Source organism: Providencia sp. PROV114, assembly GCF_032704305.1.
GTDB lineage: Bacteria > Pseudomonadota > Gammaproteobacteria > Enterobacterales > Enterobacteriaceae > Providencia > Providencia rettgeri.
This window is the reverse complement of the sequence record NZ_CP120528.1, coordinates 288357-403699: the sequence shown is the minus strand read 5'-3', so window position 1 is coordinate 403699 and position 115343 is coordinate 288357. Positions and strand designations below refer to the sequence as shown.

Annotated in this window: 100 protein-coding genes, 2 tRNA genes, 2 rRNA genes and 1 riboswitch (2 of these 105 cut by a window edge); of the genes, 43 read left to right on the top strand and 61 right to left on the bottom strand. The window is 41.7% G+C overall.

The window, feature by feature from the left end:
* The 4 genes from P3L37_RS01810 to P3L37_RS01795 all read right to left on the bottom strand — a co-directional run.
* Nucleotides 1-354 (bottom strand): 23S ribosomal RNA (locus tag P3L37_RS01810); it reaches 2660 nt to the left of the window's first position.
* 337 nt (nt 355-691) lie between these two features.
* A tRNA-Glu gene (locus tag P3L37_RS01805) sits at nt 692-767 on the bottom strand.
* 138 nt (nt 768-905) lie between these two features.
* Nucleotides 906-2445 (bottom strand): 16S ribosomal RNA (locus P3L37_RS01800).
* Together the 16S and 23S rRNA genes with 1 tRNA gene alongside form the textbook arrangement of a ribosomal RNA operon.
* A 257-nt stretch (nt 2446-2702) precedes the next feature.
* Nucleotides 2703-2861, bottom strand: coding sequence for a hypothetical protein (locus P3L37_RS01795; RefSeq protein WP_164528313.1), 159 nt, complete (start codon nt 2859-2861; stop codon nt 2703-2705).
* Between the two features lie 302 nt (nt 2862-3163).
* Here P3L37_RS01795 and purH point away from each other — a divergent pair, with 302 nt between their 5' ends.
* Both purH and purD read left to right on the top strand, forming a co-directional pair.
* Entirely contained in the window at nt 3164-4753 is a 1590-nt protein-coding gene (gene purH / locus P3L37_RS01790) for a bifunctional phosphoribosylaminoimidazolecarboxamide formyltransferase/IMP cyclohydrolase (protein ID WP_272667570.1), read from the top strand.
* A gap of 17 nt (nt 4754-4770) precedes the next feature.
* Nucleotides 4771-6054, top strand: coding sequence for a phosphoribosylamine--glycine ligase (gene purD, locus P3L37_RS01785; RefSeq protein WP_222960198.1), 1284 nt, complete (start codon nt 4771-4773; stop codon nt 6052-6054).
* A 235-nt stretch (nt 6055-6289) separates the two neighbouring features.
* Here the strand turns inward: purD and P3L37_RS01780 are convergent, their stop codons facing one another.
* From P3L37_RS01780 to nudC, 6 genes are all read right to left on the bottom strand, one after another.
* A complete protein-coding gene (locus P3L37_RS01780; protein WP_109913181.1) occupies nt 6290-6916 on the bottom strand; it encodes a DUF1481 domain-containing protein in 627 nt (208 codons plus the stop codon).
* Between the two features lie 89 nt (nt 6917-7005).
* The gene (locus P3L37_RS01775; RefSeq protein WP_004264522.1) at nt 7006-7278 is read right to left on the bottom strand and encodes an HU family DNA-binding protein; all 273 of its coding nucleotides are present in this window, start codon (nt 7276-7278) and stop codon (nt 7006-7008) included.
* 199 nt (nt 7279-7477) lie between these two features.
* Nucleotides 7478-8065: a YjaG family protein gene (locus tag P3L37_RS01770; protein ID WP_109913182.1), complete on the bottom strand. Its 588-nt coding sequence runs from the start codon at nt 8063-8065 to the stop codon at nt 7478-7480.
* Nucleotides 8066-8139: 74 nt separating this feature from the next.
* Complete coding sequence (nfi, locus tag P3L37_RS01765) at nt 8140-8811, bottom strand: deoxyribonuclease V (RefSeq protein ID WP_109913198.1); 672 nt, start codon at nt 8809-8811, stop codon at nt 8140-8142.
* Nucleotides 8812-8920: 109 nt separating this feature from the next.
* Nucleotides 8921-9985 carry a uroporphyrinogen decarboxylase gene (hemE, locus tag P3L37_RS01760; protein ID WP_109913183.1) on the bottom strand — a complete coding sequence of 355 codons (1065 nt, stop codon included), beginning with the start codon at nt 9983-9985 and terminating at the stop codon, nt 8921-8923.
* Between the two features lie 92 nt (nt 9986-10077).
* Nucleotides 10078-10869 (bottom strand): NAD(+) diphosphatase, encoded by a 792-nt coding sequence (gene nudC, locus P3L37_RS01755; protein ID WP_117163045.1) that lies wholly within the window; start codon nt 10867-10869, stop codon nt 10078-10080.
* Between the two features lie 249 nt (nt 10870-11118).
* On the opposite strand from nudC, the gene P3L37_RS01750 reads away from it, so the two are divergent.
* The 12 genes from P3L37_RS01750 (at nt 11119) to thiH (ending at nt 22444) form a co-directional block, all read left to right on the top strand.
* Entirely contained in the window at nt 11119-12171 is a 1053-nt protein-coding gene (locus P3L37_RS01750; RefSeq protein WP_109913185.1) for an ABC transporter substrate-binding protein, read from the top strand.
* Between the two features lie 29 nt (nt 12172-12200).
* A complete protein-coding gene (locus tag P3L37_RS01745) occupies nt 12201-13016 on the top strand; it encodes an alkaline phosphatase family protein (protein WP_109913186.1) in 816 nt (271 codons plus the stop codon).
* On the top strand, nt 13016-13918 hold the full coding sequence (locus P3L37_RS01740; RefSeq protein ID WP_272667569.1) for an ABC transporter permease: 903 nt from the start codon (nt 13016-13018) through the stop codon (nt 13916-13918). The genes P3L37_RS01745 and P3L37_RS01740 overlap by 1 nt, the downstream gene beginning before the upstream one ends.
* Nucleotides 13908-14738: an ABC transporter permease gene (locus P3L37_RS01735; protein ID WP_109913188.1), complete on the top strand. Its 831-nt coding sequence runs from the start codon at nt 13908-13910 to the stop codon at nt 14736-14738. Before P3L37_RS01740 ends, P3L37_RS01735 begins: the two co-directional genes overlap by 11 nt.
* Nucleotides 14738-15754 (top strand): ABC transporter ATP-binding protein, encoded by a 1017-nt coding sequence (locus tag P3L37_RS01730; protein ID WP_109913189.1) that lies wholly within the window; start codon nt 14738-14740, stop codon nt 15752-15754. The genes P3L37_RS01735 and P3L37_RS01730 overlap by 1 nt, the downstream gene beginning before the upstream one ends.
* Nucleotides 15755-15772: 18 nt before the next feature.
* Nucleotides 15773-16435: an HAD family hydrolase gene (locus P3L37_RS01725; protein WP_109913190.1), complete on the top strand. Its 663-nt coding sequence runs from the start codon at nt 15773-15775 to the stop codon at nt 16433-16435.
* Nucleotides 16436-16636: 201 nt separating this feature from the next.
* A riboswitch (TPP riboswitch) is annotated at nt 16637-16748 on the top strand.
* 144 nt (nt 16749-16892) lie between these two features.
* A complete protein-coding gene (gene thiC / locus P3L37_RS01720; protein WP_109913191.1) occupies nt 16893-18881 on the top strand; it encodes a phosphomethylpyrimidine synthase ThiC in 1989 nt (662 codons plus the stop codon).
* Nucleotides 18865-19530 carry a thiamine phosphate synthase gene (thiE, locus tag P3L37_RS01715; RefSeq protein ID WP_109913192.1) on the top strand — a complete coding sequence of 222 codons (666 nt, stop codon included), beginning with the start codon at nt 18865-18867 and terminating at the stop codon, nt 19528-19530. The genes thiC and thiE overlap by 17 nt, the downstream gene beginning before the upstream one ends.
* Nucleotides 19531-19606: 76 nt before the next feature.
* The gene (locus P3L37_RS01710) at nt 19607-20365 is read left to right on the top strand and encodes a HesA/MoeB/ThiF family protein (RefSeq protein WP_004265857.1); all 759 of its coding nucleotides are present in this window, start codon (nt 19607-19609) and stop codon (nt 20363-20365) included.
* Nucleotides 20353-20553 (top strand): sulfur carrier protein ThiS, encoded by a 201-nt coding sequence (gene thiS, locus P3L37_RS01705; protein WP_004265860.1) that lies wholly within the window; start codon nt 20353-20355, stop codon nt 20551-20553. Before P3L37_RS01710 ends, thiS begins: the two co-directional genes overlap by 13 nt.
* Before the next feature lie 2 nt (nt 20554-20555).
* The gene (locus P3L37_RS01700; RefSeq protein ID WP_109913199.1) at nt 20556-21326 is read left to right on the top strand and encodes a thiazole synthase; all 771 of its coding nucleotides are present in this window, start codon (nt 20556-20558) and stop codon (nt 21324-21326) included.
* On the top strand, nt 21323-22444 hold the full coding sequence (gene thiH / locus P3L37_RS01695) for a 2-iminoacetate synthase ThiH (protein ID WP_004265866.1): 1122 nt from the start codon (nt 21323-21325) through the stop codon (nt 22442-22444). The genes P3L37_RS01700 and thiH overlap by 4 nt, the downstream gene beginning before the upstream one ends.
* Before the next feature lie 54 nt (nt 22445-22498).
* Here thiH and P3L37_RS01690 read toward each other — a convergent pair whose 3' ends face one another.
* The gene (locus P3L37_RS01690) at nt 22499-23800 is read right to left on the bottom strand and encodes a uracil/xanthine transporter (protein WP_272667568.1); all 1302 of its coding nucleotides are present in this window, start codon (nt 23798-23800) and stop codon (nt 22499-22501) included.
* Nucleotides 23801-24592: 792 nt separating this feature from the next.
* Between P3L37_RS01690 and pepT the strand changes: the two genes are divergently transcribed.
* Complete coding sequence (gene pepT / locus P3L37_RS01685) at nt 24593-25846, top strand: peptidase T (RefSeq protein WP_109913194.1); 1254 nt, start codon at nt 24593-24595, stop codon at nt 25844-25846.
* Nucleotides 25843-27216 carry a C4-dicarboxylate transporter DcuC gene (gene dcuC / locus P3L37_RS01680; RefSeq protein ID WP_109913195.1) on the top strand — a complete coding sequence of 458 codons (1374 nt, stop codon included), beginning with the start codon at nt 25843-25845 and terminating at the stop codon, nt 27214-27216. Before pepT ends, dcuC begins: the two co-directional genes overlap by 4 nt.
* 68 nt (nt 27217-27284) lie before the next feature.
* Here the strand turns inward: dcuC and P3L37_RS01675 are convergent, their stop codons facing one another.
* The 18 genes from P3L37_RS01675 to fkpA all read right to left on the bottom strand — a co-directional run bounded on the left by P3L37_RS01675 (nt 27285) and on the right by fkpA (nt 48778).
* The gene (locus P3L37_RS01675) at nt 27285-28238 is read right to left on the bottom strand and encodes a hypothetical protein (RefSeq protein WP_109913196.1); all 954 of its coding nucleotides are present in this window, start codon (nt 28236-28238) and stop codon (nt 27285-27287) included.
* Between the two features lie 294 nt (nt 28239-28532).
* Complete coding sequence (rpoC, locus tag P3L37_RS01670; protein WP_109913197.1) at nt 28533-32756, bottom strand: DNA-directed RNA polymerase subunit beta'; 4224 nt, start codon at nt 32754-32756, stop codon at nt 28533-28535.
* Nucleotides 32757-32864: 108 nt separating this feature from the next.
* Nucleotides 32865-36893 (bottom strand): DNA-directed RNA polymerase subunit beta, encoded by a 4029-nt coding sequence (rpoB, locus tag P3L37_RS01665; protein WP_004265877.1) that lies wholly within the window; start codon nt 36891-36893, stop codon nt 32865-32867.
* 359 nt (nt 36894-37252) lie between these two features.
* The gene (gene rplL / locus P3L37_RS01660; protein ID WP_004265879.1) at nt 37253-37618 is read right to left on the bottom strand and encodes a 50S ribosomal protein L7/L12; all 366 of its coding nucleotides are present in this window, start codon (nt 37616-37618) and stop codon (nt 37253-37255) included.
* A gap of 60 nt (nt 37619-37678) precedes the next feature.
* Complete coding sequence (rplJ, locus tag P3L37_RS01655) at nt 37679-38176, bottom strand: 50S ribosomal protein L10 (RefSeq protein ID WP_004264381.1); 498 nt, start codon at nt 38174-38176, stop codon at nt 37679-37681.
* 325 nt (nt 38177-38501) lie between these two features.
* The gene (gene rplA / locus P3L37_RS01650) at nt 38502-39203 is read right to left on the bottom strand and encodes a 50S ribosomal protein L1 (protein ID WP_004265881.1); all 702 of its coding nucleotides are present in this window, start codon (nt 39201-39203) and stop codon (nt 38502-38504) included.
* Nucleotides 39204-39207: 4 nt separating this feature from the next.
* Nucleotides 39208-39636 (bottom strand): 50S ribosomal protein L11, encoded by a 429-nt coding sequence (gene rplK, locus P3L37_RS01645; protein ID WP_004264379.1) that lies wholly within the window; start codon nt 39634-39636, stop codon nt 39208-39210.
* 158 nt (nt 39637-39794) lie between these two features.
* Nucleotides 39795-40340: a transcription termination/antitermination protein NusG gene (gene nusG / locus P3L37_RS01640; RefSeq protein WP_004264378.1), complete on the bottom strand. Its 546-nt coding sequence runs from the start codon at nt 40338-40340 to the stop codon at nt 39795-39797.
* The gene (gene secE, locus P3L37_RS01635; RefSeq protein WP_004265885.1) at nt 40341-40727 is read right to left on the bottom strand and encodes a preprotein translocase subunit SecE; all 387 of its coding nucleotides are present in this window, start codon (nt 40725-40727) and stop codon (nt 40341-40343) included.
* 617 nt (nt 40728-41344) lie between these two features.
* A complete protein-coding gene (tuf, locus tag P3L37_RS01630; protein WP_004264373.1) occupies nt 41345-42529 on the bottom strand; it encodes an elongation factor Tu in 1185 nt (394 codons plus the stop codon).
* A gap of 77 nt (nt 42530-42606) precedes the next feature.
* Nucleotides 42607-44733 (bottom strand): elongation factor G, encoded by a 2127-nt coding sequence (fusA, locus tag P3L37_RS01625; protein ID WP_109912909.1) that lies wholly within the window; start codon nt 44731-44733, stop codon nt 42607-42609.
* An 89-nt stretch (nt 44734-44822) separates the two neighbouring features.
* The gene (rpsG, locus tag P3L37_RS01620; protein WP_004262486.1) at nt 44823-45293 is read right to left on the bottom strand and encodes a 30S ribosomal protein S7; all 471 of its coding nucleotides are present in this window, start codon (nt 45291-45293) and stop codon (nt 44823-44825) included.
* A gap of 97 nt (nt 45294-45390) precedes the next feature.
* Complete coding sequence (rpsL, locus tag P3L37_RS01615; RefSeq protein WP_004265905.1) at nt 45391-45765, bottom strand: 30S ribosomal protein S12; 375 nt, start codon at nt 45763-45765, stop codon at nt 45391-45393.
* 136 nt (nt 45766-45901) lie between these two features.
* Nucleotides 45902-46189 carry a sulfurtransferase complex subunit TusB gene (gene tusB / locus P3L37_RS01610; RefSeq protein WP_004265906.1) on the bottom strand — a complete coding sequence of 96 codons (288 nt, stop codon included), beginning with the start codon at nt 46187-46189 and terminating at the stop codon, nt 45902-45904.
* A 57-nt stretch (nt 46190-46246) separates the two neighbouring features.
* Nucleotides 46247-46606: a sulfurtransferase complex subunit TusC gene (gene tusC, locus P3L37_RS01605; RefSeq protein ID WP_109912908.1), complete on the bottom strand. Its 360-nt coding sequence runs from the start codon at nt 46604-46606 to the stop codon at nt 46247-46249.
* Between the two features lie 24 nt (nt 46607-46630).
* Nucleotides 46631-47035, bottom strand: coding sequence for a sulfurtransferase complex subunit TusD (gene tusD / locus P3L37_RS01600; protein ID WP_272667477.1), 405 nt, complete (start codon nt 47033-47035; stop codon nt 46631-46633).
* The gene (locus P3L37_RS01595) at nt 47032-47736 is read right to left on the bottom strand and encodes a transcriptional regulator (protein WP_004262503.1); all 705 of its coding nucleotides are present in this window, start codon (nt 47734-47736) and stop codon (nt 47032-47034) included. Before P3L37_RS01595 ends, tusD begins: the two co-directional genes overlap by 4 nt.
* 298 nt (nt 47737-48034) lie before the next feature.
* The gene (gene fkpA / locus P3L37_RS01590; RefSeq protein WP_004262506.1) at nt 48035-48778 is read right to left on the bottom strand and encodes an FKBP-type peptidyl-prolyl cis-trans isomerase; all 744 of its coding nucleotides are present in this window, start codon (nt 48776-48778) and stop codon (nt 48035-48037) included.
* 246 nt (nt 48779-49024) lie between these two features.
* On the opposite strand from fkpA, the gene P3L37_RS01585 reads away from it, so the two are divergent.
* Entirely contained in the window at nt 49025-49246 is a 222-nt protein-coding gene (locus P3L37_RS01585; protein ID WP_004262507.1) for a SlyX family protein, read from the top strand.
* A gap of 80 nt (nt 49247-49326) precedes the next feature.
* On the opposite strand, the gene slyD is transcribed toward P3L37_RS01585, so the two are convergent.
* From slyD to kefG, 4 genes are all read right to left on the bottom strand, one after another.
* Nucleotides 49327-49926 carry a peptidylprolyl isomerase gene (gene slyD / locus P3L37_RS01580; protein ID WP_004265922.1) on the bottom strand — a complete coding sequence of 200 codons (600 nt, stop codon included), beginning with the start codon at nt 49924-49926 and terminating at the stop codon, nt 49327-49329.
* Between the two features lie 86 nt (nt 49927-50012).
* Nucleotides 50013-50216, bottom strand: coding sequence for a YheV family putative zinc ribbon protein (locus P3L37_RS01575; RefSeq protein ID WP_004265924.1), 204 nt, complete (start codon nt 50214-50216; stop codon nt 50013-50015).
* A gap of 9 nt (nt 50217-50225) precedes the next feature.
* Nucleotides 50226-52034 carry a glutathione-regulated potassium-efflux system protein KefB gene (kefB, locus tag P3L37_RS01570; RefSeq protein WP_004265926.1) on the bottom strand — a complete coding sequence of 603 codons (1809 nt, stop codon included), beginning with the start codon at nt 52032-52034 and terminating at the stop codon, nt 50226-50228.
* Nucleotides 52034-52588 carry a glutathione-regulated potassium-efflux system ancillary protein KefG gene (kefG, locus tag P3L37_RS01565; protein ID WP_004265928.1) on the bottom strand — a complete coding sequence of 185 codons (555 nt, stop codon included), beginning with the start codon at nt 52586-52588 and terminating at the stop codon, nt 52034-52036. The genes kefB and kefG overlap by 1 nt, the downstream gene beginning before the upstream one ends.
* A 151-nt stretch (nt 52589-52739) precedes the next feature.
* Here kefG and P3L37_RS01560 point away from each other — a divergent pair, with 151 nt between their 5' ends.
* On the top strand, nt 52740-54674 hold the full coding sequence (locus P3L37_RS01560) for an ABC transporter ATP-binding protein (protein ID WP_123382624.1): 1935 nt from the start codon (nt 52740-52742) through the stop codon (nt 54672-54674).
* 80 nt (nt 54675-54754) lie between these two features.
* Here P3L37_RS01560 and adiA read toward each other — a convergent pair whose 3' ends face one another.
* Together adiA and P3L37_RS01550 are read right to left on the bottom strand one after the other, a co-directional pair.
* Nucleotides 54755-57022 (bottom strand): arginine decarboxylase, encoded by a 2268-nt coding sequence (gene adiA, locus P3L37_RS01555; protein WP_042851454.1) that lies wholly within the window; start codon nt 57020-57022, stop codon nt 54755-54757.
* A 104-nt stretch (nt 57023-57126) separates the two neighbouring features.
* Nucleotides 57127-57987, bottom strand: coding sequence for a MurR/RpiR family transcriptional regulator (locus tag P3L37_RS01550; RefSeq protein WP_004265935.1), 861 nt, complete (start codon nt 57985-57987; stop codon nt 57127-57129).
* A 256-nt stretch (nt 57988-58243) separates the two neighbouring features.
* Between P3L37_RS01550 and murQ the strand changes: the two genes are divergently transcribed.
* Both murQ and murP read left to right on the top strand, forming a co-directional pair.
* On the top strand, nt 58244-59155 hold the full coding sequence (gene murQ / locus P3L37_RS01545) for an N-acetylmuramic acid 6-phosphate etherase (protein WP_115166423.1): 912 nt from the start codon (nt 58244-58246) through the stop codon (nt 59153-59155).
* 27 nt (nt 59156-59182) lie between these two features.
* Nucleotides 59183-60649 (top strand): PTS N-acetylmuramic acid transporter subunit IIBC, encoded by a 1467-nt coding sequence (gene murP, locus P3L37_RS01540; RefSeq protein ID WP_109912903.1) that lies wholly within the window; start codon nt 59183-59185, stop codon nt 60647-60649.
* 77 nt (nt 60650-60726) lie between these two features.
* Here the strand turns inward: murP and P3L37_RS01535 are convergent, their stop codons facing one another.
* Entirely contained in the window at nt 60727-61332 is a 606-nt protein-coding gene (locus P3L37_RS01535; protein ID WP_004265943.1) for a LysE family translocator, read from the bottom strand.
* 101 nt (nt 61333-61433) lie between these two features.
* Here P3L37_RS01535 and P3L37_RS01530 point away from each other — a divergent pair, with 101 nt between their 5' ends.
* The 3 genes from P3L37_RS01530 (at nt 61434) to P3L37_RS01520 (ending at nt 63679) form a co-directional block, all read left to right on the top strand.
* Complete coding sequence (locus P3L37_RS01530) at nt 61434-62417, top strand: hydrolase (protein WP_004265945.1); 984 nt, start codon at nt 61434-61436, stop codon at nt 62415-62417.
* The gene (locus P3L37_RS01525) at nt 62414-62632 is read left to right on the top strand and encodes a YheU family protein (protein WP_004262551.1); all 219 of its coding nucleotides are present in this window, start codon (nt 62414-62416) and stop codon (nt 62630-62632) included. Before P3L37_RS01530 ends, P3L37_RS01525 begins: the two co-directional genes overlap by 4 nt.
* Nucleotides 62633-62809: 177 nt before the next feature.
* Complete coding sequence (locus tag P3L37_RS01520) at nt 62810-63679, top strand: phosphoribulokinase (protein ID WP_110731455.1); 870 nt, start codon at nt 62810-62812, stop codon at nt 63677-63679.
* Nucleotides 63680-63769: 90 nt separating this feature from the next.
* Here P3L37_RS01520 and P3L37_RS01515 read toward each other — a convergent pair whose 3' ends face one another.
* Nucleotides 63770-64171, bottom strand: coding sequence for an OsmC family protein (locus P3L37_RS01515; RefSeq protein WP_004262554.1), 402 nt, complete (start codon nt 64169-64171; stop codon nt 63770-63772).
* A 356-nt stretch (nt 64172-64527) separates the two neighbouring features.
* Here P3L37_RS01515 and crp point away from each other — a divergent pair, with 356 nt between their 5' ends.
* The 3 genes from crp (at nt 64528) to P3L37_RS01500 (ending at nt 67821) form a co-directional block, all read left to right on the top strand.
* Nucleotides 64528-65160 carry a cAMP-activated global transcriptional regulator CRP gene (gene crp, locus P3L37_RS01510; RefSeq protein ID WP_004262556.1) on the top strand — a complete coding sequence of 211 codons (633 nt, stop codon included), beginning with the start codon at nt 64528-64530 and terminating at the stop codon, nt 65158-65160.
* A 139-nt stretch (nt 65161-65299) separates the two neighbouring features.
* Entirely contained in the window at nt 65300-66277 is a 978-nt protein-coding gene (locus P3L37_RS01505) for a hypothetical protein (protein ID WP_272667476.1), read from the top strand.
* A 167-nt stretch (nt 66278-66444) separates the two neighbouring features.
* Nucleotides 66445-67821 carry a hypothetical protein gene (locus P3L37_RS01500; protein ID WP_272576873.1) on the top strand — a complete coding sequence of 459 codons (1377 nt, stop codon included), beginning with the start codon at nt 66445-66447 and terminating at the stop codon, nt 67819-67821.
* A gap of 56 nt (nt 67822-67877) precedes the next feature.
* Here the strand turns inward: P3L37_RS01500 and P3L37_RS01495 are convergent, their stop codons facing one another.
* From P3L37_RS01495 to ppiA, 3 genes are all read right to left on the bottom strand, one after another.
* Nucleotides 67878-69092 (bottom strand): aspartate aminotransferase family protein, encoded by a 1215-nt coding sequence (locus P3L37_RS01495; protein ID WP_109912898.1) that lies wholly within the window; start codon nt 69090-69092, stop codon nt 67878-67880.
* Nucleotides 69093-69221: 129 nt separating this feature from the next.
* Nucleotides 69222-69797, bottom strand: coding sequence for an aminodeoxychorismate synthase component II (locus P3L37_RS01490; RefSeq protein ID WP_004265957.1), 576 nt, complete (start codon nt 69795-69797; stop codon nt 69222-69224).
* Nucleotides 69798-70228: 431 nt separating this feature from the next.
* On the bottom strand, nt 70229-70801 hold the full coding sequence (gene ppiA, locus P3L37_RS01485) for a peptidylprolyl isomerase A (protein WP_004265959.1): 573 nt from the start codon (nt 70799-70801) through the stop codon (nt 70229-70231).
* 323 nt (nt 70802-71124) lie between these two features.
* Between ppiA and yihA the strand changes: the two genes are divergently transcribed.
* Entirely contained in the window at nt 71125-71736 is a 612-nt protein-coding gene (yihA, locus tag P3L37_RS01480; RefSeq protein WP_004265967.1) for a ribosome biogenesis GTP-binding protein YihA/YsxC, read from the top strand.
* Nucleotides 71737-72233: 497 nt separating this feature from the next.
* Here yihA and polA read toward each other — a convergent pair whose 3' ends face one another.
* The 4 genes from polA to P3L37_RS01460 form a co-directional block, all read right to left on the bottom strand.
* A complete protein-coding gene (gene polA, locus P3L37_RS01475) occupies nt 72234-75026 on the bottom strand; it encodes a DNA polymerase I (protein WP_164528292.1) in 2793 nt (930 codons plus the stop codon).
* A gap of 415 nt (nt 75027-75441) precedes the next feature.
* Nucleotides 75442-76062, bottom strand: coding sequence for a thiol:disulfide interchange protein DsbA (gene dsbA, locus P3L37_RS01470; RefSeq protein ID WP_004265973.1), 621 nt, complete (start codon nt 76060-76062; stop codon nt 75442-75444).
* 33 nt (nt 76063-76095) lie between these two features.
* The gene (locus P3L37_RS01465) at nt 76096-77091 is read right to left on the bottom strand and encodes a serine/threonine protein kinase (RefSeq protein ID WP_109912896.1); all 996 of its coding nucleotides are present in this window, start codon (nt 77089-77091) and stop codon (nt 76096-76098) included.
* 6 nt (nt 77092-77097) lie between these two features.
* On the bottom strand, nt 77098-77367 hold the full coding sequence (locus tag P3L37_RS01460; protein ID WP_004262581.1) for a YihD family protein: 270 nt from the start codon (nt 77365-77367) through the stop codon (nt 77098-77100).
* 216 nt (nt 77368-77583) lie between these two features.
* On the opposite strand from P3L37_RS01460, the gene mobA reads away from it, so the two are divergent.
* From mobA to P3L37_RS01440, 4 genes are all read left to right on the top strand, one after another.
* Complete coding sequence (gene mobA, locus P3L37_RS01455; protein WP_004265977.1) at nt 77584-78171, top strand: molybdenum cofactor guanylyltransferase MobA; 588 nt, start codon at nt 77584-77586, stop codon at nt 78169-78171.
* Nucleotides 78172-78173: 2 nt separating this feature from the next.
* Nucleotides 78174-78692: a molybdopterin-guanine dinucleotide biosynthesis protein MobB gene (gene mobB, locus P3L37_RS01450; RefSeq protein ID WP_109912895.1), complete on the top strand. Its 519-nt coding sequence runs from the start codon at nt 78174-78176 to the stop codon at nt 78690-78692.
* Between the two features lie 75 nt (nt 78693-78767).
* Nucleotides 78768-79466 (top strand): helix-turn-helix transcriptional regulator, encoded by a 699-nt coding sequence (locus P3L37_RS01445; protein ID WP_109912894.1) that lies wholly within the window; start codon nt 78768-78770, stop codon nt 79464-79466.
* Between the two features lie 49 nt (nt 79467-79515).
* Nucleotides 79516-80115: a glutathione S-transferase family protein gene (locus P3L37_RS01440; protein WP_109912893.1), complete on the top strand. Its 600-nt coding sequence runs from the start codon at nt 79516-79518 to the stop codon at nt 80113-80115.
* Nucleotides 80116-80170: 55 nt separating this feature from the next.
* Here P3L37_RS01440 and gorA read toward each other — a convergent pair whose 3' ends face one another.
* Both gorA and P3L37_RS01430 read right to left on the bottom strand, forming a co-directional pair.
* The gene (gene gorA, locus P3L37_RS01435; RefSeq protein WP_004266020.1) at nt 80171-81523 is read right to left on the bottom strand and encodes a glutathione-disulfide reductase; all 1353 of its coding nucleotides are present in this window, start codon (nt 81521-81523) and stop codon (nt 80171-80173) included.
* Nucleotides 81524-81661: 138 nt separating this feature from the next.
* Nucleotides 81662-82504 carry a 23S rRNA (adenine(2030)-N(6))-methyltransferase RlmJ gene (locus P3L37_RS01430; RefSeq protein WP_004266023.1) on the bottom strand — a complete coding sequence of 281 codons (843 nt, stop codon included), beginning with the start codon at nt 82502-82504 and terminating at the stop codon, nt 81662-81664.
* Between the two features lie 233 nt (nt 82505-82737).
* Between P3L37_RS01430 and P3L37_RS01425 the strand changes: the two genes are divergently transcribed.
* Together P3L37_RS01425 and yhjD are read left to right on the top strand one after the other, a co-directional pair.
* On the top strand, nt 82738-83142 hold the full coding sequence (locus P3L37_RS01425) for a DUF1090 domain-containing protein (protein WP_004266026.1): 405 nt from the start codon (nt 82738-82740) through the stop codon (nt 83140-83142).
* Nucleotides 83143-83343: 201 nt separating this feature from the next.
* Nucleotides 83344-84336, top strand: coding sequence for an inner membrane protein YhjD (gene yhjD / locus P3L37_RS01420; RefSeq protein ID WP_004266030.1), 993 nt, complete (start codon nt 83344-83346; stop codon nt 84334-84336).
* Nucleotides 84337-84382: 46 nt separating this feature from the next.
* Here the strand turns inward: yhjD and P3L37_RS01415 are convergent, their stop codons facing one another.
* The gene (locus P3L37_RS01415) at nt 84383-85444 is read right to left on the bottom strand and encodes an NAD(P)H-dependent flavin oxidoreductase (protein ID WP_109912892.1); all 1062 of its coding nucleotides are present in this window, start codon (nt 85442-85444) and stop codon (nt 84383-84385) included.
* A gap of 210 nt (nt 85445-85654) precedes the next feature.
* On the opposite strand from P3L37_RS01415, the gene P3L37_RS01410 reads away from it, so the two are divergent.
* On the top strand, nt 85655-86659 hold the full coding sequence (locus P3L37_RS01410) for a serine hydrolase domain-containing protein (RefSeq protein WP_109912891.1): 1005 nt from the start codon (nt 85655-85657) through the stop codon (nt 86657-86659).
* 60 nt (nt 86660-86719) lie between these two features.
* On the opposite strand, the gene P3L37_RS01405 is transcribed toward P3L37_RS01410, so the two are convergent.
* From P3L37_RS01405 to glyQ, 11 genes are all read right to left on the bottom strand, one after another.
* Nucleotides 86720-88216 (bottom strand): M16 family metallopeptidase, encoded by a 1497-nt coding sequence (locus P3L37_RS01405; RefSeq protein WP_117162947.1) that lies wholly within the window; start codon nt 88214-88216, stop codon nt 86720-86722.
* A gap of 169 nt (nt 88217-88385) precedes the next feature.
* Nucleotides 88386-89084, bottom strand: coding sequence for a HAMP domain-containing protein (locus P3L37_RS01400; RefSeq protein WP_004266042.1), 699 nt, complete (start codon nt 89082-89084; stop codon nt 88386-88388).
* A gap of 193 nt (nt 89085-89277) precedes the next feature.
* Complete coding sequence (gene dppF / locus P3L37_RS01395) at nt 89278-90282, bottom strand: dipeptide ABC transporter ATP-binding subunit DppF (RefSeq protein WP_004266044.1); 1005 nt, start codon at nt 90280-90282, stop codon at nt 89278-89280.
* Nucleotides 90279-91259 (bottom strand): dipeptide ABC transporter ATP-binding protein, encoded by a 981-nt coding sequence (gene dppD / locus P3L37_RS01390; RefSeq protein ID WP_004266046.1) that lies wholly within the window; start codon nt 91257-91259, stop codon nt 90279-90281. The genes dppF and dppD overlap by 4 nt, the downstream gene beginning before the upstream one ends.
* Nucleotides 91260-91271: 12 nt before the next feature.
* On the bottom strand, nt 91272-92174 hold the full coding sequence (dppC, locus tag P3L37_RS01385) for a dipeptide ABC transporter permease DppC (protein ID WP_109912889.1): 903 nt from the start codon (nt 92172-92174) through the stop codon (nt 91272-91274).
* A gap of 10 nt (nt 92175-92184) precedes the next feature.
* Nucleotides 92185-93204 (bottom strand): dipeptide ABC transporter permease DppB, encoded by a 1020-nt coding sequence (gene dppB / locus P3L37_RS01380; RefSeq protein WP_004262635.1) that lies wholly within the window; start codon nt 93202-93204, stop codon nt 92185-92187.
* Between the two features lie 168 nt (nt 93205-93372).
* Complete coding sequence (gene dppA / locus P3L37_RS01375; RefSeq protein WP_109912888.1) at nt 93373-94980, bottom strand: dipeptide ABC transporter periplasmic-binding protein DppA; 1608 nt, start codon at nt 94978-94980, stop codon at nt 93373-93375.
* A 620-nt stretch (nt 94981-95600) separates the two neighbouring features.
* Nucleotides 95601-97223 (bottom strand): ShlB/FhaC/HecB family hemolysin secretion/activation protein, encoded by a 1623-nt coding sequence (locus P3L37_RS01370; RefSeq protein ID WP_109912887.1) that lies wholly within the window; start codon nt 97221-97223, stop codon nt 95601-95603.
* A 192-nt stretch (nt 97224-97415) separates the two neighbouring features.
* Nucleotides 97416-97492 (bottom strand) — tRNA-Pro (locus P3L37_RS01365).
* Between the two features lie 220 nt (nt 97493-97712).
* Nucleotides 97713-99782 carry a glycine--tRNA ligase subunit beta gene (gene glyS / locus P3L37_RS01360; RefSeq protein WP_109912886.1) on the bottom strand — a complete coding sequence of 690 codons (2070 nt, stop codon included), beginning with the start codon at nt 99780-99782 and terminating at the stop codon, nt 97713-97715.
* Between the two features lie 9 nt (nt 99783-99791).
* Nucleotides 99792-100700: a glycine--tRNA ligase subunit alpha gene (glyQ, locus tag P3L37_RS01355; protein ID WP_109912885.1), complete on the bottom strand. Its 909-nt coding sequence runs from the start codon at nt 100698-100700 to the stop codon at nt 99792-99794.
* Between the two features lie 202 nt (nt 100701-100902).
* Between glyQ and P3L37_RS01350 the strand changes: the two genes are divergently transcribed.
* Entirely contained in the window at nt 100903-101466 is a 564-nt protein-coding gene (locus P3L37_RS01350; RefSeq protein ID WP_109912884.1) for a DNA-3-methyladenine glycosylase I, read from the top strand.
* Nucleotides 101467-101671: 205 nt separating this feature from the next.
* Entirely contained in the window at nt 101672-102928 is a 1257-nt protein-coding gene (locus P3L37_RS01345) for a valine--pyruvate transaminase (RefSeq protein WP_109912883.1), read from the top strand.
* Nucleotides 102929-103247: 319 nt separating this feature from the next.
* Here P3L37_RS01345 and P3L37_RS01340 read toward each other — a convergent pair whose 3' ends face one another.
* Nucleotides 103248-104906, bottom strand: a complete 1659-nt coding sequence (locus tag P3L37_RS01340) for a putative transporter (protein ID WP_109912882.1) — start codon at nt 104904-104906, stop codon at nt 103248-103250.
* 390 nt (nt 104907-105296) lie between these two features.
* Between P3L37_RS01340 and P3L37_RS01335 the strand changes: the two genes are divergently transcribed.
* Nucleotides 105297-105611: a YceK/YidQ family lipoprotein gene (locus P3L37_RS01335; protein WP_109912881.1), complete on the top strand. Its 315-nt coding sequence runs from the start codon at nt 105297-105299 to the stop codon at nt 105609-105611.
* Between the two features lie 302 nt (nt 105612-105913).
* Here the strand turns inward: P3L37_RS01335 and P3L37_RS01330 are convergent, their stop codons facing one another.
* Nucleotides 105914-107242: a DUF3748 domain-containing protein gene (locus P3L37_RS01330; protein ID WP_196720009.1), complete on the bottom strand. Its 1329-nt coding sequence runs from the start codon at nt 107240-107242 to the stop codon at nt 105914-105916.
* Between the two features lie 122 nt (nt 107243-107364).
* Between P3L37_RS01330 and P3L37_RS01325 the strand changes: the two genes are divergently transcribed.
* A complete protein-coding gene (locus P3L37_RS01325) occupies nt 107365-107979 on the top strand; it encodes a trimeric intracellular cation channel family protein (RefSeq protein ID WP_004266070.1) in 615 nt (204 codons plus the stop codon).
* Nucleotides 107980-107996: 17 nt separating this feature from the next.
* Here P3L37_RS01325 and ligB read toward each other — a convergent pair whose 3' ends face one another.
* Nucleotides 107997-109721, bottom strand: a complete 1725-nt coding sequence (gene ligB / locus P3L37_RS01320; RefSeq protein WP_110731464.1) for an NAD-dependent DNA ligase LigB — start codon at nt 109719-109721, stop codon at nt 107997-107999.
* A gap of 352 nt (nt 109722-110073) precedes the next feature.
* Here ligB and gmk point away from each other — a divergent pair, with 352 nt between their 5' ends.
* The 5 genes in view from gmk to recG are tightly spaced (at most 56 nt apart) and all read left to right on the top strand, a layout consistent with a single transcriptional unit that may run on beyond the window.
* Nucleotides 110074-110697 carry a guanylate kinase gene (gmk, locus tag P3L37_RS01315; RefSeq protein ID WP_004266082.1) on the top strand — a complete coding sequence of 208 codons (624 nt, stop codon included), beginning with the start codon at nt 110074-110076 and terminating at the stop codon, nt 110695-110697.
* A 56-nt stretch (nt 110698-110753) separates the two neighbouring features.
* Nucleotides 110754-111029: a DNA-directed RNA polymerase subunit omega gene (gene rpoZ / locus P3L37_RS01310; RefSeq protein WP_004262665.1), complete on the top strand. Its 276-nt coding sequence runs from the start codon at nt 110754-110756 to the stop codon at nt 111027-111029.
* Nucleotides 111030-111048: 19 nt separating this feature from the next.
* Nucleotides 111049-113166 carry a bifunctional GTP diphosphokinase/guanosine-3',5'-bis pyrophosphate 3'-pyrophosphohydrolase gene (gene spoT / locus P3L37_RS01305; protein WP_004266083.1) on the top strand — a complete coding sequence of 706 codons (2118 nt, stop codon included), beginning with the start codon at nt 111049-111051 and terminating at the stop codon, nt 113164-113166.
* Nucleotides 113167-113188: 22 nt separating this feature from the next.
* The gene (trmH, locus tag P3L37_RS01300) at nt 113189-113902 is read left to right on the top strand and encodes a tRNA (guanosine(18)-2'-O)-methyltransferase TrmH (protein WP_109912877.1); all 714 of its coding nucleotides are present in this window, start codon (nt 113189-113191) and stop codon (nt 113900-113902) included.
* A gap of 15 nt (nt 113903-113917) precedes the next feature.
* Nucleotides 113918-115343: the 5' portion of an ATP-dependent DNA helicase RecG gene (gene recG, locus P3L37_RS01295; RefSeq protein ID WP_004266086.1), read on the top strand. It continues 656 nt past the right edge of the window; only the first 1426 of its 2082 coding nucleotides appear in the window; the start codon lies at nt 113918-113920; the stop codon falls past the right edge of the window.

Below are 115343 nucleotides of genomic sequence, written 5' to 3'. Positions count from 1 at the left end.
CTAACACCTTCGGATACGGGGCTATCACCCTTTACTGCCGGCCTTTCCAGACCGTTTCTCTGATGCTAATGTTGATTAAGACTCTGGGCTGCTCCCCGTTCGCTCGCCGCTACTAGGGGAATCTCGGTTGATTTCTTTTCCTCGGGGTACTGAGATGTTTCAGTTCCCCCGGTTCGCTTCGTTTGACTATGTATTCATCAAACGATAGTGCAACGAGTTGCACTGGGTTTCCCCATTCGGAAATCGTCGGTTATCACGGTTCATATCACCTTACCGACGCTTATCGCAGATTAGCACGTCCTTCATCGCCTCTGATTGCCTAGGCATCCACCGTGTACGCTTAGTCGCTTAACCTCACAACCCGAAGGTGTCTTCTTACAACGAGTGACTGTGCTTCATGATTTCGGCGTTAGTCCGTGCGCGCAATGCTCACGTACGTTAAGTACGCTGCGCTTGCTGTGCGCGGGCTGCCTTGAACTCATGTCGCTCGTCGACTCGATAGTTCAAAGTACACTATTCAAGTTGAGATTTTTGAGAGACTCTCACATTGTTTAAGCGATAAACAATGTGCGTTGTTTTCAATTTTCAGCTTGTTCCAGATTGTTAAAGAGCATAATTGTTAAACCAACTATTTACATAATTGGCTTAATCATTATTGGGGACATCGTCTTTCACTCGATATCGGCGCAATTGGCGTCCCCTAGGGGATTCGAACCCCTGTTACCGCCGTGAAAGGGCGGTGTCCTAGGCCTCTAGACGAAGGGGACACGAAAATTCAATTGCAAAACACCGTTTTGCTATTTTCATGTAAGTCTTATCCTCTCGAATAAGTCTCCCACGTAAAGCCATTGCTCTACTTTCTATCAGACAATCTGTGTGAGCACTTCACAAAAACACTTCAATGGTAAGGAGGTGATCCAACCGCAGGTTCCCCTACGGTTACCTTGTTACGACTTCACCCCAGTCATGAATCACAAAGTGGTAAGCGCCCTCCCGAAGGTTAAGCTACCTACTTCTTTTGCAACCCACTCCCATGGTGTGACGGGCGGTGTGTACAAGGCCCGGGAACGTATTCACCGTAGCATTCTGATCTACGATTACTAGCGATTCCGACTTCATGGAGTCGAGTTGCAGACTCCAATCCGGACTACGACGTACTTTATGAGTTCCGCTTGCTCTCGCGAGGTCGCTTCTCTTTGTATACGCCATTGTAGCACGTGTGTAGCCCTACTCGTAAGGGCCATGATGACTTGACGTCATCCCCACCTTCCTCCGGTTTATCACCGGCAGTCTCCTTTGAGTTCCCGACCGAATCGCTGGCAACAAAGGATAAGGGTTGCGCTCGTTGCGGGACTTAACCCAACATTTCACAACACGAGCTGACGACAGCCATGCAGCACCTGTCTCAGAGTTCCCGAAGGCACCAAAGCATCTCTGCTAAGTTCTCTGGATGTCAAGAGTAGGTAAGGTTCTTCGCGTTGCATCGAATTAAACCACATGCTCCACCGCTTGTGCGGGCCCCCGTCAATTCATTTGAGTTTTAACCTTGCGGCCGTACTCCCCAGGCGGTCGATTTAACGCGTTAGCTCCGAAAGCCACTCCTCAAGGGAACAACCTTCAAATCGACATCGTTTACAGCGTGGACTACCAGGGTATCTAATCCTGTTTGCTCCCCACGCTTTCGCACCTGAGCGTCAGTCTTTGTCCAGGGGGCCGCCTTCGCCACCGGTATTCCTCCACATCTCTACGCATTTCACCGCTACACATGGAATTCTACCCCCCTCTACAAGACTCTAGCTGACCAGTCTTAGATGCCATTCCCAGGTTAAGCCCGGGGATTTCACATCTAACTTAATCAACCGCCTGCGTGCGCTTTACGCCCAGTAATTCCGATTAACGCTTGCACCCTCCGTATTACCGCGGCTGCTGGCACGGAGTTAGCCGGTGCTTCTTCTGTCGGTAACGTCAATCGTTGATGATATTAGCATCAACGCCTTCCTCCCGACTGAAAGTACTTTACAACCCTAAGGCCTTCTTCATACACGCGGCATGGCTGCATCAGGCTTGCGCCCATTGTGCAATATTCCCCACTGCTGCCTCCCGTAGGAGTCTGGGCCGTGTCTCAGTCCCAGTGTGGCTGATCATCCTCTCAGACCAGCTAGGGATCGTCGCCTAGGTGAGCCATTACCTCACCTACTAGCTAATCCCATATGGGTTCATCCGATAGCGCAAGGACCGAAGTTCCCCTGCTTTGCTCCTGAGAGATTATGCGGTATTAGCTACCGTTTCCAGTAGTTATCCCCCTCTATCGGGCAGATCCCCATACATTACTCACCCGTCCGCCGCTCGTCAGCGAGAAGCAAGCTTCCCCTGTTACCGCTCGACTTGCATGTGTTAGGCCTGCCGCCAGCGTTCAATCTGAGCCATGATCAAACTCTTCAATTAAAAAGCTTGATGCTCAAAGAATGTTTACTGTCGTTTGATTTCCGAAGAAATCAAATTACCTATTAGTTCATATATATGAATTAACGTGTTAGTCACTCTTCAAGACTTAAAATCAAATATTTTTTTGATAGTGTCCTGTGAGTGCCCACACAGATTGTCTGATAAATTGTTAAAGAGCGTTGCGACTAAATCTTTTGATTTTCGACTTCGAGGCCGTTGTCGCGAGGAGGCGTATAATACGTTTTCCTCTGTGAGAGTCAAGCAATTTTTTGCTTTTTCTTTTCAGAATCTCTCGCTGCCGTTTCAGTGTTCACCGCGCTTTGCGTTGTCTTGTTCCCGGTCAGTGGTGGCGCATTATAGGGAGTCAGAAAAATCTGGCAACCCTTTTTTTGCATTTTTTTATTCAACTGCTGCATTCCACAGCAAAACCCCTACTTATACTGACTTATGCACGAAGTTATCCACAACCTGAAAATAATTTTAAAATTATCGCGCATTACGCAAACGTTTGCGTTACAATTGGTTCGAAATTTCAGCATTGATTTTGTTTTTATGTTCTGAAATTGTTAGTGACTTATATATTGTTATAGAGAAAGTTGGCAAATTCCGCTTTGCTTTCATCAATAGATATAATAGGTATATAAGAAAAGCTCGTTGAGTTTTTCACTGACTGATATTCGTTATTGCCTTATTTATTCAAATCCAAGGGATCTATCTCATGCAACTGCTTCGTCCTATTCGTCGTGCCCTGCTTAGTGTGTCTGATAAAACAGGGGTTGTTGAATTCGCTAAGGCGTTATCTCAACGTGGTGTTGAGCTCCTATCTACCGGCGGTACTGCAAAGTTACTCGCTGAGTCAGGACTAAACGTAACTGAAGTTTCAGATTACACAGGGTTCCCTGAAATGATGGATGGCCGAGTAAAAACATTGCACCCGAAAGTGCATGGCGGAATTTTAGGTCGTCGTGGTACGGATGATGCCATTATGCAACAGCATGATATTGCACCGATTGATATGGTCGTTGTTAATCTATATCCATTTGCCCAAACCGTGGCAAAACCAAATTGTACCCTTGAAGATGCTGTAGAGAATATTGATATCGGCGGCCCAACCATGGTGCACTCCGCGGCTAAGAACCATAAAGACGTAGCAATTGTAGTAAATAGTAATGACTATCAAATCATTATTGATGAAATGGATAACCACGAAAACTCACTCAATTGGTCTACGCGGTTTGACCTCGCAATTAAAGCTTTTGAACACACTGCAGCTTATGACAGCATGATTGCGAATTACTTTGGTGAATTAGTTGCCCCTTATTATGGTGATACGACCCAGCCTTCTGGCCGTTTCCCTCGCACCTTGAATTTAAATTTTATTAAGAAACAAGACATGCGTTACGGAGAGAACAGCCATCAAGATGCCGCTTTTTATATAGAAGAAAACCCAAAAGAAGCGTCTATTGCAACTGCTCAGCAGATCCAAGGTAAAGCCCTGTCTTATAACAATATCGCTGATACCGATGCAGCTCTTGAATGCGTTAAATCATTCGAAGAGCCTGCTTGTGTCATTGTTAAACATGCAAACCCTTGTGGTGTCGCTATCGGTGATTCGATTCATGCTGCTTATGATAACGCATTCAAAACTGATCCAACTTCTGCTTTTGGCGGCATTATCGCTTTCAATCGTCAATTAGATAAAGAAACTGCTCAAGCCATTATCGATCGCCAATTTGTGGAAGTCATTATTGCGCCTTCTGTTGCTAAAGATGCACTACCTATTCTTGAGACTAAACAAAACGTTCGCGTACTTGAATGTGGCGAATGGAGCAAACCAGTTACAGGATTAGACTTTAAACGTGTGAATGGTGGTTTATTGGTACAAGACCGTGACTTAGGTATGGTTGAAAAGGAAGCGCTACGTGTAGTCACAAACCGCCAACCTACAGAGCGTGAATTAAAAGATGCTATGTTCTGCTGGAAAGTCGCGAAGTTTGTGAAATCGAATGCGATTGTTTATGCCAAAAATGACATGACCGTTGGAATTGGTGCAGGGCAAATGAGCCGTGTCTATTCTGCAAAAATTGCAGGTATTAAAGCCGCTGATGAAGGTTTAGAAGTCGCTGGCTGTGCAATGGCCTCAGATGCCTTTTTCCCATTCCGCGATGGTATTGATGCCGCAGCTGCTGTTGGAGTAACCTGTGTTATCCAACCAGGTGGTTCTATCCGTGATGATGAAGTCATTGCGGCGGCAAATGAACATGGTATCGCCATGATTTTCACTAATATGCGTCATTTCCGTCACTAATTATTAGGAGTCTAGTAATGAATATTTTGATTATTGGTGGCGGCGGCCGTGAACATGCCTTAGCTTGGAAAGCGGCTCAATCCCCTTTAGCAAATAAAGTGTATGTTGCCCCAGGCAATGCAGGCACAGCATTAGAGCCGACCCTTGAAAACGTCAATATTTCGGCAACTGATATCAATGGATTGCTTCAATTCGCCAAAGATAAGCAAATTGGTTTAACTATTGTCGGCCCTGAAGCACCATTGGTTATTGGTGTAGTCGATGCGTTTAAGGCTGCTGGCTTAACTATTTTTGGCCCAACCCAAGGTGCTGCACAGCTTGAGGGTTCAAAAGCATTTACCAAAGATTTTTTAGCTCGTCATCATATTCCTACTGCGGCTTATGAAAATTTTACTGAAATTGAACCTGCTTTAGCTTACTTAGACAAAGTAGGCGCACCAATCGTGATCAAAGCAGATGGGCTTGCTGCAGGTAAAGGGGTTATTGTTGCAATGACTCTGCAAGAAGCGAAAGAAGCTGTTCATGACATGTTAGCAGAGAATGCCTTTGGTGATGCAGGCCACCGTATCGTGATCGAAGAATTTCTTGATGGTGAAGAAGCGAGTTTCATCGTTATGGTAGATGGTGAAAATGTCATTCCAATGGCGACTAGCCAAGATCACAAACGTGTTGGTGATGGTGATACTGGCCTAAATACAGGTGGAATGGGCGCTTACTCCCCAGCACCTGTTGTGACAGATGAAATACATAAACGCGTGATGGAACAAGTCATTTACCCTACAGTTAAAGGAATGGACCAAGAAGGAAACCGCTACCAAGGCTTCTTATATGCAGGTTTAATGATTGATAAAGCAGGTAACCCAAAAGTTATCGAGTTTAACTGCCGTTTTGGCGATCCTGAAACTCAACCTATTATGATGCGCTTGCAATCGGACTTAGTCGCTTTATGTTTAGCTGGCGCGAAAGGTGAGTTAGCAGGTAAAGATTCATTATGGGATGAACGCCCTGCTTTAGGGGTAGTAATTGCTGCAGGTGGTTACCCAGGTGATTACCACAATGGCGATGTAATTTCAGGTTTACCAACCACTGAAGCCACGGATAGTAAAGTTTTCCATGCTGGTACTCGCATGAAAGATGGAGAAGTCGTGACTGCCGGTGGTCGCGTCCTATGCGTAACAGCATTAGGTAATGATATTGCTAAAGCACAAGCCAAAGCTTATGAAGTCGCCAAAGCCATTCACTGGAATGATAGCTTCTACCGCAACGACATCGGCTACCGCGCTATCGCTCGTATAAAATAATACAAAGTACTAAACCATTCCCTGGGCTGATAAGAGGAAACTTTTATCAGCTTTTTTATTTTCTATTTTTTGAACTTGTTTTTGCCTTTGACCATTCACACAGACAATGGCTCTAAGTATTTCGAATCACAGCAAAGCTGCAAGAGAGAGAATCTCTAGGAACATACATAAGTATGTGACTAGAGTGAGCGAACGTAGCAATATAGCTGAGGCTCGAAAGACGACGAGCGATTATTTATAAGCTATCTTTAGAAGGTTGCCAGCGGCAAAAATCGGTATCAGCTACCATCAAAAGCTGGTTTCCCTCTGAAGACTCCAACCACGCTAAATTTAGCTGGGAATGCCACACTTTTGCACGGTTTTGCAACCAATTTTCAGCATAGGGTTCGAAAGCCACTTCACGCACATCACCCTCACAGGTGGTCACTTTGCCTTGTTGCCAGCGACCTTGATAGAGTTTGACGCCGCCGACAATCAGTGCAGTGTTTGTCTCGAGTATGCGTTCTGCTTCAAAGCGCCAACGCGTGATTTCATCAGCCGAAAGTGATGTTTTATGGCCATCTTGAGCACGCTGCATAAAAATAACGTCATTATTTTTATCGAAACGTAATTGTTCAGTGATATCACCATTTTTTTGATTCAAGATTTGGCTACGAATTTGCCAGAGGTTACCAGAGCGGTACTCGAAGAAATTAACGGAAGTGTCTGTGCCTTTATAGGGGCTATAAACCACCATTAAGACCAGAGGTTGGCTTTTTGCATTATTTAGCCTCCACATACGAATGACGCCATCATCGGCAATAAAACCGCTTGCACTAAACTCAGGTAGCTTTGGTGCATTAGAAGAACAGGCGCTTAGCATTGAGATGGCTCCCAATACCAGCAACCCTTTTTGAATAAACAAAAGGGGTAGTTTTTTACCCCTTCTGGTGATTCGTCTGTACAATGTTCTTATTTTACAGCTTCTTTCAGTGCTTTACCGGCAGAGAAAGCGGGTACAGTTGTAGCAGGAATTTGAATTTCTGCTTTAGTTTGTGGGTTACGACCAGTACGCGCAGCACGGTGGCTAACTTTAAAAGTACCGAAACCGACCAGTTGGACTTGCTCGCCTTTTTTCAGCGTTTCAGAAATAGCATTCAGAGTAGATTCTAATGCCGCTTTTGCCTGAACTTTGGTCAGGTCCGCTGATTCTGCGATAGCATCAACTAATTCAGTCTTATTCATAAATTATCCTTACACAGTGTGTTTATCGTTTGCAAAGCATCGAGTGCGTCGGATATGCCAAATTGACAGCCCCTGATACACGCCCCCGATAGCCACTTCTTCTCGCCCCTAAATGTAGACCAGAGTAGGGGCAAATGTGAAGTCTTAGTACTCAGCATTACTGCGTCAAGTCACGTTTTCGATAATGAAAATGCGAAAATCAGCTTAAAGTAATACCTATATTGCTCACCCCCGCTTCGCGGAGGTCAGATTTTAATCCTTTAATTAACTCTAAGTCGCGCTCTTCACAAGCTGCCAGTAAGCGGAAAATGTCCCACTGGATATCCCATTCCTCTTCAACGGCCGGGATTTCTTTGAGTTCTTCTTCTGTCATTTCCCGCCCTGCTTGAGTCATTTCGAGCATGGCAACTGTACGAATGGATGCTTCGCTAACCAATATTGCGTGTTCGAGGGTTTCACCGCTCAATTTCGAATGAATAATTTCACCTAATGCAATACAGGCATCAATAGCTGGATACACACCATACATATCGAAATCATCTGCTGATGGGATAATTTCTTCTAATTTTTCTAACTGATTGTCGAAATTGACTTTGCTATCTTTAATGACCAAAGTTTCCCAAACTAAATCAAGGATGGAACGATAAACTTTTGCATCGGCAAATTCAGTTTGCTGACAAAACATTTGAAAGTTCGGATACATTCTTTCACATAGGCTCGCCATGAAAGTTGTATGTTGCCAGCTTTCTAATTTTTCCAACCTCAAATGAATGGGATTTCTTAACATAATTTCTGACTCATCAATCTTAATACTTCGCAGTTTACCTGAAAATCTGTCAATGCCACATATTTTGCTGATAATTAGCTGATTTTCTCATTCATTCGCTTAAAAAACGTTCGATTTGATGCAATTCCGTCAGCAAAACGCGTCGGTTCCGGCAACCGATAGCCTCTTAGACACTGCTTAACCCACGCTAGGGAAGACGAAAAACCTACTTTATGCCCCGGCGAAACATATAATGGTTTGCAGCGTTTTTTACTCCGCAACACCCAACCGAGTTGATTTTCACCTGCCATTAACGGCTGAACACTTTCAGGCTCTTCACTTAACTCAACCGCATCACCACATAAACGGCTTTTTGCTACACCAATTGTGGCTATATTCGCTTGTAACCCAAAATGGCAGGCAACACCAAACCGCCGCGGATGTGCAATCCCTTGCCCATCCACAAGCACTAATTCAGGTTTGTTTTGTATTTTTTCCCACGCCGCCATTAACCCTGGGACTTCACGAAAAGAAAGTAATCCCGGAATATAAGGCAATTGAGTCGGTATTCGAGCTATTTGATACTCAACAAGTTCTAACTGTGGCCAAGATAGTACAGCTACCACTGCACGTGTAATAGTGCCTTGCTGTTCAAAGCCTACATCGGCTCCACCAATCAATTTGAGTGGTGGAAATTCATCCTGCAAAATGATTTTTGAAGCTTCGCTAGTTTGTTCTTTTCGTAATCGTTGAGTATCTAAAACCATCATGCGTCCATTGCTTATGAGATTTAATTATTCTTAATCATAGATGATAATGGTGTACTTACAAGATTCTATAAATACACCACAAATCAAGAAGATCAATAAACGATAGTTATTGATGATATTGGCGGGATAAACGGTGAACAGCATCCACAAATGTACCTGCATGCTCAGGTGGAACATCCTGATGGATACCATGACCTAAATTAAATACGTGCCCTTCACCTTGGCCGAAGCCTGATAGAATATTTTGCACTTCTTCTTCTATACGAGCCGGTGGCGCATATAACATGGATGGGTCCATATTACCTTGTAAAGCAACTTTATCACCGACACGACGACGAGCATCTGCAATTTCAGTCGTCCAATCAAGCCCTAATGCATCGCAACCCGTTGCAGCCATTTCCTCTAACCACTGGCCGCCACCTTTAGTGAATAAGGTGACAGGAACACGGCGACCGTCATTTTCACGAATTAAGCCATCAATAATTTTATGCATATAATTCAATGAAAACTGTAAATAATCACGCTTAGTTAAGACCCCACCCCATGTGTCAAAAATCATCACGGACTGTGCACCTGCTCGAATTTGAGCATTCAAGTATAAAATGACACTATCTGCCAGTTTATCTAATAACAAATGCAATGTGTTCGGGTCTTCGTACATCATCTTTTTGATTTTAGTGAATGCTTTGCTACTGCCGCCTTCCACCATATAAGTTGCCAGTGTCCACGGGCTACCAGAGAAACCAATTAGTGGCACACTACCTTCAAGCGCTTTACGGATGGCACGAACTGCATCCATCACATAACCAAGTTCCATTTCAGGATCAGGAATAGGGATATTTTTTACATCTGCTGCGCTCATAATCGGTTTATGAAAACGTGGGCCTTCACCCGTTTCGAAATATAACCCAAGCCCCATTGCATCAGGGATAGTAAGAATATCAGAAAATAAAATTGCAGCGTCTAATGGAAAACGACGTAATGGCTGTAATGTCACTTCACAAGCCAATTCGGTATTTTTGCACAGAGCAATAAAATCACCAGCTTCAGCGCGTGTTGCTTTATATTCAGGCAGGTAACGCCCTGCTTGACGCATCATCCATACAGGGGTCACATCTACAGGCTGACGTAGCAAAGCGCGTAGATAGCGGTCATTTTTTAACTCAGTCATTATTTACTCCATTATTATAAGTGGCCGCCGCAAATGGCTAAGAGCGAAGTTCATTATTGTATCATGTTAATGGTAACAATATCAGCGCTGTGCTATTTGCCCGTTTCATATTCACTCTGACGACACAATGCGACCGTATCTTCAATCAAACGTCTAGCGATTGTGTCTGCCGGTGGGATCAACGGTAATTCATTGTAATGATACCAATTTGCGCTCACCAGTTCCTTAGGGTCTACTTTAATATCACCACTCTCATAATCCGCGAGAAAGCCCATCATTAAGGAATGAGGAAAAGGCCATGGTTGTGAAGATACGTAACGAATATTTTTCACTTTTATATGGCTTTCTTCCATGACTTCGCGCATAACAGCTTCTTCTAATGTTTCACCAACTTCAACAAAACCCGCAAGTACAGTAAATAATGGATTTTGCGAATGGCGCCGGTGCTGAGCCAATAGAATATGGTCATCACGGCGGATCCCCACAATAATACAAGGGGCAATCTGCGGGTAATAACGCTCATGGCAATGGTCACACAAACACGCCCATTCTGTTTCGCTATGGCGCATTGCCGTACCACAATAGCCGCAATAACGATGAGAGCGATAGAATTCCGCCAATTGCACACCTCGCCCAGCAAGACGAAATAAACCTTCATCTTGCGCAGCAACGATACGGGGAGATGACATATCTGATGGCATTTTTTCGGCGATCAACCAGACAATTTCCCCTAGCCACTCACCGATTGGCGTTGCTGTTTTTCCTTCTAACAAATAGTCCTTTGCCATACCTCGTGGAATATCCCCATGAGGTAACCACAAACGCCCGGAAAAACAGATAAACCACCAACCACTTTCTGTTCCTGATAATTTTAACTTATTCATTTTTTACATCTTTTGTTAGTTTTTATTGTCGATAAGATCAATCTATTAATGACACAATACACTTCTTTGACACAATGTCATTCAAACGTTTGTTTCATTATTTTTCTTTGTCAATTTTGACACTTTTTAGACGTTCCATTCCATAAAATGTCTAAAAACTGTCATAAAAGGATCAACTAACTGTCACTTCTTAAAATTAGGATGCTAAGTAACCAATACGGTTCACCGTTCTGCAAAAGTGAGAAAATAATGAAAACTATCGTTCCTGCGATTTTACTATCATTGACCGCATCCAGTGTGACATTAGCTGCTGATGCTAATTTAGCAGAGTTAATCGATGCAGCGAAAAAAGAAGGGCAAGTTTACAGCGTTGGAATGCCTGATACTTGGGCTAACTGGAAAGGAACTTGGCAAGACTTAGCGGCACAATATGGCTTGAAGCATCAAGATACTGATATGAGCTCCGCTCAAGAAATTGCCAAATTTGCCGCAGAAAAAAATAATGCGACAGCAGATATTGGTGATGTCGGTGCTTCTTTTGGGCCTGTTGCCGTGCAAAAAGGAGTGACTCAACCTTATAAACCAACAACGTGGTCACAAATTCCTGATTGGGCAAAAGACAAAGACGGTCATTGGGCTTTAGCCTATACGGGGTCTATCGCTTTTATGATTAATAATGATTTAGTGAAAGATGCACCGAAAAGCTGGGATGATTTACTAAAAGGGAAATATAAAGTCACCGTTGGGGATGTTGGTATCGCTGCACAAGCCAATAATGCTGTACTAGCTGCCGCATTTGCCCGTGGTGGTGATGAAAATAACCTAAAACCTGCCATTGAGTATTTTGCTGAACTCGCCAAACAAAAACGCCTATCCGTTAATGATCCAACTGTCGCAAATATCGAAAAAGGTGAAGTCGAAGTTGGCATCTTATGGGACTTCAACGCACTGAATTACCGTGATCAGATCAATCGTGATCGCTTTACAGTTGTGATCCCATCTGACGGTTCTGTCATTTCAGGTTACACCACTATCATCAATAAATTTGCCAAAAACCCAAATGCGGCAAAATTAGCTCGTGAATTTATTTTCAGTGATAAAGGCCAATTAAACCTTGCAGAAGGCTATGCTCGACCAATTCGTGCACAATATTTAACCTTACCTGATGATATTAAAGCCAAATTACTACCCGAAGAACAATATAAAAATGTTCAACCCATTAAGAATGCAGAAGGTTGGGAAAAGTCGTCTCGTAATCTCCCTAAAATGTGGCAACAGCAAGTTTTGATCCACCAGCAGTAATTTAATGTATTGATTTTAGGAAAAAATTGATGTCTGAGAAAGTCATACTTGTTGTCCTTGACGGTTTAAGTTATTCAGTAGCCCATCATTGTATGGGCTATCTCAACGGTTTAATCAAAGCCGACAGTGCAACACTTTACCGATTAGAGTGCGAGCTTCCTTCGATGTCTCGCCCTCTATATGAATGTATACTAACGGGAGTTCCACCTGTCAAAAGCGGTATTGTAAATAACCAAATTGTCCGGTTATCCCATTTTGACAGCATATTCTCTCTTGCTCGCCTTGCAGGTAAAACAACTGCCGCCGCTGCTTATTATTGGGTGAGTGAACTGTATAACCGAGCACCTTTCGTAGCAACAAGAGACCGTTTTACCCATGATGAGTCGCTAACCATCCAACATGGCTGCTTTTATCAAGCAGATCATTACCCTGATGACCATTTATTTGTTGATGCGGAATATTTACGTAGTCAATTTGATCCTGATTTCTTATTGATTCACCCTATGAATATAGATGATACAGGGCATAAGTTTGGCTTTGATTCCCCACAATACCGTAATGCAGCACGCCATGCAGATATTATCCTGTCGAATTATATTCCTACATGGGTTGAGCAAGGTTATCAAATTCTGATCACGAGTGATCACGGTATGAATAATGATCGCAGCCACGGAGGGACACTCCCTGAAGAGTGTTTAGTTCCATTGTTTGTTGTCGGTTCGCAATTTTCTCATCAACCCTGCAATATTGAGCAAACTGAGATTTGTGGAACCATTTGTCGTTTACTTGGAACCCACTCTCTCGATAAACCAGTTTGTGATGCGCTGTTACAAGGAGATTTGTAATGGCTGATATTCCTGCCCCCTGTGAACAGGCATACCAACAACAGGGAAAAATTGCCATGTTAAAAAAACGCTTTGCTCGTTTTCATTGGCGTGCGGCACTGCTACTGCTGCCATTCTTTGTGCTGTTTAGTCTATTCCAAATCGCCCCAATGATTTGGGTGCTAATTAATAGCTTTATCTACGAAGAAGCATGGTCATTAGGTAACTACCTTGAAGTATTCAATAATGATTTTTACTTACAAGCGTTTGAAAATACCCTATGGCTTTCCGTTATTTGCAGTGTAATTGGCTTATTCATTTCCAGTATCACGGCATTTTCCATTTATAAAATGCAAGGGAAAATTCGCCGGATAATGATCTCCTTCACCACCATGGCCAGTAATTTCAGCGGTGTACCCCTTGCTTTTGCATTCATTATTATTTTGGGCTTCAACGGCGCGATTACCTTACAACTCAAGGCATGGGGAATTATCGAAGATTTTAATATATACAGTGCCAGCGGGTTAATGCTGTTGTATGTGTATTTTCAGATCCCATTAGGCGTTTTGTTGCTCTACCCCGCCTTTGATGCACTAAAACCGGAGTGGGAAGACGCTACGAAAACAATGGGAGCAAGCAAGCTAACCTATTGGTTAAAAGTTGCTATTCCAGTGCTTTCCCCTGCTTTACTTGGTACTTTTATTATCCTAATTGCTAATGCCATGGGCGCATACGCCAGTACTTATGCCTTAACGAGTGGTAATTACAACCTTGTGACTATCCGAATTGCCAGTTTAGTTTCCGGCGATTTGTTTCTCGAACCGAATATGGCTGCTGCGTTATCAATGCTACTTATCGCTATCTTAGCTTTTATTACTGCTATCCATCATTGGTTAATCAAGCGGAGCTACCATGCAAAATAATAATGTGATTAGCCAAGTGATAACCAATAACAATAAACCCTCTGGATTATGGCTCCATAAGTTAGTATTAATCAGTGTTGCTAGCCTATTAGCGCTACCTATTATTGCCACATTTTTGTATTCCATCGCCAGCTCTTGGGGAGCCACTGTGCTACCCGATGCCTTGTCCATCAAATGGTATCTACAATTGTGGCAAGACCCGCGTTTTCTCATGGCATTTGGTCGTTCATTAATAATTTGCTTTGGTACGTTGCTGGTTAGCACATTAATTATTTTGCCGATGACATTTGCGGTATTTTATCGGTTCCCTAAACTCAAAGGGGTGATGGATTTACTGATTATTTTACCCTTTGCGATTCCGCCTGTCGTCTCGTCGGTGGGCTTGCTGCAAATATTTGCCGATGAACCATTCATGTTAGTTGGCACTCCTTGGATCCTGATTGGTACTTATTTCACCATCACGTTACCTTTTATGTATCGTGCTCTTGCGAATAGCTTTCAAGGTATTAATTTACATGACTTAATGGACGCTGCACATTTACTCGGCGCCAGTACTTTCCAAGCTTTTATGATGATTGTGTTACCAAATATTCGCAAAGGTATGTTGGTCTCATTATTAATTTCATTTTCATTTTTAATGGGTGAATTTGTGTTTGCCAATATTCTAGTGGGAACACGTTATGAAACCTTGCAAATCTATCTTTTCAATATGCGACAAACCAGCGGACATTTCACTTCTGCTCTGGTGATGTCATATTTTCTGTTTACCTTATTGCTGACATGGTTAGCAATGCGATTAAATCGTTCAGGAGATGAATGATGAGTTATGTTATTGCGGAAAACTTAGCTAAATCTTTTGGTACTAATCAGGTATTTGCTGATATTCAGTTTACTATCGAAAAAGGCGAATTTATTACCCTACTGGGCCCAAGTGGTTGCGGAAAATCAACTTTATTACGCTGTATCGCAGGACTTGAACAACTTAATGATGGTGAACTTTATATTAATCGCCAGAATGTAACCCACCAAGCTGCGCAGCAACGCGGGGTGGGTATGGTGTTCCAAAGTTATGCGTTATTTCCCAATATGACTGTGGTTGACAATATCGCGTTTGGTTTAAAAATGCGTAAAATTGATAGCCAAGCAAGGTCTAAAGCAGTCGCTGAAGTGATCGAATTAGTTGAGTTACAAGGCAAAGAACAACAATTTCCCCATCAGCTATCAGGTGGACAGCGTCAACGAGTAGCACTCGCAAGGGCATTAGTCATGAAACCGCAAATTTTGTTACTTGATGAGCCACTGTCTGCTCTTGATGCTCGCATTCGCAAGCACTTACGCCAGCAAATTCGCCAGATTCAACGCGAATTAGGTTTAACGACAATTTTTGTTACTCATGATCAAGATGAAGCGATGATTATGTCTGACCGTATTTTTCTTATGAATAAAGGCCAGATAGTGCAAAGTGGCACGGCAGAGAATATTTATACCCAACCAGCAACAGAATTTGTCGCTCGGTTTATGGGGCATTACAACCTTGTTGACTCCAAAAAAGCCAATACGATGTTAGGTCTTAATTTACAAGGTACACTTGCTATCCGCCCTGAGTCTATATATGTCAAAGAAGCAGGTCGCCAATATGGTAGCCATATTTCTCACCCTGTTGATGCTATTATTGTTGACCATCAATTATTGGGAAATATCATTCGTTATAGCGTCGATACACCTGCTGGTCACATGACAGTTGATTTACTCAATCGCTCATCTGAGCGTTTATTTGAACCGGGCACTCGCCTTGAATTGATGTTTAATAAAAATGAAATTCGCGCACTTAGTTAATAAGTAGATAGGAATATAATGCAAAACCAACTGGCCATTTTTGACTTAGATGATACGTTAATTCAAGGTGATAGCAGCGTATTGTGGACACAATATCTGTGGGACAGGCAAATTATCAACGACCCACAGTTTGTAGAGGCGGATAAAGCCATGATGGCGCAATATAATGCAGGCACATTAGATATGCCGACTTACTTACGTTTTAACCTGCAAACTCTCGCCAATGTAAAAACGGAACAAGTAGATATCTGGCTGGATGATTTTGTACAAAGCGTGATTTTACCGCGGATCTACCCTGAAGCGATTAGAACGATCGCAAATTATCGAGCTAAAAGGATCCCGATTATTGTGATCTCCGCAACTGTTTCATTTATTGTGAAAAAGATCGCCGAAAAACTTGGTGCAGACGTCGCCATGGGGGTCGATATTAAACAACAAAATGGCTGCTATACGACCGAAATTGACGGTATCCCAACCTTTAAAGAAGGCAAGGTTAAACGCCTTATGGATTGGGTTCGCCACCAGCCAATCACTGATGCCTATGTATATTTTTATACCGATTCTGCCAACGACCTGCCCATGTGCCAATTTGCCGATGAAGTATTTATTATCAACGGCGACGAACGCCTAACGCAAGCCGCACTCGAACACAATTGGCCACAATATCAGTGGAATTTATAAACCTTATTTTTATCTCAGCCTTGATTTCAATTTTTTAGGTTTTAACTAACTCGCCTTTCAAAGGTTCCTCTAAATTATTCGTGCTAGAGGAAGGAGATAAATAGAATTATCCCAAGGAGCATACACAAGTATGTGACTTGGGGAGCCGAGCGCAGCCAACGCACTTATCGCTTGAAGAATGACGAGGAAAGCTTATACTGAAATCTCTTGTCGGAGTGCCTAGCATGCATAGCATCGGGCTGAGACCGTTAATTCGGGATCCGCGGAACCTGATCGGGTTAATACCCGCGAAGGGAACAAGAGTAATCACTCAGCGTCTTTTTGCCATCTCTCATTTGGCTAAAAATTAAACGCAATGTCTTTTTATTACTCCTCCGAACTCCTGACAAGCAACTTTCTTTCGATAAACCCGCTACACACTTAGCTGTGATAGCCGTGACAATGTCAGGAAATTGCTATGTCCAATAATACACAACAAAATATCATCCCTACAGCTGATTTATCGCCACAAGCAGCACCCGCTCGCACTCGTAAAGCCCAACGTGATGCCGCTGAAAACTTTATCAACACTGTTTCTGGCGTTTCATTTCCCAATTCTGAACGTATTTATCTTCAAGGTTCAAGAGACGATATCCAAGTCCCAATGCGAGAAATTCAGCTTTCGCAAACCCTTATTGGTGGCGACAAAGACAACCCGCAATTTGAAGACAACGAACCCGTTCCTATCTACGACACTTCAGGCCCTTACGGCGACCCAACATCAGAACTCAACGTTCACAAAGGCTTGAAAAAAATTCGCGCGCCATGGATAAACGAGCGCTCAGACACCACTAAAGTAGAAAATCTCAGCTCTGACTTCACACAACAACGACTTGCTGATGCAGGCCTTGACCATCTACGCTTTAACAACCGTCCCCACCCGTTAAAAGCCCAAACTAACAAGTGTGTTACCCAATTACATTACGCACGCAAAGGTATCATTACCCCTGAAATGGAGTTTATTGCAATCCGCGAAAATATGGGACGTGAACGTATTCGTGACGAAGTTTTATTGCAACAACATCCAGGCCAAGGCTTTGGCGCAAATTTGCCAGAGAATATTACCCCTGAATTTGTTCGCCAAGAAGTGGCGGCGGGTCGCGCTATTATCCCAGCCAATATCAACCATCCCGAATCAGAACCAATGATTATTGGTCGTAATTTCTTGGTTAAGGTTAATGCCAATATTGGTAATTCATCGGTCACCTCATCCATTGAAGAAGAAGTAGAAAAACTGATTTGGTCAACACGCTGGGGGGCAGATACCGTCATGGATTTATCCACTGGCCGTTATATCCACGAAACCCGCGAATGGATTTTACGTAATAGCCCCGTGCCTATTGGTACAGTTCCGATTTACCAAGCCCTCGAAAAAGTGAACGGCGTCGCCGAAAATCTCACGTGGGAAATGTTCCGTGACACATTATTAGAGCAAGCAGAACAAGGTGTCGATTACTTCACTATCCATGCCGGCGTATTGCTACGCTATGTGCCAATGACAGCTAAACGCCTAACAGGGATCGTCTCTCGCGGTGGCTCTATCATGGCAAAATGGTGCTTGTCTCATCACCAAGAAAATTTCCTGTATGAGCACTTCCGTGAAATCTGTGAAATTTGTGCCGCTTACGACGTTTCCTTGTCGTTAGGGGATGGACTACGCCCCGGTTCAATTCAAGACGCCAACGACCAAGCTCAATTTGCCGAGCTCCATACCCTTGGTGAGCTCACAAAAATTGCGTGGGAATATGATGTTCAAGTCATGATTGAAGGTCCCGGCCACGTACCAATGCAAATGATCCGCCGCAATATGACCGAAGAGTTAGAGCACTGCCACGAAGCGCCATTCTATACGTTAGGGCCTCTAACAACAGATATTGCTCCGGGTTATGACCACTTTACCTCTGGTATTGGTGCCGCCATGATCGGTTGGTTTGGCTGTGCGATGTTATGTTATGTCACCCCTAAAGAGCACTTAGGATTACCGAACAAAGAAGATGTTAAACAAGGGCTAATTACTTATAAGATTGCAGCCCATGCCGCTGACCTTGCTAAAGGCCACCCAGGTGCACAGATCCGTGATAACGCCATGTCCAAAGCCCGTTTTGAATTCCGCTGGGAAGACCAATTTAACTTGGCGTTAGATCCTGAAACTGCTCGCAAATATCACGATGAAACCTTACCACAAGCCTCTGGGAAAATTGCTCATTTCTGTTCTATGTGTGGGCCTAAATTCTGTTCAATGAAGATATCCCAAGAGGTTCGTGACTACGCGGCTCAAAAAGAAGCAAATGAAAAAGAAGCGGGTATGGAACAGATGTCAGAAGCCTTCCGTGCCCATGGCAGCGAACTCTATCACGGTGCTGAAATTGTGAATGCTGAGGTGGATGAAAATGCCAAAATTGCCTAATGCTATAACTCTCCCAAATAGCCCTTTTCCTGAGACTGCACAACGCCTTGGGCTTTATCCCGTTGTGGATTCCGTTGAATGGATTGAACGTTTGCTTAATGCAGGTGTTTCCACAATTCAATTGCGTATCAAAGACAAATCTGACGCAGATGTTCGTGATGAGATTCAACAAGCTATTGCGCTCGGGGAAAAACATAACGCACGCTTATTCATTAATGATTACTGGCGGTTAGCGGTCGAGTTTGGTGCTTATGGCGTACATTTAGGCCAAGAAGATTTGGAAACTACCGATTTATTAGCAATCCACCAAGCGGGCTTACGGTTAGGAATATCAACGCACGATGAGCATGAATTGGCTATCGCAAAATCGGTTCGCCCTTCCTACATTGCCATGGGGCATATCTTTCCAACACAAACCAAAGAGATGCCTTCTTCGCCTCAGGGTTTAGAAACACTTAAAGCCATGGTGGAAGCAACACCTGATTACCCAACGGTAGCCATTGGTGGGATTTCCATTGATAAAGTGCCTGACGTGCTAGCAACTGGAGTGGGGAGTGTCGCGCTAGTCAGTGCGATTACTAAAGCCGATGATTGGCGCGCCGCAACAGAAACTTTGCTGAATTTAATTGAGCGGGATCACGCCAATTAGTCGATTTTTAATCACAAAATTAGCCCTAGTTTATCGTCATAAAAACAGGGCTAATGATGATTTAAGGAATTCAATCATGTTAAGTGACCAAGAATTCATGCGTTACAGCCGCCAGCTATTACTTGAAGACATCAGTCCTGAGGGGCAACAAAAACTGAAAAATAGCAAAGTCCTAATTGTCGGTTTAGGGGGCTTAGGCTCTCCCGCATCCCTTTATTTAACGGGCGCTGGTGTCGGCGAATTGTGGCTAGCTGACCACGATGACTTACACGTTTCTAACTTACAACGGCAGGTACTTTACGATACCGATGATATTGGCCAGTCAAAAGCCCAGCTTGCCGCAGATAGGCTACATCAACTCAATCCGTTGGTAAGAACCCATGTTATCGCACAAAAGTTGGATGTTGAGACTTTAATTCCATTAGCGGAACAAGTCGACTTAGTGCTTGATTGCTGCGATAACATGGCCACTCGTCATGCAGTTAATGCCGCCTGTGTCATGACCAATACAACCTTAGTCAGCGGCAGTGCTGTTGGGTTTGGTGGCCAATTAATGGTACTTGAGCCGCCATTTAGTACCGGTTGCTATGCCTGTTTATACCCAGACCAAGATGAACCCGAACGCAACTGCCGCACTGCTGGGGTATTAGGGCCAGTGGTTGGGATTATCGGCACGTTGCAAGCACTGGAAGCCATTAAATTACTTGTCGGCCTTCCCTCTTCACTGAGCGGTAAATTGCGTTTATTCGATGGAAAACAGCAACAATGGAATACATTGCAATTAATGCCGTCACTGCAATGTCCAATCTGTCGGGAAGAAACATGCATATCATAATTAATGACCAACCTATGGAATTCGACGCCCCACTGACGGTTAATCAATTATTTTCCACTCTCGATCGCCCAATGGTGGGAACTGCACTTGCCATCAATCAAGTGATCATTCCGAAGAGTCAGTGGGATTCATATCTCATTAATGACCAAGATAATATCTTGTTGTTTCAAGCTATCGCGGGGGGCTAATGATGTTAAAAATCGCAGATTTTACTTTTCACTCACGCCTATTTACTGGAACAGGTAAATTTGCCAGCGCCAACCTCATGCAAGACGCCATTGCGGCATCCGGCAGTCAATTGGTGACAATGGCAATGAAACGTATTGATTTACGTGGGCAAGATGATGGTATTTTACAACCTCTACAACAATTGGGCGTGAAACTATTACCGAATACTTCAGGGGCGAAAAATGCCCAAGAGGCGATATTTGCTGCACGCCTAGCTCATGAAGCCCTTGGTACTAACTGGGTCAAACTCGAAATCCATCCGGATATGCGTTATTTACTACCGGATCCCATCGAGACATTACTCGCCGCAGAGCAGCTCGTTAAAGAGGGATTTGTTGTATTGCCTTATTGCAGCGCAGACCCGGTGTTATGCCGTCGTTTAGAAGAAGTTGGCTGTGCCGCTGTGATGCCATTAGGCGCACCGATTGGCACAAACAAAGGCTTAGCAACGAAAGAAATGCTCCGTATCATTATTGAACAAGCTTCTGTACCTGTCGTTGTAGATGCCGGAATTGGTGCACCAAGCCATGCGGCAGAAGCCATCGAAATGGGCGCTGATGCCGTTTTAGTCAACACTGCAATCGCTGTAGCAAAACAACCTGTACTCATGGCAAAAGCGTTTAAACTCGCGGTCGAAGCGGCTGAATTAGCTTATCAAAGTGGTTTAGCTACGCCGAAGCAACAGGCGCAAGCGTCCAGCCCATTGACCAGTTTCTTAGGGGCCTTATCATGATCCCAAGCTTCCAAGAACGCTTACAAGCACTGGATTGGGACGATACGACACTGCGGATAAACAGTAAAACACCTGCCGATGTAGAACATGCTTTAGCGGTGGATATACTCACACTCGATGATTTTATGGCACTGCTTTCCCCTGCTGCCCGTCCCTATATTGAGCTGATGGCACAAAAAGCTCAGAAACTCACCCGACAACGCTTTGGCCATGCCGTTGGGTTTTATGTTCCACTTTATTTATCGAACCTATGCGCAAACGATTGTACTTATTGCGGTTTTTCGATGAGTAATAAAATTAAACGTAAAACGCTAAATGACGCTGAAATTATCAATGAGTGCGAAACCATTCGCAAAATTGGTTTCGATAGCTTATTGCTAGTCACCGGAGAGCACCAGAGTAAAGTGGGTATGGACTATTTTCGTCACACATTCCCCATCATTCGCCCTTATTTCAGTTCCTTAATGATGGAAGTGCAGCCATTAAGCACAGATGAATATAAGGAATTAAAAACTCTGGGGTTAGATGGTGTGATGGTTTATCAAGAAACCTACCATGAGCCCACGTATCAACTCCATCACCTCAAAGGCAAAAAACAGGATTTTCACTGGCGCTTAGCCACGCCAGAACGCTTAGGAGAAGCGGGTATAGATAAAATCGGCCTTGGTGCGTTAATTGGTTTATCAAACAGTTGGCGTACTGATTGCTATATGGTTGCAGAACATTTGTTGTACTTACAGCAATACTACTGGCAAAGTCGTTATTCTATCTCTTTTCCTCGCTTGCGCCCTTGTGCGGGTGGTGTTGAACCGGCATCACTGATGAATGAAGCCGAATTAGTGCAATTAATTTGTGCTTTTCGCTTACTGGCGCCAAATGTAGAGCTTTCACTCTCAACCCGTGAATCACCTTATTTCCGTGATAACGTGGTGCCATTGGCAATTAACAACGTCAGTGCTGGCTCGAAAACCCAACCAGGCGGCTATGCAGATACCAAAGAAGAGCTAGAACAATTTTCTCCAAATGATAACCGCAGTGCCGCACAAGTAGCGAATGCACTTGTGCAAGCCGGTTTACAGCCCGTTTGGAAAGATTGGGATGGTTATTTAGGCCGTTAGAATTTTACTGAAAAAGAGCATTAGCTGCACAACCGCTTAGTGCTCTTTTATTATTTAGGAGATTTTATCCCACTTGATCGTATTTTCTAAAATAAGAGCCAATATAATGCCCATAAGTAACCCATTACCCAGTAAAGAACTAAACATTGTTGGTAACGAATTTAGTACCGCAGCAGGGGCTGACATCAAAAAAATGCCAATAAAAATAGGTAATGCGAGGCGATAAATATTACGTGCATTCAGTTTCATATCCGCAAGAAATGAAAATGAAGAAAATAGCAGCGGCAAATAAGTCGCTAACATAACCGCGCTACCAATGGCTAACGGCAAAGAGCGGAAAAATTGAGTCAATACCGCAACGCCCCCCACGCATAAGAAAATAAGGCTACCAATCGTAAAAGAGATACGTGAACTGTCTTTTGTTTGAGTAATTAGACCAATTGATGAAACAAACGGTGAAAAAGGCACTACGCCTATCGGCGCTGCTAATATTGTTACAACTCCTGACATCATAAAACTACGCCGATATAAGGACTTAACGGGTAATGAATCGGGGTAAAATACATCCGTTCCTCGCATTGCTCCAAACGTATTTGATGTGTTTAATATCCCAGCCAAAATCGCTGTTATCACAATACTTATATTAATTTCATCGGAACGGCCTAATGGAAATAGCCCCCATTCTCCTGATGAAACAGATGATATCGTGCTGCCAAATAACCCACTATAAGCAACCCACCCTGTGATTGTTCCTATTAGTAATGCATATTTACTAATATTCACGGGTAAATACACAATAATTCCTATCACAAATACCAGTACTGTGAGCGCCAAAAAGAATACAGGATAATTAACTGTAATATTTTCACTGCCAACACCAAAGGGTAGCCCTAACATCCCTTTTAAAAAAATAGTGACCAGCTGCGCGCCAAGTAAAAACATAAAGACCACCAGCACGCCTGGCTTAAACAAACCCGCTAACCAACCACCAAGACCGCTTAGGCCAATAAGAATAGTAATAATCCCAGACAGAAAAATCCCCATGGCCAAACTCCATCCAATCGTCTCAAGAGGAGTTCCTTGCATAGATTCTGACAAAGTTACGGTTAAAATTGTTGTCCACCACAACCCTGTTGGCCCCTCCATCACAGAGCGTTTATGGCCTATAAATGCCTGCAACAAGCAAGCCAAAGCTGTTAATAAAAAAGCATACTGAGTAATAACAAACGTGGTTTGTGGTGACAAATGAAAAGCAGACTGTAACGTCGGGGGAATAACAACCGTATTACAAAAGATAAAAAAGAACCATTGAAAGCCAGAAATAATATTATTTTTTGTAATAGCAATATTCCGCATTTTCATTCCTTGCTTTATATTTATGTATACGCTTGCATATCTTTTTATTTGAATTTTTTATCGAACTACACAAGACAAATGTTATTTTGATTTCATCATGACAAAAAAGTCACTTATATGCTATTAAAAACACATGTGATTTTACATATATTAAATTTCACGCTACTTACTGATTTATTAACCTATTTTATTAATTTACAATTAGCTTCCCGTAAAAACAATATGGATACAAAATTAAAAAATTTATTATATTTGACATAAAAACAAGTAAAAACACTTAATTAGTAATTATCAAATAGATATTAAAATTATAATACAAATAATAAAAACAATAACCATCAGTTAATTATCTCTATAAAGTAACGAATTAAGATATTAAAAACCATTTAAAGTTACATTTACATATTAGAAAACATACATATAAAAATATGCAATATTATTTACATAATATTTTTATTAATTGGTGATTTATGTATTTATAATTAATTTAAGATAAGACGAAGAAAAATATTTTATTAACAAAAACAAAAAAACAATTACTCTTTAATATCAATATATTAACAATGCAAAATAAGATAGGAATAAAGTCGCTCATTTTAATTCATTATGCGAATAATGCCACTATTAATTATCAATTTTATATTCCCACTAGCATTTCTTAGAAAAATTCAACAGGTCTGATATTCAGAATATCTTCAGTTGTGATACAAGAATAATACTGTGAAATGAAATTACAGTCACAGATATAACTAATGTAAAACGCATTTTATAAGATGCTGGGGAATTAAAAGAATGAATATTGTTGAGCGATTTATTTCTTACACCAAAATTAACACCACCACTGATAGGGAAAAGGGCGCGGCAGGGATTATGCCATCCTCAGAAGGGCAACGTGTCCTTGCGAAACAATTGGTTCAGGAGCTCGAGGCTCTGGGCGTTGAAGACATTAAACTGCGTGACACTGCCATTGTCACCGCAACGTTACCTTCCAACCTTGATTATGATGTCCCAACCGTCGCTTTCTTCGGCCACTTAGACACTAGTGCAGAACAAACTAATGATACTAAGGCGCAAATCTTGCCATACACCGGTGAAGATTTATGCATGAATAAAGAGCTTAATATTTATCTACGTAAGAGTGAATTCCCTGAATTGGTGAACTACATTGGTGATGACATTATTGTCACTGATGGAACCAGCCTATTAGGTGCTGACGATAAAGCGGCAATTGCCTCTATCATGGATATGCTGCAATACTTTAAGCAAAACCCAGAAATCAAGCACGGAACCATTAAAATTGGTTTTGTTCCGGACGAAGAACAAGGCCTCCGTGGCGCAAAAGTTTTTGATGTTAAAGAGTTTGGAGCAGATTTTGCTTACACCTTAGACTGCTGCGGTATTGGTGAACTTGTGTATGAAAACTGGAATGCGGGTGATGCCGAAATCATCTTTACGGGTAAATCAGCTCATCCAATGTCTGCGAAAGGCAAACTCGTTAATTCATTATTAATGGCGCAAAAATTTATTGCCATGTTACCCGGCGGTGAAGCCCCTGAATATACAGATGGTCGCGAAGGCTATTATTGGGTGAAACAAATGTCAGGTAATAGCGCTCGTACCGTGTTAAAAATGGACATTCGCGATTTTACCGAAGACGGCTACCGCAAACGTATGGCTTTCTTAAAACAATTAGCAGAAAGCTGTGAAAGTCTCTGGGGCAGCGAAAGTGTTGTTTGCAAGCTATCAGATCGCTATTCTAACGTTTACAACAGCCTACAAGGTGATAACCGTTACCCTATTGATATTGCTGTTGACGCCTACCAAGCTTGTGGTATTACACCAAAAGTCATTCCTATGCGTGGTGGCTATGATGGAGCCGCATTATCACAAAATGGGTTACCTTGCCCTAACATCTTCACAGGTGCACATAACTTCCATTCAATCTATGAATATCTACCTGTTAAATCCCTACATGCCGCCAGCGATGTATTAAAACAAGTGGTACAAATCACCGCTGAACGCTTCAAACCAGGAGCTAAAGCATGATCCCAATTCTAACGGTTCTGATTATCGTTGTTTTGGTTGCGCGGTTTATTTTGAAGGGATACAAAGCTGAGCCGGTATTATTAATTGCTGGCTTAGTATTGATGATATTCACCCTAGCCCTTGGCTGGGGGCCTATCCTCCCTAAAAATGTCGCCACCACCGGTATCACTTGGCTCGATCCATTTGAAGTCATGCGAGATTTATTCAGTAGTCGTGCAGCAGATCTCGGTTTAATGATCATGGCATTGATGGGCTTTGCGCACTATATGGACCATATCGGTGCCAATGAAGCGGTAGTACGTGTTGCAACCAAGCCACTGAAAAATATGCGTTCACCTTATGTACTACTATTTTTCTCTTTCTTGTTGGCGAGTATCTTGCAATTAGCCATTCCATCAGCAACGGGCTTAGCGGTATTGTTAATGGGTACCATGTTCCCCATTATGATTGGTTTGGGATTATCACCTGCTTCTGCGGCTGGGGTTATCGCTACATCCCTTGGTGTGGCCTATACTCCAACGGCAATTGATGCTATCCGTGGCGCAAAAGCTGTCGATATGTCTGTTGTTGAATATGTACTTTACTATCAAGGCCCTGCCGCGTTAGCCACTGTATTGGTGGTCGGTATTACCCATATTTTCTGGCAACGTCATTGTGACCGTAAGCAAGGTTTCGTACCTGAAATTGGTAAAGCTGTTCAGTCCCATGAAAAAGAGGAAACGACTAAGTCCGTTCCTGGATATTATGCAATTCTTCCTATGTTACCCATTATTATGGCAGTAGGAACATCCAATTTGTTCTTTTCCGGTATTCACTTAGATGTTGTGACTATCGTACTGATTGCGATGGCAATTTGTATGGTGATTGAAACACTTCGCGTACGTAATTTCAAAACGGTTTGTAATGGCTTCCAAACATTTTTAAATGGTATGGGTCATGCATTCAGTAATGTAGTTGGCTTATTGGTTGCTGCTGGTGTGTTCGCTCATGGTATTAAAGTCAGTGGAGCAATTGACCAACTGATTTTAGGTGCTGAGTCCGTCGGCTTGCCACCATTTGCCATGGCGATTGTATTTGCATTAGTGACCCTTGCAGCAGCCATTATTATGGGTTCAGGTAATGCACCATTCCTTGCATTCGTTGAGTTAATTCCACAAATCGCGCATAGCATGGGCGCTAACCCAATCGCCATGATCCTACCAATGCAACAAGCTTCACACATGGGTCGAGGTATGTCCCCCGTCGCGGGAGTTATTATTGCCGTATCGAGTGGGGCAAAACTGCAACCTTTTGATGTCGTGAAACGAACCGCTGTGCCATTGATGGTCGGGTTTGTCGCGCACTGTGCAATTATTGGTATTTTTTATTAATCACGAAACTTACCAGTAATAATTACAAAGCGGGAATCTTTTCCCGCTTTTATTTTCATAACACAATATTAATGTTTACACTGGCATGAATCATCATGTTTCGTATCTGAGTCTATTGGGCAACAAGAGTTGATAGTTTTATTGATGATATCGGACAATGTATTTACTGTATTGATAATTAATGGCAAGTTGTCACACACCGCATCACAATTTAATAAACCTTTATCTGGTTTTACTGGTGGTGTTAAGCTGTCACACAATATTTCCTGTAAAACCAAGGAAAAATTTGCAATCCCTGTGGTGTAAATGTACGCACGTCCGTCGGTTTCTTTGGCTAGTCGTTCATACTCCCTCGTCACGTTATCTCTATCAGCAAGAGTCGGAAAACGATCTAGATTTGTTGGGCTATCATCCGGTGTACCTTGGTAGGTATACACCTTAATTCCTCTTTCTTGAGCGACAGATATGGCTTCATTATTTTTTGCAATTGCAGCACGAGTAAGAATTCCGCCACCACCTTCCATCCCTTCATCACCCAGCACAAAAATAGCCCTACGCGCATCATCTCGCCAATCAAAGTGTTTACTAATATCAATAACAGCACGACATAAATCTTCTTTATTTCCAGCATGGTCTTGCCCATCAGATTCTTTAAATGGCAATCTAGCTTGCAGATCCCTTTCGTTCGCACCGATCTTAATTAAATATTCACTGGCAGATTGATCAAACTTAGTGTTTGCCCAAGTTCCTTCAATACCTAAAAATGTGGCACGAAGATGCGATGGACATTTTGCTGATGCCGCTTCAATCGTCGCATCAATCTGTTTACTTAAATCCCCTGCTTCATCAGCCATTGAACCACTGGTGTCGATAACAACAACTAAATCTAACGCAATTTGTCCGTTCCCAGTGACTATCTGAGATGTATTCATTACCCCTAATGAATTTGATAATAAACCATGATAAGCCGAAAGGCTGGCTTGATTTGTATCTACCTGTTCATTTGTCTTTTTTTTATCCATCGTATATTCCTTTTATTTATTCCTATTAAATAATTTGAAAGTGATTTTTGTATTATTATTTTTATTACCGTTTAATTTTTAACCCGGAAAATTATTATTACGTTTTTTCACTGGCCGATATATTTTAAAAATAGAAATACGTATTACATATTCAGATAAATTTAAGAAATAAAAGGATTTATTGATGAATTCAAATTAGAAAAATAAAAATCAATTTATCATTTTATTAGATATAAAAAAGCCAGTACCTTTCGGTACTGGCTTCTGTCAGGAATTTTGCAGTGAAATCAGAAATTAGTTCTGGTTGTCGCTGCTGAAACCTGCATTTAACAGCTCAGCTAAGTTCGCTGTTGCTTCATCTGCACTGACTTGTGGTGCATCCACAACATCGTTCAGATGACGGCGGCGGATACGGTCTTGGTGATACGCAAAACCAGTACCTGCTGGGATCAGACGTCCAACAATTACGTTTTCTTTCAGACCGCGCAGTTCATCACGTTTACCTGCAACTGCTGCTTCAGTCAGTACGCGTGTCGTTTCTTGGAACGATGCTGCTGAGATAAAGGATTCTGTTGCCAGAGATGCCTTAGTAATACCCAACAGGTCACGAGCAAAGTTCGCTGGAATTTTGCCTTCTTGTTCCAGTTTACGGTTAGAAACTTTAACACGTGAGTACTCGACTTGTTCACCTTCGAGGAATTCAGAACTTCCTGCATCCGCGATAGTGACTTTACGCAGCATCTGACGAACGATAACTTCAATGTGTTTATCGTTAATCTTAACGCCTTGTAAGCGGTAAACTTCCTGAACCTCGTTAGTGATATAACGCGTAACAGCATGGACACCACGCAAACGCAGAATATCGTGTGGAGATTCTGGACCATCGGAAACCACGTCACCACGTTCAACGATCTCACCTTCGAACACGTTAAGCTGACGCCATTTAGGGATCATCTCTTCGTACGGATCGCTACCATCTAATGGTGTGATAACCAGACGACGCTTCCCTTTGGTTTCTTTACCAAACGAGATAATACCGCTGATTTCAGCCAAGATTGCAGGCTCTTTCGGACGACGTGCTTCGAACAAGTCAGCTACGCGTGGCAGACCACCCGTGATATCTTTAGTACCCACAGATTCTTGTGGAATACGCGCTAAGGTATCACCGACATTGATTGCGATGCCATCATCTAACTGAACAATTGCTTTACCCGGTAAGAAGTACTGAGCAGGCATGTCTGTGTTAGGTATAAGAACGTCGTTACCATTTGCGTCAATAACACGTAAAGCAGGACGTAGGTCTTTACCACCACTGGTACGTTCCGCAGTATCCAGAACAACGATTGAAGACAGACCGGTTAATTCATCAGTCTGACGCGTCATTGTTTGACCATCAAGCATGTCAGAGAAGCTGATAATACCCGATACTTCACTGACGACTGGCATGGTATGTGGATCCCAGTTCGCAACAGTTTCACCGCCCGTTACTGCATCGCCATCGCCTTTCGTCAAGTGCGCACCGTAAGGGACTTTATAGCTTTCTTTAGTACGACCGAATTCGTCAATCAGACGCAGCTCTGTATTACGTGAAGTAATAACCAGTTTACCTTCTGAGTTCGTAACGAATTTTGCGTTAACCAGTTTCAGAGTACCTGTGTTACGGACTTGAATGCTAGATTCTGCCGCCGCACGAGATGCCGCACCCCCGATGTGGAACGTACGCATCGTTAACTGTGTACCCGGCTCACCGATTGACTGTGCCGCGATAACCCCGATAGCTTCACCTTTGTTGATGATGTGACCACGAGCAAGGTCACGACCATAACAGTGAGCACACACACCGAAGTCAGTTTCACAACTTACAACTGAACGAACTTTAACGCTGTCGACTGAGTTAGCTTCTAACAGGTCACACAGTTTTTCGTGCAGTAATGTATTACGTGGAACTAGAATGTCCGCAGTTCCTGGGATCAGGATATCTTCTGCAGTCACACGACCCAGTACACGCTCACGCAGTGGTTCTTTAACGTCGCCACCCTCGATAACCGGAGTCATCAGGATACCTTCGTGAGTTCCACAGTCGTCTTCAGTTACCACCAAGTCCTGTGCAACGTCAACTAAACGACGTGTCAGATAACCGGAGTTCGCTGTTTTCAATGCGGTATCGGCAAGACCTTTACGCGCACCATGCGTAGAAATAAAGTACTGGAGAACGTTCAGACCTTCACGGAAGTTTGCCGTGATTGGTGTTTCGATGATTGAGCCATCTGGCTTAGCCATCAGACCACGCATACCGGCTAGCTGACGAATCTGAGCTGCAGAACCACGAGCACCGGAGTCGGCCATCATAAAGATACTGTTGAAAGAAACTTGTTGTTCTTCGACGCCATCACGGTTAATAACCGCTTCAGTCGATAAGTTTTCCATCATCGCTTTAGCAACACGTTCGTTTGCCGCTGCCCAGATATCGATAACTTTGTTGTAACGTTCGCCTGCTGTAACCAGACCAGACTGGAACTGTTCCTGAATTTCTGCAACTTCAGCTTCTGCTTCGGCGATAATTCCAGCTTTTTTCTCTGGAATAACCATATCATCGATACCAACTGATGCACCAGAACGTGCCGCATAGGCAAAACCGGTATACATGATTTGGTCAGCAAAAATAACAGTAGGCTTCAGGCCCAGAACACGGTAACAGGTGTTCAGCATTTTAGAGATCGCTTTTTTACCTAACGCTTGGTTAACCAATTCGTAAGGCAGACCTTTCGGTACGATCATCCATAAAATTGCACGACCAACAGTAGTGTCAACTAAGCCCGTGTTGATTGTGATGTTACCTTCCGAATCTTTTACTTCTTCAGTGATACGGACTTTAACGCGGGCATGCAGTGACGCATGACCTGAACGGTAAACACGCTCAGCTTCTTTAGGACCGGCTAATACCATGCCCTCGCCTTTCGCGTTTACGCAGTCACGTGTCATGTAGTAAAGACCCAATACAACGTCCTGTGAAGGAACGATGATAGGCTCACCACTTGCAGGTGACAGGATGTTGTTGGTTGACATCATCAACGCACGTGCTTCTAACTGAGCTTCCAGAGTCAGAGGAACGTGTACCGCCATTTGGTCTCCATCGAAGTCGGCGTTATATGCCGCACAAACGAGTGGATGCAATTGGATAGCTTTACCTTCGATAAGAATAGGTTCGAAAGCTTGGATACCCAGACGGTGAAGTGTTGGTGCACGGTTCAGCATAACTGGGTGTTCACGGATAACTTCATCCAAGATATCCCAAACAACCGCTTCTTCGCGCTCAACCATTTTCTTCGCAGCTTTAATGGTTGTTGCCAGACCACGTAATTCTAATTTGCCATAGATAAATGGTTTGAATAACTCAAGAGCCATTTTCTTAGGCAGACCGCACTGATGCAGACGCAGGTATGGACCTACGGTGATAACAGAACGACCTGAGTAGTCAACACGCTTACCAAGTAAGTTCTGACGGAAACGACCTTGTTTACCTTTGATCATATCTGCCAAAGATTTCAGAGGACGTTTGTTAGAACCTGTGATTGCGCGACCACGACGACCGTTATCTAACAGGGCGTCAACCGCTTCTTGCAACATACGTTTTTCGTTACGTACGATGATGTCTGGCGCAGCCAGATCCAGGAGGCGTTTCAGACGGTTATTACGGTTGATTACGCGACGATACAGATCGTTTAGATCTGATGTTGCGAAACGACCACCATCGAGTGGAACTAATGGACGCAGATCCGGTGGTAATACAGGTAATACGTTTAAGATCATCCACTCTGGCTTGTTACCAGATTGGATAAATGCTTCTAGCAGTTTGATACGCTTAGTCAGCTTCTTACGCTTAGTTTCAGAGTTAGTTTCGTTTAACTCTTCGCGCAGCGTTTCACACTCGTTCTCAAGATCGAGGTTTTTCAGCAGGCCTTGGATTGCTTCCGCACCCATTTTCGCATCAAATTCGTCACCGAACTCTTCCAGCGCATCTAAGTATTGCTCTTCTGTCAGAATCTGTGCACGCTCAAGGCTAGTCATACCGCCTTCAACAACTACATATGATTCAAAGTACAGAACGCGTTCGATATCACGCAGTGGCATATCAAGCAGCAAGCCGATACGGGATGGCAGTGATTTTAAGAACCAAATGTGTGCAGTCGGAGATGCAAGTTCAATGTGACCCATGCGCTCACGACGGACTTTGGTCTGTGTAACTTCAACGCCACACTTCTCACAAATCACACCACGGTGTTTTAAACGTTTGTACTTACCGCACAGACATTCGTAGTCTTTTACTGGCCCGAAAATACGCGCACAGAAAAGACCGTCACGCTCAGGTTTGAACGTACGGTAGTTAATGGTTTCTGGCTTTTTAACTTCACCGAATGACCATGAACGGATCATATCAGGTGATGCCAGAGCAATCTTGATAGCATCAAACTCTTCGGTCTTGGTTTGCGCTTTCAGAAACTTTATTAAGTCTTTCACAAAATGCTCCTGTCGGAGTTAGACCTGTCAGGTGAGTGTTCAAAGACACTCTCCCCAAATCCCAGTGCTTACATGTGCCGGAAAGCAAGCTTTCCGGCATAAAACGAATTACTCGTCTTCCAGCTCGATGTTGATACCCAGTGAGCGAATTTCTTTCAGTAATACGTTGAAAGATTCCGGCATACCAGGTTCCATCTGATGGCTGCCATCGACGATGTTTTTATACATCTTCGTACGGCCGTTAACGTCATCCGATTTAACTGTAAGCATTTCTTGAAGAGTATAGGCTGCACCGTATGCTTCCAGTGCCCACACTTCCATCTCCCCGAAACGCTGACCACCGAACTGCGCTTTACCACCCAGCGGTTGCTGAGTAACCAAGCTATAAGAACCTGTTGAACGGGCGTGCATCTTATCGTCAACCAAGTGGTTCAGTTTCAGCATATACATGTAGCCAACAGTTACTTGGCGCTCAAAGCGCTCGCCAGTACGACCATCGAATAATGTAATCTGACCTGAAGTTGGCAGACCACCCAATTTCAGCAGTTCTTTGATTTCTTTCTCTTTCGCACCATCAAATACTGGTGTTGCAATTGGCATACCTTTTTTCAGGTTCTCAGCCAAACGCATAACTTCTTCGTCAGAGAAAGTGTTCAAGTCAACTTTCTGGCGTGGATCATCACCTAAATCGTATGCTTTTTGGATAAACTCACGCAGTTTGGCAACTTCTTCTTGCTGTTTAAGCATAGCATTGATTTTCTCACCAATACCTTTCGCTGCCATCCCTAAGTGAGTTTCCAAAATCTGACCGATGTTCATACGTGATGGTACGCCCAGCGGGTTCAGAACGATATCAACTGGGTTACCGTTTTCATCGTAAGGCATGTCTTCAACTGGGTTGATTTTTGAGATAACACCTTTGTTACCATGGCGACCCGCCATTTTATCACCCGGTTGGATCTGACGTTTAACAGCCAGATAAACCTTAACAATTTTCAGTACACCCGGTGCTAAGTCATCACCTTGAGTAATTTTACGACGTTTTGCATCGAGTTTTTTCTCGAACTCAGATTTCAGTTCGTCATACTGTTCAGCTAATTGCTCTAACTGGTTTTGCTTCTCTTCGTCAGCTAAAGATAACTCTAACCAACGGTCGCGAGGCAGTTTGTCCAGTTTTTCAGCTTCAATTCCGCCGTTAACCAGTACAGAACGGATACGTGCAAACAGACCTGCTTCGAAAATACGTAGCTCTTCTGTTAAGTCTTTCTTCGCATCACGTAACTGAGTTTCTTCGATCTCTAATGCACGTTTGTCTTTCTCTACGCCGTCACGGGTAAATACTTGTACGTCAATAACCGTACCAGATACACCGTTAGGAACACGTAAAGAAGAGTCTTTAACGTCTGATGCTTTTTCACCAAAGATAGCACGTAACAGTTTCTCTTCTGGCGTCAGCTGAGTTTCACCTTTAGGTGTCACTTTACCAACCAGAATATCGCCGCCTTTCACTTCCGCACCAATATACACGATACCGGATTCATCAAGTTTAGACAGTGCAGCTTCACCGACGTTTGGAATATCTGCAGTGATTTCTTCAGGCCCTAATTTAGTGTCACGAGACACACAAGAGAGCTCTTGAATATGAATAGTTGTAAAACGGTCTTCTTGAACAACACGCTCAGAAACTAAGATGGAGTCTTCGAAGTTATAACCATTCCATGGCATGAATGCCACGCGCATGTTTTGACCAAGTGCTAATTCACCGAGGTCTGTTGAAGGACCATCCGCTAACACGTCACCACGTTCAACTGGCTCACCTAAAGATACACAAGGCATCTGGCTAATACAGGTGTTCTGGTTAGAACGGGTATATTTAGTCAGGTTATAAATATCGATTCCAGCTTCGCCTGGGTACATCTCATCTTCGTTAACTTTGATAACGATACGAGAAGCATCAACGTACTGAACCGAACCACCACGTCTTGCAACAGCAGTAACACCAGAGTCAACCGCTACTGCACGCTCCATACCTGTACCAACTAATGGTTTGTCAGCACGCAGAGTAGGAACCGCTTGACGTTGCATGTTTGCACCCATCAATGCACGGTTGGCGTCATCGTGTTCAAGGAATGGGATCAGGGACGCACCAACAGAAACAACCTGTTGAGTCGAAACGTCCATATATTCAACCTGTTCACGGCTGAATAAGCTTGATTCACCTTTGTTACGACACGTAATCAGTTCTTCAACAAAGCTACCATCATCACCTAAAACGGTGTTCGCCTGAGCAATGATGAAGTTACCTTCTTCAATTGCAGACAGATAATGGATTTCGTCTGTCACTAAGCCATCACGTACTAAACGGTATGGGGTTTCTAAGAAACCGTACTCATTGGTCTGTGCATAAACAGATAATGAGTTGATCAGACCGATGTTTGGACCTTCAGGCGTTTCGATTGGACAGACACGACCGTAGTGAGTTGGGTGAACGTCACGTACTTCGAAGCCCGCACGCTCACGAGTCAAACCACCTGGGCCTAACGCAGAGATACGACGTTTGTGCGTAATTTCAGACAACGGGTTGTTCTGGTCCATAAATTGAGACAGCTGGCTGGAACCAAAGAACTCTTTAACTGCGGCTGAAATTGGTTTCGCATTGATCATATCTTGTGGCATTAATGCATCAAGGTCGCCCAGAGAAAGACGCTCTTTCACTGCACGCTCAACACGAACCAGACCGACACGGAATTGGTTCTCTGCCATTTCACCAACAGAACGAATACGACGGTTACCTAGGTGGTCGATATCATCCACTTCGCCTTTACCGTTACGGATATCGATGAGTTTACGCATAACATCAATGATGTCTTCTTCACTCAGGATACCTGAACCTTCGATTTCTTCACGGTTCAGTGAACGGTTGAACTTCATGCGACCTACCGCAGACAAGTCGTAACGGTCTTCAGAGAAGAACAGGTTCTCGAACAGGTTTTCTGCAGCTTCACGGGTTGGTGGCTCACCAGGACGCATCATGCGGTAGATTTCTACCAATGCACTCAGACGGTCGTTAGTTGGGTCGACACGAACGGTTTCAGAAATGTAAGCACCGTGGTCTAAGTCATTGGTAAACAATGTTTCGATTGTTTTATGACCAGACTGGCTCAGACGTGCCAACATATCTAAAGAAAGTTCCATGTTCGCTGCACAAATCAGCTCACCGGTGCTTTCATCAATATAGTCTCTAGCAACAACTTTACCTGCGATATATTCAACAGGAACTTCGATGCTATTGACTTCTTCTTTCTCTAACTGACGAATGTGACGTGCAGTGATACGGCGGCCTTTTTCTACATAGACTTTACCGTTCGCTTCGATATCAAACGAAGCAGTTTCACCACGTAAACGCTCAGGAACCAGCGTCATCATCAGTTTATTATCACGGATTTGGAATACTGTTTTTTCGAAGAACAGATTTAAGATTTCTTCGGTGTTGTAATCCATTGCACGCAGAATAATGGTCGCAGGTAATTTACGGCGACGGTCAATACGTACAAACAGGTTATCTTTCGGGTCGAATTCGAAATCAAGCCATGAACCACGGTAAGGGATAATACGTGCGTTATATAGCACTTTACCTGAAGAGTGTGTTTTACCTTTATCGCTGTCAAAGAATACACCTGGACTACGGTGTAACTGAGAAACGATAACACGCTCAGTACCGTTGATAACGAAAGTTCCGTTTTCAGTCATGAGTGGAATTTCACCCATGTAAACTTCTTGTTCTTTGATGTCTTTAACAGTTCCTTCCGGTGCTTCACGCTCATAAACGATGAGACGTAATTTCACACGTAAAGGCGCAGAGTAAGTTACACCGCGAATTTGACATTCTTTAACATCAAAAACAGGCTCGCCTAAACGATAGCTGACATATTGTAATTCAGCATTACCGCTGTAGCTCTGAATTGGAAACACAGAACGGAAAGCTGCTTCCAGCCCATTCTGGCCATCTGGATCTTGCTCGATAAACTTCTGGAACGAGTCAAGTTGGATAGAAAGGAGATAAGGTATGTCCAAAACTTGTGGACGCTTACCAAAGTCCTTACGGATACGTTTTTTCTCGGTATAGGAGTAAACCATAGGTTTCCTCAGCTCGTTGATCAGTGACCCAAGTGGTTAGCTCTTAGTTTAAGAGACTGAACCGCAACGCGTTTTTATATAAGAAACGGAAAATGAATACTTTCCTTAATACTCATTGCTATTACTCTTAAATCATTTCATTGCGTTGCCATTGCTACCGAGCTACCCGAGCGGGTCGTAGCGAAGAACACAGTATATTAAGTCGTCAATAGAAAGAAGTATTGGAGGGTTGTTGTTAACATTAAAACTGCGTGAAAAGCTGTTAACACCCATCACGCCTTACAGCGCAAAAAGGCTGGTGATTAAAAAATCACCAGCCGTCAGCCTAATTAGATCAGGCTGCGTTCTTGAAGTTGAACTTATTTAAGTTCAACAGAAGCGCCTGCTTCTTCAAGAGATTTTTTCAGAGCTTCAGCTTCGTCTTTGCTTGCAGCTTCTTTAATAGTAGCTGGAGCAGATTCTACCATGTCTTTAGCTTCTTTCAGGCCAAGACCGGTTGCACCACGAACTGCTTTGATAACTGCAACTTTGTTACCGCCAACAGCTGACAGTACAACGTCGAATTCAGTTTTTTCTTCAGCAGCTTCAGCAGGACCCGCAGCAACAGCAACAGCAGCAGCAGCAGAAACGCCGAATTTTTCTTCCATCATAGTAATCAGTTCAACAACGTCCATTACAGACATTTCTGCAACTGCATCAAGGATTTGGTCTTTAGTGATAGACATAACAAGTGTTCCTAAAATTCAGAAATAGTTTATACGTTAAAAAGCAACGAAGGAAAGGGCTTATGCAGCTTCTTTCTGATCGCGCAGAGCAGCCAGAGTACGAACCAATTTGCCTGCAGCGGCTTCTTTCATGGTTGACATCAGGCGTGCGATTGCTTCATCGTAAGTTGGGAGAGTTGCCAGACGATCGATATCTTTCGCTTGGATTAACTCACCTTCAAAGGCCGCAGCTTTAATCTCAAATGCTGGATTCGCTTTCGCGAACTCTTTGAACAGACGAGCGCCAGCGCCCGGGTGTTCGTTAGAGAAAGCAATTAAGGTTGGACCGACAAACACGTCTTTCAGTACGTCATAAGAAGTACCTTCAACAGCACGGCGGATCAGTGTGTTACGAACAACACGGATATAAACGCCAGCTTCGCGACCTGCTTTACGCAGTTCAGTCATTTTTGCTACAGTTACGCCGCGTGAATCAGCAACAACTGCAGAAAGCGCGCCTTTGGCTACTTCGCTGACTTCAGCAACAATCGCTTGTTTGTCTTGAAGATTTAGTGCCATTAGCTTCTTGCTCCTGGATTAACCGGGAAACCCCGGGACTCACATCACTCAAACACAACATTATGTAAGAGCGCTAAAACACGGTGAGCAGAATAGAAATCCAGAATTAAATTCTAGGTATCTCTGTCACCGTCTACGCAGGTAAATTAAGCAGCGGTTAGACTACACCTGCGGTCTTGGACGGGGTCTGGAAAGGCCAGACTCCATACCGAAATTTGTGGTTTGTTGAGTATATTGCTATACCCAACAAACTCAAGGCGTCAAATTTTATACAAATTTGACGCAAAGGTAAAGCCTAATTACCAATTAGCCGAAGCTATAGCAATTAAACTGTCGCTGACAGACCAGCTTGGTCAACAGCAACACCTGCACCCATAGTGGTAGACAGGCTAACTTTCTTGATGAAAACACCTTTAGCAGAAGCTGGTTTTGCTTTTTTCAGCGCGATCAGCAGTGCTTCTAAGTTTTCTTTCAGTTTGTTAGTGTCGAAATCAACTTTACCGATAGTGGTGTGGATGATTCCGTTTTTGTCATTACGGTAACGAACCTGACCTGCTTTAGCATTGTTAACTGCTTCAGCAACGTTTGGAGTTACAGTACCAACTTTCGGGTTTGGCATCAGACCACGTGGGCCCAGAACTTGACCTAATTGGCCAACAACGCGCATTGCATCTGGAGAAGCAATAACAACGTCAAAGTCCATTTCACCAGCTTTGATTTTATCAGCCAGATCTTCCATACCTACCAGTTCAGCGCCTGCAGCTTTAGCAGCTTCAGCGTTTGCGCCTTGTGCGAACACAGCAACGCGAACTGAACGGCCAGTACCGTGTGGCAGTACAGTTGCACCGCGAACGTTTTGGTCAGATTTACGAGCATCGATGCCCAGGTTGATAGCTACGTCAACGCTTTCTACGAATTTAGCAGTTGCTAATTCTTTCAGCAGTGCAACGGCTTCGTTGATGTCGTACTGTTTAGTTGCATCAACTTTTTCACGGATATTGCGCATGCGCTTAGTCAGTTTAGCCATTGTCTTAGTCCTCCACTACCAGGCCCATGGAACGAGCAGTACCTTCAATTGAACGCATCATTGCGTCAACATCAGCACCAGTCATGTCCGCAGCTTTAGTTTCAGCGATTTCGCGAATCTGAGCAGAGGTCACTTTACCAACTTTATCTTTGTTAGGCTTGCCTGAACCAGACTTAACGCCAGCTGCTTTTTTCAGCAGAACTGCTGCAGGTGGAGTTTTGGTAACGAAAGTGAAAGAACGGTCTGCGTAAACAGTAATAACAACAGGAATTGGTAAACCTTTTTCCAGGCTGTCTGTTTTTGCGTTGAACGCTTTACAGAATTCCATGATGTTAACACCTTGTTGACCCAGAGCTGGACCAACTGGTGGACTTGGGTTCGCCATACCAGCTGCAACTTGCAGCTTAACGTAGGCTTGAACTTTCTTAGCCATGATATTTCCTCTAGATGGGTGATAGCGCCTTACAATTTGCAAGGCTCCCCGTTACATTAAACATGTCCCGCACATTAATTTGCGCCGAACATAAAAACAAAAGGCGCGAAATTGTAGTCAAATTTCACGCCTTTTGCAAGTCAGTTTTGTCGCTTAGATTAGGCTTTTTCTACCTGACCAAAATCCAATTCGACTGGAGTTGCGCGACCGAAGATAGAAACAGAGACTTTTAAGCGGCTCTTTTCATAGTCAATTTCTTCAACAACACCGTTAAAGTCAGCAAATGGACCTTCGCTAACACGAACCATTTCACCTGGTTCAAACAGTGTTTTCGGACGTGGTTTATCACCAACTTGTTGTAAGCGGTTCATGATAGCGTCAACTTCTTTATCGCTAATTGGCGCTGGACGATCTGACGTTCCGCCAATGAACCCCATTACACGCGGTACACTACGCACTAAGTGCCAAGAGTCATCGTTCATGACCATTTGGACCAAGACATAGCCTGGGAAGAATTTACGTTCACTCTTACGGCGCTGACCGCTACGGATTTCAACAACTTCTTCTGTTGGAACCATAACTTCGCCAAAAGAATCTTCCATAGCATGTAATTTGATATGTTCACGTAAAGATTGTGCTACGCGACCTTCAAAACCAGAGAATGCCTGAATGACATACCAGCGCTTTTTAGGTGAATCGGACATTTAGAATAACCTCAGGCTTGTAATAAATGAAACTAAACGCACCAGGATACCATCTAGTCCCCACAGTATTAAAGACATTACAGCCGTTACTGCAGCAACAATTAAAGTAGTTTGCAATGTTTCCTGGCGAGTAGGCCAAATGACTTTTCTCATCTCGACGCGAGCTTCGCGTGCAAACGCCAGTGTTGCTTTACCTTTTGTAGTCCATAAAGCGACAGCACCTGCAATAGCGACAACAGCCACAACTGCAAATGCACGCAGCGCGAGATTATATTGACGGAAGTAATAATTGCCAACAATAGCAATTATTAATAAGGCACAGACAATGACCCACTTGAAGATGTCTGCACTGCGTCCACTTCCTTGAGCTTCGCTATTCGCACTCATAATTCAACCTGTTACCATGAAGTATGTACATAGCCTGCTTGCTTACAAAGGTAAAACAACCAAGCCAAACCAATAGAATATGCCAACATATCCCTCAATTACTACAAACTAAGCCTGCAAAATTTGATAGGGATATCAATAACATCACCTGCGATCTAAAAGTAATTAGCCTTGTTAATGGAGGTAATTAGCGTTATTCGTTCTGCAAACACAACAAGTTGCAGTAACATTTTATTTCGCAAGTACTACTTGTATGTCAGTACTATCACTTTACAAGTGCTACCCATTTCACAAGTGCTATTCCATTTTGCAGGAATTTCAGCATGCTCAGCAAATTTTTTAACTACACCAATAAGAAAATGACTTTCTTTTTGTGGCAGCGGTAAAATATACCATATCTTCCGAGCAAAACCTTAATAAATCTCATATAACTGCGCAAAGGAGCCCGCACAGTTATCAATTCGTTGTTTCAGAGCCTATCTCACCAATAATTATACAAATGATTGATGAGATAGGTTCTTAATTTTGCAACGTCTGAATTTTGCAATGTATAAAAAGGACGTCTATTAGACGCCCTTTTTTACTAAGTGGTTCTTTCTTATTCAGAAAGAGCGGTATTATGCAATAATTTTTGCAACAACACCCGCACCTACAGTACGGCCACCTTCACGGATTGCGAAACGTAAACCGTCGTCCATCGCGATTGGGTGGATCAGGGTAACGATCATGTTGATGTTATCACCTGGCATTACCATCTCTACGCCTTCTGGCAGTTCGATAGTACCGGTTACGTCAGTTGTACGGAAGTAGAACTGTGGACGGTAACCTTTGAAGAATGGAGTGTGACGACCACCTTCATCTTTGCTCAGAATATAAACTTCTGATTCGAATTTAGTGTGTGGCTTGATTGAACCTGGTTTTGCCAGTACTTGACCACGTTGAATTTCTTCACGTTTAGTACCACGCAGCAGAACACCTACGTTCTCACCCGCACGACCTTCGTCCAGCAGTTTACGGAACATTTCAACGCCAGTACAAGTTGTTTTAACCGTGTCTTGAATACCAACGATTTCAACTTCTTCACCAACTTTGATGATACCACGCTCAACACGGCCTGTTACTACTGTACCACGACCTGAGATTGAGAATACGTCTTCGATTGGCAGCAGGAATGGCTTGTCAATTGCACGCTCTGGCTCTGGAATGTAAGTATCCAGGTGGCCTGCTAATTCAACAATTTTCGCTTCCCACTCTGGGTTGCCTTCCAGCGCTTTCAGAGCTGAACCACGAACAACTGGAGTGTCGTCGCCTGGGAAATCGTATTGAGACAGAAGTTCACGAACTTCCATTTCAACTAATTCTAACAGCTCTTCGTCGTCTACCATGTCACATTTGTTCAGGAACACGATGATGTAAGGAACACCAACCTGGCGACCTAACAGGATGTGTTCACGAGTTTGTGGCATTGGGCCATCAGTCGCAGCAACAACCAGGATTGCACCGTCCATCTGTGCAGCACCAGTGATCATGTTTTTAACATAGTCGGCGTGTCCTGGGCAGTCTACGTGTGCGTAGTGGCGAGTTGGAGTATCGTATTCTACGTGTGAAGTAGAGATAGTGATACCACGCGCTTTTTCTTCTGGTGCGTTATCGATTTGGTCGAATGCACGAGCAGAACCGCCGTAAGTTTTAGCCAGAACAGTAGTGATAGCTGCTGTCAGAGTAGTTTTACCGTGGTCAACGTGGCCGATAGTACCAACGTTAACGTGCGGTTTTGAACGTTCAAATTTTTCTTTAGACACGACTCTATTCCTTATGGAGTTCCCTCTTCACGATAAAGAAGGAACTTAAATTAAAGTTGTTAACCGATAAAAATCGATTATTTAGCGTTACGAGCTTCGATTACAGCTTGTGCAACGTTGTTTGGTGCTTCATTGTACTTCAGGAACTCCATAGAGTATGAAGCACGACCTTGTGTCTGAGAACGCAGGTCAGTAGCATAACCGAACATTTCTGACAATGGTACTTGTGCACGAACGACTTTACCAGTAGGCAGGTCATCCATACCTTCAATCATACCACGACGACGGTTCAGGTCACCAATAACATCACCCATGTAGTCTTCTGGTGTTTCCACTTCAACTTTCATGATTGGCTCAAGCAGAACTGGTTTAGCTTTTTTGAAGCCATCTTTAAACGCGATTGAAGCCGCAAGTTTAAACGCCAATTCAGAGGAGTCAACATCATGGTAAGAACCGAAATGTAAACGAACACCCATGTTAACAACCGGGTAACCAGCTAATGGACCAGATTTCAGCTGTTCTTGGATACCTTTGTCAACCGCAGGGATGTATTCAGTAGGAATTACACCACCTTTGATGTCGTTGGCAAATTCGTAATCCATTTGAACGCCGTCTTTATCGTTTTTGTTCAGTGGGAACATATCGATAACGACATGACCATACTGACCACGACCACCAGACTGTTTCGCGTGTTTACCTTCGATATCAGTCACTTTCATAGTGATTGCTTCACGGTAAGCAACTTGAGGTTTACCAACGTTCGCTTCAACTTTAAATTCGCGACGCATACGGTCAACCAGAACGTCCAAGTGCAATTCACCCATACCAGCGATGATAGTCTGATTAGTCTCTTCATCACTTGATACGCGGAATGATGGGTCTTCTTGAGCCAGACGGCCTAATGCGATACCCATTTTTTCTTGGTCAGCTTTAGTTTTTGGTTCGATTGCAACAGAGATTACTGGCTCTGGGAATTCCATACGCTCCAGGATGATTGGTGCATCAACCGCACATAAAGTATCACCTGTAGTTACGTCTTTCAGACCGATAGCCGCCGCGATGTCACCAGCGCGAACTTCTTTGATCTCTTCACGTTTGTTAGCGTGCATCTGTACGATACGGCCAAAACGTTCTTTCTTCGATTTCACTGCGTTCAGAACTGTGTCACCTGAGTTAACAACACCAGAGTAAACACGGAAGAACGTTAAGTTACCAACGAATGGGTCGGTTGCAATTTTAAATGCTAATGATGAGAATGGCTCATCATCACTTGCGTGACGCTCTGCAGGAGTGTCTTTACCGTCGTCCAGAATACCATTGATTGCAGGTACATCTGTTGGCGCAGGTAAGTAATCAACAACTGCATCCAGCATCGCCTGAACACCTTTGTTCTTAAATGCAGAACCACAGGTAACCAGAATAATTTCGCTTGCAAGAACACGTTGACGTAATGCAGATTTAATTTCTGCTTCGGTCAGTTCTTCACCGCCCAGATATTTTTCCATCAGTTCTTCTGATGCTTCTGCTGCGGTTTCGATCAGGTTGTTGTGCCACTCTTCAGCAGCTTCTTGCATGTTCGCAGGGATATCTTCGTATTCGAAGGTAACGCCCTGGTCTTCATCGCTCCACTTGATTGCTTTCATTTTCAGCAAGTCAACAACACCAGTGAACGACTCTTCTGCGCCAACTGGTAATTGCAGTGGAACTGCGTTAGCAGCTAAACGTGATTTTAATTGCTCAACAACACGTAAGAAGTTCGCACCCATACGGTCCATTTTGTTAACGAACGCGATACGTGGAACTTTATATTTGTTAGCCTGACGCCATACAGTTTCAGACTGTGGCTGAACACCACCAACCGCACAGTAAACCATTACTGCGCCATCAAGAACACGCATAGAACGTTCTACTTCGATGGTGAAGTCAACGTGTCCTGGGGTGTCGATGATATTGATACGGTGTGGCTCATACTGTTTTGCCATACCAGACCAGAATGCAGTAGTCGCTGCAGATGTGATAGTAATACCACGCTCTTGCTCCTGCTCCATCCAGTCCATTGTTGCAGAACCTTCGTGAGTTTCACCAATTTTATGGTTTACACCAGTATAGAACAGAATACGTTCAGAAGTTGTGGTTTTACCGGCGTCGATGTGTGCACTGATACCGATATTACGATAACGTGCTATGGGCGTTTGACGGGCCATTTTTTCCTCTCTCGTGGGCGTTCAATGCTTCATATAAAGGGTAGCAAATGGCTACCCTGAGATACATCACTAATGTGGGTAAGAAATAATTACCAACGGTAGTGTGCGAACGCCTTGTTAGCTTCTGCCATACGGTGAACGTCTTCACGTTTCTTAACAGCGGAACCTTTGTTCTCAGCAGCGTCTGATAATTCATTTGCCAGGCGAAGCGCCATAGATTTATCACCGCGTTTACGAGCAGCATCAACGATCCAACGCATTGCCAGGGCATTACGACGAACCGGGCGAACTTCAACTGGAACTTGGTAAGTTGAACCACCAACACGGCGGGATTTAACTTCCACAGTCGGACGCACGTTATCTAGTGCTAATTCGAATGCATCAAGTTCAGTTTTACCAGAACGCTGAGCAAGGGTTTCAAGTGCGTTATATACGATTGCTTCAGCAGTAGATTTTTTCCCGTCTACCATCAGGATATTTACAAACTTGGCCAGTAATTCTGATCCGAACTTAGGATCTGGAAGAATTTTACGTTGACCTATTACGCGACGACGTGGCATGGATATGACTCCGTTGTTAATTCAGGTTTGTCCAAAACTCTACGAGAGTATTTTGACATTAAGATTAAAATGTTTGGCCTTACTTAACGGAAATCCATTAAGCCTTAGGTTTTTTCGCGCCGTATTTAGAACGAGCTTGCTTACGGTCTTTAACACCAGAACAGTCCAGTGCGCCGCGAACGGTGTGATAACGCACACCTGGTAAGTCTTTAACACGACCACCACGGATAAGGATAACGGAGTGCTCCTGCAAGTTGTGGCCTTCACCACCGATGTAGGAAGAAACTTCGAAACCATTAGTTAAACGAACACGGCATACTTTACGTAATGCTGAGTTTGGTTTCTTAGGAGTGGTAGTATATACACGAGTACATACGCCACGTTTTTGCGGGCAAGCTTCCAGTGCTGGAACGTTGCTTTTAACAACTTTCGAGCTACGAGATTTGCGTACCAGCTGATTAATAGTTGCCATTATTAAAAAAGCTCCTGGTTTTATTGCTTCGTAAACACGGATTTTGACCTCGTTCGCCAACATGACGATACACGAGGACGCGAAATTTTATTGCTGACTGGCTCAGGTGTCAAGAAATATACAACTTTTAGTGCCTTTATATGGCAAAATGTTGTTTTTGGACTTCTGTTAGCTTCACAAAACCTTGATATGTGATTACAGAAACTGCGGTTGAGAGGGTATTTTGCAACCCGCGAGCATTGATGTCGGCATCCAAAGCGTACAACTGCGCACCTGTTTTTTGTAATGCAATAAGAAAAGGTGACTGTGCGACTGCCGCAACCACGCCATCTTGCATCAGTAAAACTACGTCTTCCGCCGTAATAAAGCCTAGCATCGCAGAAAAATCACATTTAAATGGAGATGTTGCTAATGTATACAGCATAGAAAAGATCCTACTATAGATCAAAACTTAACCCAAGCTCAAAATTCACACAACCGATCAAAAATTAAGCACCACATCACATTCAGCTATTCTCGCTCTGATCTCTTTCTTGTTGAGAATTGTTGGCGTCACGACCCATTTGGTATTTTCCCCTAACCCTCGTTCTTGTAACGAAGAGCTGCAGAGATAAATTTTTTCAATGTCATATAATGGCAATATTTTAAATGTTGCGATGTAATCCCGAGCAAGCACTTCAGCAGGGTGTTGGTTTGCCAGAAGCTGATAGACGCCATCAGAGAGAAAAAACACCTGAATGTCTTCTGTCAGTGCTGAAGTTGCTAATAATGCATCTAGCCCTTCTCGACCACTGGCATTTCCATGGGGCATGGTTGTAAAGACAAAAGCTATTTTTTTCACACGATACCTTGTATTGAGCTGTTCTTAGAATTGAATTGTCCGGTCTGTGGTTATCATCGCTTCCGCAAGGCTTCCTAACCCACTCATTATAAAGCCCTCAGCAAGGTTGGCCGTTGGAAGTGATAAACTTTGCGCTTGTTCTTGGTCAACAACCCCTCGGCGCAAAGCTGCAGAAACACAGATATGCATTTCACACCCTGATTGTTTTGCCAGTTCTTGCCAAGCTGAAACTAAATTGAATTCATCTGTTGCCGGCGAGGTAAGCTGATTCGCATTGAAAACACCTTCACGATAAAAAAATAATGTTTTCAATATATACCCTTCTTCAAGAAGGGCTTTTGCAAATTGATACGCACTCGCTGCTTGTTGTGTACCGTAAGCGGGACCTGTCACAACTAAGCAGTAGGTTAGCGAATTTGTATTACTCATTCACCGCTCTTGAATTGACGAATATATAAGTAAACCGTGTGTTTAGAAATATTCAGGCGGTCAGCTACTTGGTTGATGGCGTCTTTAATATCAAAAATACCTTTTTCGTATAAGTTAAGAACCACTTGCTTGTTTTTTGCGTTATTCGAGACATTACGATCACCACCCACTTCTTCAATCGTATATTCCAATGTTTGCGCGACAAGGTCATCAACTGAAGAGGCAAAGTTCACATCTGAAGTGACTTCTTGTTTAGTTTCTGGAACAAACGATTGAATAATTTCAGAGAACGGTACATCTAAGTTCATATTGATGCATAGTAAGCCAATCACACGTTGCTTACGGTTACGAATCGCAATAGTAACGGATTTCATTAAATCACCGCTTTTCGCTTTCGTAAAATAAGCCTTCGAGACATTCGATTCTTCGTCTGCCATATCGTGCAGCATTCTCAACGCTAGGTCTGTAATCGGTGAGCCGATTTTACGCCCAGTGTGCTGACCATTTGCGATTCTGACTGCAGAGCAGTTTAGGTCTTCTAAAGAATGAAGAACAATTTCACAGTGCCCACCGATTAGCATTGCCAGACCATCCACAGCAGCTTCATATGATTTTAAAATCTCATGGTCTGTCTCAGAAAAGGGCTGGTTATCCAATATGTTAATATCGCTGAGGTCGTGTGATTGTATAGAATCAGACATTTCAACATCATCCTTCTAATGTAAAAACTCATCCTGTTGACTAAAAAGGCGTTCATTATTCGACTATTTGGCCTTCATTACTTTGTTCGTAGCCAACAATTGTGATGATAAAAAATAAAATAGAGTCTTCTGAAGTTAAAACTCCACGGCGTTGCCGTCAAGCGAATGAATGCAAGACAGTCTGTTTTATCACAAGTTTTAAACAATTTGAGAATTTTTTTTGATGAGAAATACAAAAAAGCCCAACGCATGAATGTGTTGGGCTTCAAAATACACTTAACTAATGCTTAGTGAATCATTATTTAGCAGCAGGTTTGATATCTAATAATTCAACATCAAAGACTAATGTTGAATTTGCAGGGATACCTGGCACGCCATTTTCACCATAAGCTAACTCAGCAGGGATCACTAACTGCATTTTGCCGCCTTTTTTCAGGTTAACTAAACCTTCAGTCCAGCCTTTAATCACTGAATTTAATGGGATAGTCAGTGGCTCGTTACGTGAATATGAGCTATCGAATTCAGTGCCATCAATCAGAGAACCTTTATAATGAACGACTACAGTTTCGTCTGCTTTAGGTTTTGCACCTGTACCGTCTTTTTCAATTTTGTACAGCAGGCCTGATTTGGTTTTTACAACGCCTTTTTCTTTCGCGTATTTTTCGCGGTACTCAGCACCTTTTTTCTCATTGTTGGCTGATTCTTCTTTCATTTTTTTGTCGGCAGCTTCTTTGACTTGACCTTCAAACTGACGCAATGTTTCCTCAACTTCTGCATCGGTCATTTTGCTTTTGCCGTTAAATGCATCTTGGACACCAGCAAGTAATTGGGCTTTGTCCAAGTTAATACCAATTGTTTTTTGCTCTTCTAAAGAATTCTGCATGTAGCGACCTAAAGACGCACCCAGTGCATACGCATTACGCTCTTCTGCGTTTTTGAATGCGCTGCTTTGTGCTTTGGCTTCCGCTGCCATCACTTGCGGAGCAGCAAAAGTAAATGCTAGCGTAGTTGCTAAAAGGCTTGCCTTAAACAGTGATTTCATCCTAGTCTCCGATAACTTTTATTCGATTATATTCGAATAGCGAACTATTCGTTTTATGGGTAGGGCTCTTTAAGTTTAGACCCCGTTACCCCATTGAGTATTAAAAAAATATAATAACTACTGAGACCACATTAACAAAAAGTCGTTTCGTCGCCTATATCTTTAACTAAAACTTATCTATTGATTTGTAATGTTCAGTTATTATGATGGTTTAATTACGATATAAACGCTTAAGGAGAGTCGGATATGGACTCATCTGATACATTTGAACAACGCTTAGAACTTTTAGAAAGTAAAGTTGCCTTTCAAGAACTGGCGATTGAGCAACTTAACCAGGTTATTACTGACCAGCAAATGCAAATGAGCCGCCTTCAAGAACATTTACGCATTGTGGCTGAAAGACTGAAATCATCCCAAGATTCTCACTTAGCAAGGCCAGAAGAAGAAACACCGCCGCCACACTATTGATTTCAAAGATAAAACTCTTGATTTCAAATACAAAAAGGAAGCTTTCGCTTCCTTTTTTTTACAAACACTAATACGGAGTATTAGTGGCAGCCGCAGCCGCCTTGTTTGTGTCCGTGACCTTCGCCGCCACCGCAGCAACCGCCTTCTGAACCGTGGCTATGACCACCACCGCCACAGCAACCACCTTCGTGATCGTGATCATGGTCGTGACCGCCTGCACCATGGACGTGGCCATGTGCAATTTCTTCTTCTGTTGCTTCACGGATAGCCATGACTTCAACATTAAATTTCAGGTTTTGGCCTGCTAACATGTGGTTACCGTCAACGATAACTTCATCACCTTCAATGCCTGTGATTTCGACAGGAACTGGGCCCATGTCAGTGTCAGCTAAGAAACGCATACCCACTTCTAGCTCATCAACACCCATAAATACATCTTTAGGAACACGTTGAACTAAGTTGTCATCGTATTGGCCATATGCGTCGTCTGAAGCGACTTCAACATCGAAGTTTTCGCCCACAGAACGACCTTCTAATGCTTTTTCTAAACCTGAAATTAAAGACCCACGACCATGCAAATAGTCCATTGGTGCGCTTGCTGGTGATTCGTCAACTAAAACACCGTCTTCTGTTCTTACTTGATAAGCCAAGCTGACCACCAAGTCTTTTGCTACTTTCATGACATCTCCTACTACCCGTAAGGGAAAAATTTTTGCCAATTGTACCGAAAAACTATGATGATGTATTGAGAATTGACAAATTTCTATTATTCAGGTGTAAAAATTCCAATAACCTGCTCTTTTTGCCTAACATGACCAGTTGCTTCATCCCCTGCTTGGCGTTGTTGATCGCCGCAATTGACACACTCAACGACATCAATTTTATCTTCACGCCACATCATTAATGTGTCTTGTGACTTACACTTAGGGCAAATCGCCCCAGCAATAAAGCGTTTACGTATTGAAGCCATTTCTAACCCTTACTGTTCATTATTCCAACTATGGGGCTGACGATGCTCTCTTTGCATTTCTTTCTCAAAGAGCTCATTAAGTTCACGACGCGCCTCTTTAATACGTGAAATTTGCCCGCTATCACTATTTTCATTTTCAGGGTAGATATCCCTGAGCATTTTCATGTCTAAACGGCGAAAATGCTGCTTGGCACGATAAGCTTTATGAGGGTGCATCCCCGTACTGACTAAAGCCTTGCTGCCAAGTTCAAGCGCACTCGAGAATGTTTCACGGCTAAAGTCAGTCACGCCACATTGCAATAGCTCATGAGCCTCAAGACGACCTTTAGCACGAGCAATAATATGCAAGTTAGGGAAGTTTTCTTGGCAAATTTGCACAATTTCCATCACTTCTTCAGGGACATCACTGGTAATCACGATAGATTTGGCTTTATCAGCTCCTGCTGAGCGCAATAATTGCAGTTCACGTGCATCGCCGTAATATACTGTATAGCCGTAGCGGCGCATGGTACTAATCGCCGTAACATCTTGTTCTAGTACTGTAATTTTAACCTTATTGGCCATTAATAATCGGCCAACTACCTGACCCATACGACCAAAACCGACCAAAATAACATGCGGGTCATTATCCTCTACAAACGGTTTTTCACTCGAGGCCGGCTGTTGATTATAACGATAGTTCAAATAAGCATCTATCAATTGCATCACAAGTGGAGTGGTCATCATCGAAAGCGTGACAACCACCAGCAATAAATCCATTTGCCGTTCATTAATCACACTTGCACCAAAGGCGGTTGCATAGATTACAAATGCAAATTCGCCACCTTGGCTAAGCACACCAGAAAATTGCGCTCTCGCACCATTTCGAAGCCTAGCGGCTAAACTCAGTCCGTAAAGTACTAACGCTTTGACAGCGACCAATACTACAACAGCAATCAATACTTGCGGTAAATAGGCCCACAACACATCTAAATTCAATGACATACCTACTGAGATAAAAAATAGCCCCAGTAGCAGACCTTTAAACGGTTCGATATTAATTTCCAATTCATGACGGAATTCTGTTTCCGCTAACATGACCCCTGCCATAAAGGTTCCCAGAGCCATAGAAAACCCAAGGCTTTCCATAATGAGTGCAGAACCTAATACCACCAATAAGGCGGCAGCCGTAAAAATTTCATGAACGCCAGATTTAGCAGCAAGCCTGAACATCGGCCGCAATAAGTAACGGCCAACGACCCATAAGCCTGCGAACGCCACTATCTTCAAACCAATCTTTTGCCAATCACTGGTTGCTGAATCCCCTGCTAACAATGGGATCAGCGCCATAATCGGGATAACGGCCATATCTTGGAATAACAAAACAGAGAAACCGAGTTGCCCACTTTCTTTGTTGGACATCCCTTTTTCGTTCATCAATTGAAGTGCCATTGCCGTTGATGACATCGCCATACCTAATCCACCGACAATAGCCGCTTGCCAAGAGAATTTGGCTAAAAATAGCAGTGACGCCATGATAGCTGCGGTCACGACCACTTGAAGCGTGCCCACACCGAAAATAGAGCGCCTAAGTTCCCATAATTTAGAAGGTTTTAGCTCTAACCCAATAAGAAACATCAGGAACACCACCCCCATTTCGGAGAAGTGTAAAATATCATCAACATTGCGAATAAAGCCGAAAACAAATGGCCCAATCATGATCCCGGCAAGCAAATACCCAAGCACAGCACCTAAGCGGATTTTTTGTGCGATAGGTACCATAACGACCCCTGCACAAAGGAAGATGATAACGGATTCAAATAGCCCCAGTTCTGACATTAGGATAACCCTCCCGCACCTAGCGGTTGCTGCATCCATTGACGGTAGTCATCGATAAGCTGTTCAAAGCGTTCTTTAGGCTGCCGACGTGCTGCATAAATAATGGTTGGTTCTAACCACTGCATATCACACATTAATGCAGTCAATTCAAATGGGCGAAGTATTTCTGTAAGCGGGTAATGATTATACCCATCATGTTGATAAGCGTGGATAGGCTCCCCCGTCGTGATCACCGAGCGCCAATATTTGCCTTTTAATTTCTGGTACCCCACGTCGGTAGCAAAACGGCGAGTTAACACGCGATCAAACCACTCTTTTAATAAAGCAGGGCAACTATAAGTATAGAGAGGATGCTGAAAAACAATGATATCGTGCTGACACAATAATTTTTGCTCCGCGGTAACATCAATAAAATAATCTGGGTAAATTGCGTATAAATCGTGCACAGTCACATGGTCAAAATCACGTACTGCCCCCAATAACGCCTTATTAGCCATCGATTCGTCGGGGTCCGGGTGAGCGTAGACCACCAACACTTTCGGTGTATTTGACATCTTTCCCTCCTCAAAGGCGTGTCAGACGGAACATTTTCCGTTACCATGCAGCCTGCTAAATAGAGTTTACACCCTAAACATTGCAGTCTTTGTATTATTATTCGGGTGTGTAGATTTGGGTAATTTAACATATTTTTAATAGACGGTTGCTATGATTGTTTTCTCTTCACTCCAAATTCGCCGAGGTGTTCGTGTCCTACTGGACAATGCCACTGCGACTATTAACCCCGGCCAAAAAGTTGGTTTAGTGGGTAAAAACGGCTGCGGTAAATCGACGCTTCTTGCGTTATTAAAAGGCGAATTACAAGCTGAAGCAGGTTCTGCAACCTTTCCAAGCAATTGGTCTATGGCATGGGTGAACCAAGAAACTCCCGCGCTTGATGTGCCCGCTCTTGAATATGTCATTGATGGTGATCGCGAGTTCCGAGCCTTAGAACAAAAACTACAGCAAGCCAATGAAAAAAATGATGGCCATGCCATCGCAGTAGTTCATGGGCAGCTTGATGCGATTGATGCATGGACCATTCGTTCTCGCGCCTCCAGTTTGCTACATGGCTTAGGTTTCAGCCAAACACAGCTAGATTCCCCAGTAAAATCATTTTCGGGTGGATGGCGGATGCGTTTGAACCTCGCGCAGGCACTGCTTTGCCGTTCTGACCTGTTGTTACTCGATGAGCCAACCAACCACCTTGATTTAGACGCGGTCATTTGGTTAGAAAAGTGGTTAAAAAGCTACCAAGGCACCCTGATTTTGATTTCCCATGATAGGGATTTCCTCGACCCGATTATTGATAAAGTGCTGCATATCGAACAAGAAACCATGTTCGAATATACGGGTAACTACTCGTCTTTTGAGCGCCAACGTGCGACAAAACTCGCCCAGCAGCAAGCGTTGTATGAAAGCCAACAAGCTAAAGCTGCGCATTTACAAAGTTATATTGACCGCTTTAGAGTGCAAGCCACCAAAGCCAAGCAAGCACAAAGCCGCATTAAGATGCTTGAAAGAATGGAAATGGTCGCACCGGCTCATGTGGATAACCCATTCCATTTTTCATTCCGCAAACCAGAAAGCTTACCGAATCCATTATTAAAAATGGAAAAAGTCAGCGCAGGCTACGGTGAAAAGGTCATTTTGCAATCCATCAAACTGAACTTAGTCCCGGGGTCACGCATTGGTCTGCTCGGGCGTAACGGCGCAGGTAAATCAACTTTAATCAAAATGTTAGCTGGCGACTTACCTCCATTACAGGGAGAAATTTCCCTCGCAAAAGGGATTAAACTCGGTTATTTCGCCCAGCACCAATTAGAGTATTTGCACCCTGAAGAATCCCCCTTGCAGCATCTTGCTCGCCTTGCCCCTGAGCATACTGAGCAGCAATTACGTGACTATTTAGGTGGTTTCGGTTTTAAAGGTGACCAAGTTACTGACCCAAGTGGCCGTTTTTCTGGTGGGGAAAAAGCGCGCTTAGTTCTCTCTTTAATCGTCTGGCAGCGCCCTAATTTACTGCTGCTCGATGAACCAACTAACCACTTGGACTTAGATATGCGCCAAGCGCTTACTGAAGCCTTAATGGCCTTCGAAGGCGCTTTAGTTGTCGTTTCCCATGATAGGCATTTATTGCGCACCACGACCGATGAACTGTATTTAGTCCACGGCGGTTCTGTAGAGCAGTTTGATGGTGATTTAGAAGATTACCAACAATGGCTAGCTGAGCAAAACAAGCTCGAATTACAGCAAGTGCGTGATCAACAAGAGAAAGATAAGCCAGCAGCCGCTGCAACGGTGACGGCACAAGATAGAAAAGATCAAAAACGTCGTGAAGCTGAATTTCGTCAGTTAACTCAGCCTATCCGTAAAAAAATTACGGAATTGGAAAAGCAGATGGATAAACACTCTCATGCCCTGAGTGAGCTTGAAGCAAAACTTTCTGATGCGGCCATCTATGAACAAGATAAAAAAGCCGAATTGACGGAATGTTTGAAAAAACAAACTGAACACAAAGCAGCGCTTGAAGACGTGGAAGTGGAGTGGATGGAATTGCAAGAGCAGTTAGAAACCATGACTAGTGAGTTTGAATTAAATTAATTCGTTATAAAACATCACAATCCATTAAAATCACGAAAAGCTATCTTTTGATAGCTTTTCGTTTTTATCATCACTGAATCTTATTCTTTCACACACATCACATAATACTGGCCATCAATAATTTCAGTGCCTTCGGTTTCGTGTTCAAAACCAGGGAATTCGCTATCCCATGCTTGAAGACTATGTAAATAGCCGATATGTGGGCTATTTTTATCGCCAAAGCTTTCCCCCGATAACAACATTGGGATACCCGGTGGATAGGGAATAATCGAGTTAGCAGCAATACGCCCGGCGAGTTTATCTAAAGGAACCGACTCAACACGGTTAGCAACAATTTCTTGGTAGGCATCGCGCGGGCTCATCATCACTGCAGGGAGTTGTTCATAAGCCTGATTTAGTTGGCCTCCAGGGTTATTTTTTTGTAGATACACAAACATTTTATTCCCTAAATCACGTAGCCCCATCTCACTATAGATCTCAGGAGCCGCTTCAACCACTTCAGGCAATACCTTTTTCAGTGCCGTATTATTGTCATAGTGGCGCTTAAACGACAGCAGCGCATTGACCAATGTCCCCCATTTTCCTTTCGTAATTCCCATCGAAAACAAGAACATAATTTGGAAATCGGTCGTACGGGTTGGCACAATACCATAATGATTTAACCAAGCTGTGACTAAAGCTGCAGGAACTCCGCTATCCAGTAATTTACCGTCATCTCCCATCCCTGGCGACAAGATACTTACCTTAATTGGGTCAAGCATCGCCCAATTTTCAGGGATATCTTTAAAACCATGCCATTTATCTTCAGGATTCATCACCCAGCAACTTTGCTCTTTCATCAACAGTTCAACAGGGGCATCTTCAAATGCATAGCGTTTACCTGTTGCTGGGTCTTTCACCATTTCTTGATTCCATGGTTTGAAGAACCACTCATCATCATTGATAAATTCTTTGTATAGGAAGCCCAGTGATTGACGGAAGTCGATGGCTTCACGGATGACTTCATCAGTGAGTGAACGCCCACTGTTGCCGTCCATCATATCTGCGGCAATATCATTCGAGGCACAAATTGCATATAGCGGCGAGGTGGTCGCATGCATATGATAAGCTTGGTTAAAACGATTAAAATCAATCGCATTACGGCCATTTCGGACGTGGATAAATGAAGCTTGTGAAAGTGCATTCAATAATTTATGCGTAGAGTGGGTCGCAAAAACGGTAGGTTCATCGTCTTTTCTAGGGTCATCACGCATCGCAAAGTGGTCACGGTAGATAGGGTTAAAGCGCGCGTAGCCGTACCATGCCTCATCAAAATGGATTCTATCCAATGATTCATCAAGCAAATCCTGAACTTTGCGTGCGTGATAGCATACGCCATCGTAAGTACAGTTAGTTACTACACTATATGCGGGACGTTTGCCTATTTTATCTGAAGTTAATGGGTTTTTAGCGATTTTTTCAGTAATCGCTTCCGGTGTCATCTCTTGAGGGTAAATAGGACCAATAATGCCATAACGATTACGGCTTGGCGTCATATAAACCGGTTTTGCTCCAGTTAAAATCAAACCTTGCTCAATAGATTTATGGCAGTTACGGTCAATGACAACAACGTCATCATCCGTCATACAAGCTTGCATAATCGTTCGGTTCGAACCTGATGTTCCCACGACCACTGAATAAGATTGGTCAGCACCAAAAATACGGGCGGCATTTCTTTCACATTCACCAAATGCGCCGGTATGGTCTAACAGTGACCCCACGGCAACTCGCTCGATACCAATATCGGTACGAAACAAGTTTTCTCCAAAGAAATCATGATAAATGCGGCCCGCGGGGGTTTTGGTGAACCCAACACCGCCCTGATGACCCGGTGCTGCCCATGAATATTCATGTACATCACTGTATTTAATCAAGCTTTTCATCAAAGGGGGCAATAAATTAGCGCGGTAACGGATTATCGCGGCAAGAACTCGACCTGCGATAAAATCAGCGGAGTCTTCTAAAATCCAAGCAAACTCATCAACTTGCTCCATCATTTTGCGGTCGAATGCCGTCAAAGCTTCTTCACGATCACTTAATAAAAAAACAGGCACATCTTCTTGTCTGCGATGAAGTTGGGTAATTAATTGATGTGCCTGAGTTTGTTCTTGCTTGTCTGACATATCTCGGCCATATAACAAGCAATCAATACTGGTATTTGATCGAATGTATGCCATCCCATCTTCAAAATTACGAATGATCACGGTTTCTACGTGCTCATCTTTAAGTTCACTAGCAAGTCTTGCTACAGCATGGCTAATCACGGAGTCGTCATCGGTTAATTCCGTATAAACTATGAGTGCTCTCATCAATAACTCCCTTTTAACTTTTTAAAATCAAAATACTGATAATATTAGTCTTAACGTAAATAAGGTTTGATTGCAAAGTTATCGATGAGGATTCAAGCCACTAATCACTCATCTAATTTATTAATCACTACTCTTGCATTCATAACTAACGACTTTGCTTTCGCTTCTCGCCGTTGCAATAACGCCATAAAAATCAGGTCAGTAAGCGTATTTTGTGCGGTTCTTGAAGAAATTGATGAACTACGCCATTCATCTTCCTCCGCGATACTTTCAAGAACGTAATCAGCAATTTGCCCCAGTGGTGAATCACAGTCACGCGTAATCGCAATGACACATGCCCCTTGCTTACGTGCAATATTCGCTGCTGTTAGCATGTCTTTACGCTTCCCTGTAAAAGAAATAACGATTTGTACATCATGAGCATTGAGAGTGAGTGCCGCAGCAATTTGCACATGATGGTCTGACTCCACGAGCGTTGTAATACCAATTTTTTGTAACTTATAACTTAAATCTTTTGCAGTTAAGCCTGACCCACCAATACCGACAATCTGTACTCTCTGTGATTGGTCTATTCGCTCAACAATGCGTTCAAACTGTCTGAAATCAATTAATTTTGTTGTTTCTGTAATTGAATGATTTTTCTCCATTGCCAATTTCTGAGCAACAACCATCAAGTTATCATCAGGTGCAATGCGGTTATGTAAAGCGGAATGAGGTGCTCCCTCTTTCAGTTGCTGGCGTCCAATAATCTCACTAAGTGCAAGTTTCAAGGCGGGATACCCCTTCACCCCGACTTTTTGACTAAACTTAACGATGGCAGATTGGCTGACATCTAAAATTTCTGCTAATTGCTGAGACGATAAATTCAGTACATTTTCGGGATTTTCAAGGATAAATTGTGCAATTTTACGTTGATTTTCTGCTAATCGCGGTAGTGAGTAAGTAATGATGTCCAATAATGTCATGGTGACCTCTAATAATAGTTGTAATAGCCAGACCTATAGATAAAAAAATAATAATAAATTATTCCTCAACCAAGTCACTGATGCCTGATAAATAATACTTACAATTCAAAGAGTCGTAACTTTAGTCCGTAAAATAAATCACAAAATATTCTTGTATATTCACAAGATAGAATAGATAGCACCGTGATATTAGTCACATATAAGGAATAAATAATTCCTTAATATTAGCCCAATAACTGATCTAGGAGCAATTTTTATGACTATCGACTTAAGCAAAATGGTAACTGAAAGCCGTAATGCAGCCAGTACTAATATCGACCAACTATCAACGGCTGAAATGCTAAAGGTCATTAATAATGAGGACAAACTCGTTCCGTTAGCGGTTGAAAAAGTGCTCCCTGAAATTGCTCAACTGGTTGATAAAGTTGCAGAAGCCTTTTTAAAAGGCGGTCGTCTGATTTACTCAGGCGCAGGAACCTCTGGCCGTTTAGGAATTCTTGATGCCAGTGAGTGCCCGCCGACTTATGGAACGCCCCATGAGCAAGTTGTTGGTTTAATCGCCGGTGGTCATCAGGCTATCTTCCGTGCCGTAGAAAATGCAGAAGATAAACCTGAACTTGGCGAACAAGACCTCAAAGACATTCAATTCAATGATAATGATGTGTTAGTGGGTATCGCAGCGAGTGGTCGAACACCTTATGTATTAGGAGCTTTAGCATACGCGAATGCTATTGGTGCAACCACAGCTGCCATTAGCTGTAACCCAAATAGCCCAATAGCCAATGCCGCAGATATTGCTATCACTCCCGTTGTCGGTGCAGAAGTTGTCACAGGTTCTTCACGCATGAAAGCAGGAACTGCACAAAAATTGGTACTGAATATGATCACCACTGGGGCAATGATCCGTATCGGAAAGGTGTTTGGTAATTTAATGGTTGATGTTGAAGCAACAAATGCCAAACTCATTGAAAGACAAACAAAAATTGTGATGGAAGCGACCGACTGTGACCGAACTACTGCAGAAACCGCCCTTCAACAATGTAATCGACACTGCAAAACTGCCATTTTAATGGTGCTATCGGGCTTGAATGCCGATGACGCACGTCAACTGCTCTTAGACAACAACGGTTTTATTCGTACGGCACTCAATATGGCCTCATCCGCCTAATTTGCGGATTTTAATGGGATAAATAGTATGGCTAAAATAACAATAGAAATGATACAGCAGGTCCTACAACACGTTGGAGGACGCCGTAATATTAAATTAGCGGGTAACTGTATGACCCGTTTGCGGCTCACACTCAACGATGACCAACTAGTCGATAAAGCTGCACTCAAACAAATCGCAGGGGTGCTTGGTGTCATTGAGAGTGATGAACAGCTGCAAGTGATCCTTGGCCCGGGTAAAGCACAAACTGCCGCAGACTTAATGAACCAACTGTTGGATAGTGGTGAAGAGGATAGCCATGAGGCAACAACCCAGCCTCAGGATTTAAACGACATTGCCTCCGCAAATAAGCAGCAACTGAAAAAGAAACAAACCAGTGCCGTTCATCGGTTTTTATCCAAATTTGCCACGATATTTACACCGTTAATTCCGGGCTTTATTGCTGCCGGCCTACTATTAGGCTTTGCAACTCTAGCGAAACAAACCTATTTCCCAGCAGGGCTTCCAACAAAGCCTGAAGAGCAGACCCTACTCGTACATACTATTTTATATATGTCAGTATTTAGCAAAGGGCTGTTTAGCTTTCTAAGCATTCTCATTGGTTATAATACTCAAAAAGCCTTTGGCGGTAGCGCGGTAAATGGTGCCATCATTGCTTCACTGTTTGTTCTTGGATATAACCCTGAAATAGCCAAAGGGTTCTATTCTGACATGAATAGCTTTTTCGGGTTGGCTATCGACCCAAGAGGTAACATTATTGGGGTATTGATTGCGTGTATTTTTGGCGCATGGGTTGAAAAACAGGTACGCAAAATTATCCCAGCTAACCTTGATATGATTTTAACCTCAACAATTACCTTATTAATTGTTGGTGCTGCTGTGTTTATCTTTATCATGCCTATTGGGAGCTGGTTATTCTCTGGCATGTCATGGCTGTTTGTTCATTTAAGCAGCAACCCATTCGGAACTGCCATACTTGCTGGGCTATTCTTAATTGCAGTCATGTTTGGCGTGCACCAAGGTTTTGTTCCGGTATATATGGCACTCGTTGAAACTCAAGGTTTTAACTCACTCTTCCCTATCCTAGCGATGGCAGGTGGTGGCCAAGTTGGTGCAGCAATGGCGTTGTATGTTAAAGCCGCAAAAGATTCGGTGTTACGCAATCAGATTCGTGGGGCTATCATTCCAGGTTTCTTAGGTGTCGGTGAACCACTTATTTACGGTGTAACTCTTCCGCGGATGAAGCCATTTGTCACCGCATGTTTAGGTGGTGCCGCAGGCGGTTTCTTTGTTGGGCTAGTGGCTTGGATGGGTTTACCGGTTGGTTTGAATACCGTCTTTGGCCCTTCTGGCTTAGTCGCTATCCCAATGATGACGTCAGCTGATGGGGTGTTCCCTGGAATGTTAGTTTATGTGGGCGGGTTATTCACATCCTACTTATTCGGTTTTATTTTTACTTATTTTTTCGGAACTAAGAACGTCGATTTAGACTAATCGCCTCCCTTACATGTAAAAAGCAGCCCATGGGCTGCTTTTTGATGAGTCATATAAACTGCACTTTTATCAGAAAATCATTCCAACCAAATCAGGGGAACGCACAAAGCCGTTAAAATCCCCATTACCCAGTTAAAAATAAACCAAGCACGGCGGCTACGCAAAAATAGGCTGATTAATGAACCAAACCCCATCCAGATTAAACCCGCCACTAAGTTAACCACCACAAATGCGATACTCATCATTAAAATAGATTGAGTAAATAACTCACCGGGTAAGCTAAATCCCCCTACGGCTCCCAAACCCATCATCCATGCTTTCGGGTTTAAAAACTGCAATAAGCCACCTTGATACCAAGTCACGCTTTTCGCAACTTCGCTATTCGTCTTCAGTGGTGCATAATTTGCCGTCGCTGTTTTCCATGCGAGCCATAACAGGTAGATGCTTCCGGCGACTTTTAAGGCGATATGAATCGCAGGATAGAGCAATAAAAGTGCAGCAATACCGAATGCAGAAAGATAAAGTATGGACTGCATGCCTAACATAATACCAAGGCATAATGTAATCGTATGGCGAAAACCGTAGTTTGCTGCACTTGACGTTAGCAACATATTGTTAGGGCCGGGTGTGACTGCTGCAATGAATAAAAACGTAAAAAGAGAAAAAATCAGCCCCAGTGTCATTTATAATTTAGCCTCAAACTCAAATTTGTTTACTTGCATCACAAAAAAATAACAGTATGTTATGTGACTCACAAGAGTCTCCATTAAATAAAAATAAGGCTATGTCAGAAAACTTTCGTCCAATAAGTTGGGCTAAAAATCCACACCTCCAAACATTACTGCCAAGGATTTTCCGTAGAACACCGAAAATCAAACCTATATGGCAACGGCTTGAATTGCCTGATGGCGATTTTATCGATCTCGCTTGGAGTGAAAAACCCGAGCTAGCAGCGCATAAGCCACGATTAGTGATTTTCCATGGTCTAGAAGGTAATTTTAAAAGCCCTTACGCTCACGGAATGCTAGAAACTGCCCAAAAACATGGTTGGTTGGGTGTGATTATGCATTTTCGCGGTTGTAGTGGTGAACCCAATCGCCAACAGCGAATTTACCATTCAGGTGAAACCAGTGATGCTCGCTATTTTCTCCGCTGGTTGAAACAAACCTATGGTGATGCGCCAACCGCCGCAGTTGGTTATTCTCTTGGTGGCAATATGTTAGCCTGCTATTTAGCTGAAAGCGGTCAAAATGCAGATGTCGATGCGGGTGTTGTTGTTTCTGCTCCTTTGATGTTAGAAGCCTGCTCTTTACGCATGGAAAAGGGCATTTCTCAGTTTTATCAACGTTACTTACTAAATGGCTTGAAACGCAATGCCACCCGGAAATTAGTCCGTTATCCAGGCTCATTACCCTTAAACCTCTTACAATTGAAGCAGCTTAAGCGGATCCGTGAGTTTGATGATGTGATTACTGCTCGTATTCATGGATTTGATGATGCGACAGATTATTATCAAAAATGCAGTGCATTACCCAAGTTAGCTTATATCACTAAACCAACGTTAATTATTCACGCCAAAGATGACCCATTTATGGCGCCTGAAGTTGTTCCTGATTTATCATTTTTACCCCACAATGTGGAATACCAAATGACAGAACATGGCGGGCACGTCGGCTTTGTGAGCGGTACATTCAGAAAACCGCAAATGTGGTTAGAAAGCCGTATTCCTCAATGGCTAACCCCTTATTTAGATAAGGAAATAATGTGATTATTCCTTGGCAAGAACTTGAGCCTGAAACATTGGAAAACCTGATTGAGAGCTACGTATTGCGTGAGGGAACCGACTACGGCTCCCATGAAAAAAGCCTGCAAGATAAGGTTAACGATGTGAAACGGCAGTTAGTTTCTGGCGAAATTGTGCTAGTCTGGTCTGAATTGCATGAATCGGTTAATTTCATGCCTAAGGGAAGTTTTTCTGTATGATGTTTTTATTCCATGGTTCATTTTTACGTCATCTTTTGTCATAAAAAAGTTGCGTGTTTTCCAACATAATCATGTCGTAAAACCATCAAATAAGGCTCACAACCCTAACACCCGTTAATCCGCTTCATGCACTATTGATTAAAATAGTGCTTATAAGCGCAGCACAGGGAGTCCACGATGTCTAAAAAGCACCCAATTATTGCTATCACCGGTTCGAGCGGTGCTGGCACAACGTCAACTAGCCAAGCATTTCGTAAAGTTTTTCACCAATTAAATATCCAGCCTGCAACATTAGAAGGGGATAGTTTTCACCGCTATACACGCCCTGAAATGGATATGGCTATCCGTAAAGCCAGAGAACAAGGCCGGCACATCAGTTACTTTGGCCCCGAAGCGAATGATTTTGCTTTGCTTGAACAAACCTTAGTTGACTATGCAAAAACGGGTTGTGGGCAATCCCGTAAATATCTACATACTTATGATGAAGCGGTACCTTATGGCTTGCAGCCCGGGACATTTACCCCTTGGGAACCGCTGCCAGATAAAACGGATATTTTGTTTTATGAGGGGCTACATGGCGGTGTTGTCACACCGGAACATAATGTCGCACAACATGTTGATTTACTTGTCGGTGTTGTCCCTATAGTCAACCTAGAATGGATCCAAAAATTAATCCGTGATACGACAGAGCGAGGGCACTCCCGTGAAGCCGTTATGGACTCTGTCGTGCGTTCTATGGGCGACTATATTAATTACATCACGCCACAATTTTCTCGCACTCACATCAATTTTCAACGCGTTCCGACGGTAGATACCTCCAACCCATTTTCGGCTAAAGCCATTCCATCACAAGATGAAAGCTTTATTGTGATCCGCTTTCGTGGGCTAGAGCAAATTGATTTCCCCTATTTGCTATCAATGATATCTGGCTCTTTCATTTCTGCAATGAATACAATTGTCGTCCCCGGAGGAAAACTAGGTTTAGCCATGGAATTAATTATGGCGCCAATAGTCGAAAAACTAATTAATCAAAAGGACAACAATTAAATTATTTTTTGATTAATAAATAAGATGCTTATCATTAATTAAGGTAAGCATCTTTTAATTCAAATATACCAATAAAAATTAAATTTATTTTTAGTTTTTTATTTCAAAGCTGTGTGTGACTTCAACGGTTTTCTCTAACATCAATGCGACTGAACAATATTTTTCAGCAGAAAGTTGAACGGCTCGTTCGACCGCTTTTTCCGTTAATTCATTCCCTGTTACAATAAAATGTAAATGGATTTTCACAAAATAACGAGGGGCTTCTTCCCGACGCTGTGAGGTTAATTTCACCTCACAATCCGTAATATCATAGCGGCCCTTTTGTAGAATCGAAACGACATCAATCGCGCTGCAACCACCCGCAGCCATTAGCACCATTTCCATTGGGCTTGGGGCTTTATCACCTGCATTACCGTCCATCATCACTTGGTGCCCAGACGCTGACTCCCCTAGAAAAGAAAGTCCTTCAACCCACTTAACTCTTGCTTCCATTATATTTCCCCTTGAAATGAAATCGGTTTAAAGGCTACATTGTTCCATAGATACAATGAATGTTATATCAACTTTATTTGGCTGAAGCGATACAGGGAAGACTTTCTTTATTGAATATGCTACAAACAATACTTAGTTGATAGGATTAAGATCAAAACTCAACGGTTTAATTGATCATATTATAGTGTTGATATCAATTTGCGTTACCCAAAGCAATCAAAAACGCTGAAGCAATCAGCTGTTAGATTATTTAAAGGTATATAAGGCAAATTAATATGCTAAGCTAGTGACTTTAAAGCCAGCCTTTCTAGTATGTTTTTCTGAATGGCTGCAATAACATACAGAGGATAACGCTAATGGTTCTCGGCAAGCCACAAACAGACCCTACTCTTGAATGGTTTTTGTCACACTGCCATATTCATAAATATCCATCCAAGAGCACTCTTATCCATCAGGGTGAGAAAGCAGAAACCCTTTACTATATCGTTAAAGGTTCGGTGGCTGTTTTAATTAAAGATGAAGAAGGCAAAGAAATGATCCTCTCTTACCTGAATCAGGGGGATTTCATTGGTGAGCTTGGGTTATTTGAAGAAGGGCAAGAACGTACTGCGTGGGTTAGAGCCAAAATAGCCTGCGAAGTTGCTGAAATTTCTTACAAAAAATTCCGTCAATTAATTCAGGTAAACCCTGATATTTTAATGCGCCTTTCTGCGCAAATGGCTAGTCGCTTACAAACAACATCTGAGAAAGTCGGTAACCTCGCATTCTTAGACGTTACAGGCCGTATTGCTCAAACGCTATTAAACTTAGCTAAACAACCTGATGCAATGACACACCCAGACGGTATGCAAATCAAAATTACTCGTCAGGAAATAGGCCAAATCGTGGGTTGTTCCCGTGAAACAGTCGGCCGTATTCTAAAAATGTTAGAAGACCAAAACCTGATCTCTGCACATGGTAAAACCATTGTTGTTTACGGTACTCGTTAATTAACCTTTCAGCCTGGCCACCTTTGGCTGGGCTATTTATTTATCATATTAAATTCTAATAAAATCGCTTCTTTATATTCTCTTTATCACTTCCCCTTATAGAATAATAATTATTATCTTATTAATTAGGGAAATATTTATGACCATTACATTAGGCTATTTATCGGGTAATCCGACGATTTTCAAAAAAATCATTAATTCCGATGATTTCATCAAAAAAATTTTTACGATTACCTCTTCACTGAAGAAAAGTCCACTTGATACGAATAACCAGCTAAAACCAACTCGTACCTGTAGCACTGAGAGTATTGATTCCGCCTATGAGAGCGACTTAGAAGAAACCAATAATATTAAGTGTTTAAGCACTGGTGAATTTTACGAAAAAGTCAATCAATTGAAAATTAAGCTATACGGAAAATATTCATCTACTTTTCTTTCTGAGCAAAGTACAGACTCATTAATAAAAGAAAATAGAGTTATTCTTGACCAATACAAAGAACTCCCCAAAAAAAATGCTGAATATGCTGATTTTTTATATCGCGATATTAGAATCCCTGGCATTAACAATAAAAGTCTACAAGAAAAAAAAGAGATTATAAAAAAATTTGTATTACCTAAACCTCTAACTAATAAAAATGGTTCAATGCTTCCTTTAAAAAAACAAATCATTCAAGAGTCTATTCGTCATATCACACTACCTTCCGTGGGTATAAAATATAAAACAGAAAGCAAATTTAATAAGAAATTAGTTTATATACATTACAAAATTTGTGAAGAAAATCGGCCTAATCAAAGAATTACCTCTTTGCCAAAAACCACTTTTGAGTTCAAGGGAAATATACCGCAAACAAAGTCATCATTACTAAGAGCACAACGAATAAAAGAACATTATAATTTATCGAGTAAAATTACCACACAGAAAACCAGCCTTAGCAAAGATAACTTAGCAAAAAATAAAATTTTAGTTAATAGTTCTGATTTATTAAAAATAATAGAAAAAGAATACCAATTGACCCAAGAAATAAATAACCATATAAAAATAATCGCTGAAATAGACGCCCAAATGAAGACTAACTCTCAATTACTAGCACTTTACAAGTCACCAATAATAAAATAAGTAAAATCGACTTATTATTCAATTAATTAAAATATTTGCATTGGCTAGAACAAATCCAAACACAAATATCACACACATGTAAATAAATAATCATAAACATCGATTTATTATATTAATTAACCTAAAAACAACCCAAAATAGCATTAATTGATAATTAAGGATCTCTCATGCACATAGACACCATCAATAGAAATGTAAGCAATCCCATCTTTAAAAAAAACATAGCATTAGAAATAGCGGAAAATTATTTCCCAATAATTAAGAAAATACGTAATACTAGATTGAATAATTTCATTCATTTATTTAGTTTTAACAAAAAAAACAAAGTAAATATGGATTCAAAGTTTTACTTAGAGTTAAAAAAAATAGAAACCAAAAAAAATGAGAATAACTCACGATTAAAAGTCGAATTAAATCAAAATAAAATAATATCATTAGAAAATGAACTACTTAAAAAGTCGTTTGAAATATCCCTAACAGTAAAAAACACTAAAGATGAAATTAATAGAAAAATAAGTAACGCATTAAAAATAGACAAGCCCTATGTAGAAGAATTAGTCAACAATAAAATAATTAAAGAACAGAATGACCTAATAGACTATTACACATACCATATTAAAAATATAGAATTAATTGAAACTAAAGAACAATTAAAAAATGACATATACAAATTAAAATTAGAGATAAAAAACGAGTCAAAAATAAGAGGGATTTATTATCTTGAAAAAAAACATGAAATATTAGAGTCATCATATAAAGAGATAGAAAATACATTTGGGGTGGAAGACCAAAATGAAAATTTAAAATCATTAATTAATTTACAATTAATCATTAAAAATTTATTAATTAAAGAATTAGATGATATTAAAAACAAAATTCATAATATAACGTTAAATAACTATAATAAAAAATCCATTAACCCCAAAAAAAGTCAAATATCGAAAAAATTAATGGAAGAAAAAAACAGCGTAACCCCAGAAGAGTCAATAATTAAAAAAAATTTAATTATCTGTGATGAAGATGGTACCCCTATTTATCATGATGAGGACCATAACTTTGATTTTGATGACGAATTAACTTTTTTAGCGAAGCCCGAAACCAATGAAATGGAAGATTCGTCATTAGTTAAAACACTAAGACTCGAAAATAGAGAATTAAAAAACTCGCTAGAGGAGTTAAGCAATAACTATTTCACTCTGCTTGATAAATTCCATCATAGGTCACACGAATACATTCTAAATACAATAACTCTTACTGACGTACCTCTAGATGATTTATCTACAAATGAAGAAACTATCGTCAAGCAGCCAAGTGAAATTAAACAAAAAACAATAGATAGTAAAGAGAACGTCACGGCAAAAAATACACAGAACAATCGTAGTTTAATGCAGAAAAAAACAGTTGTGAATTATTCACATTCCCATAACAGTCAATGTCTGGCTGCTGGCATCACCATATCCAGCACACCAGAACAATTGCAACAAAAACAAATAGAATTAAAAGCGAAAAATACAATAAAAATATCTGGCCGAAATAGAACGTAATATTAACGATACAAGTTGCAGAGACAGAAATGCCTCTGCAACTTTTCAATAAACCACTAATTCAATAACTTACCAATCGCCGTTTCTAATTTCGCCATGCCGCTATTAATTTCTTCCTCGGAAATAATCAGTGAAGGCGTAAAACGTAAAACATTGGTGCCGGCATTGAGCATCATCAGACCTTCTACTGCACTGGCTTGCAGGATATCTTTCGAGCGATTCAATAGTTTGCCATCTAATTCAGCGCCAATTAATAACCCCATTCCTCTGATCTCAGAGAAAATGTGATATTTATCATTCAGTTTATTTAAATGAGCGACAAATAATTCACGACGCTTTTCGACACCATTTAATACTTCCTCAGTATTAATAATATCAAACGCCGCATTACCAACTGCACACGCTAAGGGATTGCCACCATAGGTGGTACCGTGCGCACCCACTTCCATGGTTTTTGCCACTTCTTCAGTGGTGATCATTGCACTAATAGGGAAACCGCCACCCAATGCTTTTGCCGTGGTTAAAATATCAGGCACAATATTGTAATGCATATAAGAAAATAATTTACCTGTACGGCCCATACCGCTTTGTACTTCATCAAAAATCAACAAGGCATTATTTTCATCACACAGCTTACGAACTCCTTGCAGAAATTTCGCTGTTGCTGCGGTGACGCCACCTTCACCTTGTACTGGCTCAAGAACAACTGCGCAGGTATTTTCATCAATGACCGCTTTGACAGCATCAAGGTCATTAAATGGCACATGAATAATATCCGCAGGTTTTGGCCCAAAACCATCCGCATATTTTGCTTGCCCACCGACCGAAACAGTAAATAATGTGCGTCCGTGGAAAGCTTGTTTGAAAGCGATAATCTTAGTTTTATAGGGGCTGTATTTAGTAATAGCGTAGCGGCGTGCTAATTTAAACGCAGCTTCGTTAGCTTCTGAGCCGGAATTCACAAAAAATGCGCGGTCAGCAAATGTCGCATTCGTGAGCTTTTGTGCTAACTTTAGCGCCTGCTCGTTAGTGAAAATATTACTGACATGCCATAGCTTTTCGCTTTGTTCACGCACCGCAGCCACCAAACTAGGGTGGCAATGCCCCAAAGCAAGAACAGCGATCCCACCAGCAAAATCAATATATTCTTTACCTTGCTGATCCCAAACGCGGCTACCTTCGCCTTTAACTGGAATAAATTCCGCTGGCGAAAAAATAGGTAACATAACTTGATCAAAAGTTTGCCGATTTACTACTGGTTGCTCAGACATACCCCTCACCTGCTCTTATTTAATGCAATTATGAAAATATAAGCATTAAATATGAATAAAAAATCAAAAAAGAGCAATAGCAAAGGGCATAATATGCATAATTAATTTTTTCTGAATACGATTGCTAAATTAATATTTTAGAAAATTGTTTAGTAATTCATGGCCTTGTTCACTCAGAATACTTTCAGGATGGAACTGAACACCTTCTATAGGCAAGGTTTTGTGCCGTATTCCCATGATTTCATCAACATCGCCATTATTCAGTGACCATGCGGATACATCAAAAGAAACAGGGAGTGTCTCTGCTGCAATCACTAACGAGTGATAGCGTGTCACTGTTAAGGGACGATTTAAGCCTTTGAATACACCTTGATGATTATGGTGGATAGCAGAGGTTTTACCGTGCATAACTTCTCGTGCTTTGACGACTGATGCACCAAATGCTTGCCCAATCGCTTGATGCCCTAAGCAAATGCCTAAAATGGGCAGTTTACCTGCAAAATATTTTATCGCCTCAAGGGAGATGCCAGCCTCATCCGGTGTACATGGCCCAGGTGAAATCACAAGATGTGTAGGCGAAAGCTGTTCAATTTCTTCGATGGTAATTTCATCATTACGTTTTACTACAACTTCAGCCCCTAACTCACAAAAGTATTGGTATAAGTTGTAAGTAAATGAATCGTAATTATCAATAAGTAGAAGCATATTAGCCTATCCGACTGATTTTTATCATTATATATTATTTTCTTATGCATATTTTTATCATGTTGGCAATCAGAACGATGATTAAAACACCATAAAAATAATAAGGGCGGCTATCATAGCACAGCCAAAGCAGGAAAATAGCCTATTTAAGTCAATGATTGTTTTTTCTCAGAGAAAATTTCCATATAAAAATCATGGAATTATATTTACATCCCTATAACAAAGCTGTATTTTGGTTAAGAATTACTTTAAATACAATGAAATAAAAGGCTGTTAAAAAGTAGCAAGCGCTGACACATTTTAACTAACATAGTTAATGAAGAAAAACTCAAAGAGGAAGGAAAAGCGTTTTTTAAGAAAAGTGGGCACGTTAAAACAACCTACCCACAGTATTCGACACGACAGTTTTTAATGACTATCGTTTTTAATCGCTACGGTTTTTTAATCACTTCAGCAGAAATAATTGTAACCGGTTCAACTGGGACATTTTGATATGGCCCTACGTTTTCCGTTTTTACTTTAGAGATTTTATCTGCAACATCCATCCCTTTTACCACTTTACCAAACACAGCATAACCAAAGTCACGTTGGCCGTGGTCTAAGAAAGCGTTATCAGCAACATTAATAAAGAATTGGCTCGTTGCGCTGTCTTTATTTGCAGTACGCGCCATAGAAATAGTACCGCGTAAATTACGTAAACCGTTATCCGCTTCATTTTTGATTGGAGCGCGGGTTTGTTTTTGCTGTAAATCTTTATTAAAGCCACCACCTTGAATCATAAAACCTGGGATTACACGGTGGAAAGTGGTTCCGTTGTAATAACCTTCATTAACATACTGAACGAAATTTTCTGTCGTAACAGGGGCTTTTTTACTATTCAGTTCTAATTCGATATCACCCGCCGACGTGACTAATTTAACATAAGTCTCACCCGCAGATAATGCAAGAGAAGATGCGCTCATTGCGCAGATGGCCAAAAGTGGCACAAAAATTCGTTTTAACATGTAAGGTCCCTTTCGTTATAGCTCATTACAACTGCAATCAAGCAATTCTAGAGTGAAGCCAACAAGAATGCTGAAGATTTACCTATATTTACGCCAAAAAATAAAAACACACCAAATGCGCTAAATTCTAGACCAATTTTAGTGAAAAACGTCATTAATAATGGTTATTTTTCTATTATTACAATTTCGCAGACTACAACACACAAAAAATAATACCTGACACCAAGGGAAAAGCGGTTAAGAGGATATTTCGAGTTGTCGGGAAGCGCTAAGCAAAGCTATAATCCTCGAGCCTTTTGAGGCTAACTCAGGGAGAAAGACAAATGGCAATTAAAAATCATAACTACCAGATGGCAAAATTTGTTATCAGTGCACCCGATATCCGTCATCTACCTAAAGATACCGGAATTGAGGTGGCTTTTGCTGGCCGTTCTAATGCGGGGAAATCCAGTGCGTTAAACGCATTAACACAGCAAAAAAGCTTAGCACGCACCAGTAAAACACCAGGAAGAACTCAGCTAATCAACCTATTTGAAGTTGAGGAAGGCGTTCGCCTTGTTGACCTTCCAGGTTATGGTTATGCCGAAGTTCCTGAAGAAATGAAACGTAAGTGGCAACAAGCACTCGGGGAATATCTCCAAAAACGCGAATGCATTAAGGGGCTTGTTGTATTAATGGATATCCGTCATCCATTAAAAGACCTCGATATGCAAATGATTGAGTGGTCTGTCGCAATGAATGTGCCAGTTCTGGTTTTACTCACTAAAGCAGACAAATTGGCTTCTGGAGCAAGAAAGAAACAGTTAATAGAAGTGCGTCAAGCACTTGCTCCACTTGAAGGGGATATTGAAGTCGAATACTTTTCAGCACTGAAAAAGATTGGTGTCGATAAACTCCGCATTAAGCTAGATAGTTGGTATAACACACCGGCTTGATTTCTTTAGTAGTGAGCCAGAAATGGTTCATTACACCCTCATACCTTCTAATTCACTGAATTTTAGATAAAAAAATGCTCCAGTCAAATACTTGACTGGAGCAGCTAATATTCAGCTAAATCCGATTACGTGAAGTAAAAGGTCTGAAAGATAGAACATCTTACCTCTGTACCCTACGCCTATTAATGTACTTTATTTTTCGCTCGAAAAAAAGCCTTTTTGTAATTTTTTTTCAAAGCTGTCTACGATTCAGCATGATAATACGAATGAAATAAGACAAAAAACGGATTTTAATTACATATTTATGAGATATATGTCGCATAAAAATGTTAATCATATCCTCAAATTTCATCATGAAATAATTGATTTATTACAGAATTATATTAAATTTCTAGTTAATAATTTCAAATGCATAATTATCTGTTATGTATTCGCTTAAACATAAAAAAACCCCCAATAACGTATTGGAGGTTTTGTAGATTCAATATTGTTAAAAATTAATGGGCTTCATCCCAGTTATCGCCTATCCCCACATCCACTTTTAATGGTACATCCAATTTCATGCTTTGTTCCATTAACAATTGGACCTGAGCTTGGACACGCTCTAACTCAGATTCTTTCACTTCAAAAACCAATTCATCATGAACTTGCATTAGCATATCTGCATGTGGCTTTTCGGTTTGCAACCAATTATCAACAGCAATCATGGCTTTTTTAATGATATCCGCTGCAGTTCCTTGCATTGGTGCGTTGATCGCTTCGCGTTCCGCGGCTTTACGGCGCATCCCATTACTGGACTTAATATCTGCCAGATATAAACGGCGACCTTCGAGGGTCTCTACATAACCTTGCTCAGACGCCTGCAAGCGTGTGTTTTCCATATAACGTAATACACCAGGGTAACGTTCAAAGTAAAGATCCATATAGCGCTGCGCCTCACCACGAGGTATCCCTAATTGACGCGCTAAACCAAACGCACTCATGCCATAGATAAGCCCGAAGTTAATCGCTTTGGCACTACGGCGTTGGTCACTAGTGACTTGTTCCAGTGGTACACCAAAGACTTCAGCGGCTGTTGCTTTATGGATATCTTTCCCTTCCGCAAACGCAGTTAATAGGCCTTTATCTTGGGATAAATGCGCCATAATACGCAATTCAATTTGCGAGTAATCCGCCGCCATCACTTTATAGCCATCACGAGCAATAAAGGCTTGGCGGATCCGGCGCCCCTCTTCAGTTCTAACAGGGATATTTTGTAAGTTAGGATCTCGAGAAGACAAACGCCCTGTTGCTGTGACGGCTTGGTGGTAAGAAGTATGAACGCGCTGAGTACGCGAGTTAATCATTAGCGGCAGTTTATCCGTATACGTGGATTTTAATTTGGCTAAACTACGGTGCTCGAGCAACAATTTTGGCAATGCATGATTCAGCGCCAATTCCTCGAGCACTTCTTCATTAGTCGACGCTGCCCCACTTGGTGTTTTCTTTATCACCGGCAATTGCAATTTTTCGAATAAGATAGTTTGCAATTGTTTTGGCGAAGCGAGGTTAAACTCTTCCCCTGCAAGCTCGAAAGCCTCTTTTTCCAGCTCAGCTAAACGAGCGGTAATCACCTTTGACTGCGCTGCAAGTACGTTTGCGTCAATTAAAACACCTTTGCGTTCCATGCGGACTAACACAGGCACAAGTGGCATTTCAATATTTTGGAAAATATGATTAAGCGTTGGCTCAGCTTCTAATTGTGGGTATAACGCTTGGTGCAGTAATAACGTGACATCCGCATCTTCCGCGGCATAATTAGCTGCTTCTTCTAAGGCGATTTGATTAAATGTCAGCTGTTTTTTACCTTTACCCGCGATTTCTTCAAAGCTCACAGTTTTGTGGTTCAAATGGCGATCGGCCAAGCTGTCCATATCATGGCGCCCCATTCCCGCAACACTATTTAACACATACGATTCCAGCATGGTGTCATAGCCAATACCTTTTAATTCAATGCCGTAGTTTTCAAGAACTTCTGCATCATATTTCAAGTTCTGGCCAATTTTGAGAATTTTTTCACTCTCAAGCAAAGGTTTCATAACTTCCAAAACCTCTTCCAGAGGGAGTTGTACTGGCGCATCTAGGTAATCGTGACCTAATGGCAAATAAGCGGCATGCCCTGGCTCAATTGCAAATGACATGCCCACTAAACGGGCTTCTTGGGTATCTAAGCTATCGGTTTCAGTATCAAAAGCAAATAACGATGCCTTGCTCAGTTTTTCAACCCAGCGCTCTAAATCCGCTTTTTCTAAAATCGTTTGGTAATTTTCAGCACTCAATGTTGGTGCTGTTGGGATTGATGGTTTGGCAGCTGACGTTGCTGGCGTTGGGCTCACTTTTGTACTTGTGCCTTTCCCCTCCATCCAAGTCCCATTTTCAACATCCGTTAACCAACGTTTAAATTCATAACGGCTGAATAATTGATGTAGTTTATCCACATCTGGCTGAACAACTTGTAATTCTTCACAGGTTTTTTCCAGCTCAACATCCGTTTTAATTGTCGCTAATTGATATGATAAAAAAGCAACATCACGGTTTTCAGCCATTTTAGGGGCTAAGGTTTTAGAGCCTCTAAAACCTAATGGAGCGATAGCTTCAAGGTCATTATAAATTGCTTCTAAGCTACCAATGCCTTGCAGTAAGGCTAGTGCTGTTTTTTCACCAACACCAGGCACGCCAGGAATGTTATCTGACGAATCCCCCATTAAGGCTAAAAAGTCGATAATAAGCTCAGGAGGCACACCGTATTTTTCTTTGACTTCATCAGGCCCTAGAATAGTATTATTCATGGTATTGATGAGCGTAATATTAGGCTCAACTAATTGCGCCATATCTTTATCGCCCGTACTGATTAACACTGGCATACCTTTTCGGCTTGCTTCACAAGCTAATGTCCCGATGACGTCATCGGCTTCCACCCCTGAAACAACAAGTAAAGGTAACCCCATCGCTTCCACCATTTCATGCAATGGAGCGATTTGAGCGCGCAAGTCATCAGGCATAGGTGGGCGATGAGACTTATAGCTTTCGAACAATTCATCACGAAATGTTTTTCCCTTCGCATCAAAGACAACCGCTACATGGCTAGGTTTATACTGCATAATTAAACTGCGTAGCATATTAAGCACGCCATACATTGCCCCTGTAGGCTCACCAGCACTATTGGTCAGTGGAGGGAATGCATGATAAGCACGGTATAAGTAAGAGGAACCATCAACCAAAATAAGGGGGTTTTCTGCAATCTGAGCCATAATCTGTCATCATCTTTTAGTCAGGAACGAATACTAATAGGATGCCATAATGTCGCCTCAGATACATCCCAAGTTTTATATTCCGCTTAATCGCATTGTTAAAAGCACATCAAATCATTCACGATTTCAAATACATTATTTATTACGATTAGTTAAAATTATTATTTACAATTAAATTAATCACACCAATGTACTAAATACCTGATTAACATCCTGTGGATAACCTTGTGTGTAAATTTGTGTTACTCAGTAAATTCAATAAGTAATATGAAGATTAACAGTATAAACAGGAAAGTAAAATCAAAGAGTTAGCACAAGATTGAGTAGATTTAATACACCAGAGAGAACGTCTTAGAATTGTGGATATTGATAGGAGAAAAAAGACGATGGTAAATTTACCACCGTCTATTTACGATTATTTTTTACTGACTAAGAAGTTCACAACGTTAGAGAACTCTTTGCCATAATCAGCGGCATTATCAACTGAGATACCGTTATTACGAACTTGGTATTTACCATCAACAAATAATGCAGGAACACCACGCAATTTTAAGTCTTGCGCTGCATTTTGCTGTTTCGCAACGATAGATTTTACAACGAAGCTATTTAAAGCTGCATCATACTCATCACCAGAAATACCCGCTTTGATAAAGGCATTACGAATATCTGCTTTGCTGTTGATAGTTTGCGTTTTTTGGATACCTTCAAACAGAATAGGCGTCACTTTGTCTTCTGCTTTCAGGACAATCGCAACGGCCCAAGCTTGGGTTAAATCAGCACCTAAAGGACCAAGAAAATCAACGTGATAACGTTCCATTTTCACGCCTTCTGGCAAGTTTTTCTCTACGGTTTGAGGCACTTTATACACACTCTCAAATTGATAGCAGTGTGGGCAATAAAATGAGAAGAACTCCAGAACTTGCGGTAAATTTGGTACAGCTTTAACATCAGTATACTCTTTACCTTCCGTGTAGTTTGCCGCTGCAGCACTAAAAGACATGGCAATACCAAGCAAAGCCAACATAATTTTTTTCATAGACTACATTCTCCAAAAACAAAAACTTAAAAGTTAAAACTGAGGGGTTAACTGCAAAGGGGCGTCTTGCAACCGTTCAATCTGTTGATTAAATTCGAGCGATTGTTTTTGCCAAAAATCATCAGCTTGTAGCCAAGAAAATGCTCGAGGAAATGCAGGGTCTTGCCAACGGCGGATAATCCACCCGAGATAATGTACCATGCGCATTGCTCTAAGAGGTTCAATAAGCTTCAGCTGTTTTACATCAAAATCACAAAACTCATTATACGTTTCTAATAACGTATCCAATTGAATGACTTGTTCTTGGCGAGAGCCATTAAGTAGCATCCAAAGGTCTTGGATTGCAGGCCCGTTTCGGGCGTCATCAAAATCCACCAGCCAAGCTTCATCGCGCCATAGAATATTGCCTGGGTGGCAATCACCTTGTAGACGAATAGATGAAATTGAGCTAGGCCACTGCAATTTTACTTGTGCAATCAATGCATCTAAAGACGTTATAAATTGGGACTTATAACGTTCTGCAATTAAAGGGCTCGATGCTATCACTTGTCGAGGTTGTGCCAAATATTCATCAAGGCCTATTGTCGGACGAAATGCAAAATTTTTACGCTGACCAATTTGGTGTATACGCCCTAATAAGTGGCCGACACTTTCTAATTGAAACAAGTTATCTGTTTCATATTGTCTGCCACCGACACTCGGAAAAATTGCAAATATAAACCCACCAAATTCCAATACCGTTTGCCCTGCAAATTCAAGAGGTGCAGCTACAGATAACCCTTCATCTCGTAGCTCTAAAGTGAAATCATGTTCTTCTTGAATTTGTGAACGGTTCCAACGCTCGGGGCGATAAAATTTAACCACATAGCGTTGCCGATTTTCATCTTGGAACTGATAAACTCGATTTTCGTAGCTATTTAGTTCAAGCAGCCCAGATTCAGGGTAAACTCCGACTTCCATTAAGGCGTCTAAAATTAAGTCGGGGGAAATTCCACTAAAATGGAAATTCGAATGTTCTATTTGATCCATCACGTTTTAATCTTTAATAATGCCACGGGCACGCAAAATAGCGGTTTTAAAGTCATCTTCATAATCTTTTTTTAAACCAGGGATCGCTTCATTGCTGTCCGAGCCACGCATTTTTAAATGATAAATCAGCACATCATCTGTTAACTCAGATAAACTGCCTTTAAAACCTGCTTCGTCAGCCAGCTTTTGCAATAATTCTACTAAGTTTAAATCTGAATTATCTTTCCAGACTGGGTGCAGAAGCTCAATAACTTCATTTAAGCGATGGCATTTCATGTTTATTCCTTTATCACGAATATTCGATACAAGTTACCAATAATCATACAAGAGAAAAAGCGAACTGTTGTCAATCTACGTAAAGTTTAACTGCAATACGCGGGAATATTCATTGATTTTATAGCAAAATAGAATAAATTTTAGTAATTACTATACTCGAAAGTGTTTTCTACGAATGTTGAAACATTTTCTTGAAGATATTCAAGGATATTGAACATGTCATTTCGTCAGTCAATAACCGGTGTCATACTTGCAGGCGGCCGAGGAAGCAGGATGGGTGGGCAAGATAAAGGCTTAGTTCCTTTACTCAGTAAACCACTCTACCAGTATATTTTAGCGCGTTTAAGCCCCCAAGTGGGCCAAGTCATCATCAATGCAAACCGCAATCAAGCGCGTTATCGAGAAAGCCAGTTGACCGTTATTTCTGATTTAAATAGTGATTTTTCTGGTCCACTCGCTGGAATGCAAGCTGCACTACACTATGCTAAGACAGAGTGGTTGCTATTTGTACCTTGTGACGTTCCTGATTTTCCACTTAATTTAGCTAAAAAAATGTTTAGTGAGAAAGGCACTCACCTTGCCTGCTATGCACAAGATAATGAGCGAGAGCATCCAACATTCGCTTTACTACACAACTCGCTTAAAACTCGCCTTGATGATTACCTTGCAAGAGGCGATCGCAAACTGATGCTATTTATGCGTGAAATCGACGCAAAAGGTATCATTTTCACGTCAGAGTCTGACACGTTTATTAATTTAAATACTCCGGAAGATAGCCGTCTATGGGAGCGGCAACGAAAATAGCCATGAATCAGAATACTCTACCTCTACTTGGCATTACCGCTTATAGCGGCACTGGCAAAACAACATTATTAAAAAAAGTGATCCCGTTACTTCGCAAACGTAATGTTCGCGTTGGTTTAATTAAACATACCCACCATGATATGGAAGTGGATAAACCGGGCAAAGACAGCTTTGAATTACGTAAGGCAGGTGCAGACCAAACGCTCGTTGCTAGTGAAAAACGTTGGGCGTTAATGACCGAAACCCCCGACGCTAATGAAATGGATCTACGCTATTTAGCCAGCCGTTTCGATCCAGCTTCGTTGGACTTGATCCTCGTTGAAGGGTTTAAACATGAGCCAATCGATAAAATCGCATTATTTCGTGCTGAAGTTGGCAAACCCCTCAATGGGTTAATCGATAACTATGTCGTTGCCATTGCCAGTAATGAAATCATTGAGACTCATGTGCCACAATTAGATATCAATAACCCTGAGCAAATCGCTGATTACATTGTGTCTTGGTGGCAAAAAAGCCAATAACATCGTCATATTGCGTCTATTTTATAGCTCAAATAGGCGCAATTGACCTTCAACCTAAAGAATTTACATACGCGAATGACCCGTACCCAACGTTTACTGACTTTATTACAGATACTCAAAGAGAATCGCTATCCTATTACCGCTGAAGCACTTTCATCACAACTGCAAGTCAGCGTGCGTTCTATCTATCGAGATATTGAATCCCTACGAGACCAAGGTGCTGAAATTGTCGGGGAAGCCGGTATTGGCTACCAATTAAAAACGGGTCTATTACTACCGCCTTTAGCTTTCGATGAAAATGAACTTGAAGCCTTAATATTAGGTTTACGTTGGGTAAAAAGTAATGCAGATAGTGAACTAAAAAACTCCGCAATACGGGCGATAAGTAAGATTAACTCCGTGGTGGCAGGTCATTCACAGAAAATTCTAAATCAAAATACCTTATTTGCTCCTACCACACATTTCTATGAAATTAACGATATCATCGTTAAAGACTTACGTTTAAGTTTACGAGAAGAATGCAAAGCCAAAATGACTTATCTTGATGGACAAAACCAGCCTAGTGAACGAATTATTTGGCCAATTGCAATTGGTTATATGAAAGATTCACAAGTACTGGCTGCTTGGTGTGAATTACGGAAAAGTTATCGCCATTTTCGTTTAGACCGCATTCAATCTTATTGTGCTCTTACTGACAAACTCCCTTATCCAAAAAACTACCTGCTAGAACGCTGGCAAAAAGAAGTATTGTGCGTCTCTCCTGACAATTTCTGACACTCAACTCCCTTATAGTAAGTGCTCAACTTCATATAAGGAAATCACCATGAGCGAACTGGTTCTTTTTACTAATTCAATGTCACGTGGCAACACGGTCGACCTACTATTAAAAATTTTAGATGTTCCTTACAAGCGTATTGAATTAGATTATGGTGCAGATATGCATACGGCTGAATATCTTGCAATTAATCCGATGGCGAAAGTTCCCGCACTTGTTGATGGTGATGCGATTGTGACGGAAACGGCGGCGATTTGTCTCTATTTAGCCGATAAATTTATTGAAAAAGGCTTAGCGCCTGCATTGAATGACCCTAAACGTGCAGATTATTATCGCTGGTTCCTATTTACTGCAGGGCCCATTGAATCCGCATTCACTATCAATAACTTAGGTATTCAATTAGATGAAGAGCAGCAAAAATCTTCTGGTTTTGGTTCTGTCGAACGCACCATGGCTTGCTTAGAAATCGGCTTAAATAACGCTAAACCGTTTATTTGTGGTGAGCAATTTACCGCAGTGGATGTGTATGTCGGGGCGTTTGTCATGTTTTTAGTCAAATACCAAATCATGGAAACGACTCCTGCGATGAAAAAATACCTTGATAGCTTAGCAGTCATTCCTGCGATTGCAGAGCTGTTGGCAAAATAATACAAAAAAAGCTAAGTTCAGATGAACTTAGCTTTTAATTTTAGATAACCAATGCTTAACGCATTGTCACAAATTCTTCTGCCGCTGTTGGGTGAATAGCCACCGTATTATCAAAGTCTTTTTTGGTTGCACCCATTTTTAATGCAACCGCAAAACCTTGTAGGATTTCATCCATTCCGAAACCAATACCATGGATGCCAACGATTTTTTCATCTTCACCAACACAAACTAATTTCATACGGCAAGGTTGACGGTGTGAAGTGACGGCGGTATACATTGCAGTGAAAGATGATTTATAACATTTCACTTTATCAGCACCATATTTTTCAATCGCTTCAGGTTCAGTTAAACCAACAGTGCCAATTGGTGGGTGCGAGAATACCACCGTTGGGATATTACTGTAATCTAAGTGTTCATCCGGTTTATTATTAAATAAACGTTCAGATAAACGACGACCAGCCGCAACCGCTACAGGAGTTAACTCAACCGCGCCAGTGTTATCACCAACCGCATAAACACCCGGCACATTGGTGTTCTGGTATTTATCAACCTTGATATAGCCTTTTTCATTCAGTGCGACGCCTGTTGCTTCAATATTCAGGTTATCTGTCATTGGTTCACGACCAATAGCCCAAATTAATGCATCGACCGTTTGTTCTTGGCCATTTTCCAGTTTTAATGTTAGTGAGCCATCTGCATTTTTCACGACTTCTTTTGGAATTGATTCCGTATGCAGTTTAGGGCCTTCGGTATTCATGACTTCCACTAATGTTTCGACAATCAGCGGGTCAAATGAGCGCAGCGGGGCGTGTTTGCGCACAAATAAATGCGCCTCTGCACCTAAACCATTTAATACACCGGCGAGTTCAACGGCAATATAACCGGCACCCACAACCGCAACACGTTTTGGTAATGCTTCAAGTTCAAAGAAACCGTCAGAAGTCATACCATATTCTGCACCTGGGATAGCAGGGATCACTGGGCGGCCACCCGTCGCAATCAAAATATGGTCTGCGGTGTAGGTTTCACCATTTACTTCAACAGTGTGTGCATCAATAAAACGCGCAAAACCATTGATGACATCAACTTTATTATTACCTAAGACACGGTCATAAGACTGGTGAATGCGGTCAATATAAGCAGTACGACTATCAATAAGTGTTTTCCAATCAAAACGATTAATTGTCGCATCAAAACCATAATCAGGACCATAATTGCGAATAGCTTCTGAGATTTGTGCTGCATGCCACATCACCTTTTTCGGTACGCAGCCCACGTTAACACAAGTCCCACCTAATGCTTTCGCCTCAATTAAGGCACATTTTTGCCCATACATTGCTGCACGGTTCATCGACGCAATACCACCGCTTCCGCCACCAATTGCGATATAGTCGTAATGTTTGCTCATAATTTGGTTATTCCCATTGATTGAATGATTTATGAATGCATTTTCTCGCATCATGCTATTGATTGTCATGGCATAAATAGCGCTTTACGATAGATAACACCTGTTAATTTAATCGGTATTACCTATCAAAAATACAGTTTACTCTGGAACAATCCACTCAACTAACGTATGTCCAGTCCCTTCAGGGACGAGTGTTTTGTGTAACCACGGCAGCACATTCTTCATTTGCTGCTCAAGTTTCCAAGGTGGGTTGATAACAATCATACCGGATGCCGTCATTCCACGTTGATCGCTATCAGGACGTACCGCCAATTCAATTTGTAGTATTTTTCGAATGCCTGTTGCTTCTAATTGATTGACCATACGCTTAATTTGTTGACGCAATACAACAGGATACCAAATTGCATATGTTCCTGTTGCAAAGCGTTTATAGCCTTCCACCACCCCTTTCACGACCGCTTCATAATCCGTCTTCATCTCATAAGGTGGGTCCATTAGCGCAAAGCCACGTCGACTCTGTGGGGGTAATTTAGATTTCAGTTGTTGATAACCATCTTCTCTGAAAACCTGCGCGCGGTTATCCCGTGAAAATTCCGTACGTAATAATGGATAATCGCTCGAATGTAATTCAGTTAATACCAGCTTATCGTGTTCACGTAATAAATATTTTGCCAATAATGGTGAACCTGGATAATAGCGTAAACGCCCATTATCATTCAGCTGGCGCACAATATTCATATACGGCAATAATTCCTCAGGTAAATCCGGTTGCTCCCAAATACGCGCAATCCCTTCAAGATATTCACCTGTTTTTTCCGCATGTTCCCCCGTTAATTGATAACGGCCCGCACCTGAGTGCGTATCTATATACAGAAATGGTTTTTCTTTCTCTTTCAGAGATTCAATGATCAAACTCTGTACCGTGTGTTTTAGCACATCGGCATGGTTGCCTGCGTGAAAGCTGTGACGATAACTTAACATGTAACGTTTATTTCCTGAGGAAATTCAATATTAGCCACTAAGATGACTATTATTAAATAGGTTCTTTAAAGATAGCCTTTTTGAACAAAAAATAGACCGGATTTATTCTTCCGCCTCATTATAGCTAAATTTAGCAACAAATGTCATAACCATAGTCATGCTAAAATTCACATGACCAGAATGAAAGAAAACGCTATCCTAAACACAAATTTAAAAATAAACAGAGGTAAATTATGAATAAGTTACTTATCACCACCAGCGCTTGTGTTTTATTTTTTGCTAGCTCATCGGCAATGGCAGCAAAAACACAAAACGGCTGCGAAATAAAAAAACAACGCATCGAAGAACAAATCAATTACGCTAAGCAACATGGAAATCAGCATCGAGTAAGAGGCTTAGAAGAAGCATTAGATAATGTGAATCGTTATTGTACGCCGGAATCTTTATACCGTGATAGCCAAAAAGAGGTAGCAGAGAAAACAGAAAAAGTGCAAGAACGTGAAGCTGAATTACAAGAAGAAAAACTAGAGGGCAATGACCGTAGCAAAATTGAAAAGCGCGAGAGAAAATTAGCAGAAGCACAAGCTGAATTAAAAGAGGCCCAAGCTGAGCTGAAAGTTTATAAAGATGCGCTTTAGCCTATCGCCCCTTTTCCTCTGATTAATTAATTAGTTACTTTAACTTTAAACAAACATCCCAATGACTATTTATCTCATAACACAGTCATTGGGATGAATTTATTGGCCAATTTAAGCTATAGTATTGTGCATATCATTCATTTATAGGCATTAAATAGGTCGAAAAGTCAGACAATTTTAGTTGCGGGAAAAGGGGATTAAATGTCGAATACGCAGGAAGAAGAACAAAAAGATACCAATAAACTGAAAGCGACACTGAATAAAAGTATTGATGGCAGTAAAAAAGCATTGACCTTCTCAATGCGAGTTGTGAACTTTATTTGTGCGATTCCTTTTATTGCTCATATCATTCGTACTGCACAACGTTTTAACGACCGAATGGGAAACCAGTTTGGGGCTGCAATTACCTATTTTTCCTTTCTCTCTTTAATTCCTGTTTTAATGTTTTCATTCGCCGCTGCCGGTTTTGTATTAGCCAGCAATCCTGAATTACTTGAAAAATTAGTTCGTGGAATTTCTGCAAATATTACTGACCCTACGCTCGCAAATACATTAGAAAGAACAATCGATACGGCAATACGTCAACGTACGACAGTTGGATTAACCGGGTTAGCTTTAGCCGTATACTCCGGAGTTAATTGGGTTAATAACTTACGCTTGGCTATTTTGGCTCAATCACGTTCTGTATGGGAACGTAATGAAGATGAACATGAAAATATTATTTTCCGCTACATTCGCGACTTCTTTGCTTTAATTGGTCTACTTATTGCCTTAATTGTGACAATTACCCTGACTTCTGTTGCTGGCTCTGCACAGGCGACGATTGTCAGTACGCTTGGGCTAGACGGTATAGAATGGCTAAAACCTGCTTGGACACTGATTGGTTTAACCATATCCATTACAGCCAACTTCCTATTATTTTTATGGATTTTTTGGATCCTACCGCGCATGCAACATCGCCGCAGATCACTATTTAAAGGAACATTGCTGGCGGCCATTGGGTTTGAAATCATAAAATCCATTATGACTTGGATTTTGCCTAACCTTGCTTCATCGCCTTCTGGAGCCGCATTTGGTTCAGTCCTTGGGCTAATGGCCTTCTTCTACTTCTTTGCGCGTTTAACTTTATTTTGTGCAGCTTGGATAGCCACTGATGAGCCAAAAGGTTCATTGGATAACGAAATGGTTGAATAGCAGCTTATTGAGGGCGGTGATGTAACCCGCCCTACCACGCTTAAAACTAGCGTTTCATTTCTTCTGCTAACGTTTTAACCAATAAAGACGCTGGCATCTCGCGAGCTTTCGCCACACTCTGCCCCGCCCAATATGCCGCAAACTCATCGCTACCTGACTTCATTGCCGCCGCATTAAGTTGCTTACCAATATCATAAACTAATGGGTAATCAGGTAATTTACTTGTCTCGTAGCCGTTGCCTACTTGAATAAATTGATTAATAATCCCTCTCGCTGGACGCCCTGAAATTGCAGAAGTGAGTTGAGTGTGATCCCCAGTTTGCTGCTTGATCTTAGCTCGGTATCCTGCATTCGCAGCAGATTCAGGACAAAGCAAAAATGCCGTTCCTAATTGCGCGGCGGCAGCACCGCACTCTAAAGCCATATTGATAGCTTGTCCATCCATCATGCCACCAGCTGCAATCACTGGTAAATCAATATGTTGAGAGATTAACGTCACTAATTCATAAGTGGTGAGTTCTTCATCTAAAGCTTGCAAATCAAACATGCCTCGATGCCCTCCCGCTTCAATACCTTGTGCAACAACGGCGTCAATTCCAACCAATTCAATTTGTTGTGCTTCGTGCAAATTAGTAGCCGTCGCCATGGTATAGATACCGTGTTGCTTGAATTGCTGTATCACCTCGGTGGATGGAATATTAAAATGAAAACTCACTACTGCAGGTTTTGTTTCGAGTAACATCGATAACATTTCTGAGTTATCTAAAAAAGTTTGATAAATTTCACTGAGATAAGTAGGGGGAGTCTCATTAAATTGGGCGAAATAAGGTGCTAAATACTGGATCCATCCCTGCTCATTAGCGGGATAACGTTTAGCCGGTAAATGGCAGAATAAATTGACATTGAATGCTTTACTTGTCAGTGCTTGCGTTTGAGTAATCAATTGGCGAGCTTGTTCCACTGAATTTGCGCCTAAGCCTAGCGAGCCAAGCCCACCAGCCTCTGAGACCGCAGCGGCTAGTGTTGGAGTAGAAACACCCGCCATCGGCGCTTGTATGATGGGATAACGCAAACCTAACCGTTGTAGAAATATATTCGAGTTGTTCATGTTCTTTCCTTTACTTCAATATCCGGGTACATTTTATGTTCTTATATTGAAGATAAACATAACACCAAATTTATATAAAAAGAAAAAACACTTGCCATCATATGGTCGCCAACTTGTTTCTTTAAGCGCATTTAAAGCGTACATTGAATTGTATAAATATGATTAAGATGGCATGCATCTTCATCTTAATCATTTAATAATGAGATTATTATGCCCCTCCCTATTCAACAGCTCGAAAATTTAACTTGTGGTGTCGTCCTTTACTACCATAATCAAACCAAAAATAGCGTGAATACCTTCTGTGCTAGAGGGGCGGATATTGAAGGTATGCCTCTTACTGTTGATACACCGCTGCGAATTGCCAGTAATACAAAGACATTTACCGCCGCTGCCATTTTACGCCTTACTGAAATGGGAAAACTCAGTATTGATGATGCAATACCTAAATATATTGACCCGCAGTATAATGCACTACTCAGTAGCCAATATAACACTCAAGCTATCACTATCCGCCATTTACTGGAGCACAGTAGTGGTCTACTAGACCATGCAGATGGTGACTACCTCAAAGCCGTTCTTAAACAACCTAATTATGTTTGGAGCCGAACCGAACAAATCGAAATGTACATGCGTAAACAGTTTCCAACATTTTCGCCTGCTGAATCCTTTATCTATTCAGATACTGGATATATTTTGCTCGGTGATATTATTGAGAGGATCACGGGTAAATCCCTTGGCCTAGCTGTTAGAGAGCTTTTGCATTTCGACACTATTGGTCTTGAAAGTGCCTATTGGGAATCATTAGAACAACCATCCCAAGACTCAGCCCCAAGAGCACGTCAATATTTAGGGAAATGGGATGGAACTCATATTCACGCCTCCATGGATGCCTATGGTGGCGGTGGCTTAGTTATGTCATCGAAACAAATGGCGATATTTTTAGAAGCACTGTTTGATGGGAATATTTTTTCATCACCGAATACACTAGAGACGATGCTAAGTATGGGGTCTCACGAAGGTGCAGAACACTATCGATTGGGCATTATGGTGAATGTTGTCAATGGCATCACCTTGTATTCCCATTTGGGTTTTTGGGGGTCTGTCGCCTATTACGCACCTGAAGCAAAAACCAGTGCAGCAGGGTTTGTTGATGACAAAGAATCACGAGAAACGCTAATTTGTGTGATTGAATCGCTATTAAGCCAACAACATTAAATTAAAAGATAGCCACTGAATCATTCAATAGCTATCTTTCATATTTCTATTTTTGCCCACTTATTGTGCGGCTGGCTTTTCTGCAACAGGCTTAACAGGAGCCACTTCTGTTGATGCTGGCGCGGCAATTTGCGGCCATAACACCTTGGTAAATTTCTGACGAATTCGTTCTGCATCCATCATTTGCTTATCTTTTGGCTGCGCTAATACAAAAGCAGCTTCTTGAGATAACAACCGACGGGCTTCCATATTTACCTGTTCAAGGCTTTGTGAAGCCAAGAAAGTTTGCCTTAACCGCTGGTACTGTTCAGGGGCGATGTCAACGACCCCATTTTGTTGGGAAATCAGACGTTGGCTAATCAAAACATCGGTACTTGTACGCGCGTAGGCGGCAAATAATTGCGATAACTGCACCTGTTTTTCTTTGAGCATGTCGTCAAATAACTCAGCAGCAATACCATTTTGGTTAATCGATGCAAGTTCACTCGCGACGATATCTGTCACCGCTTCCATTTTTTCAGGCGCTGCCGTCACCGTTAATGTGCAACTGGCTTTTTGATATTGCACGCGGCAATCTAGCCCTGGAACAACTTCCCCTTGATTAAATTTCTGATTGAACGCTTTTTGCAGAGAACGATAAACTGCCTCACGCGCTAAGTCACTCGACCAATAACGCAGTAAAACGTTTGAATCTTTAATGGGTAGCCAATCAATGTCCCAAATTAATGAAAGCGTATCCTGCGCAGGTTGTTCCTGCAAAATATCAATAGATTGCGGTTTTACTGCTGATAATACCGCAACAGAAACAGGCTCAGAGCGCTTACCTTCCAATGAAGAGAACGTTTGTGAGATTGAATCAGATAACATTCGAGAATCTACATGGCCCGCAACATACAATGTCATCACATCCGGTGTGTACCATTTTTGATAAAACGAGTTCACACTATCAAGAGCGACAGTACCATTCGGTTTTTGGCCAGGGTCATACCCCATCATCGTTGAACCCTTTAAACGCGCTCGCCAAACAGGATCGTTGGCATTTAAAGGTAGTGTTGCAACTGGGACATTTTGTGCCGTCAAGCCGTTATGCAATGTCGTTTCTGTATACTCAGCACCTGCAACAGAAGTCGCTAGCCAGCTTAGGGCTTGCTTAATTAAGTCAGGGCGATTATTTGGTAAGCTTAAGCTATAAATAGTGTAGTCATAGGAAACAACCGCGGGTGGAATTGGCATATCAGGGTCTGCGGCCTGGCGCCAGAATTCTTGCAATGTTGTTGTTGGAAATGCTTCAGTTTGATGAAACAACGCCATTTTAGGTATAAGGTAACTGTATCCTTTCTCGCTCGCTTTTTCTGTTAATGAGCCTGTTTTAATTGCTAACCTGAGCTGGATACGGTCATTTGGACGTTGTGGTGTTTGTAATAATTGCCAGCTAAAGCCATTTTCTAGCTTCCCTTGCTGCCATGCTGGATCAGGTTGTAAAGGCTCAGCGCCGGCTAAATGCGCGACTGAGAATAATACAACACCAATGATATACCGAACTTTCAAGCCCTGCATGTAAACCCCTATGTGTTTTATATCTTTATATTTAACCGCAAATAACGACAGATAAATTAACGAAAAACGCGAACTTATCGGGTTAAACGATATAGTTTGGCTTTATTCCATTTTTCATTGTCACCACTATAACGATATTAGACCATAAAGCTGAGTCCATGTTCATGGCTTAGTCTGATTTTTGCTGTTTTCTTTGACGATTATACCCTTTTGCTAGCAAACCTAGCTCATCGTCACGATGATATTCAGACACAGCAATTTGATTAACTTCAGAATTTGTTTGTAACTCAATTGCGATTTTACGCAGTGGCCTTATTATCATACGACTGACACACCACGTCATTCCAATAGCAATAATGAGCACCAACAACAAATAAGTTGTCGTCATCAAAGCAAGGGTGTTGAGCGCAAACCGATAAACACGGTTCGGGTCAACTTGTAATGTCAAATACCCTTGAGGCTTAGCCTGCAACACAACATTCCCGTATGCATACAGTGGCACGGTCATTTCGACAGGGATGCCCACAAAATGAGTCACCCAATTAGGTATCGGCTTAGGCGTTGCAAAGCTTAGATTCATTACCGTTGTACCATCAACAGTAATAATCGCATTTCCCATAATGCCTGATGTCTTTAAACTTATCAGTAGCCGTTTAACTTCGTTGAGGTCAGAGCTTAACAATGAATCTGTTAATGGTTTTTGAATTTGTACTACAGCGTTACTGAGTTGGTCTAAATAATCTTGCTTACGTTGCTCAACTAAGTAACTGAATTGAATAGCTAAAAAAAGCGCAAGTGATAGCAACGTAATCATAAAGAATACGACCATACTTTTTAATGTTAGTGAGCGTTGGACTCGGGTATTCATTTGGCCACAACCTTTCTAATCAAGCAGCTTTTTAAAGAAAATGGAAACATCAGCCAGTATACTTGATTTTATCTGCAAAAGAGTAGTTTAAAAAGAAAGATTGGGTATTTAGGACAAACAGCATGTTAACGCCATTTAAAGGCACGATGAAATAAAAAACGGCAGAAAGTTAACCTTTCTACCGTTTCACATATCAGCTCACCGTTATCGTCTGTTTTTCATCTTCATCAACTGCAAAACACGCAACCAACTGTTGGTCATATTCCTTCAATGTTGGCTGGAATTGCGTACATTGGCCAAATGCTCTACGGCACCGCGCTGCAAATGCACATCCCGGTGGTGGGTTTAAAGGGCTTGGTAACTCTCCCGTTAACTTAATACGTTCACGCCGAGCATCTGGATTCAGCCTTGGTGTTGCTGATAATAACGCTTGGGTATAAGGGTGAAGAGGGTTATTAAAAATCTGCTCTTTTGTCCCTTTCTCCACACAGCGCCCTAAATACATCACCATAACTTCATCAGCAATATGCTCTACCACCGATAAATCATGTGAAATAAAGACATAAGACAAACCTAGATCTTGCTGTAAATCCATCATCAGATTTAATACTTGAGCACGAACAGAAACATCCAGCGCGGAAACCGGTTCATCAGCAACCACGATGTCAGGGTCAAGCATTAAACCCCGTGCTATCGCGATACGTTGACGCTGCCCGCCAGAAAACATGTGAGGATACCGGCTATAGTGTTCTGTTTTTAAACCCACTTTTGCCATCATAGATAATACTTTTTCTTTGCGCTGCTCTTTCGACAATGAAGTATTAATCAATAAAGGCTCTTCCAAAATTTGCCCCACCTTTTTACGAGGGTTCAAAGAGCCATAAGGGTTTTGAAACACAATTTGGATTTTTTGACGACGCAGTTTCTCTGCAGACTTATCTTTTACTAACAAGTTTTGCTCTTGGTAATACAACTCGCCCTCAGAGGGTTGCTCAATCATGGTTAATAAACGACCTAATGTCGATTTACCACAACCCGATTCTCCAACTACTGCCAATGTTTTGCCTCTTTCTAGCTCAAAAGAAACGCCATCCAATGCTTTCAAGGTTTTTTCCGCAGCAAAAACCCCTCTTTTGACAGAGTAATATTTTTTCAAATCCACCGCTTTGAGCAATGGAGCATGTTGTTTGTCACTCATAATGTTGGCCTCCCCATATCATCCAGCGGCATATGGCATTTGACTTGGCGATCACCAACGGTTTGTAACATTGGCTCTTCTTGACGGCATTTCTCCGTTGCATACGGACAACGTGGATTCAATAAACAACCCACAGGCCTATCATATTTTCCGGGCACTACACCCGGGAGTGAGGCTAAACGTGATTTATTCGTCGCAAATTCAGGCAAAGCACGTAGTAGCGCTTGTGTATAAGGATGACGAGGATGCTTAAAAATATCGTTCGCTTTGGCTGACTCAACCACCTGCCCCGCATACATCACAATAATATGATGTGCAGCTTCTGCCACTAAAGCGAGGTCATGAGTGATAAGTACCAACGCCATATTTTCTTGTTGCTGTAATTCCAACAGCAATTCAATAATTTGCGCTTGAATAGTGACATCTAACGCTGTTGTCGGTTCATCCGCAATCAATAACTTAGGACGACATGCAATTGCCATTGCTATCATTACACGCTGGCTCATTCCACCGGACAACTGGTGGGGATACACATCTAAACGTGATTGTGGATCAGGGATCCCTACCATATCTAAGAGGTCAATAGCCCGCTGTTTACGTGTACTTTTGCTTCCTCCTTGGTGAACTTTCAACGCTTCCATGATTTGATAACCCACAGTAAAACATGGGTTTAAACTGGTCATCGGGTCTTGGAAAATCATTGCTACATCGGCACCAACAATCTGCCTGCGTTCTTTTTCAGGGATCGACAGTAAATCACGCCCATCAAATTTTAAAGAATCAGCCATTACTTTCCCGGGGTAATCAATTAACCCCATAATCGCGAGTGAGCTAACGGATTTACCTGAACCCGATTCACCAACGATACCAACGACTTGGCCTTTATCAACGCTATAACTGATGCGGTCAACGGCGCGAAACGGTGCTTTTTCGTCTCCGAAATGTACCGAAAGTTGTTCTACATTTAACAATGCCATTTGGTTACCTCATCACTGCTTGAGTTTTGGATCAAATGCATCACGTAACCCATCACCCATCAGGTTAAACGCAAGCACCGTCAATAAAATTGCCAGTCCAGGGAAAGTCACAACCCACCATGCGCTTTGTGCAAATTGCAGCACATCAGACAGCATCGTTCCCCACTCAGGAGTCGGTGGCTGTGCGCCCATTCCAAGGAAACCCAAAGCAGCCATATCTAAAATGGCATTCGAAAAACCTAAAGAGGCCTGCACAATCAATGGAGCCAAGCAGTTAGGCAAGATGTTCACAAACATTTGGCGTACTGCCCCGGCCCCCGCAACACGAGAAGCCGTCACATAGTCACGGTTTACTTCCACTAAAACCGCTGCTCGTGTTAATCGAATATAGTGAGGTAATGCAACAAACGTCAAAGCAATCGAGGCATTAACAATAGAAGGACCAAAAATGGCGACCAGCACCAAGGCTAATAATAAACTTGGTAATGCCAGCATGATATCGACAACACGCATAATTAATGCGTCAACGACACCACCAAAATAGCCAGCGATCACACCAATAGTGACCCCCATGATTAATGATAGAACAACCACTAAACAGCCAACTAGCAGTGACAGGCGGGCGCCATACATTAAACGAGAGAGTAAATCGCGCCCAACATCATCAGTCCCTAAAATAAACTGCCAACTTCCCCCATCTTCCCAAACGGGTGGAGCAAGTAAGAAATCACGGAATTGTTCGTCTGGGGCATGTGGGGCTAATACCCCCGCAAAAATCGCAATCAGTACCATCAGGATAATGTAGAACATCCCGACAACTGCCCCTTTGTTACGTTTAAAATAGTGCCAAAATTCTTGTAATGGAGTCATCGGCTGCGGGGCGCTGACAACGGTTGGCTCAGTAGATTGAGACATTTAGCGCTCCTTATTTTTTATGACGAATACGTGGGTTTACAATGCCATACAGCACGTCGACCACTAAGTTTACGAAGATAATCAATGTCGCAACCAGCAGAACTCCCCCCTGGACAACAGGGTAGTCTCGACGCTGTAGCCCTTCGATTAACCAGCGTCCTAACCCGGGCCATGAGAAAATAGTTTCTGTCAAAATAGCCCCTGCTAACATCACCCCCACCTGCAAGCCAATTACCGTGACCACAGGCAATAATGCATTGCGTAATGCATGAATTAAAATTACGCGCGCGCGGCCAAGACCTTTGGCACGAGCAGTACGAATATAATCTTCTCCCAGCACTTCTAGCATTGATGAGCGAGTCATACGTACAATGACGGCTAATGGGATCGTTCCCAAAACAATGGAAGGCAATATTAAGTGCTCTACAGCATCAATAAAATCGCCATCTTCACCCCAAATTAGGGTATCAATTAACATAAAACCGGTTAGAGGCTGAGAATCATCAAGAAAAACGGTATCACTGACTCGCCCTGCAACCGGGGTGAGGTCTAACTGTACCGACACTAACATGATGAGCATGATCCCCCACCAGAAGATAGGCATTGAGTAACCCGTTAAAGAAAGGCCAATTGCGGTATGGTCAAAAATTGACCCACGTTTTACTGCGGCTAACACCCCAACTGGGATCCCAACAGAAATCGCAAAAATCATAGCGCAAGTTGCCAATTCGACTGTTGCTAAAAAACGAGGTAAAAACTCTTCCCATACCCCGATGCGACTTTTTAGGGAAATCCCCAAATCACCATGAAATATCCCATTGATATAATGGAGATATTGTTTCCAAAGTGGCTGATCAAGCCCTAGTTCAGCCATTAAATAAGCATGCCTTTCAGGGGATAACCCCCTTTCACCAGCCATGATCATCACCGGGTCACCCGGGATCATGTGGACAAAAGCAAAAGTCAATAATGTAATACCGATAAACGTGGGGATCACAAGCCCCAATCGTCGGAGGATAAATTGCAACATATCCTGAATCTCTTTAATAATGCCGTTGACGGCTCTTAGTCCGTTTGGCTACTCAGAAAATCGCTTTTCCGGGTGCTCACAAACAACTCAACTTCTCTGCTTCTTCTAGAGAAGAAAACGCCCTCCGCTCTAAACCAGCAACGAAGGGCATAGACAGATTAGATACGATTACTTCTCAATATCGACGTTTTCGAAGTGGTGTTTGCCTAGTGGGTCAACCACATAGCCTTTGACTTCTTTACGTACTGGTTCAAACACTGTGGAATGCGCGATAATGAGGGCTGGAGCCTGCTCATTCATCACAACTTGCGCTTGTTTGTACAGCTCGACTCGTTTGTCGTGATCTGCTGTTTGACGTGCTGGTTGGATCAAGTTTTCGAAACTTTGATTACACCATTTTGAGTAGTTAGAACCTTGTTCTTTTGCTGCACAGCTAAACAAGGTTGCAAAGAAGTTATCAGGGTCCCCATTGTCACCCGTCCAACCCATCATTACCGTTTGTGGCTCGCCATCTTTCGCTCGCTTGAGGTATTCACCCCACTCATAGCTGACAACCTTTGATTTAACGCCAACTTTTGCCCAGTCCGCTTGGATCATTTCCGCCATGCGACGGGCATTTGGGTTATATGGTCGTTGAACAGGCATAGCCCATAGGTCAATTTCAAAGCCATTCGGGAAGCCCGCTTCTGCTAATAATGCTTTTGCTTTTTCAGGATTATATTCGTAATCGTTCACCGCATCGTTATAGCCCCACATTGTTGGTGGGATAAGGTTTTTCGCTTTTTGGCCTGCACCTTGATAAACCGCTTCGATAATTGCATCTTTGTTCACCGCCATAGACAGTGCTTGGCGAACCTTTTGATTATCCAGTGGTTTTTTCTCAACGTTATAAGAGAGATAACCGACGTTCAGCCCTGGTTGCTCCATTAACGTAATGTCTTTATCTTGCTTCATGCGCTCTAAATCAGCCGGGTTTGGATATGGCATAACTTGGCATTCATTTTTTTGCAATTTTGCATAACGAACGGAAGCATCTGGTGTGATAGAGAAGACTAAGCGGTCAAGTTTAGGTTTCGTGCCCCAGTATTGATCATTGGCTTTATAAAGAATACGAGAGTCTTTTTGATACTGTTGCAGAACAAATGGGCCCGTTCCAATTGGGTTTAAGTCTACTTTTTCTGGCGTGCCCGCTTTCAGCATCTGGTCTGCATATTCAGCAGAAAGAATTGATGCGAAGTCCATTGCCATATCAGCTAAGAATGGAGATTCAGGGCGAGTTAAGGTAATTTTTACCGTATTATCATCAACTTTCTCTACTTTATCGATGATTTTATCCATATCCATTCCCATAAAGTATTCATAGCTACCGCCTGAAACTTTATGATATGGGTGGTTAGCATCTTTTTGACGCATAAATGTATAGATTACATCGTCTGCGTTCAAATCACGGCTTGGTTTAAATTCTTTATTCGAGTGCCATTTGACACCTTTACGCAGATGGAAAGTGTACTCTTTACCATCATCGCTCACTTCCCAGCTTTCAGCCAAACCGGGTTCAATTTCAGTTGTTCCTAATTTGAACTCAACTAAACGGTTATACAGTGGGATAGAGCTTGCATCATAAGTCGTTCCTGATGTGAACAACTGTGGGTTAAAGCCCTCAGGGGAGCCCTCTGAACAATAAACTAATGTTTTTGCCTGTACTGATGCGGATACCGCTAATGCTGCCAATGTAAGCCCTACTGTCAGTAGGCCTGTCTTTTTAATAGAGCGCATCTGTATGCTCCTATGGTGTTCATGTTGTTTTGCTTGATGTCTAAATCCGTCATAAAAGCGACAGATGTAGTATCTGTATTTTTTGTTATTCATTGTGCAATTAATCAACTGTCACTCGCTTCGTCAATAGCCACATTTACGACCCACCTTCAATTCATGTAACATATTAGAAACAATTAACACTGCAATTTAGCTTAAAATTTCACAGTAGAGGACAAGGTGCAGGCGTTATAACCATATAATTAGTAATGAATAGGGTTTTATATCGAGGTTATTTATTTTTATATTTGTGATTAAGTGCTGAATTACTGAACGAATATAGTGCTTTTATTGGTGTGATACGAAATAAAACACTAAAGAGAATCGATGTGGAAATTATTTTAGTATGTAACTATTTAGTTTGTTTTTTATGCAAATAAAAAACATTCAACTGCCTATGCTAAACATAATTTTAACCATTTGATAACTTAAAGAATAAAATAATACTCGCCGTATTATTTCAGCCGATTTATTGGCGTACAGAAAATGCTCTAATACATACGATAAAAACTACAATTAGCTAATTTGTATAAAAAACACCACTTAGATGACGCGACAAACAATACAATCTACTGATTTTATTAATAATAATATGCAACATGAAGGCCCGAACTGACATCATGCATAACAGGTTGGTTTCCTTGCCAAAAAGGCATTTCCGCAAATAAGTGATATGACAAACGCCCTAATTGGCCTTTTGCTCCTATCCTTCCACCTAGTAAAACGTTTTCCTTCCAAAATGTTGCTTTATCATTTGCCGTTGCTCCTATACCCAATGAAGTATATAGAGCCACTTGCTGCCAAGGAGTATTCCATAACAGTTCATTTTCCAACCTTAAGCTATTATCACCCATATCAGTATATTGCGGTCCGCCAGTAAAACCGCTAATACCACCAGCTCCAACTAATGATTCTTGGTCTAGTAACACATCTAACTTGTCACGGCTCAGCTGCACCTCAAATTGGCCTTGATATTGAAAAGGAAGCACTTCTCTATACGTTGAAAGTGATATTTTCAAAATTTGAGGCTTACGCAATCCCGTTATTTGCTGTGCATTAGCACCAAACCAGTCAGTTCCTTGCTTATATTTTAATTTTAGTAAGGTATTGCCTTGTGAAAAATTAATTTGATGAGAAAATTCACCAATAATGTAATTAGCATAGCGCTGTTGTGTTTGTAAGTATAAATCAGACAAAAAAGTGTCACTTTTTTGGGTTTGAGACCCTATGCTTATTGAGGTAACCGAATGTTCAGTTCGCTTTAATAAGTATTCTGCATTTAGTAAGAGGAACCAGTGGTACTGTTGTAGTGGTAAAGCCATATCATAGCCGGTAAGAACGGATTTATTTTCCTGATACCCACCAGATACAGAAAAAAGCCAATAATGATATGGAAGGGAATAGAACAATGCTGCTGATGTTATTTCAGTGTCTTCCGAACCGCTTAGCTGACGACTGACTTCCGAATATAAAAAATCACTGCGTAGCAAAGGATTAGCGGCTATAAAAGTATGGCTGACTGTATTACCTACCTGCCGAGCAATTGAGCGTGACTCAAAAGATAGAATCCCTTGAAATTCACGTCGGTGTTGACCAATCACCAATATTTGCGTGCCGTTTTCATTGGTTTCATCTGGAATTAATTTAATTTGAAAGGGAAGCAAAGAAGTGTTTTGTAAATTGTATAAGCCTTGCTCAAGATGCCAAAGGTTAAGCGCTTCCCCTGGCTTAAAAGGAAATACATGTGGCAGTAAGTTGTCTTCTCTCGGTTCATTTTGATAAACCACCGAAGAAACGGTTCCTACTATTATTTTTGCTTGCAGGATACCAAACAGAAAAGTTTGCTCTGGATAATATAAATAAGAGGTCAGGTAGCCAGCTTTAATAAGCTCAGCCCTAATATAGTCTGCATAGTCGAGCAAACCTTGCTCGCTAATACACTTACCTTCTAGCTTTTTTCGCCATCCACCAATATGCCTAGATGAAATTTCAGTTAGCTGCTGAGCATCGATTAAATAAACTTGGTTAATTATGATACATGTAGGTAATGTTTGAGTAATGGCAGTAACAGGCGTTATAGCATGGCTATAAGCTTTATTGGGCATGAACGCCCAAAAAAAGAAATAAAGGTATATTGATAAAACGTTGTTGGCTTTCATTAACGAGTCCTTGTAATGAAAAAGCTTTTTTACTGGAAACAACATAAAAATGAATAATGATATTCATAAATAATGAGCTATCTGCGAACAATAAATAACTCATCAGTTCAACCATGAACTGGTTATATATCAACAGAAATAGGCTATGGAGAGCAAGGCAAGTTAGTCTGAAATTATAGATAGAAAAAGGAAGATAAAAACGAAAAAACCCACCTCAATGAGGTGGGTCTTAGAATTTGGTCGGCGAGAGAGGATTCGAACCTCCGACCCACTGGTCCCAAACCAGTTGCGCTACCAAGCTGCGCTACTCGCCGAAAACGGTGTGAATAATACTGCCAAGAACGGAGATCGTCAACCCATTTTTCGCCAATTCGGTTCGTTTGCTGATAAAACCACCAAAATGGTAAGGTTTATAAGCTAATCACCTTATTTAAAGTAAAAAATAAGCACTAGAGTATTTTAGTGCTTATTTATCAAACAGGTTAGCATTTATAAAAATAGCGTTAACAATAAGCTAAAAACCTAATTTAAAGCCTATTGCAGCAAAGAAATATCTGCTACTTTCAAGAACAACTCACGTAACTGGCTTAATAGCGTCAAACGGTTAATACGCACCGCTTGGTCTTCATCCATTACCATAACATTTGCAAAGAATTCATCCACGATATCGCGTAAAGAAGCTAATTCAACTAAAGCCTCTTGATAATTTCTTTCTGCAAACATTGGCGCAAGCTTATCTTGTAGCACCACAACATGAGTCGCTAACTTGACTTCTTCAGGCGTTTTTAAAACAGATGCTAAAACGTTGTCAGCCAGTTTTTCTTCTGATTTACTCAGAATATTGGAAACACGTTTATTTGCCGCTGCAAGTGCCTGTGCTTCTTCTAATGAACGGAAGTGAGTAACTGCTTTCACTCGTGCATCAAAGTCAGCAGGTTGTGTTGGACGACGAGCTAATACCGCTTGAATGGTATCAATGCTATAGCCTAATTCTTGATACCAAGAACGGAAACGACCAAGCATAAACTCTACAACGTCATTAACTACATTTTCATTGGTTAATTTATCGCCATATAAACGAGCCGCTTCTTCTGTCATTTCAACGAGATCAAGCTGGTAGCCTTTTTCAACGATAATGCGTAGGACGCCTAGTGCAGCACGGCGCAGAGCGAATGGATCTTTATCACCTTTAGGATGTTGGCCGATACCAAAAATACCAGCAAGCGTATCCATTTTTTCAGCCAATGCTAATGCAGCTGACACATCTGTCGATGGAAGTGCATCTCCTGAAAAACGTGGCTGATACTGCTCTTTTAAAGCTAATGCAACGTCTTCTGACTCACCGTCATGGCGTGCGTAGTGCATTCCCATAACACCTTGAGTGTCTGTAAACTCAAACACCATGTTAGTCATTAAGTCACATTTGGCTAATAAGCCAGCTCGTGTTGCATGATTGACATCTGCACCAATTTTACTCGCAATCCAGCCCGCTAGGGCTTCTAAACGATCTGTTTTATCACGCAGCGTACCTAATTGTTTTTGGAACAATACAGTTTCTAAACGTGGTAAGTTATCTTCCAAACGTTGTTTACGGTCAGTTTTAAAGAAAAATTCGGCATCAGCTAAACGCGGACGTACAACTTTTTCGTTACCTGAAATGATTTGTTGAGGATCAGAAGACTCAATATTTGCCACAAAGATAAAGTTAGGCATTAACTTGCCAGCCTTATCATAAACTGGGAAATATTTTTGGTCCCCTTTCATGGTGTAAACTAGCGCTTCGGAAGGAACATCTAAGAATTTCTCTTCAAATTTAGCCGTTAAAACGACCGGCCATTCAACCAATGAAGTCACTTCTTCAAGTAAGCTATCCGTTAAGTCAGCTTGGCCACCAAGAGCCTGAGCCGCTTTTTCCGCATCAGCTTTAATAACCGCTTTACGTTCTGCGTAATCCGCCATGACTTTACCGCGTTCACGTAAAATGGCTGGATATTGTTCAGCGTTATCAATAGTAAATTCAGCTTCACCCATAAAACGGTGACCACGAATTGTGCGCCCGCTCTTAATACCTAAAATTTCACCCTCGATAACATCACTACCTAACAGTAATGTGACTGTATGAACAGGGCGAACGAATTGAGTGTCTTTATCTGCCCAGCGCATTAATTTAGGGATTGGTAATTTTGCTAGCGCACGGCTAGTCATATCAACCAATAATTCGCTGACAGCCTGCCCTTTCATTTGGGCACGGTATAGTAACCATTCGCCTTTATCTGTGGTCAAACGCTCAGCTTGGTCAACGGTAATACCACAACCACGAGCCCAGCCTTCAGCAGCTTTAGTTGGTTGGCCATCCGGACCAAATGCCTGAGAGATAGCAGGACCGCGTTTTTCAACTTCACGGTCTGGCTGTGAAGCCGCTAAATCAGCTACTTTAAGTGCTAAACGACGAGGGGCAGCAAACCACGTTACTGCACCATGGGCAATATCAGCGCCATCAAGTTCAGCCGTAAAATTTGCAGCAAATGATTCAGCTAATGAACGAAGAGCCTTCGGCGGTAACTCTTCGGTGCCGATTTCCACAAGGAAAGTCTGTTGAGTCATGACAGCCTCTTAGTTCTTATGACACATAGGGAATCCAAGCGCTTCACGAGAAGCATAATACGCTTCTGCAACCCCTTTAGTTAGGGTACGAATACGTAAAATATAGCGTTGGCGTTCAGTAACAGAAATGGCTTTACGTGCATCTAGTAGGTTGAAAGTGTGAGCCGCTTTCAAGATACGTTCGTATGCAGGTAGTGGAAGTGGCGTTTCCAAAGCCAGCAAGTGTTGAGCTTCTTTTTCATACTCTTCAAAACATTTGAAAAGAAAATCAACATTTGCGTATTCGAAGTTATAGGTTGACTGCTCCACTTCGTTTTGATGATAAATATCACCATAAGTGGTTTTACCCAATGGGCCATCACACCAGACAAGGTCATATACGCTGTCCACGCCTTGAATATACATCGCTAAGCGTTCTAGGCCGTATGTAATTTCACCTGTTACGGGTTTACATTCAAGACCACCGACCTGCTGGAAGTAAGTAAACTGAGTCACTTCCATCCCGTTAAGCCACACTTCCCAGCCTAATCCCCAAGCGCCCAATGTTGGGTTTTCCCAGTTATCTTCAACAAAACGAATGTCGTGAACTGTTGGGTCAATACCTAATTCTTTTAAAGAACCCAGATATAATTCTTGGATGTTGTCTGGTGATGGTTTGATGATCACCTGAAACTGATAATAATGTTGTAGACGGTTTGGGTTCTCACCATAGCGACCATCAGTTGGTCGGCGAGATGGTTGAACATAAGCCGCAGCAATAGGCTCAGGGCCTAATGCACGCAAACACGTCATTGGGTGAGAGGTTCCTGCGCCGACTTCCATGTCCAATGGTTGAACAATGGTACAGCCTTGACGCGCCCAGTAGTCCTGTAATGTCAGGATAAGACCTTGGAAGGTTTTGGTATCAAACTTTTGCATGTTAGATCCGCACGCGATACGTAAAATTTAATGAAAGTACGCCAGTATACCCTTTGACCGCAAGATATACAGCATTGAATATGCCTGTATTTATTCTAAAAATAAAAAAAAATACTTTCACCCCTTTAAAGCTGGTTATTTATACAGTATAAATGGTTTGTTTTTTGAAACAAGGTTATCGAAACTGTAAAAAGGATGAAAAATGGATACTCCCCTGACACGCTGCCATTGGGTCAATCAAGATCCTGAATATATCGCTTATCACGACCATGAATGGGGTAAACCCACTTATGACAACTTAGCATTATTTGAAATGATCTGTCTTGAAGGCCAACAAGCCGGGCTCTCTTGGTACACTATTTTAAAAAAACGCCAAGGATATCGTGATTTATTTCATCATTTCGATCCCGAAAAAATTGCATTAATGGATGAAGACGATATTGAGCGACTTATGCAAGATACTCGCATCATCCGTAACCGATTAAAAATTAATGGGATTATTGCGAATGCAAAAGCCTATTTAACCATGAAAGAAAATGGTGAAGATTTTTCCAGTTTTATTTGGCAATTTGTAAATGGTCAACCCATTGTCAATGGTTGGGAAAAACCATCGCAAGTCCCTGCGGAAACTGAAATTTCTAAGCTTCTTTCCAAGGCGCTCAAAAAACGTGAGTTTAAATTTGTCGGTTCGATCACTTGTTATGCCTTTATGCAGGCAACTGGCATGATAAATGACCATTTAGTGAATTGTTGCCAATTTAAATAAATTAGTTTTTATCGGTATAACTCATCGAGTAAAAAGAAAAATAAACTACCAAAGCATTAACATTACGATATTTTAGACCATTAAATAGATTTAATTTGATATTTTAACTTAAAAAAAGATAGAAATGAGTGGTTGAACTCTGAGATGCAGCGGAGTATGTTTTAAATTCCATTAACAATCTAATAAACATATGTGAATAAATGCGATGATATTTTCTAAATTTGGTAATAAATTTGCTCAAAATTCAGGTATTTCATTATTAATGAAAGACTTGAATGAAGGCATAAGAACCCCTGGCTCCATTATGTTAGGGGGAGGAAATCCTGCTCATATCCCTGAAATGGATAAGTATTTTCAAGATCTATTAGCTGAGATGTGTGCTAATGGCCAATTGACAGACACTTTATGTAATTATGATGGTCCTCAAGGTAAAGATGCCATGTTGAAAGCGCTTGCAGCAACGCTAAAAGCAAAACTAGGTTGGAATATTAGCGCGAAAAATATTGCCCTATCTAACGGCAGTCAGAGTGCTTTTTTCTATCTATTTAACTTGCTAGCCGGTCGCTTTGAAGATGGTATCACCCGTAAAGTGCTATTTCCTCTTGCCCCTGAATATGTTGGTTATGCAGACTCAGGTCTTGATGATGGCTTATTCGTTGCTAATAAGCCACAAATTGAATTTTTACCTAATGGTCAATTTAAATACCGAGTAGACTTCAACACATTAGAGGTTACTGATGATATTGGTGTGATTTGTGTGTCTCGCCCAACAAATCCGACTGGCAATGTCATTACTGATGAAGAAGTTGAGCATTTAGACCAACTAGCTAAACAACATAATATCCCACTATTAATAGATAATGCTTATGGTGTTCCTTTCCCTGGCATTATCTTCAGCGAAGCTACGCCATTTTGGAACGAAAATGTCATTCTTTGTATGAGTTTATCTAAACTTGGTTTACCTGGAACTCGATGCGGCATTATCATCGCTAACGAAGAAATCATTGAAGCTGTTAGTAACATGAATGGTATCATCAGCCTTGCCCCTGGTGGCATAGGCCCTGCACTTGCCTTAGAAATGCTTAAAAAAGATGACATTATCTCGTTATCTAAGAATGTAATTGGTCCTTTTTATAAGCACCGTGTAGAAGAAGCCATCGAAATTATTCGCCGCTATATCCCAGAAGATAAGTGTTTAATTCATAAGCCAGAAGGTGCCATTTTCCTCTGGTTATGGTTTAAAGACCTACCAATTAATTGCTTAGAATTATACCAACGCTTAAAAAAACGTGGTGTATTGATGGTTCCCGGACATTACTTTTTCCCTGGTATTGAACAGGATTGGCCACATGCGCATCAATGTATGCGTATGAACTATGTCCCTGAGCCAGAAAAAATCGAACAGGGGATCAAAATATTAGCTGAAGAGCTTGAAAAAGCTTATCAAGAAGTAACCTGTTAGATTATGAAATAACAAGGGTTTTAACCCTGTTATTACAATAGTTAGGTAAAAAAAAAGCCCTTTCATGTAGAAAGGGCTAAAAATTAGCGAGAACTCCGTAATTGAAATCAAATTAACTTTTCAATACGAATATCATTCAAAACTATTAGAACATCTTTTCTATTTGGTCATTGCTTGAACAAAAGCACTTTTTGCCCCTATATATCGTGATACCTTTCATTACTCGCTTATACTCCAATTATCGAAACTCACTTATCACATTGAAAAAATTATAATTTTTAAAATTTCAATAAAATTTTGGTTGATCATCATATGGGTACTAAACAGCCCAAAATAAAATAGCCAGCAATTGAGGTGAAATAATTCTTAAAAACATCGCTAATGGATAAACCGTTGCATAAGATAATGCCGGAGCACCGCTGGTCGAATGTATATTATTTGCGAATGCTAATGCAGGAGGGTCTGTCATGGAACCCGCTAGCACTCCACAAAGGCTTAAATAGTTCATTTTGCCAAAAATTCGAGCTACTACACCTGTAATAAACAACGGTACAAACGTAATCAATAACCCATAGCCAATCCAAGTCAACCCATCACCTTTAATTAAAGTATCAATGAAGCCACCACCAGAATTGAGCCCTACCACTGCAAGGAACATGACAATCCCTAGCTCCCTTAACGCAAGGTTAGCACTCGGAGGCATAAACCAATATAAGCGCCCAATAGTCCCTATACGACCAAGAATTAATGCAACAACTAGTGGGCCTCCTGCTAGTCCAAGTTTCAACGCTGCTGGGAAACCAGGAACAAAAACGGGTATTGAGCCCAGCACAACCCCTAGCCCGATTCCAAGGAACACAGGTAACATTTGAACTTGCTGTAGTTTTTGTTTTGCATTACCTAATAAAGCGGTGACTGCTTCAATTGATTCAGGCCGACCAACAATATTTAAAATATCGCCAAATTGTAAAACTGAATTGTTATTAGCAACTAAATCAATACCCGTACGGTTTAATCGTGTCACAACAACGTCATATTTTTGTTTTAAATTTAAGTCCTTAAGCCTTTTACTTAGTACAGCATCATTCGTCACAACCACACGAACGGAATGTAAAATAGAGCTTGATGTAGACAGAGATGCATCAACTTCTTCGCCTAATATTAAGCGAACTTTATTTAAATCATCTTTTAAACCAACAACGTGCAATAAGTCACCTAAATGTATTTCTGTTGTGGGTTGAGGAACAACGAGCATATCTCCGCGTTTTAATCTTGAACAAACAATCGCTTCGCTACCAAGTAGTGGGATGTCTTGCATAATTAAGCCATCAAGATTGGCGTTACGAATGGCAATATTCATAGTCTGCAGAGAGTCGCGCTGTTGAAAAGAGGAATTATTAAATGCAGAAGCTTCTTTTTCTACTGAAATTCTAAAGATGATGCGTACTAACCACATCACCAGTAAGATGCCACAAATTCCCATAGGGTAAGCCATGGCGTAGCCCATTCCCATTTGGCCAATTAGATTAGGGTCAGAGCCTAAGTCAGTTAAAATTTGCTGACCAGCACCTAAAGATGGCGTATTCGTTACTGCCCCTGAAAAAATACCTAAGATAATCGGCAATGGAATATTTGCGACTTTATATATGATTGCTGTTACCACCGCACCTAAGACAACAACCATCAACGCGAAACCATTTAGTTTGAGACCAGAAACACGTAGAGAGGAGAAAAATCCAGGTCCAACCTGAATACCAATCGTGTATACAAACAGTATCAAGCCAAATTCTTGAATAAAATGCAGCATGTCTTTATTCAGTTGTAAGCCGTAACTTTGAGCAAAATGCCCAACGATGATCCCCCCAAATAGGACACCACCAATTCCCAGCCCAACACTACGGATCTTCCAATTACCAATCCATAGCCCTAAAGCAGCAGCTAACGCCAACAAACTTACAGTAAGAGCTAATTCACTCATAGACCGCATCCTTTTGACGACAAGTTACCCGTTAAACACACCCAAATAGGTGATAAAACATACTACTGAATCGATTATGCCAAATAGCATAAGGGTAATATGTGCCATAGAGCACAGTTCAGAATGAATAAATGATCTATTTTTTTAGAATTTTCAAACTGATAACAAATATAAAATAGTATGTCTTTATTTCTTAACGTTATTTATTATTCATCTAATAGATACTGAAGACAAACATTTTTAGTTAATAGATACAAGTAAACTATTAACTAAAAAAATACATACGGTTAAATAAAATAATAATATGATACTATTATTGTGAATTTCTTGTTTTTCGTTATTATAAGTCAATATTAGGAATAACAAGCTAAATACAGGTTAACAACGTCTATGCCGAGTTTAATTTCAATACGATTATGTTTCCTTATCGCACCGCTTATTTTGAGTGGTTGCTCGAGTATTATGACTCATGCAGGCCCATCAGAAGGTTATTACCCTGGTTCGAAAAATAGTATTAAAATGATTAAAGATGATGAAACTGGCTGGGTTGTTAAGCCTTTGCTTGCTATTGATTTACCTTTCTCTGTTGTTATGGATACTCTTTTAATTCCTTTAGATTACGCGAAATCGGGTAATGATGATAAAGCTGGTTCACCAAAAAAACGCCTAGAAGAACTTGAAAAGAAAGATAAAACTAAAAAATAATTTAGGTTAAATCAAACGTTTGTAATTAAAATTTTACTGTGTAATAAATGTATTTACTAATACATTATTTTTAATCTAAGATCTGAGTAATCATTTATATAATACTTCTTTAATTATTATCTTATTTTGATAAGAACCATTTTTAACTAAATATTTTATTTATAAGTTTCTTTGTACTCAACATATGAATAATTAGCAATTAAGTGTTCCAAATACCAATTAGAGCCAAATCAAAACAATTACGAATAGAAAAGTTAACCAGAATTTTTGTACCCGTAATTGTAATAATCTAATTATTGCATTTACCGATTTAAACCGGTTTCTACTGTATAAATTTGCCTAAATCCATCAATATCACGCATAAATGCGATCAACTCATCATTAGGTGAAAATACAACTGCATCAACAACAGGGGCAAGCTCAGTCCGTTGCGTTAATTTTTGTATGGCTCCGGTCTCGACATGACAATACATGACACTATTGTCACGAATAAAGCAAATGTTCTGACCTTTACTATCCCAGCTAAAAGCAGACTGAATGGGTGAAGAACCATGCGTTATTTGCCTTTGTATTCCAGTTAGCGTATCAACTAACCATAACTGAGCATTACCGCTATCATCATTCATTAAACAAGCGATCGATTTACCATCTGGCGAAGTTCTAAGCCAATGCCTAGGGGTTTTTGATAAACCAGGAAATTTTCTATTGTACGTATAGGTTAAGCGCCTTTGCTGTATACCTTTTGGTGGAGAAGGCATACTGGATTCTGTTCCTTGGATAGGTAATTCCCCCGCAACCATGTAATCCTCCGGCTGTGAAGGCAGATCGACAATGTAGATCTCAGGAATAATTTCTCCATCTGTAGAATGAGTATCGCCAATAAACACCAGCGCTCTTTCCTGCCACTTTCCATTCTCTTTTTGATAGCCTTTTTGGCCAACCCAACCCTCTTCATATGCACGGCTAATTTCATCGCTGCTTGGTTTAGGTTGTTGCGTTGTTCGCGTCACAACACAACAAAAGTAATCGCCATTATATTCTCGAAAATGTTTTTTAGGGCTCACATTAACGGGCCCAATAGGCACTGCAATTGCAACATTTCGTTGGTCTAATTGCACATCTAATTCATGCATTACGTGGTCGTTATAGGTAAAACTCAGCCACTTTCCGTCTGGACTATAAACATGGACATGAGTGCCTCCACGTAATGCACCCACTAAATAAGGAGGGGTAATACACATTGCATCAATTGGGTGAGCTACGTTTAATTGCTCTTCTTTGACATACACCCCTCTTCGATGGTGAAAGTCATATTGCCACTGTTCATCTGGATGCTCAGGACCATGGATAAAAGCATATTGAATTGGTGGTTGAGGACTTACCGTTACCACCCCAACGTGAGCCCCATGGCTTGCGTGATAAATTTCAACGGTCTGTAATGTTTTTACATGAATTTTTTCTATAGATAAACCAGTAAAAGAACTACCGTTTGGTCGTATATCATAAGCTAACCATTCGCTATCTGGAGTCCAAACATTAATGTTCGTTAGTTGATGGCTTCGCTCATCGTATGTTAAACGTGTTTCTTTATAGGGCAATTTATTATTCAATCTGTTATCCTTTGACATCATTTAATATCGCTATCGGATTATTTTAACTAATCTAGTTTAGTCAATACTAGAAAATCTCAGTCGAGAAGTTTCACAAGTAATATTACCCTTTAGCAATAACCTTAGTCTTGAACAAAACTACCATGTTATTAAGTGTACTTTATATTATTGGTATCACCGCAGAAGCCATGACTGGAGCACTTGCAGCTGGCAGGCGAAAAATGGATGTCTTTGGCGTCATCATTATTGCATCTGCGACGGCAATCGGTGGTGGTTCCGTCCGTGATATCTTACTTGGCCATTACCCCTTAGGTTGGGTGGAACACCCTGAGTATATCCTGACTGTTGCAGGCGCCGCTATTGTGACAATTTGGATAGCGCCTATGATGAAACATTTACGCCGATTATTCCTCATATTAGATGCTATCGGGCTCATTGTATTTTCTATACTCGGTGCCCAAATAGCCCTCGATATGAACTATAGCCCGATCATCGCTGCCATCGCAGCAGTGATTACAGGTGTTTTTGGTGGCGTGCTAAGAGACATGCTGTGCAACACAATCCCTTTAGTTTTCCAAAAAGAGGTCTATGCTGGTGTCTCTTTCGCCGCCGCTTGGATCTATATCGGACTATTACAAACCCCTCTACCTAAAGATATTGTGGTAATTATCACACTCGTTGTTGGCTTAAGTGCAAGGCTAATAGCCATTCGTTATCGTCTTGGTTTACCTATCTTTAATTACGAAAATCAAGATTAGCCTCACTGTTTCAGCCATTAATCGTTTGCTATTGATGGCTGAGTAGCTTGCATATCTGACAAAATTCGCAAAATAGATTGAATTTCCGGTTCCGCTAACCATTTAGCTAATTTTTTCTTTTGCAGCTCAGTCAAATTTATACTGTTAACCCATGAAGAGTCATACAGCATACCTATATCATTCACCCTTTCTATTTGTAATTTAGGTAGTGGAATCGCTAGGCCTTTTAACCACAGCGAAATAGGTTGAGCCTTTGCCATTTTCAGTTGCTTTACTAACATTTGGTGCTTTTTACCTTTAGGTAAATCGTTTTGCCATTGTTCTGACAACCAAGTTGTTAGTTGAGTAAGATTATGCCTCTCAGCCCACTGGCGCCATGTAGCTTCATTTATGCCTCGAATACTGAGTTGTTTACCTAGCCATGTTAACCTTGCGACAAATTGCTGTGAGCAAGACTCCGTATAAGCCAGGCAACTGAGTGCATGAAATTGCTTGAATGTTGATACATTTGGATATTCGCGCTTCTCTCGCCGCCAAACAACTTCTTCAATCTTTGGACTTCCAAGCCCTGAAAGAGAGACAAGTATTTTATCTCCAACAATTAAATCTCGTTTTTCCCATGATAATAACGAGCCAGCATTTACCTTTGAAATAGTTTTTGAGTCAATATTGATGGGGGTTATCTCGGTAACGACACTAACCCTTCCTGTTCTACCTATATTAAATTTGAGTTTAGTGACCTCTGATAACACACTACGTAATGGATATTTCCAGGCAATTGCCCAACTATTTTGTTTTGATTGCCAAGCTGATGCCGCTGGCGCTGGAAAATTTTTAAGTACTACACCATCAGTAGCAAATGGTAGTTGACCTTGATAATAGTATTCCCTCAGTTGCTTAGCTTGGGTTTTATTTTCAACTTTATGGCTATATTGCTCAGCTAACGGAAAACCTATCTCAGAAAGTAGTGTTAACTGTGTTTTTGGATTAGCATCTCCCGCAGGCCATGCCCAAATAAAAATACCAATATTTTCTTCGGGAACGGTTGGGGTATTTTTTCGCATTAACCACCCCGCAATTTTATTACGAGCGTTTACTCCCCCACTTTTAGCTTGAATATGCCCATTCATACGCCAAAATAGTTCACCTTGAAGGACTAACATCCCTGAATATTTAATTTGTTTAGGTATCGCAGGAATAAAGTCTGCTTTTGCTCGCCACTCTATTCCTTCAATGCTATTTCCTCGGCTAATCATAGAAACAAGCTTCCCATTCTTATAAACCAACGTTACCGCTACACCATCAACTTTAGGTTGTAACCAAATGTTTTTACGTGTTTTTATCCAGTTATAAACCTCTAATTCATTGAGTTTCTTCAACCCTGTATGAGGAATAGGATGTGTAGCTAACTTTGATTTTTCAGGTAGTTGTACGTCTGGTAACACTTCAGGGAGTTGCTGGCATCGCTGTAAAGAACGCCACAAATTAAAGAGCTGATCATAAGCTTCGTCACTAATGGAACTGCTACCAGCCAAACGGTAAGTTTGGTTCCACTGCTGTAGTTGTTTACCTAGCCGATAACTCTCCTGCCTTATTATTTTACTATTTTGTTCTGCACACTGTTCATTAATAGCACCTTGCAGCGATGCTTGGGCAATATTAATACATACCATTACCCCAACGATTACCCCACCTAACCTATAAGCTGACGCTGACCAATAACCATACAAAATATAAATCATAACTATTCCTTGTTATAACTATTCCCAGTTATTACTAATCCCAGTTATTACTAATCCATTGGGATGCCATTCCTTTAAAGTATTTTGCCCTCATTCGCTAAGCATGAAACAACTTCCCTCACTCTGCCTCCGTAAAATGAATTATTTGTAAAAAGCTTCGCAAAACGAATGTTGCTTTCATGAGTAATAAGTTAATTTCTCGAGCCTGTTCACAATTTAGTTACTAATCAAATTCATTTAATTAAAATTCATGATTTATTGATATCGCTGCATGTTGATGCAAGTCCGTGTATACTATGTCGGGTTTATCGCCATCTTTTATGTTTAATCCTCGACTATTCAAGAAATCATCATGATACAAGGCACGTTATATATTGTTTCTGCCCCTAGTGGTGCAGGGAAATCAAGTCTGATTCAGGCTTTATTAAAAACACAACCACTGTATGACACTCAGGTTTCCGTTTCTCATACAACTCGAGCTGCACGTCCAGGAGAAGTTCACGGCGAGCACTATTTTTTTGTATCTGAAACTGATTTTTTACAAATGGTCGACAAAGGTGAATTCCTAGAACATGCATGCGTTTTTGGGAATTATTATGGGACGTCAAAACCCATCATTGAAGATGTATTAAACAGCGGTGTTGATGTTTTTCTTGATATCGATTGGCAGGGAGCGCAGCAAATTAGGGCTACAATGCCTGAAGCACGCAGCATTTTTATTCTCCCACCATCAAAAGATGAACTTTATCGTCGCCTAAGAGGGCGCGGACAAGACAGCGATGACGTTATTGAAAAACGTATGTCACAAGCAGTAGGTGAAATTGAACATTTCAACGAGTATGATTACCTTATTGTTAATGATGATTTCAATACCGCGCTGAGCGATTTACAATCTATCATCCGTACTGAGCGTTTAAAGTTAGAGCGCCAAGTTCAGCGACATGATGCTTTAATCAGCAAATTACTAGCAGACTGAGCATAGTTTCAGTATCATATCAGGTCATTTTTTTATTTCTTTGGAGTAGCACACTTATGGCACGCGTAACTGTTCAAGACGCAGTAGAGAAAATTGGTAACCGTTTTGACCTCGTATTGGTTGCGGCACGTAGAGCTCGTCAGTTACAAACGGGTGGAAAAGACCCTTTAGTTCCTGAAGAAAATGATAAATATACTGTTATCGCATTACGTGAAGTAGAAGAAGGTTTAATCAACGGTCACATTTTAGATGTGCGTGAACGCCAAGAACAGCAAGAGCAAGAAGCGGCTGAAATGCAAGCAGTTTCTGCAATCGCTGAAGGTCGTCGCTAATCACTAAGGTGGGTCTGCCTTGTATCTGTTTGAAAGCCTTAATTTAGTCATTCAAAAGTATCTTCCTAAAGAACAAGTTGAATTACTAAGAAAAGCCTATGTTGTTGCACGGGATGCCCATGAAGGACAGACCCGTTCGAGTGGTGAGCCCTATATTACTCACCCAGTTGCTGTTGCTTGTATTCTTGCTGAGATGCGTTTGGACCATGAAACACTTATGGCAGCGCTACTTCATGATGTGATTGAAGATACTCCAGCGACATTTCAAGATATAGAAGAATTGTTTGGTACCACCGTCGCCGGTCTCGTTGAAGGTGTATCCAAACTAGACAAGCTCAACTTTCGCGACAAAAAAGAAGCTCAAGCAGAAAACTTCCGCAAAATGATCATGGCAATGGTAAAAGATATCCGTGTCATTTTGATAAAACTGGCAGACCGCACTCACAACATGCGCACGTTAGGGTCACTTAGGCCCGATAAGCGTCGACGCATTGCACGTGAAACCCTTGAAATATATAGCCCGTTAGCCCACAGGCTAGGTATACACCACATTAAAACAGAGCTTGAAGAGCTTGGTTTTGAAGCGTTATATCCCAACCGTTATCGTGTTATTAAGGAAGTCGTCAAGGCTGCTCGCGGTAACCGAAAAGAGATGATCCAAAAAATTCTTTCGGAAATTGACGGTAGGCTAACCGAGGCAGGTGTTCCTTGTCGCGTAAGTGGCAGAGAAAAACACCTTTATTCCATCTATCGCAAAATGCACCAAAAAGAGCAACGCTTCCATTCCATTATGGATATCTATGCTTTTAGGGTAATTGTGAAAGATGTGGATACTTGCTACCGCGTTTTGGGTCAAATGCATAGCTTATACAAACCGCGCCCGGGGCGTATCAAAGACTATATTGCCATCCCTAAAGCCAACGGCTATCAATCGCTACATACATCTCTCATTGGGCCACATGGTGTGCCTGTCGAAGTGCAAATTCGCACAGAAGACATGGACCAAATGGCTGAGATGGGCGTTGCTGCGCATTGGGCCTATAAAGAGCAGGGAGAACAAGGTACTACTGCACAAGTTAGAGCTCAACGTTGGATGCAAAGCCTACTTGAGTTACAACAAAGTGCAGGTAGCTCATTTGAATTTATTGAAAGCGTTAAATCGGATCTATTTCCAGATGAAATCTACGTTTTCACCCCTGAAGGCCGCATTGTGGAGTTACCTACTGGTGCCACACCTGTTGACTTTGCCTACGCGGTGCACACAGATATTGGTCATGCTTGCGTGGGCGCACGCGTTGATCGCCAGCCTTACCCGCTTTCGCAATCCCTGACTAGCGGCCAAACTGTCGAAATTATTACCGCACCTGGCGCACGTCCAAATGCGGCATGGCTCAATTTTGTTGTCAGCTCAAAAGCACGAGCTAAAATTCGCCAGTTATTGAAAAACTTAAAACGTGAAGACTCTATTAATTTAGGTCGTCGTTTACTCAACCATGCCCTAGGGGCAGGAAATAAACTCACTGATATCCCTCAAGCCAATATTGATGCAGAATTAGCCCGTATGAAGTTGCATTCTATCGATGATTTGCTTGCTGAAATTGGGTTGGGTAATGCCATGAGTGTGGTTGTTGCACGTAATTTACAAAACAACCCACAAAATACACCGGAAGAACAGGCCGTTGTCGAAAGCCGCAATAAACTATCCATTAAAGGAGCTGATGGCGTTCTTATTACTTTCGCAAAATGTTGCCGTCCAATTCCCGGTGACCCAATTGTTGCGCATATTAGCCCTGGAAAAGGTCTGGTTATCCATCATGAGTCTTGCCGTAACATCCGTGGTTACCAAAAAGAACCCGATAAATTTATGGCCGTAGAGTGGGATAACGACACAGATACTGATTTCATTGCTGAAATTAAAGTCGATATGATTAACCATCAAGGTGCTTTAGCGAATTTAACTGCCGCTATTAATGATGCCAATTCAAGTATTCAGAGTATGAATACAGAAGAAAAAGATGGCCGTGTATATTGTGCCTTTATTCGCCTTACGACTAAAAACCGTGTTCAATTGGCAAACGTAATGCGGAAAATCCGTATTATGCCTGACGTTCTACGTGTTAGCCGAAACCGTAATTAACGACCATACCTAATTAATAACTATGAATGAACGCCGCTATCGCCGCATTTGCCAAATGATGGCGATGCGGCAGCCCGACCTAACTCTCTGCCTCGAAGAAATTCATAAACCGCATAATGTTTCTGCCATTGTACGCAGTGCCGATGCCGTAGGGATCCATCAAATTCATGCTATTTGGCCTGACCAACAAGTCAAACTGTCCGTTTCTTCTGCTGCAGGGAGTAATAGCTGGGTTAAAATTATTTCACACACATCCACCGAAGAAGCAATTTCCCAAATAAAATCACAAAACATGCAGGTTTTGGCAACTAACTTGTCGGAACATGCCGTTGATTTTCGTGAAATTGATTATACTTTGCCAACTTGTATTATGATGGGACAAGAGAAAACCGGGATTTCACAACAAGCCCTCGCATTGGCTGATAAACACATTATCATTCCAATGGCTGGCATGGTGCAATCTTTGAATGTTTCCGTCGCTTCTGCGTTGATTTTATATGAAGCCCAAAGGCAACGGCAGCAAGCGGGTATGTACGAGCGTGAACATTGTCTACTCTCACCTGATGAGCAACAAACCTGGTTATTTGAAGGCGGTTATCCTGTACTGGCTGAAGTTGCTAAACGTAAGGGACTTCCTCGCCCATTTATCAATAACCAAGGGCAAATTGAAGCTGATGACACGTGGTGGGCGCAAATGCAATTAACCGAAAAAATGAAAAGACAGCAGTTTGGTTAAATAAAAGGAAATAATATGAATAATGGGCTACTTGATACCATTTCACTGACTTCATTGCACGGAATTGGAGCAAGCCAGTCAGAAAAAATGCGTAAAATCGGTTTGAACACCGTTCAAGACCTTCTTCTCCATTTTCCTTTGCGCTATGAAGACCACACCCGTCTATATCAAATAAAAGATCTCCTACCCGGCACGACTGCAACGATTACTGGTGAAATACTGCAAACTAAAGTCGTATTTGGCCGCAAAAGAATGATGACCTGCTTAATTTCCGATGGCACAGGCAACCTCACTTTACGTTTTTTTAATTTTTCAGCGGCAATGAAAAATAACTTAGCGGAAGGAAAACAGGTCACTGCCTATGGGGAGGTTCGCAGAGGAAATACAGGGCCAGAAATCATTCACCCTGAATATAAAGTTTCGCAAGATACTAGCAATATCAGCTTGCAAGAGAACTTAACACCCGTTTATCCAACCACTGAAGGTGTTCGCCAAGTGACTTTACGTAAAGTCATGGAGCAAGCGCTAGGATTACTCGATAGTGGGAACATAAAGGAGTTATTACCGGAAGAACTTAGCCGGGGCATGATAAGCTTACCAGATGCCATTCGCTTATTACACAACCCTCCCCCGAATGTTGCTTTGAGTGAACTTGAAAAAGGACATCACCCAGCTCAAAAACGGTTAATCCTCGAAGAGCTACTCGCTCACCATCTCAGCATGCTAGCCATCCGTGCAGGCAACGAACGCCTATATGCTGAACCTTTAGTGACAAGTGGTCAGTTAAAATCTCAGTTACTCGCGCAATTACCGTTTTCACCAACAAATGCACAAAACCGTGTTGTTGGCGAAATTGAAGCAGACCTCGCTAAAGACGCCCCTATGATGCGCTTGATTCAAGGGGATGTGGGATCAGGGAAAACTCTCGTTGCAGCCTTAGCGGCCGTTTGTGCCATCGAGAATGGCAAACAAGTGGCTTTGATGGCTCCTACCGAAATTCTTGCAGAGCAACATGCCAATACGTTCAAACAATGGTTAGAACCTTTAGACATTAAAGTCGGTTGGCTCGCAGGTAAACAAAAGGGTAAGGCACGTCAGGCACAGCAAGATGCTATCGCAAATGGAGAAGTTGCGATGATAGTGGGAACACACGCTATTTTCCAAGAGCAAGTGAGCTTTAAAGCTCTGGGGCTTGTTATAATTGATGAGCAACATCGCTTTGGCGTTCATCAGAGGCTCGCTCTGCGTGAAAAAGGTGAACAACAAGGGTATCACCCTCATCAATTGATCATGACCGCTACGCCAATCCCACGTACATTGGCGATGACAGCTTATGCAGACCTAGATACCTCCGTTATCGATGAACTTCCTCCAGGTCGAACGCCTGTCACCACTGTCGCCATACCAGACACTCGCCGTAACGATATTATTGAACGCGTTC

Bases quoted from the DNA above. Each gene is read 5' to 3' on its own strand.
- P3L37_RS01795 (WP_164528313.1), bottom strand. From the start codon at position 2,861: ATGCAGCAGTTGAATAAAAAAATGCAAAAAAAGGGTTGCCAGATTTTT.
- purH (WP_272667570.1), top strand. From the start codon at position 3,164: ATGCAACTGCTTCGTCCTATTCGTCGTGCCCTGCTTAGTGTGTCTGAT.
- purD (WP_222960198.1), top strand. From the start codon at position 4,771: ATGAATATTTTGATTATTGGTGGCGGCGGCCGTGAACATGCCTTAGCT.
- P3L37_RS01780 (WP_109913181.1), bottom strand. From the start codon at position 6,916: ATGCTAAGCGCCTGTTCTTCTAATGCACCAAAGCTACCTGAGTTTAGT.
- P3L37_RS01775 (WP_004264522.1), bottom strand. From the start codon at position 7,278: ATGAATAAGACTGAATTAGTTGATGCTATCGCAGAATCAGCGGACCTG.
- P3L37_RS01770 (WP_109913182.1), bottom strand. From the start codon at position 8,065: ATGTTAAGAAATCCCATTCATTTGAGGTTGGAAAAATTAGAAAGCTGG.
- nfi (WP_109913198.1), bottom strand. From the start codon at position 8,811: ATGGTTTTAGATACTCAACGATTACGAAAAGAACAAACTAGCGAAGCT.
- hemE (WP_109913183.1), bottom strand. From the start codon at position 9,985: ATGACTGAGTTAAAAAATGACCGCTATCTACGCGCTTTGCTACGTCAG.
- nudC (WP_117163045.1), bottom strand. From the start codon at position 10,869: ATGAATAAGTTAAAATTATCAGGAACAGAAAGTGGTTGGTGGTTTATC.
- P3L37_RS01750 (WP_109913185.1), top strand. From the start codon at position 11,119: ATGAAAACTATCGTTCCTGCGATTTTACTATCATTGACCGCATCCAGT.
- P3L37_RS01745 (WP_109913186.1), top strand. From the start codon at position 12,201: ATGTCTGAGAAAGTCATACTTGTTGTCCTTGACGGTTTAAGTTATTCA.
- P3L37_RS01740 (WP_272667569.1), top strand. From the start codon at position 13,016: ATGGCTGATATTCCTGCCCCCTGTGAACAGGCATACCAACAACAGGGA.
- P3L37_RS01735 (WP_109913188.1), top strand. From the start codon at position 13,908: ATGCAAAATAATAATGTGATTAGCCAAGTGATAACCAATAACAATAAA.
- P3L37_RS01730 (WP_109913189.1), top strand. From the start codon at position 14,738: ATGAGTTATGTTATTGCGGAAAACTTAGCTAAATCTTTTGGTACTAAT.
- P3L37_RS01725 (WP_109913190.1), top strand. From the start codon at position 15,773: ATGCAAAACCAACTGGCCATTTTTGACTTAGATGATACGTTAATTCAA.
- thiC (WP_109913191.1), top strand. From the start codon at position 16,893: ATGTCCAATAATACACAACAAAATATCATCCCTACAGCTGATTTATCG.
- thiE (WP_109913192.1), top strand. From the start codon at position 18,865: ATGCCAAAATTGCCTAATGCTATAACTCTCCCAAATAGCCCTTTTCCT.
- P3L37_RS01710 (WP_004265857.1), top strand. From the start codon at position 19,607: ATGTTAAGTGACCAAGAATTCATGCGTTACAGCCGCCAGCTATTACTT.
- thiS (WP_004265860.1), top strand. From the start codon at position 20,353: ATGCATATCATAATTAATGACCAACCTATGGAATTCGACGCCCCACTG.
- P3L37_RS01700 (WP_109913199.1), top strand. From the start codon at position 20,556: ATGTTAAAAATCGCAGATTTTACTTTTCACTCACGCCTATTTACTGGA.
- thiH (WP_004265866.1), top strand. From the start codon at position 21,323: ATGATCCCAAGCTTCCAAGAACGCTTACAAGCACTGGATTGGGACGAT.
- P3L37_RS01690 (WP_272667568.1), bottom strand. From the start codon at position 23,800: ATGCGGAATATTGCTATTACAAAAAATAATATTATTTCTGGCTTTCAA.
- pepT (WP_109913194.1), top strand. From the start codon at position 24,593: ATGAATATTGTTGAGCGATTTATTTCTTACACCAAAATTAACACCACC.
- dcuC (WP_109913195.1), top strand. From the start codon at position 25,843: ATGATCCCAATTCTAACGGTTCTGATTATCGTTGTTTTGGTTGCGCGG.
- P3L37_RS01675 (WP_109913196.1), bottom strand. From the start codon at position 28,238: ATGGATAAAAAAAAGACAAATGAACAGGTAGATACAAATCAAGCCAGC.
- rpoB (WP_004265877.1), bottom strand. From the start codon at position 36,893: ATGGTTTACTCCTATACCGAGAAAAAACGTATCCGTAAGGACTTTGGT.
- rplL (WP_004265879.1), bottom strand. From the start codon at position 37,618: ATGTCTATCACTAAAGACCAAATCCTTGATGCAGTTGCAGAAATGTCT.
- rplJ (WP_004264381.1), bottom strand. From the start codon at position 38,176: ATGGCACTAAATCTTCAAGACAAACAAGCGATTGTTGCTGAAGTCAGC.
- rplA (WP_004265881.1), bottom strand. From the start codon at position 39,203: ATGGCTAAACTGACTAAGCGCATGCGCAATATCCGTGAAAAAGTTGAT.
- rplK (WP_004264379.1), bottom strand. From the start codon at position 39,636: ATGGCTAAGAAAGTTCAAGCCTACGTTAAGCTGCAAGTTGCAGCTGGT.
- nusG (WP_004264378.1), bottom strand. From the start codon at position 40,340: ATGTCCGATTCACCTAAAAAGCGCTGGTATGTCATTCAGGCATTCTCT.
- secE (WP_004265885.1), bottom strand. From the start codon at position 40,727: ATGAGTGCGAATAGCGAAGCTCAAGGAAGTGGACGCAGTGCAGACATC.
- fusA (WP_109912909.1), bottom strand. From the start codon at position 44,733: ATGGCCCGTCAAACGCCCATAGCACGTTATCGTAATATCGGTATCAGT.
- rpsG (WP_004262486.1), bottom strand. From the start codon at position 45,293: ATGCCACGTCGTCGCGTAATAGGTCAACGTAAAATTCTTCCAGATCCT.
- rpsL (WP_004265905.1), bottom strand. From the start codon at position 45,765: ATGGCAACTATTAATCAGCTGGTACGCAAATCTCGTAGCTCGAAAGTT.
- tusB (WP_004265906.1), bottom strand. From the start codon at position 46,189: ATGCTGTATACATTAGCAACATCTCCATTTAAATGTGATTTTTCTGCG.
- tusD (WP_272667477.1), bottom strand. From the start codon at position 47,035: ATGAGTAATACAAATTCGCTAACCTACTGCTTAGTTGTGACAGGTCCC.
- P3L37_RS01595 (WP_004262503.1), bottom strand. From the start codon at position 47,736: ATGTCTGATTCTATACAATCACACGACCTCAGCGATATTAACATATTG.
- fkpA (WP_004262506.1), bottom strand. From the start codon at position 48,778: ATGAAATCACTGTTTAAGGCAAGCCTTTTAGCAACTACGCTAGCATTT.
- P3L37_RS01585 (WP_004262507.1), top strand. From the start codon at position 49,025: ATGGACTCATCTGATACATTTGAACAACGCTTAGAACTTTTAGAAAGT.
- slyD (WP_004265922.1), bottom strand. From the start codon at position 49,926: ATGAAAGTAGCAAAAGACTTGGTGGTCAGCTTGGCTTATCAAGTAAGA.
- P3L37_RS01575 (WP_004265924.1), bottom strand. From the start codon at position 50,216: ATGGCTTCAATACGTAAACGCTTTATTGCTGGGGCGATTTGCCCTAAG.
- kefB (WP_004265926.1), bottom strand. From the start codon at position 52,034: ATGTCAGAACTGGGGCTATTTGAATCCGTTATCATCTTCCTTTGTGCA.
- kefG (WP_004265928.1), bottom strand. From the start codon at position 52,588: ATGTCAAATACACCGAAAGTGTTGGTGGTCTACGCTCACCCGGACCCC.
- P3L37_RS01560 (WP_123382624.1), top strand. From the start codon at position 52,740: ATGATTGTTTTCTCTTCACTCCAAATTCGCCGAGGTGTTCGTGTCCTA.
- adiA (WP_042851454.1), bottom strand. From the start codon at position 57,022: ATGAGAGCACTCATAGTTTATACGGAATTAACCGATGACGACTCCGTG.
- P3L37_RS01550 (WP_004265935.1), bottom strand. From the start codon at position 57,987: ATGACATTATTGGACATCATTACTTACTCACTACCGCGATTAGCAGAA.
- murQ (WP_115166423.1), top strand. From the start codon at position 58,244: ATGACTATCGACTTAAGCAAAATGGTAACTGAAAGCCGTAATGCAGCC.
- murP (WP_109912903.1), top strand. From the start codon at position 59,183: ATGGCTAAAATAACAATAGAAATGATACAGCAGGTCCTACAACACGTT.
- P3L37_RS01535 (WP_004265943.1), bottom strand. From the start codon at position 61,332: ATGACACTGGGGCTGATTTTTTCTCTTTTTACGTTTTTATTCATTGCA.
- P3L37_RS01530 (WP_004265945.1), top strand. From the start codon at position 61,434: ATGTCAGAAAACTTTCGTCCAATAAGTTGGGCTAAAAATCCACACCTC.
- P3L37_RS01520 (WP_110731455.1), top strand. From the start codon at position 62,810: ATGTCTAAAAAGCACCCAATTATTGCTATCACCGGTTCGAGCGGTGCT.
- P3L37_RS01515 (WP_004262554.1), bottom strand. From the start codon at position 64,171: ATGGAAGCAAGAGTTAAGTGGGTTGAAGGACTTTCTTTTCTAGGGGAG.
- crp (WP_004262556.1), top strand. From the start codon at position 64,528: ATGGTTCTCGGCAAGCCACAAACAGACCCTACTCTTGAATGGTTTTTG.
- P3L37_RS01505 (WP_272667476.1), top strand. From the start codon at position 65,300: ATGACCATTACATTAGGCTATTTATCGGGTAATCCGACGATTTTCAAA.
- P3L37_RS01500 (WP_272576873.1), top strand. From the start codon at position 66,445: ATGCACATAGACACCATCAATAGAAATGTAAGCAATCCCATCTTTAAA.
- P3L37_RS01495 (WP_109912898.1), bottom strand. From the start codon at position 69,092: ATGTCTGAGCAACCAGTAGTAAATCGGCAAACTTTTGATCAAGTTATG.
- P3L37_RS01490 (WP_004265957.1), bottom strand. From the start codon at position 69,797: ATGCTTCTACTTATTGATAATTACGATTCATTTACTTACAACTTATAC.
- ppiA (WP_004265959.1), bottom strand. From the start codon at position 70,801: ATGTTAAAACGAATTTTTGTGCCACTTTTGGCCATCTGCGCAATGAGC.
- yihA (WP_004265967.1), top strand. From the start codon at position 71,125: ATGGCAATTAAAAATCATAACTACCAGATGGCAAAATTTGTTATCAGT.
- polA (WP_164528292.1), bottom strand. From the start codon at position 75,026: ATGGCTCAGATTGCAGAAAACCCCCTTATTTTGGTTGATGGTTCCTCT.
- dsbA (WP_004265973.1), bottom strand. From the start codon at position 76,062: ATGAAAAAAATTATGTTGGCTTTGCTTGGTATTGCCATGTCTTTTAGT.
- P3L37_RS01465 (WP_109912896.1), bottom strand. From the start codon at position 77,091: ATGGATCAAATAGAACATTCGAATTTCCATTTTAGTGGAATTTCCCCC.
- P3L37_RS01460 (WP_004262581.1), bottom strand. From the start codon at position 77,367: ATGAAATGCCATCGCTTAAATGAAGTTATTGAGCTTCTGCACCCAGTC.
- mobA (WP_004265977.1), top strand. From the start codon at position 77,584: ATGTCATTTCGTCAGTCAATAACCGGTGTCATACTTGCAGGCGGCCGA.
- mobB (WP_109912895.1), top strand. From the start codon at position 78,174: ATGAATCAGAATACTCTACCTCTACTTGGCATTACCGCTTATAGCGGC.
- P3L37_RS01445 (WP_109912894.1), top strand. From the start codon at position 78,768: ATGACCCGTACCCAACGTTTACTGACTTTATTACAGATACTCAAAGAG.
- P3L37_RS01440 (WP_109912893.1), top strand. From the start codon at position 79,516: ATGAGCGAACTGGTTCTTTTTACTAATTCAATGTCACGTGGCAACACG.
- gorA (WP_004266020.1), bottom strand. From the start codon at position 81,523: ATGAGCAAACATTACGACTATATCGCAATTGGTGGCGGAAGCGGTGGT.
- P3L37_RS01430 (WP_004266023.1), bottom strand. From the start codon at position 82,504: ATGTTAAGTTATCGTCACAGCTTTCACGCAGGCAACCATGCCGATGTG.
- P3L37_RS01425 (WP_004266026.1), top strand. From the start codon at position 82,738: ATGAATAAGTTACTTATCACCACCAGCGCTTGTGTTTTATTTTTTGCT.
- yhjD (WP_004266030.1), top strand. From the start codon at position 83,344: ATGTCGAATACGCAGGAAGAAGAACAAAAAGATACCAATAAACTGAAA.
- P3L37_RS01415 (WP_109912892.1), bottom strand. From the start codon at position 85,444: ATGAACAACTCGAATATATTTCTACAACGGTTAGGTTTGCGTTATCCC.
- P3L37_RS01410 (WP_109912891.1), top strand. From the start codon at position 85,655: ATGCCCCTCCCTATTCAACAGCTCGAAAATTTAACTTGTGGTGTCGTC.
- P3L37_RS01405 (WP_117162947.1), bottom strand. From the start codon at position 88,216: ATGCAGGGCTTGAAAGTTCGGTATATCATTGGTGTTGTATTATTCTCA.
- P3L37_RS01400 (WP_004266042.1), bottom strand. From the start codon at position 89,084: ATGAATACCCGAGTCCAACGCTCACTAACATTAAAAAGTATGGTCGTA.
- dppF (WP_004266044.1), bottom strand. From the start codon at position 90,282: ATGAGTGACAAACAACATGCTCCATTGCTCAAAGCGGTGGATTTGAAA.
- dppD (WP_004266046.1), bottom strand. From the start codon at position 91,259: ATGGCATTGTTAAATGTAGAACAACTTTCGGTACATTTCGGAGACGAA.
- dppC (WP_109912889.1), bottom strand. From the start codon at position 92,174: ATGTCTCAATCTACTGAGCCAACCGTTGTCAGCGCCCCGCAGCCGATG.
- dppB (WP_004262635.1), bottom strand. From the start codon at position 93,204: ATGTTGCAATTTATCCTCCGACGATTGGGGCTTGTGATCCCCACGTTT.
- dppA (WP_109912888.1), bottom strand. From the start codon at position 94,980: ATGCGCTCTATTAAAAAGACAGGCCTACTGACAGTAGGGCTTACATTG.
- P3L37_RS01370 (WP_109912887.1), bottom strand. From the start codon at position 97,223: ATGTTGTTTCCAGTAAAAAAGCTTTTTCATTACAAGGACTCGTTAATG.
- glyS (WP_109912886.1), bottom strand. From the start codon at position 99,782: ATGACTCAACAGACTTTCCTTGTGGAAATCGGCACCGAAGAGTTACCG.
- glyQ (WP_109912885.1), bottom strand. From the start codon at position 100,700: ATGCAAAAGTTTGATACCAAAACCTTCCAAGGTCTTATCCTGACATTA.
- P3L37_RS01350 (WP_109912884.1), top strand. From the start codon at position 100,903: ATGGATACTCCCCTGACACGCTGCCATTGGGTCAATCAAGATCCTGAA.
- P3L37_RS01345 (WP_109912883.1), top strand. From the start codon at position 101,672: ATGATATTTTCTAAATTTGGTAATAAATTTGCTCAAAATTCAGGTATT.
- P3L37_RS01340 (WP_109912882.1), bottom strand. From the start codon at position 104,906: ATGAGTGAATTAGCTCTTACTGTAAGTTTGTTGGCGTTAGCTGCTGCT.
- P3L37_RS01335 (WP_109912881.1), top strand. From the start codon at position 105,297: ATGCCGAGTTTAATTTCAATACGATTATGTTTCCTTATCGCACCGCTT.
- P3L37_RS01330 (WP_196720009.1), bottom strand. From the start codon at position 107,242: ATGATGTCAAAGGATAACAGATTGAATAATAAATTGCCCTATAAAGAA.
- P3L37_RS01325 (WP_004266070.1), top strand. From the start codon at position 107,365: ATGTTATTAAGTGTACTTTATATTATTGGTATCACCGCAGAAGCCATG.
- ligB (WP_110731464.1), bottom strand. From the start codon at position 109,721: ATGATTTATATTTTGTATGGTTATTGGTCAGCGTCAGCTTATAGGTTA.
- gmk (WP_004266082.1), top strand. From the start codon at position 110,074: ATGATACAAGGCACGTTATATATTGTTTCTGCCCCTAGTGGTGCAGGG.
- rpoZ (WP_004262665.1), top strand. From the start codon at position 110,754: ATGGCACGCGTAACTGTTCAAGACGCAGTAGAGAAAATTGGTAACCGT.
- trmH (WP_109912877.1), top strand. From the start codon at position 113,189: ATGAATGAACGCCGCTATCGCCGCATTTGCCAAATGATGGCGATGCGG.